The organism is Rhizobium sp. BT03 (genome assembly GCF_030053155.1).
In the GTDB taxonomy this organism is placed as follows: domain Bacteria; phylum Pseudomonadota; class Alphaproteobacteria; order Rhizobiales; family Rhizobiaceae; genus Rhizobium.
The window spans coordinates 2,617,501-2,732,317 of record NZ_CP125640.1; the positions used below are offsets into that span (position 1 = coordinate 2,617,501).

At 61.7% G+C, this 114,817-nt stretch carries 101 protein-coding genes and 1 pseudogene (1 of these 102 cut by a window edge); 55 read left to right on the plus strand and 47 right to left on the minus strand.

From position 1 onward, the window contains the following. Positions 1 to 341: 341 nt before the first annotated feature. The 3 genes from hrpB to QMO80_RS12900 all read left to right on the plus strand — a co-directional run bounded on the left by hrpB (position 342) and on the right by QMO80_RS12900 (position 4,787). Positions 342 to 2,807, plus strand: a complete 2,466-nt coding sequence (gene hrpB, locus QMO80_RS12890; protein WP_283196942.1) for an ATP-dependent helicase HrpB — start codon at positions 342 to 344, stop codon at positions 2,805 to 2,807. 22 nt (positions 2,808 to 2,829) lie between these two features. Further along, complete coding sequence (locus QMO80_RS12895) at positions 2,830 to 4,140, plus strand: ActS/PrrB/RegB family redox-sensitive histidine kinase (protein ID WP_283196943.1); 1,311 nt, start codon at positions 2,830 to 2,832, stop codon at positions 4,138 to 4,140. Between the two features lie 68 nt (positions 4,141 to 4,208). After that, the gene (locus QMO80_RS12900) at positions 4,209 to 4,787 is read left to right on the plus strand and encodes an ActR/PrrA/RegA family redox response regulator transcription factor (protein WP_283196944.1); all 579 of its coding nucleotides are present in this window, start codon (positions 4,209 to 4,211) and stop codon (positions 4,785 to 4,787) included. Positions 4,788 to 4,859: 72 nt separating this feature from the next. On the opposite strand, the gene QMO80_RS12905 is transcribed toward QMO80_RS12900, so the two are convergent. Genes QMO80_RS12905 through QMO80_RS12920 form a run of 4 tightly spaced genes read right to left on the minus strand, consistent with a single transcriptional unit; the run spans position 4,860 to position 7,719 of the window. Further along, positions 4,860 to 5,597 (minus strand): amino acid ABC transporter ATP-binding protein, encoded by a 738-nt coding sequence (locus QMO80_RS12905; protein ID WP_283196945.1) that lies wholly within the window; start codon positions 5,595 to 5,597, stop codon positions 4,860 to 4,862. Beyond that, positions 5,575 to 6,234, minus strand: a complete 660-nt coding sequence (locus QMO80_RS12910; RefSeq protein WP_283196946.1) for an amino acid ABC transporter permease — start codon at positions 6,232 to 6,234, stop codon at positions 5,575 to 5,577. Before QMO80_RS12910 ends, QMO80_RS12905 begins: the two co-directional genes overlap by 23 nt. After that, positions 6,231 to 6,902, minus strand: a complete 672-nt coding sequence (locus tag QMO80_RS12915) for an amino acid ABC transporter permease (RefSeq protein ID WP_283196947.1) — start codon at positions 6,900 to 6,902, stop codon at positions 6,231 to 6,233. Before QMO80_RS12915 ends, QMO80_RS12910 begins: the two co-directional genes overlap by 4 nt. 55 nt (positions 6,903 to 6,957) lie before the next feature. Then, positions 6,958 to 7,719, minus strand: a complete 762-nt coding sequence (locus tag QMO80_RS12920) for a transporter substrate-binding domain-containing protein (protein WP_283200181.1) — start codon at positions 7,717 to 7,719, stop codon at positions 6,958 to 6,960. Between QMO80_RS12920 and menC the strand changes: the two genes are divergently transcribed. Next, on the plus strand, positions 7,604 to 8,467 hold the full coding sequence (menC, locus tag QMO80_RS12925) for an o-succinylbenzoate synthase (RefSeq protein ID WP_283196948.1): 864 nt from the start codon (positions 7,604 to 7,606) through the stop codon (positions 8,465 to 8,467). The genes QMO80_RS12920 and menC overlap by 116 nt on opposite strands. A 76-nt stretch (positions 8,468 to 8,543) precedes the next feature. Here the strand turns inward: menC and QMO80_RS12930 are convergent, their stop codons facing one another. Continuing rightward, on the minus strand, positions 8,544 to 9,038 hold the full coding sequence (locus QMO80_RS12930; protein WP_049732699.1) for an MmcB family DNA repair protein: 495 nt from the start codon (positions 9,036 to 9,038) through the stop codon (positions 8,544 to 8,546). A 179-nt stretch (positions 9,039 to 9,217) separates the two neighbouring features. Here QMO80_RS12930 and QMO80_RS12935 point away from each other — a divergent pair, with 179 nt between their 5' ends. Next, the gene (locus tag QMO80_RS12935) at positions 9,218 to 9,901 is read left to right on the plus strand and encodes a L,D-transpeptidase (RefSeq protein WP_097625135.1); all 684 of its coding nucleotides are present in this window, start codon (positions 9,218 to 9,220) and stop codon (positions 9,899 to 9,901) included. 77 nt (positions 9,902 to 9,978) lie between these two features. Here the strand turns inward: QMO80_RS12935 and QMO80_RS12940 are convergent, their stop codons facing one another. From QMO80_RS12940 to hslV, 5 genes are all read right to left on the minus strand, one after another. Then, positions 9,979 to 12,150: a malate synthase G gene (locus tag QMO80_RS12940; RefSeq protein WP_283196949.1), complete on the minus strand. Its 2,172-nt coding sequence runs from the start codon at positions 12,148 to 12,150 to the stop codon at positions 9,979 to 9,981. A 90-nt stretch (positions 12,151 to 12,240) separates the two neighbouring features. After that, the gene (locus tag QMO80_RS12945; protein ID WP_283196950.1) at positions 12,241 to 13,647 is read right to left on the minus strand and encodes a cytochrome P450; all 1,407 of its coding nucleotides are present in this window, start codon (positions 13,645 to 13,647) and stop codon (positions 12,241 to 12,243) included. A gap of 48 nt (positions 13,648 to 13,695) precedes the next feature. Then, entirely contained in the window at positions 13,696 to 14,643 is a 948-nt protein-coding gene (locus tag QMO80_RS12950) for a DUF1402 family protein (protein ID WP_283196951.1), read from the minus strand. Between the two features lie 190 nt (positions 14,644 to 14,833). Further along, the gene (hslU, locus tag QMO80_RS12955) at positions 14,834 to 16,141 is read right to left on the minus strand and encodes an ATP-dependent protease ATPase subunit HslU (protein WP_283196952.1); all 1,308 of its coding nucleotides are present in this window, start codon (positions 16,139 to 16,141) and stop codon (positions 14,834 to 14,836) included. 93 nt (positions 16,142 to 16,234) lie between these two features. Then, complete coding sequence (gene hslV, locus QMO80_RS12960) at positions 16,235 to 16,762, minus strand: ATP-dependent protease subunit HslV (RefSeq protein ID WP_049732693.1); 528 nt, start codon at positions 16,760 to 16,762, stop codon at positions 16,235 to 16,237. Between the two features lie 175 nt (positions 16,763 to 16,937). On the opposite strand from hslV, the gene hisB reads away from it, so the two are divergent. Genes hisB through coaA form a run of 9 tightly spaced genes read left to right on the plus strand, consistent with a single transcriptional unit; the run spans position 16,938 to position 22,370 of the window. Further along, positions 16,938 to 17,546, plus strand: a complete 609-nt coding sequence (gene hisB, locus QMO80_RS12965; RefSeq protein WP_003583306.1) for an imidazoleglycerol-phosphate dehydratase HisB — start codon at positions 16,938 to 16,940, stop codon at positions 17,544 to 17,546. Between the two features lie 22 nt (positions 17,547 to 17,568). Beyond that, complete coding sequence (locus tag QMO80_RS12970; protein ID WP_283196953.1) at positions 17,569 to 18,054, plus strand: DUF2628 domain-containing protein; 486 nt, start codon at positions 17,569 to 17,571, stop codon at positions 18,052 to 18,054. Between the two features lie 2 nt (positions 18,055 to 18,056). Next, positions 18,057 to 18,707 (plus strand): imidazole glycerol phosphate synthase subunit HisH, encoded by a 651-nt coding sequence (hisH, locus tag QMO80_RS12975; RefSeq protein WP_283196954.1) that lies wholly within the window; start codon positions 18,057 to 18,059, stop codon positions 18,705 to 18,707. Positions 18,708 to 18,759: 52 nt separating this feature from the next. Continuing rightward, positions 18,760 to 18,942: a hypothetical protein gene (locus tag QMO80_RS12980; RefSeq protein ID WP_283196955.1), complete on the plus strand. Its 183-nt coding sequence runs from the start codon at positions 18,760 to 18,762 to the stop codon at positions 18,940 to 18,942. Continuing rightward, positions 18,939 to 19,496 carry a hypothetical protein gene (locus QMO80_RS12985; protein ID WP_283196956.1) on the plus strand — a complete coding sequence of 186 codons (558 nt, stop codon included), beginning with the start codon at positions 18,939 to 18,941 and terminating at the stop codon, positions 19,494 to 19,496. Before QMO80_RS12980 ends, QMO80_RS12985 begins: the two co-directional genes overlap by 4 nt. A gap of 5 nt (positions 19,497 to 19,501) precedes the next feature. After that, positions 19,502 to 20,248 carry a 1-(5-phosphoribosyl)-5-[(5-phosphoribosylamino)methylideneamino]imidazole-4-carboxamide isomerase gene (gene hisA, locus QMO80_RS12990; protein ID WP_283196957.1) on the plus strand — a complete coding sequence of 249 codons (747 nt, stop codon included), beginning with the start codon at positions 19,502 to 19,504 and terminating at the stop codon, positions 20,246 to 20,248. Continuing rightward, positions 20,249 to 21,037, plus strand: coding sequence for an imidazole glycerol phosphate synthase subunit HisF (gene hisF, locus QMO80_RS12995; protein WP_283196958.1), 789 nt, complete (start codon positions 20,249 to 20,251; stop codon positions 21,035 to 21,037). It begins immediately after the preceding gene. A gap of 17 nt (positions 21,038 to 21,054) precedes the next feature. Next, positions 21,055 to 21,378 (plus strand): phosphoribosyl-ATP diphosphatase, encoded by a 324-nt coding sequence (locus QMO80_RS13000; protein ID WP_283196959.1) that lies wholly within the window; start codon positions 21,055 to 21,057, stop codon positions 21,376 to 21,378. Then, complete coding sequence (coaA, locus tag QMO80_RS13005; RefSeq protein WP_283196960.1) at positions 21,375 to 22,370, plus strand: type I pantothenate kinase; 996 nt, start codon at positions 21,375 to 21,377, stop codon at positions 22,368 to 22,370. The genes QMO80_RS13000 and coaA overlap by 4 nt, the downstream gene beginning before the upstream one ends. A 20-nt stretch (positions 22,371 to 22,390) precedes the next feature. Here the strand turns inward: coaA and QMO80_RS13010 are convergent, their stop codons facing one another. From QMO80_RS13010 to QMO80_RS13020, 3 genes are all read right to left on the minus strand, one after another. Continuing rightward, on the minus strand, positions 22,391 to 23,005 hold the full coding sequence (locus QMO80_RS13010) for an alpha-ketoglutarate-dependent dioxygenase AlkB (RefSeq protein WP_283196961.1): 615 nt from the start codon (positions 23,003 to 23,005) through the stop codon (positions 22,391 to 22,393). A 1-nt stretch (position 23,006) separates the two neighbouring features. Then, complete coding sequence (arfB, locus tag QMO80_RS13015) at positions 23,007 to 23,450, minus strand: alternative ribosome rescue aminoacyl-tRNA hydrolase ArfB (protein WP_283196962.1); 444 nt, start codon at positions 23,448 to 23,450, stop codon at positions 23,007 to 23,009. A 120-nt stretch (positions 23,451 to 23,570) separates the two neighbouring features. Next, on the minus strand, positions 23,571 to 25,181 hold the full coding sequence (locus QMO80_RS13020; RefSeq protein WP_283196963.1) for a phosphoenolpyruvate carboxykinase: 1,611 nt from the start codon (positions 25,179 to 25,181) through the stop codon (positions 23,571 to 23,573). A 337-nt stretch (positions 25,182 to 25,518) separates the two neighbouring features. On the opposite strand from QMO80_RS13020, the gene QMO80_RS13025 reads away from it, so the two are divergent. From QMO80_RS13025 to trxA, 12 genes are all read left to right on the plus strand, one after another. Then, entirely contained in the window at positions 25,519 to 26,253 is a 735-nt protein-coding gene (locus QMO80_RS13025) for a response regulator transcription factor (protein ID WP_283200182.1), read from the plus strand. Positions 26,254 to 26,332: 79 nt separating this feature from the next. After that, complete coding sequence (locus tag QMO80_RS13030; RefSeq protein ID WP_283196964.1) at positions 26,333 to 28,123, plus strand: sensor histidine kinase; 1,791 nt, start codon at positions 26,333 to 26,335, stop codon at positions 28,121 to 28,123. Beyond that, on the plus strand, positions 28,120 to 28,569 hold the full coding sequence (locus tag QMO80_RS13035; protein ID WP_283196965.1) for an HPr kinase/phosphorylase: 450 nt from the start codon (positions 28,120 to 28,122) through the stop codon (positions 28,567 to 28,569). The genes QMO80_RS13030 and QMO80_RS13035 overlap by 4 nt, the downstream gene beginning before the upstream one ends. Before the next feature lie 150 nt (positions 28,570 to 28,719). After that, positions 28,720 to 29,121, plus strand: coding sequence for a PTS sugar transporter subunit IIA (locus QMO80_RS13040; protein WP_003544139.1), 402 nt, complete (start codon positions 28,720 to 28,722; stop codon positions 29,119 to 29,121). A 9-nt stretch (positions 29,122 to 29,130) separates the two neighbouring features. After that, entirely contained in the window at positions 29,131 to 29,406 is a 276-nt protein-coding gene (locus tag QMO80_RS13045) for an HPr family phosphocarrier protein (protein WP_283196966.1), read from the plus strand. A gap of 273 nt (positions 29,407 to 29,679) precedes the next feature. After that, on the plus strand, positions 29,680 to 31,080 hold the full coding sequence (gene ahcY, locus QMO80_RS13050; RefSeq protein WP_283196967.1) for an adenosylhomocysteinase: 1,401 nt from the start codon (positions 29,680 to 29,682) through the stop codon (positions 31,078 to 31,080). Between the two features lie 202 nt (positions 31,081 to 31,282). Next, complete coding sequence (locus QMO80_RS13055; protein ID WP_283196968.1) at positions 31,283 to 33,868, plus strand: PAS domain-containing sensor histidine kinase; 2,586 nt, start codon at positions 31,283 to 31,285, stop codon at positions 33,866 to 33,868. Beyond that, positions 33,865 to 35,376: a tRNA (adenosine(37)-N6)-threonylcarbamoyltransferase complex ATPase subunit type 1 TsaE gene (gene tsaE, locus QMO80_RS13060; RefSeq protein ID WP_283196969.1), complete on the plus strand. Its 1,512-nt coding sequence runs from the start codon at positions 33,865 to 33,867 to the stop codon at positions 35,374 to 35,376. Before QMO80_RS13055 ends, tsaE begins: the two co-directional genes overlap by 4 nt. Before the next feature lie 13 nt (positions 35,377 to 35,389). Next, positions 35,390 to 36,121, plus strand: a complete 732-nt coding sequence (locus tag QMO80_RS13065) for a nucleotidyltransferase family protein (RefSeq protein WP_283196970.1) — start codon at positions 35,390 to 35,392, stop codon at positions 36,119 to 36,121. A gap of 3 nt (positions 36,122 to 36,124) precedes the next feature. Next, positions 36,125 to 39,319 carry a double-strand break repair protein AddB gene (addB, locus tag QMO80_RS13070; RefSeq protein WP_283196971.1) on the plus strand — a complete coding sequence of 1,065 codons (3,195 nt, stop codon included), beginning with the start codon at positions 36,125 to 36,127 and terminating at the stop codon, positions 39,317 to 39,319. Further along, complete coding sequence (addA, locus tag QMO80_RS13075) at positions 39,312 to 42,863, plus strand: double-strand break repair helicase AddA (RefSeq protein ID WP_283196972.1); 3,552 nt, start codon at positions 39,312 to 39,314, stop codon at positions 42,861 to 42,863. Before addB ends, addA begins: the two co-directional genes overlap by 8 nt. Positions 42,864 to 42,938: 75 nt before the next feature. Further along, on the plus strand, positions 42,939 to 43,259 hold the full coding sequence (gene trxA, locus QMO80_RS13080; RefSeq protein ID WP_004672616.1) for a thioredoxin: 321 nt from the start codon (positions 42,939 to 42,941) through the stop codon (positions 43,257 to 43,259). A 74-nt stretch (positions 43,260 to 43,333) separates the two neighbouring features. Here the strand turns inward: trxA and QMO80_RS13085 are convergent, their stop codons facing one another. From QMO80_RS13085 to QMO80_RS13130, 10 genes are all read right to left on the minus strand, one after another. Continuing rightward, positions 43,334 to 44,686 carry a folylpolyglutamate synthase/dihydrofolate synthase family protein gene (locus QMO80_RS13085; protein ID WP_283196973.1) on the minus strand — a complete coding sequence of 451 codons (1,353 nt, stop codon included), beginning with the start codon at positions 44,684 to 44,686 and terminating at the stop codon, positions 43,334 to 43,336. Positions 44,687 to 44,710: 24 nt separating this feature from the next. After that, positions 44,711 to 45,616, minus strand: a complete 906-nt coding sequence (gene accD / locus QMO80_RS13090) for an acetyl-CoA carboxylase, carboxyltransferase subunit beta (RefSeq protein ID WP_116275191.1) — start codon at positions 45,614 to 45,616, stop codon at positions 44,711 to 44,713. A gap of 140 nt (positions 45,617 to 45,756) precedes the next feature. Next, positions 45,757 to 46,596: a tryptophan synthase subunit alpha gene (gene trpA / locus QMO80_RS13095; RefSeq protein ID WP_283196974.1), complete on the minus strand. Its 840-nt coding sequence runs from the start codon at positions 46,594 to 46,596 to the stop codon at positions 45,757 to 45,759. 3 nt (positions 46,597 to 46,599) lie between these two features. Then, positions 46,600 to 47,820, minus strand: a complete 1,221-nt coding sequence (gene trpB / locus QMO80_RS13100; protein WP_283196975.1) for a tryptophan synthase subunit beta — start codon at positions 47,818 to 47,820, stop codon at positions 46,600 to 46,602. Between the two features lie 2 nt (positions 47,821 to 47,822). Beyond that, positions 47,823 to 48,491: a phosphoribosylanthranilate isomerase gene (locus tag QMO80_RS13105; protein WP_283196976.1), complete on the minus strand. Its 669-nt coding sequence runs from the start codon at positions 48,489 to 48,491 to the stop codon at positions 47,823 to 47,825. A gap of 75 nt (positions 48,492 to 48,566) precedes the next feature. Then, complete coding sequence (locus tag QMO80_RS13110; protein WP_283196977.1) at positions 48,567 to 49,325, minus strand: M48 family metallopeptidase; 759 nt, start codon at positions 49,323 to 49,325, stop codon at positions 48,567 to 48,569. 87 nt (positions 49,326 to 49,412) lie between these two features. Next, positions 49,413 to 49,847: a DUF2852 domain-containing protein gene (locus tag QMO80_RS13115; protein WP_003571403.1), complete on the minus strand. Its 435-nt coding sequence runs from the start codon at positions 49,845 to 49,847 to the stop codon at positions 49,413 to 49,415. 144 nt (positions 49,848 to 49,991) lie between these two features. Next, complete coding sequence (locus tag QMO80_RS13120; RefSeq protein ID WP_283196978.1) at positions 49,992 to 51,272, minus strand: polyhydroxyalkanoate depolymerase; 1,281 nt, start codon at positions 51,270 to 51,272, stop codon at positions 49,992 to 49,994. Positions 51,273 to 51,474: 202 nt separating this feature from the next. Then, on the minus strand, positions 51,475 to 52,317 hold the full coding sequence (locus tag QMO80_RS13125) for a fumarylacetoacetate hydrolase family protein (protein WP_049732665.1): 843 nt from the start codon (positions 52,315 to 52,317) through the stop codon (positions 51,475 to 51,477). Between the two features lie 140 nt (positions 52,318 to 52,457). Beyond that, positions 52,458 to 53,417 carry a glutathione S-transferase family protein gene (locus QMO80_RS13130; RefSeq protein WP_283196979.1) on the minus strand — a complete coding sequence of 320 codons (960 nt, stop codon included), beginning with the start codon at positions 53,415 to 53,417 and terminating at the stop codon, positions 52,458 to 52,460. 173 nt (positions 53,418 to 53,590) lie between these two features. Here QMO80_RS13130 and QMO80_RS13135 point away from each other — a divergent pair, with 173 nt between their 5' ends. Next, positions 53,591 to 53,875: a DUF2218 domain-containing protein gene (locus tag QMO80_RS13135; RefSeq protein WP_283196980.1), complete on the plus strand. Its 285-nt coding sequence runs from the start codon at positions 53,591 to 53,593 to the stop codon at positions 53,873 to 53,875. Positions 53,876 to 53,919: 44 nt separating this feature from the next. Then, positions 53,920 to 54,519: a nitroreductase family protein gene (locus tag QMO80_RS13140; RefSeq protein WP_283196981.1), complete on the plus strand. Its 600-nt coding sequence runs from the start codon at positions 53,920 to 53,922 to the stop codon at positions 54,517 to 54,519. Positions 54,520 to 54,586: 67 nt separating this feature from the next. Here the strand turns inward: QMO80_RS13140 and gyrB are convergent, their stop codons facing one another. From gyrB to QMO80_RS13165, 5 genes are all read right to left on the minus strand, one after another. Then, complete coding sequence (gene gyrB / locus QMO80_RS13145) at positions 54,587 to 57,022, minus strand: DNA topoisomerase (ATP-hydrolyzing) subunit B (protein WP_283196982.1); 2,436 nt, start codon at positions 57,020 to 57,022, stop codon at positions 54,587 to 54,589. 135 nt (positions 57,023 to 57,157) lie between these two features. Next, a complete protein-coding gene (locus QMO80_RS13150; RefSeq protein ID WP_003544097.1) occupies positions 57,158 to 57,535 on the minus strand; it encodes a helix-turn-helix domain-containing protein in 378 nt (125 codons plus the stop codon). After that, positions 57,532 to 58,101 (minus strand): Smr/MutS family protein, encoded by a 570-nt coding sequence (locus tag QMO80_RS13155; RefSeq protein WP_283196983.1) that lies wholly within the window; start codon positions 58,099 to 58,101, stop codon positions 57,532 to 57,534. Before QMO80_RS13155 ends, QMO80_RS13150 begins: the two co-directional genes overlap by 4 nt. Further along, positions 58,101 to 59,240 carry a murein transglycosylase A gene (locus QMO80_RS13160; RefSeq protein WP_283196984.1) on the minus strand — a complete coding sequence of 380 codons (1,140 nt, stop codon included), beginning with the start codon at positions 59,238 to 59,240 and terminating at the stop codon, positions 58,101 to 58,103. Before QMO80_RS13160 ends, QMO80_RS13155 begins: the two co-directional genes overlap by 1 nt. Beyond that, entirely contained in the window at positions 59,233 to 59,937 is a 705-nt protein-coding gene (locus tag QMO80_RS13165) for a Tim44/TimA family putative adaptor protein (RefSeq protein ID WP_283196985.1), read from the minus strand. Before QMO80_RS13165 ends, QMO80_RS13160 begins: the two co-directional genes overlap by 8 nt. Positions 59,938 to 60,068: 131 nt before the next feature. Between QMO80_RS13165 and QMO80_RS13170 the strand changes: the two genes are divergently transcribed. After that, the gene (locus tag QMO80_RS13170; protein ID WP_283196986.1) at positions 60,069 to 60,575 is read left to right on the plus strand and encodes an FxsA family protein; all 507 of its coding nucleotides are present in this window, start codon (positions 60,069 to 60,071) and stop codon (positions 60,573 to 60,575) included. Positions 60,576 to 60,676: 101 nt separating this feature from the next. Then, positions 60,677 to 61,159, plus strand: a complete 483-nt coding sequence (gene secB / locus QMO80_RS13175) for a protein-export chaperone SecB (RefSeq protein ID WP_049732659.1) — start codon at positions 60,677 to 60,679, stop codon at positions 61,157 to 61,159. Between the two features lie 81 nt (positions 61,160 to 61,240). On the opposite strand, the gene dnaQ is transcribed toward secB, so the two are convergent. Genes dnaQ through QMO80_RS13200 form a run of 5 tightly spaced genes read right to left on the minus strand, consistent with a single transcriptional unit; the run spans position 61,241 to position 64,871 of the window. Beyond that, complete coding sequence (gene dnaQ / locus QMO80_RS13180; protein WP_283196987.1) at positions 61,241 to 61,963, minus strand: DNA polymerase III subunit epsilon; 723 nt, start codon at positions 61,961 to 61,963, stop codon at positions 61,241 to 61,243. Then, entirely contained in the window at positions 61,956 to 62,567 is a 612-nt protein-coding gene (coaE, locus tag QMO80_RS13185; protein WP_283196988.1) for a dephospho-CoA kinase, read from the minus strand. The genes dnaQ and coaE overlap by 8 nt, the downstream gene beginning before the upstream one ends. Then, positions 62,567 to 63,424, minus strand: coding sequence for a shikimate dehydrogenase (locus QMO80_RS13190; protein WP_283196989.1), 858 nt, complete (start codon positions 63,422 to 63,424; stop codon positions 62,567 to 62,569). Before QMO80_RS13190 ends, coaE begins: the two co-directional genes overlap by 1 nt. Next, positions 63,417 to 64,016, minus strand: coding sequence for a Maf-like protein (locus QMO80_RS13195; protein ID WP_283196990.1), 600 nt, complete (start codon positions 64,014 to 64,016; stop codon positions 63,417 to 63,419). The genes QMO80_RS13190 and QMO80_RS13195 overlap by 8 nt, the downstream gene beginning before the upstream one ends. Positions 64,017 to 64,049: 33 nt before the next feature. Continuing rightward, positions 64,050 to 64,871: a pyruvate, water dikinase regulatory protein gene (locus tag QMO80_RS13200; protein WP_283196991.1), complete on the minus strand. Its 822-nt coding sequence runs from the start codon at positions 64,869 to 64,871 to the stop codon at positions 64,050 to 64,052. 400 nt (positions 64,872 to 65,271) lie between these two features. Between QMO80_RS13200 and hemE the strand changes: the two genes are divergently transcribed. The 8 genes from hemE (at position 65,272) to QMO80_RS13240 (ending at position 74,030) form a co-directional block, all read left to right on the plus strand. Next, entirely contained in the window at positions 65,272 to 66,303 is a 1,032-nt protein-coding gene (gene hemE / locus QMO80_RS13205; protein WP_283196992.1) for a uroporphyrinogen decarboxylase, read from the plus strand. Further along, positions 66,300 to 66,842, plus strand: a complete 543-nt coding sequence (hemJ, locus tag QMO80_RS13210; protein ID WP_283196993.1) for a protoporphyrinogen oxidase HemJ — start codon at positions 66,300 to 66,302, stop codon at positions 66,840 to 66,842. The genes hemE and hemJ overlap by 4 nt, the downstream gene beginning before the upstream one ends. 199 nt (positions 66,843 to 67,041) lie before the next feature. Next, the gene (rho, locus tag QMO80_RS13215; protein ID WP_003571435.1) at positions 67,042 to 68,307 is read left to right on the plus strand and encodes a transcription termination factor Rho; all 1,266 of its coding nucleotides are present in this window, start codon (positions 67,042 to 67,044) and stop codon (positions 68,305 to 68,307) included. 102 nt (positions 68,308 to 68,409) lie between these two features. Then, complete coding sequence (mnmE, locus tag QMO80_RS13220) at positions 68,410 to 69,729, plus strand: tRNA uridine-5-carboxymethylaminomethyl(34) synthesis GTPase MnmE (protein ID WP_283196994.1); 1,320 nt, start codon at positions 68,410 to 68,412, stop codon at positions 69,727 to 69,729. A gap of 61 nt (positions 69,730 to 69,790) precedes the next feature. Further along, the gene (mnmG, locus tag QMO80_RS13225; RefSeq protein WP_283196995.1) at positions 69,791 to 71,668 is read left to right on the plus strand and encodes a tRNA uridine-5-carboxymethylaminomethyl(34) synthesis enzyme MnmG; all 1,878 of its coding nucleotides are present in this window, start codon (positions 69,791 to 69,793) and stop codon (positions 71,666 to 71,668) included. A gap of 21 nt (positions 71,669 to 71,689) precedes the next feature. Then, positions 71,690 to 72,307 carry a 16S rRNA (guanine(527)-N(7))-methyltransferase RsmG gene (gene rsmG, locus QMO80_RS13230; protein WP_283196996.1) on the plus strand — a complete coding sequence of 206 codons (618 nt, stop codon included), beginning with the start codon at positions 71,690 to 71,692 and terminating at the stop codon, positions 72,305 to 72,307. A gap of 19 nt (positions 72,308 to 72,326) precedes the next feature. After that, positions 72,327 to 73,121 carry a ParA family protein gene (locus QMO80_RS13235; RefSeq protein WP_283196997.1) on the plus strand — a complete coding sequence of 265 codons (795 nt, stop codon included), beginning with the start codon at positions 72,327 to 72,329 and terminating at the stop codon, positions 73,119 to 73,121. Positions 73,122 to 73,148: 27 nt separating this feature from the next. Beyond that, a complete protein-coding gene (locus tag QMO80_RS13240; protein WP_283196998.1) occupies positions 73,149 to 74,030 on the plus strand; it encodes a ParB/RepB/Spo0J family partition protein in 882 nt (293 codons plus the stop codon). Between the two features lie 174 nt (positions 74,031 to 74,204). Here the strand turns inward: QMO80_RS13240 and holA are convergent, their stop codons facing one another. From holA to leuS, 3 genes are read right to left on the minus strand one after another with little or no spacing between them, the layout of a single operon-like run. Further along, positions 74,205 to 75,245: a DNA polymerase III subunit delta gene (gene holA, locus QMO80_RS13245; protein ID WP_283196999.1), complete on the minus strand. Its 1,041-nt coding sequence runs from the start codon at positions 75,243 to 75,245 to the stop codon at positions 74,205 to 74,207. 10 nt (positions 75,246 to 75,255) lie between these two features. Beyond that, entirely contained in the window at positions 75,256 to 75,777 is a 522-nt protein-coding gene (gene lptE / locus QMO80_RS13250; RefSeq protein WP_283197000.1) for an LPS assembly lipoprotein LptE, read from the minus strand. Beyond that, complete coding sequence (leuS, locus tag QMO80_RS13255) at positions 75,767 to 78,397, minus strand: leucine--tRNA ligase (protein ID WP_283197001.1); 2,631 nt, start codon at positions 78,395 to 78,397, stop codon at positions 75,767 to 75,769. Before leuS ends, lptE begins: the two co-directional genes overlap by 11 nt. Before the next feature lie 202 nt (positions 78,398 to 78,599). On the opposite strand from leuS, the gene QMO80_RS13260 reads away from it, so the two are divergent. From QMO80_RS13260 to QMO80_RS13270, 3 genes are all read left to right on the plus strand, one after another. Next, positions 78,600 to 79,259 (plus strand): YggS family pyridoxal phosphate-dependent enzyme, encoded by a 660-nt coding sequence (locus tag QMO80_RS13260; protein ID WP_283197002.1) that lies wholly within the window; start codon positions 78,600 to 78,602, stop codon positions 79,257 to 79,259. 82 nt (positions 79,260 to 79,341) lie between these two features. Then, complete coding sequence (locus QMO80_RS13265) at positions 79,342 to 81,252, plus strand: propionyl-CoA synthetase (protein ID WP_283197003.1); 1,911 nt, start codon at positions 79,342 to 79,344, stop codon at positions 81,250 to 81,252. Positions 81,253 to 81,508: 256 nt separating this feature from the next. After that, positions 81,509 to 82,444 (plus strand): flagellin, encoded by a 936-nt coding sequence (locus QMO80_RS13270; protein ID WP_283197004.1) that lies wholly within the window; start codon positions 81,509 to 81,511, stop codon positions 82,442 to 82,444. 77 nt (positions 82,445 to 82,521) lie between these two features. Here QMO80_RS13270 and QMO80_RS13275 read toward each other — a convergent pair whose 3' ends face one another. Continuing rightward, a complete protein-coding gene (locus tag QMO80_RS13275; protein ID WP_003583207.1) occupies positions 82,522 to 83,229 on the minus strand; it encodes a DUF1013 domain-containing protein in 708 nt (235 codons plus the stop codon). Positions 83,230 to 83,458: 229 nt separating this feature from the next. Here QMO80_RS13275 and acs point away from each other — a divergent pair, with 229 nt between their 5' ends. Continuing rightward, a complete protein-coding gene (acs, locus tag QMO80_RS13280) occupies positions 83,459 to 85,414 on the plus strand; it encodes an acetate--CoA ligase (RefSeq protein WP_283197005.1) in 1,956 nt (651 codons plus the stop codon). A gap of 294 nt (positions 85,415 to 85,708) precedes the next feature. On the opposite strand, the gene QMO80_RS13285 is transcribed toward acs, so the two are convergent. Further along, positions 85,709 to 85,933 (minus strand): DUF1674 domain-containing protein, encoded by a 225-nt coding sequence (locus QMO80_RS13285; protein ID WP_283197006.1) that lies wholly within the window; start codon positions 85,931 to 85,933, stop codon positions 85,709 to 85,711. A gap of 110 nt (positions 85,934 to 86,043) precedes the next feature. Here QMO80_RS13285 and htpX point away from each other — a divergent pair, with 110 nt between their 5' ends. The 4 genes from htpX (at position 86,044) to purH (ending at position 92,011) form a co-directional block, all read left to right on the plus strand. Beyond that, positions 86,044 to 87,006, plus strand: a complete 963-nt coding sequence (gene htpX / locus QMO80_RS13290) for a zinc metalloprotease HtpX (protein ID WP_283197007.1) — start codon at positions 86,044 to 86,046, stop codon at positions 87,004 to 87,006. Then, positions 86,997 to 88,385 carry an RsmB/NOP family class I SAM-dependent RNA methyltransferase gene (locus QMO80_RS13295; protein WP_283197008.1) on the plus strand — a complete coding sequence of 463 codons (1,389 nt, stop codon included), beginning with the start codon at positions 86,997 to 86,999 and terminating at the stop codon, positions 88,383 to 88,385. The genes htpX and QMO80_RS13295 overlap by 10 nt, the downstream gene beginning before the upstream one ends. 184 nt (positions 88,386 to 88,569) lie before the next feature. Continuing rightward, positions 88,570 to 90,243: a heparinase II/III family protein gene (locus QMO80_RS13300; RefSeq protein WP_283197009.1), complete on the plus strand. Its 1,674-nt coding sequence runs from the start codon at positions 88,570 to 88,572 to the stop codon at positions 90,241 to 90,243. A 151-nt stretch (positions 90,244 to 90,394) separates the two neighbouring features. Beyond that, positions 90,395 to 92,011 (plus strand): bifunctional phosphoribosylaminoimidazolecarboxamide formyltransferase/IMP cyclohydrolase, encoded by a 1,617-nt coding sequence (gene purH / locus QMO80_RS13305; RefSeq protein ID WP_283197010.1) that lies wholly within the window; start codon positions 90,395 to 90,397, stop codon positions 92,009 to 92,011. Positions 92,012 to 92,019: 8 nt separating this feature from the next. On the opposite strand, the gene QMO80_RS13310 is transcribed toward purH, so the two are convergent. Beyond that, a complete protein-coding gene (locus QMO80_RS13310; RefSeq protein WP_283197011.1) occupies positions 92,020 to 93,408 on the minus strand; it encodes an MFS transporter in 1,389 nt (462 codons plus the stop codon). A gap of 23 nt (positions 93,409 to 93,431) precedes the next feature. After that, positions 93,432 to 98,207 (minus strand): NAD-glutamate dehydrogenase, encoded by a 4,776-nt coding sequence (locus tag QMO80_RS13315; RefSeq protein WP_283197012.1) that lies wholly within the window; start codon positions 98,205 to 98,207, stop codon positions 93,432 to 93,434. A 274-nt stretch (positions 98,208 to 98,481) separates the two neighbouring features. On the opposite strand from QMO80_RS13315, the gene pdxY reads away from it, so the two are divergent. The 3 genes from pdxY (at position 98,482) to QMO80_RS13330 (ending at position 101,780) form a co-directional block, all read left to right on the plus strand. After that, positions 98,482 to 99,357 (plus strand): pyridoxal kinase PdxY, encoded by an 876-nt coding sequence (pdxY, locus tag QMO80_RS13320; RefSeq protein ID WP_283197013.1) that lies wholly within the window; start codon positions 98,482 to 98,484, stop codon positions 99,355 to 99,357. Between the two features lie 71 nt (positions 99,358 to 99,428). Continuing rightward, complete coding sequence (locus QMO80_RS13325; protein ID WP_283197014.1) at positions 99,429 to 100,070, plus strand: carbonic anhydrase; 642 nt, start codon at positions 99,429 to 99,431, stop codon at positions 100,068 to 100,070. Positions 100,071 to 100,166: 96 nt separating this feature from the next. Then, positions 100,167 to 101,780, plus strand: a complete 1,614-nt coding sequence (locus tag QMO80_RS13330; RefSeq protein WP_283197015.1) for a GGDEF domain-containing protein — start codon at positions 100,167 to 100,169, stop codon at positions 101,778 to 101,780. A gap of 51 nt (positions 101,781 to 101,831) precedes the next feature. On the opposite strand, the gene QMO80_RS13335 is transcribed toward QMO80_RS13330, so the two are convergent. From QMO80_RS13335 to QMO80_RS13345, 3 genes and pseudogenes are all read right to left on the minus strand, one after another. After that, positions 101,832 to 102,653 carry a lytic transglycosylase domain-containing protein gene (locus QMO80_RS13335; protein ID WP_283197016.1) on the minus strand — a complete coding sequence of 274 codons (822 nt, stop codon included), beginning with the start codon at positions 102,651 to 102,653 and terminating at the stop codon, positions 101,832 to 101,834. A 168-nt stretch (positions 102,654 to 102,821) separates the two neighbouring features. After that, positions 102,822 to 103,856 (minus strand): aspartate-semialdehyde dehydrogenase, encoded by a 1,035-nt coding sequence (locus QMO80_RS13340; protein ID WP_064841193.1) that lies wholly within the window; start codon positions 103,854 to 103,856, stop codon positions 102,822 to 102,824. 111 nt (positions 103,857 to 103,967) lie between these two features. Then, positions 103,968 to 104,197, minus strand: a pseudogene (locus tag QMO80_RS13345) (hypothetical protein). Positions 104,198 to 104,265: 68 nt separating this feature from the next. Between QMO80_RS13345 and QMO80_RS13350 the strand changes: the two are divergent. The 5 genes from QMO80_RS13350 (at position 104,266) to QMO80_RS13370 (ending at position 110,725) form a co-directional block, all read left to right on the plus strand. Next, the gene (locus QMO80_RS13350; protein ID WP_283197017.1) at positions 104,266 to 106,020 is read left to right on the plus strand and encodes an alkaline phosphatase; all 1,755 of its coding nucleotides are present in this window, start codon (positions 104,266 to 104,268) and stop codon (positions 106,018 to 106,020) included. A gap of 208 nt (positions 106,021 to 106,228) precedes the next feature. Further along, positions 106,229 to 106,690, plus strand: a complete 462-nt coding sequence (locus tag QMO80_RS13355; protein WP_283197018.1) for a hypothetical protein — start codon at positions 106,229 to 106,231, stop codon at positions 106,688 to 106,690. 6 nt (positions 106,691 to 106,696) lie between these two features. Next, the gene (locus QMO80_RS13360; protein ID WP_283197019.1) at positions 106,697 to 107,389 is read left to right on the plus strand and encodes an ABC transporter ATP-binding protein; all 693 of its coding nucleotides are present in this window, start codon (positions 106,697 to 106,699) and stop codon (positions 107,387 to 107,389) included. Continuing rightward, a complete protein-coding gene (locus QMO80_RS13365; RefSeq protein ID WP_283197020.1) occupies positions 107,386 to 108,654 on the plus strand; it encodes an ABC transporter permease in 1,269 nt (422 codons plus the stop codon). The genes QMO80_RS13360 and QMO80_RS13365 overlap by 4 nt, the downstream gene beginning before the upstream one ends. Positions 108,655 to 108,838: 184 nt before the next feature. Continuing rightward, positions 108,839 to 110,725: an MFS transporter gene (locus tag QMO80_RS13370; protein WP_283197021.1), complete on the plus strand. Its 1,887-nt coding sequence runs from the start codon at positions 108,839 to 108,841 to the stop codon at positions 110,723 to 110,725. 43 nt (positions 110,726 to 110,768) lie between these two features. Here QMO80_RS13370 and lpxE read toward each other — a convergent pair whose 3' ends face one another. Then, a complete protein-coding gene (gene lpxE, locus QMO80_RS13375; protein WP_283197022.1) occupies positions 110,769 to 111,521 on the minus strand; it encodes a lipid A 1-phosphatase LpxE in 753 nt (250 codons plus the stop codon). Between the two features lie 176 nt (positions 111,522 to 111,697). Then, positions 111,698 to 112,810: a 3-isopropylmalate dehydrogenase gene (gene leuB / locus QMO80_RS13380; RefSeq protein ID WP_283197023.1), complete on the minus strand. Its 1,113-nt coding sequence runs from the start codon at positions 112,808 to 112,810 to the stop codon at positions 111,698 to 111,700. 167 nt (positions 112,811 to 112,977) lie between these two features. Here leuB and QMO80_RS13385 point away from each other — a divergent pair, with 167 nt between their 5' ends. Beyond that, entirely contained in the window at positions 112,978 to 113,910 is a 933-nt protein-coding gene (locus QMO80_RS13385) for a pyridoxal-phosphate dependent enzyme (RefSeq protein ID WP_283197024.1), read from the plus strand. Between the two features lie 61 nt (positions 113,911 to 113,971). Here QMO80_RS13385 and leuD read toward each other — a convergent pair whose 3' ends face one another. After that, positions 113,972 to 114,580 carry a 3-isopropylmalate dehydratase small subunit gene (gene leuD / locus QMO80_RS13390; protein ID WP_064841181.1) on the minus strand — a complete coding sequence of 203 codons (609 nt, stop codon included), beginning with the start codon at positions 114,578 to 114,580 and terminating at the stop codon, positions 113,972 to 113,974. Positions 114,581 to 114,715: 135 nt separating this feature from the next. Beyond that, positions 114,716 to 114,817, minus strand: the 3' end of a protein-coding gene (locus QMO80_RS13395; RefSeq protein WP_049733270.1) for a glyoxalase/bleomycin resistance/extradiol dioxygenase family protein. It continues 318 nt past the right edge of the window; 102 of the gene's 420 nt are visible here — the last part of the coding sequence; its start codon lies off the right edge, out of view — the gene reads right to left on this strand; its stop codon occupies positions 114,716 to 114,718.

Consider the following 114,817-nt stretch of genomic DNA (forward strand, 5'->3'; position numbering starts at 1 on the left):
GAACCAACCCCTTTTCCAAGTCAACAGCCATACCAAAAGTTTTTTGACATTTTTGTAACATGTTGAAAATGAAGGGTTTTTATCGCTCACCTCCCAAAACGAGGGAATTCGCCGCCCGATCGGGCGGTTTTTGAGATTCGTTTTCGCCGAATCCCGAAAGAATGGCTTCGGCGAGGGGAGCAAAGCTTATATGGGGTGCTTGAGGCGGAATTCCAGGTGCTTGCCTATGACGCGCCTCACTCGCTAATTTGGGGCCAAGACCGATCCGGCGGAGATGCTTGTTCTCGATGAGAACGGCTGGCCGGCGCTATCCTTGCCTATAAGACGATGACAGGGCGAAAGTGACAATCAGTGCATCATTGCCGGAGCTTCCGGTTTCCCATGTCCTGCCGGCCGTCGGTGCCGCCCTGGGGGAGCAGAAACGCGCCGTCCTTTCCGCACCCCCCGGTGCCGGCAAGACGACGCTGGTGCCGCTTTATCTGCTTGACCAGGCCTGGCGCGGCGACGGCAAGATCATCCTGCTGGAGCCGCGGCGGCTGGCGGCGCGGGCGGCGGCAAGCCGGATGGCGTCATTGCTCGGCGAACAGGTTGGCGGCACGGTCGGCTACCGCATGCGCCTCGACAACAGGATATCGGCGGCGACGCGGGTCGAGGTGGTGACCGAAGGGGTTTTTGCCCGGATGATCCTCGACGATCCGGAACTCGCCGGCGTCTCTGCGGTGATCTTCGACGAATTCCATGAGCGTTCGCTCGACGCCGATTTCGGGCTGGCGCTGGCGCTCGACGTCCAATCGGCGCTGCGCGAGGATTTGCGTATCCTCGTGATGTCGGCGACCCTCGACGTCGAACGTGTGGCGGACCTTCTCGACCATCCGCCTGTCATCGAAAGCCTGGGGCGCAGCTTTCCGATCGATATCCGCTACCAGGATCGGCCGGGCGGCGAGCGCATCGAGGATGCGGTCACGCGGGCGATCCTCGATGCGCATGCCGATGAAACCGGCTCGATCCTCGCTTTCCTGCCCGGCCAGGCGGAAATCACGCGAACCGCGGAACGTCTGCAGGGACGATTCGGACCCGAGACGCTGATTGCACCGCTCTATGGCAATCTTGGCCAGAAGGAGCAGGACGCGGCAATCCGGCCGGCATCGAAGGGCACGCGCAAGATCGTGCTCGCGACGTCGATCGCCGAAACCTCGATCACCATCGACGGCGTCAGGATCGTGATCGACAGCGGGCTGCAGCGGCTACCGGTGTTCGAGGCGTCGACCGGGATCACAAGGCTGGAGACAGTGCGCGTGTCGCGGGCGTCCGCCGATCAGCGGGCGGGCCGTGCCGGACGAACGGAACCGGGCATCGCCGTCAGGCTGTGGCACCAGGGACAGACAGCGGCCCTGCCGGCCTTCACGCCGCCGCAGATCCTGTCCAGCGATCTCTCCGGACTGGTGCTCGATCTCGCCCATTGGGGCGTCCAGGATCCGGGATCGCTTGCCTTCGTCGACCAGCCGCCGGAGACGACGCTTAAGGAAGCGCGGGGGCTGCTCGGCCAGCTCGGTGCGCTCGACAAGGATGGGGCGCTGACCGCGCGCGGCAAGGTGATGCGCGATCTCGCTTTGCCGCCGCGGCTCGCGGCCATGGTCGTTTCAGCGGGCGAATCGGGGCACGCCCGGGATGCGGCATTGATCGCCGTGCTTCTCACCGAACAGGGTCTGGGCGGAACCAACATCGATATCGAGGAGCGGCTGCGACGCTTCAAGGCCGAGCGCGGCGAAAGAGCGGAGGCCTCGCGGCGGCTGGCGGCGCGGCTGGCGAGCGGCCTCGACAAAGTCACTGCAACGGCGCCGGCGCTTGCGGGCCAGCTGCTGCTGCATGCATTCCCGGATCGCATCGCGCTTCAGCGCGGCGGGCGCGGCCGATTCGTGATGGCGAACGGGCGCGGCGCGGAACTGCCTGAAACCGAGAGGCTGGCCGGCAGCCAGATGCTTGTCATCGCCGATCTCACCGGCCGGGCGGCACAGGCACGGGTTCTGGCGGCAGCCGAGGTGACGCGCGGCGATATCGACGCCGAGCTGCCCGGCGAGATCAAAACCGGCGATCAGATCTTCTTCGACCGGCAAAGCCGGCAGATACGGGCGCGGCGGGCAACCCGGCTCGGTGCAATCGTCTTCGAAGAGACGCCCTTGCCCCGGCCTTCCGGGCCTGCGGTCACCCAGGCGCTGGTGGAGGGGGTGCGCGAACTCGGGCTCGATCATCTCGCCTTCTCGAAGGAGGCCGTCCAGCTTCGCGAGCGGATCGGATTTCTTCACCGGACGATCGGCGAGCCCTGGCCCGATGTCGGCGATGATGCCCTGCTTTCCCGGCTGGACGATTGGTTCGGCCCGTTTCAGACGGAGGCCCGCGGCCTTTCCGAAATTTCCGCAGCCGGGCTTTCGAACGGGCTGATGTCCTTGGTGCCGCACGAGGTGCAGCGCGACCTTGGCCGACTTGCGCCGACCCATTTCGAAGCGCCGACCGGCCAGAGGCACCCGATCCAATATGAGGGCGAGGAGCCGGTGCTGACGATCCGCGTGCAGGAGCTGTTCGGGCTGAAGCAGCACCCGGCGATCGCCGGAGGCCGTCTGCCGCTGCTGCTCGAACTGACCTCGCCGGCGCATCGGCCGATCCAGACGACGCGTGACCTGCCCGGCTTCTGGGCCGGTTCATGGAAGGATGTGCGCGCCGATATGCGCGGCCGCTATCCCCGGCATCCCTGGCCGGAGCGGCCGGAAGACGCCTTGCCGACGACACGGGCAAAACCGCGTGGTACATGAGCCCACTGAAGGAGCCCACGGCATGATCGACAAGACGGAAAGCCTTACGCTGGAGGACCGCCACAGCAGCCGCAGGCTGCGCCTGCAGACGCTGGTGCGGCTGCGCTGGCTTGCGGTCGGCGGACAGGCGCTGACGGTATTCATCGTGGCCTTCTGGCTGAAATTTCCCTTGCCGCTGATTGCCAGCTCGTCGCTGATCGCCGCGCTTGCCTGGGTGAACTTCTACCTGACGATCCGCTATCCGCCGACACACCGGCTGGAATCGCCGGCCGCCTTTGCGCTGCTCGGCTTCGATCTTCTGCAGCTCTGCGCGCTGCTTTTCATCACCGGCGGCCTTGCCAATCCTTTCGCAGCCCTCGTCTGCGTGCCTGTTATCATCTCGTTTGCCTCGCAGCCGATCCGTTACAGCACGGCGCTGATCGGCTTTGCGATGGTGTGCATCACCGTGCTTGCCTTTTCGCCCTTTCCGCTGCCGTGGTTCGACGGGGTCGAGATCAATGTCCACAACGTCATGCAGTTCGGCGTCTGGTGCTCGATCGCCTCGACGATGGCATTCGCCGCCTTCTATGCCTATCGGGTGTCGATGGAAGCAAGCCAGCTTGCCGATGCGCTGGCTGCGACCGAACTGGTGCTGCAGCGGGAAAAGCATCTTTCGCAGCTCGACGGACTGGCGGCGGCGGCGGCCCACGAACTCGGCACGCCGCTTGCGACGATCAGCGTCGTCGCCAAGGAAATGGAGCGGGAACTCAAGGACGACGATCGTTTCCGTGAGGATGTGATGCTGCTGCGCAGCCAGAGCGAACGCTGCCGTGACATCCTGCGGCGGCTGACGACACTCTCCTCGGAAGGCGAAGCGCATATGCGCCGGCTGCCGCTTTCCTCGATGATCGAGGAGGTGGTCGCGCCGCACCGGGAATTCGGCATCGTCCTGGAGCTGATCGAAAAGAGCCCGCGTAAGGACGAGCCGGTGACCGACCGCAATGCCGGCATCATGTACGGGCTCGGCAATCTGATCGAAAACGCCGTCGATTATGCGCGGGAGAAGGTCAGGATCACCGTCGAGCATGATCACGATAAAGTGCTGATCATCATCGAGGACGACGGCAATGGTTACGCCCCCGATATTCTGACGCGGATCGGTGAGCCTTACATGACCAGGCGGCAGAAAGAGGATACGGCGGGCGGTCTCGGGCTCGGGCTTTTCATCGCCAAGACGCTGCTGGAGCGCTCGGGGGCATCGCTGATTTTCGAGAATCGCGAGCCGGAAAATGCGGGCGCGCGTATCCGGATCGAATGGCCGCGCATGCTGATCGACGCAAATTCGACAAAGTGACTTTGTCGGCATAAGTAGGATATAAGCGGTTGACGCAGATCGGGCGTTCAAGCGCCAGGGCCAAGACGATGACAGAACAAAATCATGAAAATTTCGCCGCTAGGGATGAAGACCATATCGGTCCCGACGCCAGCCTGCTGATCGTCGACGATGACGGTCCGTTCCTGCGCCGGCTGGCCCGGGCGATGGAGACGCGCGGTTTCCAGGTGGAGACGGCCGAATCAGTGGCCGAAGGCGTTGCGAAATCGAAAGGCAGGCCGCCGAAATATGCGGTGGTCGACCTTCGGCTCGGCGACGGCAATGGGCTCGACGTCATCGAAGCGATCCGCCAGAGGCGCGACGACACCAGGATCATCGTGCTGACCGGCTACGGCAATATCGCAACGGCGGTGACCGCCGTAAAGCTCGGCGCCGTCGATTACCTGGCAAAGCCTGCCGATGCCGACGACGTCTTTTCGGCACTGACACAGCGGGCAGGCGAAAAGGCGGAGCTTCCCGAAAATCCGATGTCTGCCGACCGGGTGCGCTGGGAACATATCCAGCGGGTCTACGAAATGTGCGAGCGTAACGTCTCGGAAACGGCGCGCCGGCTCAATATGCACCGGCGCACGCTGCAGCGCATCCTTGCCAAACGGGCGCCGAAATAGAATGGCCGCGGCATTTGACGTTTAAATCCCAAACGTCAGGACCGAATTGCGTCAACCGCGCCCGGATCCACGCTAGGCCGAGGCTTTGACACCCAGGAATTGCTGGAGCTCCGGGGTCGCCGGTTCGGAAAAGATCTTCCGAGGAGGTCCATCTCGTGGACGCGGCCAGCCCTGGTGCATGAAGACGACGCGATTGCAGACGTCGCGTGCAAAATTCATCTCATGGGTCACCATGATCAGGGTCATGCCATCGGCGGCAAGCGTGCGGACGACCGCGAGCACCTCCGAAACGAGTTCCGGATCGAGCGCCGAGGTGATTTCGTCGCAAAGAAGGGCGATCGGCTGCATAGCGAGCGCCCGTGCGATCGCCACGCGTTGCTGCTGCCCACCCGAAAGTTCGTCCGGATAGGCATTAAATTTCCCCGCCAACCCGACCCGGGCAAGCATTTCCCGGGCGATCCGCTCTGCATCGCCCTTCGGCGCCTTCTTCACCACCGTCTGGGCGAGCATGACATTGGCCCCGGCGGTCAGATGCGGGAAGAGGTTGAATTGCTGGAAGATCATGCCAACCTTCAGCCGAAGCGCCTTCAAATGCACTTCGTCGGGCAGGAGTTGGGCGCCACCGACCGAGATCGAGCCTGAGTCGATGTTCTCCAGCCCGTTTATGCAGCGCAGCAGCGTCGACTTGCCCGAGCCGCTCTTGCCGATGATCGCGATGACTTCGCCGGGTTCGACGCCGATGTTGATCCCCTTGAGAACTTCATTGTCGCCGAAGCTCTTGCGGACCTCAGTGATTTCGATGAGCGACATTGAGCTTCCTTTCGAGGATCTGGCTGCTTTTCGACAAAGGCCAGCAGAGCGCGAAATAGATGAGCGCGACGAGACCGTAGACGGTGAAGGGCTGGAAGGTGGCGTTGGTGACGATCGTTCCAGCCTTGGAGAGTTCGACGAAGCCGATGATAGAGGTCAGCGCAGTGCCCTTGATGACCTGGACGGAAAACCCGGCCGTCGGCGGGATCGCAATCCTCATGGCCTGCGGCAGCACGACGTAACGCAGCTGCTGCAGCCACCCCATGCCGAGGCTGGCGGAAGCTTCCCATTGTCCCCTGGCGACAGCTTCCACGCAGCCGCGCCAGATTTCGGCGAGAAAGGCGGCGGTCCACAGGATCAGTGCTAGCCCCGCGGCAAGCCAGGCCGGCACGTCGATGCCGAACAGGCCAAGGCCGAAGAAGGCGATGAACAGCTGCATCAGCAGCGGCGTTCCCTGAAACAGCTCGATGTAATATTTCGCCAGCAGGCGCAGCGGCTTGCGTTTGCCGATGCGCAGAAACAGCAGGCAAAGCCCGACCGCGCCGCCGCCGGCGAAGGACACGAGCGAGAGAAGAATGGTCCAGCGCGTTGCCAGCAGCAGGTTGCGCAGGATGTCCCAGATGGTGAATTCGATCATCGGACAAGCCTTCTTGGAAAGATGAACCCGCCGATGATCGCCAGCGCCTGCCTGAGCAGGATTGCCAGCGCCAGATAGATCACGGTCGAGACCATATAGGCTTCGAAGGCGCGGAACGTCCGCGACTGGATGAAATTGGCGGCGAAGGTCAGGTCTTCGGCGGCAATCTGCGACACCACGGAAGAGCCGAGCATGACGATGACCACCTGCGAGGAGAGCGCCGGCCAGATGCGCTGCAGGGAGGGAACGAGTACGACGTGGCGGAAGGTCTCGAATGGGCTCATCGCCAGGTTGGCGCCGGCCTCGAACTGTCCCTTCGGCGTTGCCTGAATACCGGCGCGGATGATCTCGCAGCTGTAGGCGCCAAGATTGATCACCATGGCGAGATTGGCCGCGGTCAGTTCGTCGAGCTGCAGGCCGAGCGAGGGAAGGCCGAAGAAGATGAAAAACAGCTGGATCAGGAACGGCGTGTTGCGGATGAGCTCGACATAGGTCGCGACGGCCGGTTTCAGCCAGGATGGGCCGAGGGCGCGCACCCAGGCGCAGACGATGCCGAGCGAAGTGCCGAGCACGCCGCCGATGGCGATGAGCTGGAAGGTGATCAATATGCCCCTGACGATCTGAGGGTAATATTGAAACAGCCAGCTGAATTCGAATGTATAGGTCATCACGGGCCTCGCCAGGCTGCCGGGCCAGTCGCCAGACCGGCCCGGCTGTTTACCGTCAGAGGCTCTTGTCCAGCGGTTGGTGAAGCCACTTCATCGAGATGTCGTCCAACGTGCCGTCCTTCTTGGACGCAGCGATGATCTCGTTGACCTTGGCCATCAGTTCCGGCTCGTTCTTGTTCATGCCGACATAGCAGGGCGAGTTCTTGATCAGGAACTTCAGTTCGGGCTTGCGGGGCGGATTTTTGTCGAGAATTGCGGCTGCCACGACATTGCCGGTCACCACTGCCACGACCTGACCCGACAGGAAGGCCGAGATCGTGCCATTGTTGTCCTCGTAGCGCTTGGTGGTCGCATCCGCAGGCGCGCTCTTTGTCAGCTCCAGATCCTCGATCGATCCGCGGGTCACGCCGACGACCTTTCCGGACAGATCGGCAATCGATTTGATGGCCACGTCGTCCGGAGCGAAGACGCCGTTGAAATAGGGGGCATAGGCATCGGAGAAGTCGATCACCGCGGCGCGTTCCGGGTTCTTGCCCAGGCTCGAGATCACCAGATCGACCTTTTTCGTCTGCAGGTATGGTATGCGGTTGGCCGAGGTCACCGGCACTATCTCCAGCTTCGCGCCAAGTTCTTGGCGATGAGTGTCGCCATGTCGATGTCGTAGCCCTGCGGCTTCATGTCGGTGCCGACGGAACCGAAAGGTGGGAAACCCTGCGGGACCGCTATGCGGACCGTCTCGCTGGACGAAGGCCGGCCTCGATACCGCCTGGTGGGATCTCGCCGCAAAGATCGCCGGTGAACCGCTCTGGAAGATGATCGGCGGAAAGGGACCGGATGCGATCGTCGGTGCCGATATATCGGTGATGGATAATCTCGATGAACTCGTCTCGGCGGTCGACAAGGCACGACAGGACGGTTTTCAGAGGACAAAGCTGAAATTCCGCCGTGGATGGGGGCTCGATATGGTCGCCCGCGTGCGCGAAGCTTTCCCCGATGCGGTTCTGCATGTCGATTGCAACAGCGCCTTCACGCTCGACGATATCGGCATGTTTCGCGAACTCGACCGGTTCGGCCTTGCGATGATCGAGCAGCCGCTTGCCTATGACGACCTGATCGACCATGCGCGCCTCCAATCCGAGTTGAAGACGCCGATCTGCCTGGACGAGAGCATCACATCGCTCGACCGGGCCCGAAAGGCGATCGATATCGGCGCCTGCGGCTGGATCAACATCAAGCCGGGACGCGTCGGCGGCTTGACCAATGCAATCGCCATTCATGACCTCTGCGCTGCCCGCAATGTTCCGTGCTGGATCGGCGGCATGCTCGAATCCGCTGTCGGGCAAGGACCGGCACTTGCACTGTCGACGCTCCCCAACGTCAAATATCCCTGCGACGTCTTCCCCAGCGAGCGACTGTACGAGGTGGATCTCTCCGAGCCGGAGATCACCCTCAGCGGACCGGGGCGCATCACGGCGTCGCACCAGCCCGGCCAACGGTTTCGGCCCAATTCGGAACGCCTTGCAAATGTTACGCGCGAATACGCTCTCGTTTCCACCAGAGCGTGACGCTGAAAAATGTGAGCGGTTTTCAGACGATATCCCACACGACTGGCGCCCTCTTCAGGGGCTCGGCGCCGATGGGTCAAACGTCATCGACGGTGAACGGCTTTCCGTTCGCCCATTCGGCCATCATCAGCCTTTGGGCGGCAGCGCGCGAGAAATTGAGCGTGACGGATTTGCGCGTCGCCGGCGCCATGCGGTGTTCCGGCGCCTCGCGAATCATGTGGGCGCCGTAGCCATCCGACAGGAAAAGCCCGCACTCCTCGGGAAAGATGTCGAGCGGCACGCCCTCGTGAGTCGCGAAGAACAGCCGGTCGCAATGCAGCCTGTATTCCGGCCATTTGCGATCTACCCTGAAGTCCTCGATCGACGTCTTGATTTCGATGATCCAGACCTCGCCTTTTTCCGAAACGGTGATCAAATCGGCGCGGCGGCCGCTGGCCAGCGGCAGTTCGGGCAGCACGGCGTGGCGCATTTCATGCAGCAAAATCTGCGTTCCCCGCCGCACCATCATGGCTCTGTCCGATTGCCGGCCATCGATTAACGGATTGTTATTGTAAACGCTCAAAATCGTCATGGATAACCATCCGAGGGGCTGGCGTGTTGTTGCAAAAAAACCATGCGCTTTTAATTTGCGCGGCAGACGGATTTGTCGCGCTGCAGTAGCCTTGCAAAGCGCAAGTTAATCGAAAATAAACCATAATCAACGATGGTCGAAAGACTGTTCTCCTTGCCCCAACACTTCAAGAGTCATCTATGCGCATCCGCAATGCATTCCCTGTATTTGGCCTGCTGACAACGCTCGCACTGGCCGGTTGCTCCTCGACCTCAGACAGCGCATCCGTCGACGACAAGGGCGCAGGCCCGACCGTACAGACAGCCCAGATCTTCAACGACGCCTATGGCGTGACGAAGGATGCCGGATACTCTCTGCCGGCGATCCCGATCGACAGGGTCAAGCCGCAGTTCCGCCGCCAGGTCGTCAGCTACCAGACCACGGAGCGTCCCGGAACGATCATCGTCAACACGCGCGAGCGCTTCCTCTATTACATCCTGGCCAACGGCAAGGCCATGCGCTACGGCATCGGCGTCGGCAAGCAGGGCTTCGCATGGGCCGGCACCGCCTACGTCGCCTGGAAGCAGGAATGGCCGACGTGGCATCCCCCGAAGGAAATGGCCGTTCGCCGCCCAGACGTCGCCAAGTATGTCGAAGACGGCATGGGTCCGGGCCTCAGCAATCCGCTCGGCGCGCGCGCCATGTATCTCTTCAACGAGGACGGCAAGGACACGCTGTTCCGCCTGCACGGCACGCCGGAATGGGCTTCGATCGGCACTGCCGCTTCCTCGGGCTGCATTCGCCTGATGAACCAGGACGTGATCGACCTTTATAGCCGCGTCCGTCCCGGCAAGGGCACGTCCAAGGTCGTCGTCATCCAGTAAGCTAGAGACCGAATTCGGTATAAAAAAGGCCGCCGGACTGTCGTCCCGGCGGCCTTTTTCTGTTCTCAACTATGCTCTCAACCGGCCGGCTTCGCCTTGAGCTCGAGGCGGCGGCGGTGAAGCACTGGCTCGGTATAGCCGTTCGGCTGCTCCCTGCCCTTCAAGACGAGATCGAGAGCGGCCTGGAAGGCGATCGAGCCGTCGAAATTGCCTGCCATCGGCCGATAGGCGGGGTCCGCCTCGTTCTGCCGGTCGACGACGGCGGCCATGCGCTTCATGGTTTCGGCGATCTGAGCCTCGCCGACCACCTTATGATGCAGCCAGTTCGCCATGTGCTGGGCCGAGATGCGCAATGTGGCGCGATCCTCCATCAGGCCGACATTGTTGATGTCAGGCACCTTCGAGCAACCGACGCCCTGATCCACCCAGCGCACGACGTAGCCGAGGATGCCCTGGGCATTGTTGTCGAGTTCGCGCTGGATTTCCTCCTGAGACCAGTTCGGCCGCACCGCAACCGGTACGGAGAGGATGTCGGAGAGCTTGGCGCGGGCCCGGTCCTTCAGTCCCTGCTGAACCCGGGCGACATTGACCCGGTGATAGTGGGTGGCGTGCAGGGTGGCCGCCGTCGGCGACGGTACCCAGGCGGTGTTGGCGCCGGCCTTCGGGTGGGCGATCTTCTGCTCCAGCATCGCCGCCATCAGATCCGGCATCGCCCACATGCCCTTGCCGATCTGGGCGTGGCCGGCAAGGCCGCATTCGAGGCCGATGTCGACGTTCCAGTTCTCATAGGCCGAAATCCAGGCTGCCTGGCGCATGTCGCCCTTGCGGATCATCGGGCCCGCTTCCATCGAGGTGTGGATTTCGTCGCCGGTGCGATCGAGGAAACCGGTATTGATGAAGACGACGCGCTCGCGGGCAGCGCGGATGCACTCCTTGAGATTGACCGTCGTGCGGCGCTCCTCATCCATGATGCCCATCTTGATGGTGTTGCGCGGCAGCCCAAGCGCGTCCTCGACCCGCGAAAAGATCTCGACGGCGAAGGCGACTTCTTCGGGCCCATGCATCTTCGGCTTGACCACATACATGGAGCCGGCGCGGGAATTCTTCCTCCGGCCGGCCGGGCCGATATCGTAAAGCGCGATCAGGCCCGTGATGACGGCATCCATGATGCCCTCCGGCACTTCATTGCCGTCCTTGTCGAGAATCGCCGGATTGGTCATCAGGTGGCCGACATTGCGCACCAGCATCAGCGAGCGGCGATGCACTTCGAAGGCGGTGCCATCCGGGCCCATATATTCCAGATCCGGGTTAAGCTTGCGGATGAAGCTCGCCCCGCCCTTTGCCACTTCCTCCTGCAGATCGCCCTTCATCAGGCCGAGCCAGTTGCTGTAGACGACGACCTTGTCCTCGGCATCGACGGCGGCAATCGAATCCTCGCAGTCCATGATCGTGGTGATCGCCGATTCCAGCCAGACATCGGAGATGTGGGCTGGATCGGACTTGCCGATGGCCGTCGTCGCATCGATGACGATCTCGATATGGATGCCATTGTTCTTCAGGAGAATATGCGTCGGGGCGGCGGCATCACCGCGATAGCCGGCAAAATGCCCGCCATCCCCAAGCGATATCTGTTCGCCATCGATCGATCGGAGGGCGAGCGCTCCATCCTTGACGGCGAAACTGCCGACATCCTTCCAGTGGCTGTCCTGCAGCGGCACCGATGTATCGAGGAAATCGCGCACCCAGGCGATGACCCTCTCGCCGCGTTTCGGGTTGTACCCCCCGCCCTTTTCGGCGCCGTCACTCTCCGGAATAGCGTCCGTGCCATAGAGCGCATCGTAGAGCGAGCCCCAGCGGGCATTGGCGGCGTTCAGTGCATAACGGGCGTTCATGACGGGAACGACCAGCTGCGGGCCGGCGATCGAGGCAATCTCGGGGTCGACATTTTGAGTCGACACTTGGAAGTCCGATCCTTCAGGCAGGAGATAGCCGATGCCGCGCAGAAAGGATTGGTAGTCGTCCATATCCGCAGGCGCGCCGTGCCGGCGATACCAGTCGTCGATCTTGAGCTGCAGCTCGTCGCGTTTTGCCAGCAGCGCCCGATTCCTCGGAGCGAGGTCGTGGACGATCGCCGAAAAATCGGCAAAGAACTTGTCCGCATCGACCGCCAGGCCCGGCAAAACTTCCTGGACGAGAAAATCATGAAGGACGGCTTCGACGGCAAGCCCGTTCTTATCAATGCGGCTCATGCGGCATTCTCCCTGCAACAACTGTCAATGCTGTCAGTTTGCCCGGCTTTCATTCACAGTCAATTCCGCAATAATTCGAAAGATTTATGCTTATCGGGAAACTATGCGCGGCGTCACCCGCATCGGCAGGCCGTTCTGCGGCTGCGTCGTCAGCTTCTGCACCGGCCAGGGGTTGGTCTCATCGGTGGAATCGAAGCGATAGCGATGCATCAGGACGGCAAGGGCAATCACCGCCTCCTGAAGCGCAAAGGTGGCACCGATGCAGACACGCGGACCGGCGCCGAAAGGCAGGAACTGGAAGCGGCCGATAGAGCCGCGATTTTCGGGCAGGAAGCGCTCGGGCATATAGGCGCGCGGCCTGTCCCAATAGAGTTCGTGGCGATGTAGCGTCCAGGGCATGATCAGCACCGTGACCCCGGCCTCGAGCTCGACCCGCTCGCCCTTGGGGCTTATCCAGGAGTCGTCCGATATGGCGGCGCGATTGATGGATGGCGCTGGCGGATAGAGGCGCAACGTCTCCTCGAAGGCGGCGCGCGTCTGCGGCATCATGTCCAGCCATGCCACAGGTTCGGCCCCGGTGGCGAGCACCGCGTCGATTTCGGCCTCCATCGCCTCGCGGATATGCGGGCTGTTCGAGACGCAATAGAGCGTCCAGGCCAGTGCCCGTGCCGTGGTCTCATGCCCCGCGCCGATAAAGGTCAGGATATTGTCTTCGATTTCTTCCTTCGTCAGCCCGTCGGGGCCGGCCTGCTCCAGCAGAAGGGTCAGGAAATCTTCGGGTGCCGTGCCGCGATCGGCCTTCATCTTGGCCAGCCGCATATCCATCGTGTCGCGCACGATGGCGCGGAACTTCTCCAGCACTTTCCGACCGCCGATGCGTGTCACACGTGGAACCCAGGACGGAGCGCGCATCAGATCCATCGGATCGACACGGCCCATGCGATGCAGGAGAGCATTGACGTCATCGGCGAAATGGCCGCTCGAAGTGACGATTTCACCTGAAAATAAGGTGTCGGCGAGGATCGCGAAGGTCAGCTCGGTCATGTCCGTGCTGATATCGAAAACGGCCCCCGCCTCGCCCGCACTCAGATATTTGCGAGCATAGTCTTCCGACTGGCGCAGCATCTGCCCGGCAAAACCCTGGGCATGGCGGGGCGTGAAAACCGGCGCCACCGCCTTGCGTGATCTTTTCCAGACAGGACCTTCGGCGGTGAGAAGACCGTCGCGGAGGATCGGACGCAGGACGAGCTGGCGCACATCCGACATGCGGTAATTATTGGCATTGTCGACCAGCACATGCTTGATCAGGCCGGGATCATTGACGATCAGCGTCCGCTGGCCGAAGAAATTGGTGCGGATCCAGGGCAGCGTGTAGGACGGTTCGCCCCAGAGCTCGAGCGGGTTGCGCAGGATGGTGCGGATGATTTCCAGCCGGCTCGGCGGCACGGTGCGCGGCAACGGCGCCGGCGGAACGAAGGGATCAGGACGCATGTCCATCGGAAAAGCCTTTCGGGGAAGATCGACGCCTTCCCGTCAGGCTTGAAGCTAGAGCAGGCCCTTGAGTTCGTCCAGCTTGTCGTTGATCAGCCAGCCGTAATAATTCTCTTCCGGCCAGACGGCCGTGCCGGAAGCACGGTTTTTCGCAGCAAGGGCTGCTGCGCGCTGGCGCGAGTTGCCGACATTATAAAGCGTCGCGGTCAGGCCTGGATTGCCCGAAATATCCATGCCGGCAATCTCCTTGTAATCGTCGATCGACCGGCGGATCGAGGCGGCGACGAAGGCGAGCGAGATATCGGGATCCATGATCGCCCTGTAGACGGCGCCGGCATTCTTCTCGTTCAGCTTCGGATAACCGGAGACGCGGGACACGAGATCGGAGAGCATCAGCGCCGTCAGCGGATTGACCTGGCCGAGGCCGAAGGTCTGGCCGGCATAGAAGGGCTGGAAGAAGACCGCGCTGAAGCGGTTGTTGGGGAAGCTCTTGCCACCCACCGTCTTGCCGCGGAAATCGCTTTCCCAGACATCCTCGCGGCAGGACCAGAGCGTGTAGGAATCGCTCTTGGCCTTGCATTCGGCAAATTGCGGCCGCGCCACGAAATCGTCGACGTTTTCGCCGTCGTAGGCGAAACGGAAGCTTTCTCCGGCATAGGAAGCGGCCTTGACATAATAGGCCTGCAGCCGGTCATAGGCGTCGACATTATAGGTGTGTTCGCCGACGATCGCGCCGACGACATGGATGGGATTGATGCCGTAAGCGCTGGAGACCTTGCGAATCTTGCCCATCAGCTCGCGATCGGTCGCCAAGAGCTCGTGGACTTTTTCATATTTCAGATCGAAGCTGCTCTTGGTTCCCTTGGTGCGCCTGACGGACGCGCCCGGAATATCGGGCTGCTCGGCATGACGGTTGCCGGCCGGCACCGTCTGCATGGCGAAGGCAGGCGCCGAATTCACCAGGGCAGCGGCAATCAAAAGGCTTGTCAAAAGGCGTCGCACGATCCGCTATCCCGTCCCGTTCCATCGTCCTGTTTGCGATGCGGCTGACTGGACCAGAATCTTGGCCGAATAAAGCCGGAGCGGAAAACAAAACGGGCCTTCACTAAAAAGTAAAAGGCCCGCTGTCGAGGATAGAGTTCGTCACAATCCGGCATTCACATCGGGAAAGACACGGACCGGTGCGCCGATATCACAGAATGAAGCGCGAGAGATCGGTATTCTGGGCGAGATCGCCGACATGTTCGCGCACATAGGCGGCATCGATGGTGATGGCCGTGCCGCCGCGATCGGGCGCATTGTAGGAAATATCGTCCAGAACACGCTCCATCACCGTCTGCAGACGGCGGGCGCCGATGTTTTCGACGGAAGAGTTCAGATGCACGGCGACATCGGCGAGCGCATCGATCGCGTCGTCGGTGAATTCGAGGCTCAGGCTTTCGGTTTCCATCAGCGCGCGATACTGGCGGATGAGGCTTGCTTCCGTCTCGGTCAGGATCCGGCGGAAGTCCTCCTTGTTCAGCGCACGCAATTCGACACGGATCGGCAGGCGGCCCTGCAGCTCCGGCAGAAGATCGGAGGGTTTGGAGACATGGAAGGCGCCCGACGCGATGAACAGGATATGGTCGGTCTTCACAGGCCCGTATTTGGTCGAGACCGTCGTGCCTTCGACGAGCGGCAGGAGATCGCGCTGGACACCTTCGCGCGAAACGCCGGCGCCCATGCCGCCGTCGCGGGCGGCGATCTTGTCGATTTCGTCGAGGAAGACGATGCCGTCATTCTCGGTGGAACGAACGGCCTCGCGCTGGATCACCTCGTTGTCGATCAGCTTGTCGGACTCATCGCGGATCAGGTCGGTATAGGAGGCCTTGACCGTGGTGCGGACCTTCTTGGTGCGTCCGCCCATCGCCTTGCCGAACATCTCAGACAGGTTGAGCACGCCGATATTGGCGCCCGGCATGCCGGGTATTTCGAAGCCGCCCATGCCGGAACCGGCATCGGCCACCTCGATGTCGATTTCCTTGTCGTCGAGTTCGCCATCCCTCAGCTTCTTGCGGAAGCTCTCTCGGGTGGCGGGCGATGCGGTGGTGCCGACCAGCGCATCGAGAACACGCTCCTCGGCGCTGACATGCGCCTTGGCCTGGACCTCGGTCCGTTTCTTCTCCCGCACCAGACCGATGCCGACCTCGACCAGATCGCGGATGATCTGCTCGACATCGCGGCCGACATAGCCGACTTCGGTGAATTTGGTGGCTTCCACCTTGATGAAGGGCGCGCCGGCGAGTTTTGCCAGGCGGCGGGAGATCTCGGTCTTGCCGACACCGGTCGGGCCGATCATCAGGATGTTCTTCGGCATCACTTCGTCGCGCAGGCTCGGGTCCAGCTGCTGGCGGCGCCAGCGGTTGCGCAGCGCAATCGCAACGGCGCGTTTGGCGTCATGCTGGCCGATAATGTAGCGGTCGAGTTCGGAAACGATCTCGCGGGGGGAAAAAGTCGTCATTGCGTGTCATTCTCCTGGCGGTCCGGGGCCATCAACAGCACCCGGCCGCAATTCCTCTTTGTTCGCCGCGGCAGCGGCCGGAAGGCCTGATGGTCAGCCTTCGACATCCAGCGTTTCCACCACGATATTGTGGTTCGTGTAGACGCAGATGTCGGCGGCGATTTCGAGGGCGCGGCGCGCGATCTCTTCGGCCGATTTGTCGGTATCCATGAGCGCGCGGGCGGCGGCGAAGGCAAAATTGCCGCCCGAACCGATCGCCGTCGTGCCATGCTCGGGCTCCAGGACGTCGCCATTGCCGGTGATCGCCAGCGTGATCGACTTGTCGGCGACGAGCATCATGGCTTCGAGATTACGCAGGTATTTGTCGGTGCGCCAGTCCTTGGCGAGTTCGACGGCGGCGCGCATCAGCTGACCGGGATATTGCTCCAGCTTCTTTTCAAGCCTTTCGAGCAGGGTGAAGGCATCGGCGGTGGCGCCGGCGAAACCGGCGATCACCTCGCCCTTGCCGATGCGGCGCACCTTGCGGGCATTGCCCTTCATGACGGTCTGGCCGAGGCTCACCTGGCCGTCGCCCGCCATCACCACCTTGCCGCCTTTTCGAACTGTAATGATCGTTGTCATCAAACACCTGTCTGCCCACAACGCGGGCTTTTACCTCGACCGCACATCGGCCCTGTCGAGCCCTATGTAAGTGGGCCGGCGCCGTTTGCAAATGGGCGGGCTTTTCTCTTGCCCGGCTTCTGGATATTTGCCGATACGCCTGATAAGGAACGGCCTTATTCCGATGGAGGGCCATATGGCCGAGACCGCAGCAAGCCGCACGGGCAGCGTTTCCCGCAAGACCAACGAAACCTCGATTTCCGTCTCCGTCAATCTCGACGGCACCGGCAAATCGAAGATTTCGACCGGCGTCGGCTTCTTCGACCATATGCTCGACCAGCTTTCGCGGCATTCCCTGATCGACATGGAGATCGAGGCCAAGGGCGACCTGCATATCGACGACCATCACACGGTCGAGGATACCGGCATCGCCATCGGCCAGGCGATCTCCAAGGCGCTCGGCGACCGGCGCGGCATCACCCGTTACGCCTCGATCGATCTCGCCATGGACGAGACGATGACCAAGGCCGCGGTCGATCTTTCCGGCCGGCCGTTCCTCGTCTGGAACGTCGCTTTCAGCGCGCCGAAGATCGGCACGTTCGATACCGAACTCGTTCGCGAATTCTTCCAGGCGCTCGCCCAGAATGCCGGCATCACCTTGCATATTCTCAACCATTATGGCGCTAACAATCACCATATTGCCGAGACATGCTTCAAGGCCGTCGCCCGCGCATTGCGCACGGCGACAGAGATCGATCCGAGACAGGCGGGCCGCGTTCCCTCGACCAAGGGCACGCTCGTCTGAGCCCCTCAAGGGAGCGGCGACAATGACATCCAGCTATATCTTCCTGACACCGCCCGGCAGCGCAGGCACGCGCCTTGACGAGACGCGCGTGATCCGCGACGGCTTCACATGGCTCGGTCTGCTGTTTCCATGGGCCTGGCTGCTGGCCCATCGGCTGTGGTTATATGCGGCGGCCGCCTTTCTGCTGCAGGCGATCGGCGGCGCGCTGATGGACGAACCGGGTCTCTGGCCGGCGGGAGCGGCACTCACGCTGGGCGTGAACCTGCTGGTCGGCCTCGAGGGCCAGAATCTCCGCATCCGCAACCTCGCCGGCAAGGGCTGGAATGAAGACGCGCTCATTGCAGCCGATACGATCGGCATTGCCGAGGACGTCTACTTCTCCGACAGGGCGGCGCAGCCCGACACCGACGCAGCCGCAGCACCGGATTGGGAGAACAAGGCCCGATCGAACGGCCCGCATGGCCAAGCGACATCGCTTGGTCTCTTTGGTTTTGATGGAGGACGCTGACGATGCGCGTCGCGATTATCGACTATGGCTCGGGCAATCTGCGTTCGGCCACCAAGGCTTTCGAGCGGGCCGCCCGTGAGGCGGGCATCGATGCGCATATCGATCTCACCGACAGGGCCGAAAATGTTGCCGCCGCCGATCGTATCGTGCTTCCGGGTGTCGGCGCCTATGCCGATTGCCGGCGCGGCCTCGATGCCGTGCCCGGCATGGCCGAGGTGCTGATCGAGGCCGTCGAGAAGAAGGCGCGGCCGTTCCTCGGCATCTGCGTCGGCATGCAGCTGATGTCCTCGCGCGGCCTCGAAAAGACCGTGACGCACGGTTTTAACTGGATCCGCGGCGACGTCGTCGGGATGACGCCTAATGACCCTCAACTGAAGATCCCGCAGATCGGCTGGAACACGCTCGACCTGCAGCGCGACCACCCGGTCTTCAACGGCATTGCGACCGGCCCGGACGGGCTGCATGCCTATTTCGTGCATTCCTACCATCTTGCCGCCGAGAACGCCGACGATGTCATCGCAACCGTCGACTATGGCGGCGCGATGACCGCTCTCGTCGGACGCGACAACATGGTGGGGGCACAGTTTCACCCGGAAAAGAGCCAAAAGCTCGGCTTGGCGCTGATCGCCAATTTCCTGCGCTGGAACCCGTAATACCTCAGCCTTATTTCTCCGTTATAGAAACAGCGGAACAGGAGTGCGCTCGATGCCGGCTTCGCGGAAATCAGGCAAGGTGTCCTACACGCTGAGACCCTCCAGAGAAGGCCTGCCTCCCTTCTCGGACATCCGGCTTCCCGATGGAACGATCATCCGCCGCGTCGATGAGACCGTTCACAAAAGAGCGCTTTCCAATGCGGCCAAGGCGTTGAAAGAAAGGCTGGACCGATGATCCACGAATTCCTTGCCGGCAACGAGAATTCGCAGCTGCGCGCCAACGGCATCAACGCCGGCGACATTGCCGAAGCCGTGCTGGAATTTTATATCGAGGGCGAGGACGATCTGATCGGCCTGCTTGCCTACGCCCTCTACGAGCGGCAGAAACGCGATTTCGTCCTCAGCTATCGCAAACGCAATGCCGGCCGTTCGCCCAACGAGGCCGAGCTTGCCGCCGTCGCCGGCAATTATCTCTCGACCGACCTCCGCAATACGCTGCGCGACCGCGCCTCGCAGATCCTGTCGAGCTATGCCGAAACCTATGTTGAGGCGATGGAGCCGGAAATCCGGCTCGCCGCCGTCAACAGCCAGGCGCTGCGCGAGGTGCGCGACATCGAAAAATCGATGAAGCGGCGTCTCGGATTCTGGCGCCAGGTTCGTGCCGGCCTTACCGTCGCCTTGCTTCTTCTTCTGCTTTTCGGCGCGGCCACCATTGCCGCTGTCTTTTTCCACTCGGATATCGTAGATGCGTGGAATGCGCTGATGGTACCGACCACTTTACGGACGTAGACGACATGATCCTTTTTCCCGCGATCGACCTGAAGGGCGGCCAATGCGTCCGCCTCAAGCTCGGCGACATGCAGCAGGCGACGGTCTACAACACCGATCCGGCCGCCCAAGCGAAATCCTTCGAAGAGCAGGGTTTCGAATGGCTGCACGTGGTCGATCTCGACGGCGCCTTTGCGGGACATTCGGCCAATGGCGACGCCGTCGAGGCGATCCTGAAAGCAACGAAAAATCCGGTGCAACTCGGCGGCGGCATCCGCACGCTCGATCATATCGAAGCGTGGCTCGCGCGCGGGCTGCGGCGCGTCATTCTCGGCACCGTCGCGGTCAGAAATCCTGATCTGGTCATCGAGGCCTGCCGGAAATTTCCCGGCCACGTCGCCGTCGGCATCGATGCCAAGGGCGGCAAGGTGGCGGTCGAGGGCTGGGCGGAGGCTTCCGAACTCGGGATCGTCGAGCTCGCCCGGAAATTCGAGGGCGCCGGCGTTAGCGCGATCATCTACACCGATATCGATCGCGATGGCATTCTGACCGGCATCAACTGGAGCTCGACGCTGGCGCTTGCCGACGCCGTTTCCATTCCCGTCATTGCTTCGGGCGGCCTGGCCTCGATCGACGACATCAAGCGGATGCTGCAGCCCGACGCGCAGAAGCTGGAAGGGGCGATCTCCGGCCGGGCGCTTTACGACGGCCGTATCGACCCCGCGGAAGCGCTGGCGCTGATCAAGGCCAGCAGGGCAAAGGAGACTGCGTAAATGACCCTTAAAGCCCGTGTCATCCCCTGCCTCGACGTCAAGGACGGCCGCGTCGTCAAGGGCGTCAACTTCCTCAATCTCGTCGATGCCGGCGATCCGGTCGAAGCGGCCAAGGCCTATGATGCGGCCGGCGCCGACGAACTCTGTTTCCTCGACATCACCGCGTCCTCGGACAATCGCGAGACGATCTTCGACGTCGTGTCGCGCACGGCCGACCAATGCTTCATGCCGCTGACGGTCGGCGGCGGCGTGCGCACCATCGCCGATATCCGCAAGCTGCTGCTTTGCGGGGCCGACAAGGTCTCGATCAATTCGGCAGCGGTCAGCAATCCCGATTTCGTCACCGAGGCGGCCGACAAGTTCGGCGACCAATGCATCGTCGTCTCGATCGACGCCAAGCGCAGGCGTAGCCAAGCGGTCGGCGGCGACAATCTCAGCGCCTGGGAAATCTATACGCATGGCGGCCGCAACGCGACCGGCCTCGACGCCGTCGAATTCGCCCGGAAGATGGTTGAGCGCGGCGCCGGCGAGCTGCTGGTCACCTCGATGGACCGAGACGGCACCAAGGTCGGCTATGATCTGGAACTGACGCGAGCGATCGCCGATGCGGTGCGTGTGCCCGTCATCGCCTCGGGCGGCGTCGGCGACCTCGACGATCTCGTCGCCGGGGTGAAGGAGGGCCATGCCAATGCCGTGCTCGCCGCGTCGATCTTCCATTTCGGCACCTATTCCGTCGGCGAGGCCAAGCACTATATGTCGAAGTGCGGCATCGACATGCGGCTCGACTGAACCTTGAAAGCGGACATATGAGCGGATTTTCCCTTTCCGATCTCGAAAGCATCGTCAAAGAGCGGTCGACAGCCTCGCCGGAGCAATCCTGGACAGCCAAGCTCGTCGCCGCCGGCCAGCCGAAAGCGGCCAAGAAGCTAGGTGAAGAGGCGATCGAAGCCGTGATGGCGGCGGTGACCGGCGACCGCGACAATCTGACCTATGAAGCCGCCGATGTGCTCTATCACCTTTTGGTCGTATTGAAGATTGCTGAAATACCGTTAGAGAATGTCATGGCCGAACTCGAGCGCAGAACCGCGCAGTCCGGCCTCAAGGAAAAGGCCGGCCGGCAGGGTTCATGAGTATCGCGACTGAGATTATCGGGGTGCCGGAAACGTTGGATCACTTCCAGTCGGACTCCTATTCGCCCTACCACTTCTTCTCTTCCGAACAATGGGCGAAGTTCCGCGCCGATACGCCGCTGACGCTGACCAGCGACGAGGTCAAACGGCTGCGTTCGATGGGCGACCCGATCGACCTCGACGAGGTCAGGCGCATCTATCTGTCGCTGTCGCGGCTGCTGTCGGCACATGTCGAATCCTCGCAGATGCTGTTCGAACAGCGCAACCGCTTCCTCAGCCTCTCCGATGTGACGAAGACGCCCTTCGTCATCGGCATTGCCGGCTCGGTCGCCGTCGGAAAATCGACCACCGCCCGTATCCTCAAGGAGCTTCTGGGGCGCTGGCCTTCCAGCCCGAAGGTCGATCTCGTCACCACCGACGGCTTCCTTCATCCGAATGCCGTGCTGCAGCGGGAAAAGCTGATGCAGCGCAAGGGTTTTCCGGAGAGTTACGACACGGCGGCGATCCTGCGCTTTCTCTCGGCAATCAAGGCCGGGCAGCCGGATGTGAGGGCGCCGAGCTATTCGCACCTCGTCTATGACGTGCTGCCGGACGAATACAAGATCGTCGACCGGCCCGACATCCTGATCTTCGAGGGCATCAACGTGCTGCAATCGCGCGACCTGCCTGCCGGCGGCAAGATCGTGCCGATGGTCTCCGATTTCTTCGACTTCTCGATCTATATCGATGCCGCCGAAGACCAGATCCACAATTGGTATGTCGCCCGCTTCATGCGGCTGCGCGAGACCGCCTTCCGCGATCCGAACTCCTTTTTCCATCGCTACGCCTCGATCAGCGACGCGGAAGCGCTCGAAATCGCCGGGGATCTCTGGGCGAATATCAACCTGAAAAACCTGCGCCAGAACATCCTGCCGACGCGGCCGCGTGCCGATCTCATCCTGAAAAAGGGCAAGGATCATCTGATCGAGCAGGTCGCGCTGCGGAAACTATAGCAGGCGATCCTCGCTGACCATCAGCTTGGAGGATTGACGCGGCGCAGCGTCAGATTGATGCGGCCGTTCTTCAACAGCGTCGAGGTCGCTGGATGGATGCGGTCGACGCCATGGAAACACAGCCTCCCCTCGCCGCCCAATACGACCAGATCGCCGCTCGAAAGCTTGAAAGATAGCGTGCGATCATTGCGGTTGAGGCCGCCGATGCGGAAGAGACAGCTGTTGCCGAGCGAGATCGAGACGACCGGCGCCTGCAGATCCTGTTCGTCCTTGTCCTGATGCAGGCCCATGCGCGCTTCGTCGGAATAGAAGTTTACCAGGCAGGCTTCCGGCGGGCTGTCGTAAGCGGCCACATCATTCCAGATATCGAGCAATTCCTGCGGCATATCGGGCCAGCGCCTGCCGGTTGCCGGATGCGTCGGCTGATAGCGGTAGCCGCGCTCCTTGTCGGTCACCCAGCCGAGCGGCCCGCAATTGGTCATGCGCACCGACATCGGCTTGCCGGTTCCGGGCATGGCGGGCACATAAAGCGGCGCTTCGGCGACGATCTTGCGGATCACCTCGACCAGCGCCTCCTGACGCGCCCGGTCGAGATAGCCGGGAAGGTGGCGAATGCCGCTCAAAAGCTCCGGCATTTCATTCGCCGCCGCTGCCGCCGGGGCGGCCGCGCATTTTCTTTACTTCGGAGCGGCCGGATTTTTCCTTCAGGCGGCGTTCGACCGAACCCTTGGTCGGCCTGGTCTTCTTGCGCGGCGGCGGCGGCGGCTTGGCGGCCTCCAGAATCAGCTCCTTCAGCCGCTCGCGCGCATCCTCGCGGTTGCGGTCCTGGCTACGAAACCGGCTCGCCTCGATCATCAGCACGCCGTCCTTCGACAGGCGCCGGCCGGCGAGTTTGACCGCATTGGCCTTGATGCGATCGTTGAGGGAGGGCGAATTCGGAATGTTGAAAAACAGCTGGACCGCGGTCGAGACCTTGTTGACATTCTGCCCGCCGGGACCGCCCGCCAGAACGAATTGTTCCGTCAGCTCCCATCCTGATATGGTGATTCTGTCATCGATATAGAGCGCGTCGCTGGCCATGCGGCGTTCTATCTCACATCGGCGGTGAATTGAAAATATCGGCCGTCAATCGAAAAACCCGGCAATCCTGCGATGCCGGGTTTCACGTGAGTCAGAGAATTTGTTTAAGGCGGGCTCAGCTTATTCGGCCGCAACCTTTACGCCCGGGGCCGCATCGCGGACGCCGCCATCGACGTGATCCTCGAATTTGGCGAAGTTGGCGATGAACATCGAGACCAGCTTTTCGGCCTGCGCGTCATAGGCTGCCTTGTCGGCCCAGGTCGAGCGCGGGTCGAGGATGCTGCTGTCGACGCCGTTGACGGAGACCGGCACGGCGAAGCCGAAGTTGGTGTCCGCACGGAATTCGACCTGACCGAGTTCGCCGGTCAGGGCAGCCGCGAGAAGGGCGCGCGTCGCCTTGATCGGCATGCGCTTGCCGGTGCCGTAGGCGCCGCCGGTCCAGCCGGTATTCACCAGCCAGCATTCGACGCCATGGCGGCTGATCAGCTCCTTCAGCAGGTTGCCGTATTCAGCCGGATGCCGCGGCATGAAAGGCGCACCGAAGCAAGTGGAGAAGGTCGCTTCCGGCTCGACGACACCCTTCTCGGTGCCGGCCACCTTGGCGGTGTAGCCGGACAGGAAGTGATACATCGCCTGGTCGGGCGTCAAACGGGCGATCGGCGGCATGACGCCGAAGGCATCGGCGGTCAGCATGATGATCGTCTTCGGATGCCCGGCCCGGCCGGTTTCCGAGGCGTTCGGGATGAAATGCATCGGGTAGGCGCAGCGGGTGTTCTCCGTCAGCGACCCATCATCGAAATTCGGCTCGCGGCGTTCGTTCAGCACCACGTTTTCGAGCACGGTGCCGAAACGCTGCGTCGTCGCGTAGATTTCCGGCTCGGCTTCGGCCGACAGACGGATGGTCTTGGCGTAGCAGCCGCCTTCGAAATTGAAGATGCCGTTTTCGCTCCAGCCGTGTTCGTCATCGCCGATCAGCGTGCGGGCCGGATCGGCCGAAAGCGTCGTCTTGCCGGTGCCGGACAAGCCGAAGAACACTGCCGCATCGCCATCCGGGCCGACGTTGGCCGAGCAGTGCATCGGCATCACGCCCTTGGCCGGCAGCAGGTAATTGAGAACGGTGAACACCGATTTCTTCATTTCACCGGCATAGGAGGTGCCGCCGATGAGAACGAGGCCGTTGGTGAGATCGCAGGCGATCACCGTCTCCGTGCGGCAGCCGTGGCGGGCCGGATCGGCCTTGAAGCTCGGCAGGTCGATGATCGTCAGCTTCGGCACGAAGGTGGCGAGCGCCGCCGTCTCCGGACGGATCAGCAGATTGCGGATGAAGAGCGAATGCCAGGCAAACTCGGTGACGACCCGGGTCGGCAGCGCATGGCCTTCTTCGGCACCGCCGACGAGATCCTGGACGAACAGATCCTTGCCGGCGGCATGCGCCAGCATATCCGCGCGCAGCAGAGCGAAATGCTCCGGCGAGAGCGGCTTGTTGTTGTCCCACCAGATTTCGCCATCGGTGTTGGCATCGCGAACGACGAACTTGTCGCGCGGCGAACGGCCGGTGTGCTGGCCGGTAAGGGCCCTCAGCGCACCCTGAGCGGTCAGTTCGGCTTCGCCCCGGCGGATCGATTCTTCATAGAGCGCGGCGGCGGAAAAGTTGTAGCGAACGCTGGCTGCGCCGCCCAATCCAACCGTTGCCAGCTCTGTTGCCGGGTTATGAACTCCGAACATTTCCATGGCTAGTTCCCTTCGCTCAGGCTCGTTGCCGTTAAAACTAATCGCGAAAATACGGGTAGAAATTTTAAAACACAAGAGACAAAACTTGAAAAAATATAGTAATATCAATTATTTAATCGATTTAAATTTAGCGCCATAATTTTAAATCGTTTTAGATGGGCGCGTTGAAACATTTTACCGCGCTACTCAAGATTGCCTTCGAATTCCACGACAATCTTTCCCTTTATCTTTGCCACAATTTGTTCCACCTTTATCCTCCATAAGCGCATCCGGTCACTGAGACCGCCTGGGGAAAGCAAATCCGGGAGATTGCGCACTGATGACGGAGACGAACACCATGCCGACAATCGCGCTCGTTGATGACGACCGCAACATCCTCACCTCGGTGTCGATCGCACTGGAGGCCGAAGGATATAAGGTCGAGACTTATACGGACGGTGCTTCGGCCCTCGACGGCCTTCTGGCGCGCCCGCCGCAGCTGGCGATCTTCGACATCAAGATGCCGCGCATGGACGGCATGGAACTGCTGCGCCGTCTGCGGCAGAAGTCGGATATTCCCGTCATCTTCCTCACCTCCAAGGATGAGGAGATCGATGAGCTCTTCGGCCTGAAGATGGGCGCCGACGATTTCATCACCAAGCCGTTTTCGCAGCGGCTGCTGGTCGAACGCGTCCGCGCCGTGCTGCGCCGCGCCTCAAGCCGTGAAGCCGCCGCCGCCGGCGCCAGCCCGGCTGGCGCGCCGAAGAACGGCGCCGTGCAGCAGGCCCGCTCGCTGGAGCGCGGGCAGCTGGTCATGGATCAGGAACGCCATACCTGCACTTGGAAGGGTGAGGCCGTGACCCTGACGGTCACCGAATTCCTGATCCTGCATTCTCTGGCGCAGCGCCCCGGCGTCGTCAAAAGCCGTGACGCGCTGATGGACGCAGCCTATGACGAACAGGTCTATGTCGACGACCGGACCATCGACAGCCACATCAAGCGGCTGCGCAAGAAATTCAAGATGGTCGACACCGACTTTGATATGATTGAAACACTCTACGGAGTGGGATACCGCTTCCGCGAGGCAGCCTGAGCCCAAACGGCGCAGCGCGAGACATAGTTGAGGGCCGCGGACCGGTTTATCCGGCCCCGCCCTTCGAAAGGGCCAGTCATTGGCACAGTTGGTGCAGGAAAGGGATCTCGACGATGCGGAGGGCGTGAGCACCCGTCGCGTCCGAGGCCGCCGTTGGTCGCATCCCTTCACGCTGATTCGCCGCATCTTCGGCAATGCTGTGTTTTCGAGCCTGACGCGGCGCATCGTCTTCTTCAATCTCGTCGCACTGCTGGTGCTCGTCGGGGGTATTCTCTACCTCAACCAGTTTCGCGAAGGGCTGATCGACGCCCGCGCCGAGAGCCTGTTGACGCAAGGCGAGATCATCGCCGGCGCCATTTCGGCTTCGGCATCGGTTGATACGAACTCGATCACCATCGATCCGCAGAAGCTGCTCGAGCTGCAGGCCGGCCAGAGCATCACCCCGGTACCGAACGACGAAGACCTCGAATTCCCCATCGATCCCGAGAAGGTCGCGCCGGTGCTGCGCCGGCTGATCTCTCCGACGCGCACGCGCGCCCGCATCTTCGATGCCGATGCCAATCTGCTGCTGGATTCCCGCCATCTTTATTCGCGCGGCCAGGTGCTGCGCTTCGACCTGCCGCCGGTCGAGGAGGAGAAGCAGACCTGGAGCGAATGGTTTGCCACCCTGTTCAACAAGGCGCTGCAGCCCGGCAACCTGCCGCTCTACAAGGAAGCGCCGGGCGGCGACGGCTCGATCTATCCTGAGGTGATGAACGCGCTCACCGGCGTGCGCGGCGCCGTCGTGCGCACGACCGAAAAAGGCGAACTCATCGTTTCGGTCGCCGTGCCGATCCAGCGCTTCCGTGCCGTGCTCGGGGTGCTGCTGCTGTCGACACAGGCAGGCGACATCGACAATATCGTTCATGCCGAGCGGCTTGCGATCATGCGCGTCTTCGGCGTGGCCACGCTCGTCAACGTGCTGCTGTCGCTGGTGCTCTCGTCGACGATCGCCAACCCGCTGCGCCGCCTTTCGGCCGCCGCCATCCGGGTGCGCCGCGGGGCCAAGACGCGTGAGCAGATTCCCGACTTCTCCGCCCGCCAGGATGAAATCGGCAATCTGTCCATCGCCTTGCGCGAAATGACAACGGCACTCTACGACCGGATCGATGCGATCGAGAGTTTCGCCGCCGATGTCAGCCACGAACTCAAAAATCCGCTGACGTCGCTGCGCAGCGCCGTCGAAACGCTGCCGCTTGCCCGATCCGACGATTCCAAGAAGCGGCTGATGGACGTCATCCAGCACGATGTCCGCCGCCTCGACCGGCTGATCAGCGATATCTCCGATGCCTCCCGCCTCGATGCCGAGCTTGCGCGTGTCGATGCCGGTTCCGTCGATATGGAGGTGCTGTTGCGCGACCTCATCGAGGTTTCGCGCCAGGTCAGGAGCAGCAAGAAGCAGGTGGAGATCGAATATTCGATCGAACGCAAGCCGAACGTCAAGACGCGCTTCATCGTCAACGGCCACGACCTGCGCATCGGCCAGATCATCGCCAACCTGATCGAGAACGCCCGCTCCTTCGTGCCTGAAAAGGGTGGCAAGATTACCGTGCGGCTGGTGCGGACACGGTCGCGCTGCGTCACCACGATCGAAGACAACGGGCCCGGCATCCAGGCCGAAAATATCGATCGCATCTTCGAGCGCTTCTATACCGACCGGCCGGAATCGGAAGGCTTCGGCCAGAATTCCGGGCTCGGCCTGTCGATCAGCCGCCAGATCGCCGAGGCTCATGGCGGCTCGCTGAGAGCTGAGAATATCACCGATGCCGAAGGCGGGCAGGTGCTCGGCGCCCGCTTTACCCTCGCTTTACCCGTCGATGCCGCCGCATGACGGCGGCCCGGAACATCCATGCGACGGCGATCGTCGTCGGCAGGACGGGGCTCCTGTTCAGCGGCCCCTCCGGCTGGGGAAAATCGATGCTGGCCTTCACCTGCATGACGGAGGCGCGCCGGCTCGGGCTGTTTACGGCGCTGATCGCCGACGACCAGGTTCTTCTTTCCGAAGAGACCGGCAGCGTGGTGGCCACATGCCCACCATCGATCGCCGGGCTGATCGAGCTTCGCGGCACCGGCATCGTCCGGCAGGAGCATGTGCCGCAGGCGGCGATGCATTATGCCGTGCTCCCGGGCAGCGCATCCGGTGAAAACCGCGTGCCGCCGGAGGGCGAAATCGTCAGCCTCGCGCCCGGTTTTTCGCTTCCCGCATTGCGGTTGCTCACAGGCGTCTCCTCACCGCTTGCAATCCTGATGGCGAAAGCACCCGATATCGGGCATTGACGCCTTCCGGATTGATCAATCTGCCTTATATATTCGCATTTTTATCTTGCACTTCGGCTTTTCATAGCCAAGATGTGCCCCCACCGGTGGACGTAATTGCTGCATTGCGATATTGGGGCCACCGTTGGCGTATATGGGAGCAGTAATATCATGATCGGACTTGTGCTTGTCACTCATGGCAAGCTGGCTGAAGAGTTTCGTCATGCTGTCGAGCACGTCGTCGGTCCTCAGAAATTCATCGAGACGGTCTGTATTGGCCCCGAAGACGACATGGATCAAAGACGGCAGGACATTCTGGAGGCTGTTTCCGGTGCTGATGACGGCCATGGCGTCGTCATTCTGACCGACATGTTCGGCGGCACGCCGTCCAATCTTGCGATATCCGTCATGAGCAGCGGCCATACCGAAGTCATTGCCGGCGTCAACCTGCCGATGCTGATCAAGCTCGCCGGCGTGCGCGGCGAGAACAACATGGAAAAGGCGCTGGTGGAGGCTTCCGAAGCCGGACGGAAATATATCAATGTCGCGAGCCGTGTGCTCAGCGGAAAATAACGGCCCTTCATGACATCGCTCTCCCGGGAACTCCTCATCATCAACAAGCGCGGGCTTCACGCGCGCGCCTCCGCCAAATTCGTGCAGATGGTCGAGGCTTTCGATGCCGCCATCACCGTTTCCAAGGACGGAATGACGGTCGGCGGCACCTCTATCATGGGCCTGATGATGCTGGCGGCAAGCCCCGGCTCGAGCGTCGTCGTCTCGGCAAGCGGCAGTCAGGCCGAGGAAGCCCTGGAGGCCCTTGATCAGCTGATCCAGAACCGCTTCGGCGAAGAGATGTGATCTCTTTGATCTCATATAAACATATAAAGACTTCTTTATATCCTTATTGCCTTCCCATCCGAAGCCTGCTAAACGGCGGATATGCCGTGCGCTAGAGCATGCCGCATCGAACTAGCTTCATGCGACGCGCTTCAGCTCTCTTTTTTGTGCATCTCGTCATCCCGGAACCGCTGCACACGTCCGGGCGACATGCATCAGGACGCGGCCCATCCATCGCGCGGTCATCTTCGCGCCTGCGCCAATTTTGAGACGTTTTTCAGCCTGGAGACCTCTATGAGCACTGAAAAAGATTATGTCGTCGCCGATATCGGGCTTGCGGATTTCGGCCGCAAGGAAATTACCATCGCCGAAACCGAAATGCCGGGGCTGATGTCCTGCCGCACCGAATTCGGCGACGCCAAGCCGCTGAAGGGCGCGCGCATCACCGGCTCGCTGCATATGACCATCCAGACGGCCGTGCTCATCGAGACGCTGGTGGCGCTGGGCGCCGAAGTCCGCTGGGCCTCGTGCAACATCTTCTCGACGCAGGATCATGCCGCTGCCGCGATCGCCGCCGCCGGCGTGCCTGTCTTCGCCATCAAGGGCGAGTCGCTCGAAGATTACTGGGTCTATACCGACAAGATCTTCCAGTGGGCCGATGGCGGCCTTTCCAACATGATCCTTGATGACGGCGGCGACGCCACCATGTACATCCTGCTCGGCGCCCGCGCCGAAGCCGGCGAGGACGTGCTGTCGCATCCGCATTCCGACGAGGAGGAAATCCTCTTCGCACAGATCAAGAAGCGCCTTGCCGCTTCGCCTGGCTGGTTCACCAAGCAGCGCGACGCGATCAAGGGCGTTACCGAAGAAACGACGACCGGCGTCAACCGCCTCTACCAGCTCAGCCAGAAGGGCCTGCTGCCCTTCCCGGCGATCAACGTCAACGACTCCGTCACCAAGTCGAAGTTCGACAACAAGTACGGCTGCAAGGAATCGCTGGTCGACGGCATCCGCCGTGGCACCGACGTCATGATGGCCGGCAAGGTTGCCGTCGTCTGCGGCTACGGCGACGTCGGCAAGGGTTCTGCCGCTTCGCTCTCCGGCGCCGGCGCCCGCGTCAAGGTCACCGAAGCCGATCCGATCTGCGCCCTGCAGGCCGCCATGGACGGTTATGAAGTCGTGCTGCTCGAGGACGTCGTTTCCTCGGCCGATATCTTCATCACCACGACAGGCAACAAGGACGTCATCCGCATCGACCATATGCGTCAGATGAAGGACATGGCGATCGTCGGCAATATCGGCCACTTCGACAACGAAATCGAAGTCGCTGCGCTGCGTAACCTCAAGTGGACCAACGTCAAGCCGCAGGTCGACCTGATCGAATTCCCCAAGGGCAACCGCATCATCCTTCTTTCCGAAGGCCGCCTGCTCAACCTCGGCAACGCCACCGGCCATCCGTCCTTCGTGATGTCGGCCTCCTTCACCAACCAGACGCTGGCGCAGATCGAGCTCTTCACCAAGCCCGGCGAGTATTCGAACCAGGTCTATATCCTGCCGAAGCATCTCGATGAAAAGGTCGCGCGCCTGCATCTCGACAAGCTCGGCGTGAAGCTGACGCAGCTTTCCGAGGAACAGGCTGCCTATATCGGCGTGTCGCCGAAGGGCCCGTTCAAGTCCGACCACTACAGATATTGATCTGACCGTTAATATCCACAAGATGTAGAAGCCGCGGCATTGACAAATGCCGCGGCTTATTTTTTGGGCGCTCCCTTCCCGCCGATTCCCTTCCGAAGTATTGTTTTAAGACTTGATTCGTGGCGCCGGACCCGTCCGGCCGCTCCGGAAATGGGATGTCTTGTCGTAATGCGGCACATTGAAGGACGGAGACATACCGCGGATGTCGGAAATGAAAAACAGCCTGCCCGGTCAGGCGGATGATGGCGTTCGCGCCGGTCGCCGCCCACTGATGGCAGGCCAACAACATCAATCTGCAACGGCACACGAGGCCGCAAAGCAAGAGCATGGATCATTGGCGCGCTTTCTGAAAGCCTGCGCGGCCGGCACGGCGCTTGCCGCGCTGGCGCGGCCGGTTCTGGCACAGGGCGAGCAGCAGGCGGCGGCCTCGGCTCACCTCTTCACATCCTCGCAGGTCGTCGGCGTCTCCGTCGTCATCGGCGTCATATCGGCAGCACTGTTGTCGACGCTGTGGCTGGTGCGCCAGCGCGGCAATCTGGAAAACGAGAGCCGGGAAATCCGCTCGGCGCTTTCCGATGCCCAGCAGCGCATTTCGCAATACCAGGCGCTGATCGCCGACAAGAACCGGCGGATCGTCATCTGGGACGGCAACGCCCGTCCCGAACTGCTCGGCCAGCTTCCGCCAGAGACCGGTGCGCCGCAGGACGGCGAATTCCTGGCCTTCGGCCTCTGGCTGAAGTCACGTTCGGCCGCCGATCTGGAAAAGGCGATCGACCGGCTGCGCGACGGGGCACAGAGCTTCGATATGGTGGTGGAAACCATCCGCGATGAAATCCTCGAGGCGCAGGGCCGGGTTTCCGGCGGCCGCGCCTTCGTCCGTTTCGTGGCGCTCAACAATCTGCGCGCCGAGCTTGCCGAACTCCGGATCGAGCGCGACCGGCTGATGACCTCGATCTCAGCCTTCCAGACCATGCTCGACGCGATCGACATGCCGGCCTGGCAGCGCGATCCGGCCGGCCGCCTCACCTGGGTCAACCAGGCTTATGGCGAGGCCGTCGAAGCGCGCTCGCCGCAGCAGGCGATCAATGAAGGCCGCGAGATGCTGACGACCGTGGCACGCGAACGCATTCGCGCGACGGTGACGCCGGAATCGCCCTTCCACGACACGATCTCGACGGTGGTGCACGGCAACCGCACCTTCTTCGACGTTGTCGACGTCAGGCTTCCCGGCGGCTCGGCCGGCATCGCGATCGATGTGTCAGATATAGAGGCGGTGCGCGCCGAGCTGGAACGGACGCTGAAGAGCCATGCCGAAACGCTCGACCATCTCGCCACCCCCGTCGCCATCTTCGACGGCGACCGCCGGCTGCAATTCTACAACCAGGCCTTCGTCGCACTCTGGGAGCTGGATATCGCCTTTCTCGAAGGCCGGCCCGACAATAGCGAGCTGCTCGAACGGCTGCGGGCAGCCAAGAAACTGCCGGACCAGCTCAACTGGAAGAGCTGGAAGGAAGCGGCCCTTTCCGTCTATCGCGCGCTCGACACGCAATCCGATCTCTGGCACCTGCCGAACGGGCAGACATTGCGCGTCTTTGCGACCGCCCATCCGCAGGGTGGCGCCACCTGGGTGTTCGAAAACCTGACCGAGCAGGTCGATCTCGAAACGCGCTACAACACGCTGGTCAAGGTGCAGGGCGAAACGATCGACCATCTTTCCGAAGGTGTGGCGGTGTTCGGCCCGGATGGACGCATCCGCCTGTCGAACCCGGCCTTCCGCGCGCTCTGGGGGATCACCGAAACCGAAGCCAAACCAGGCACCCATATCCGCGCGCTTGGCGAGGCCTGCGCGCCGTCCTATGACCGGCCGGACGGCTGGAAGGCCTTTGCGGAACTGATCACCAGCTTCGACGACGAACGCCGCTCGGGCCAGGGAACGCTGGAACTCTTCTCCGGCCTGGTGCTCGACTATGCCGTCATCCCGCTGCCGAACGCCCAGACCATGCTGACTTTCGTCAATATGACGGACAGCGTGCGTGCCGAGCGGGCGCTGACCGAGAAGAACGAAGCGCTGCGCAAAGCCGACGAGCTGAAGAACGATTTCGTCCAGCACGTGTCCTATGAACTGCGCTCGCCGCTGACGAATATCATCGGCTTCACCGATCTCCTGCGCACGCAAGGAGTCGGGCCGCTGAACGAACGGCAGGCCGAATATATCGACCACATCTCGACCTCCTCCTCGGTCCTCCTGACGCTCGTCAACGACATTCTCGACCTCGCAACCGTCGATGCCGGCATCATGCGGCTCAACTATGCGGAAATCGATCTCAACGACCTGCTCGACGACGTCTCGATGCAGATCGCCGATCGCCTGCATGAAAGTGGCGTCGCGCTCGAAATCACCGCGCCGGCCTATCTCGGCTCGATCGTCGCCGATCCGCAGCGGCTGAAGCAGATCCTGCTGAAGCTGCTTTCCAACGCGGCGAATTTTTCGCCCGAGGGCACCTCGATTTCGCTGGAATGCCGTCGCGAGGGCACGGATTTCGTTTTCTCCGTGAGGGATCACGGCCCCGGCATCTCGCCCGATATGATCGCCACCGTCTTCGACCGCTTTGCGACGGGCGCAAAAAGCGGCAAACGCGGCGGCGCCGGCCTCGGCCTGTCGATCGTCGACAGCTTCGTCAGCCTGCATCACGGCGACGTGACGATCGACAGCGAGCCGGGCAAGGGCACGACCGTCCTTTGCCGCATTCCCTCGGTCGATATCCCGCATTCCGCTGCCGCCGAATGACGACCGGCGATACGATGTCGGTTTTCCTGAAGGACGAAGCGGCGACCATCCGCTTCGGCGAAGACCTGGCGCTCGCCCTGAAAGCCGGCGACTGCCTTGCCCTTTCCGGCGATCTCGGCGCGGGCAAATCCTCACTCGCCCGGGCGATCCTGCGCGCCATGGCCGACGATGACGGGCTCGAGGTCCCGAGCCCGACCTTCACGCTGGTGCAATCCTACGATCTGCGCTTGCCCGTTTCGCACTTCGATCTCTACCGGCTCGGCCATCCCGACGAACTGACAGAGCTCGGCTTCGACGAGGCCCTGGAGAACGGCATCTGTCTCGTCGAATGGCCCGAGATGGCCGAGAGCGAACTGCCGGCGGAGCGCATTGCACTGAGGCTGGACCATGAAGGCAGCGGCCGGCGGGCAACGATCAATGCCGCCGGTACGCAGGCGCTGCGCATCCATCGTGTTCTGGCGATCCGCGATTTCCTCGACAAAGCCGGCTATCCCGATGTCAAACGCCGCTTCCTGACCGGCGATGCGTCGCTGCGCGCCTATGAAGCGATCTATCCGGACGCCGCTCCGCGAAAAATATTGATGGATTGGCGCCCGCATCCCGAGGGACCGCCGGTCTATGACGGCAAGCCCTATCCCAAGGTCGCGCATCTCGCACAGAATGCCTATCCTTTCGTTGCGATTGCCGACGTGTTGCGCGAGCGGGGTTTTGCGACGCCGGAGATTTATCAGGTCGATTATGAGCAGGGCATCCTGCTGATCGAGGATCTCGGCACCGAAGGCGTGCTCGATGACGACGGACGGCCGATCGCCGAACGTTACCGGCAAAGCGTCGCCTGCCTTGCCCATCTTCATTCCCTTGAGATTCCGCAGGATATTCCGGTTTCCACGACGCATACGCATCACATTCCGGACTTCGACCGCACGGCAATGAAGATGGAAGTGCAGCTTGTGCTCGATTGGCACATCGCCTGGAAGCGCGGCACGCCGCCCACGGATGCCGAACGGACGGAGTATCTGGCGATCTGGGATGGGCTCATCGACGAGCTCGCGACGGCTGAGAAGAACCTGCTGCTACGCGACTTCCATTCGCCCAATATCATCTGGCGCGAACAGGAAAGCGGTATTCGTCAGATCGGCATCATCGACTTCCAGGATGCGATGATCGGCCCGACCGCCTATGACCTTGCCTCCATCGTCCAGGATGCGCGCGTGACGATCGAACCGGGGCTTTTCCGGCAGCTGATGGACGAATACCTTGCCCTTCGCCGCGCCCAGGGCGGCTTCGACGAAGCCGGATTTGTGAAGGCCTGGGCGATCATGTCGGCGCAGCGCAACTGCAAGCTTGCCGGCCTTTGGGTGCGGCTGTTGCAGCGCGACGGCAAGCCCGGTTATCTCAAGCATATGCCGCGAACGCTTGCCTATCTCCAGGTCGCGTTCGAGCACGAAGCGCTTGCCCCCTTGCGCGATTGGTGCGCAAGGGCTGGAATAGGCCAAAGCGAATCATAAGTTCCGGATCAGCATGACCATCAGACAAGCCATGGTACTGGCCGCGGGTCTCGGCACCCGCATGCGCCCGATCACCGACACGATCCCGAAGCCGCTGGTGAAGATCGACGGCAAACCGATGATCGACTACGCGCTGGATTCGCTCGTGGCTGCCGGTGTCGAACGGGCCGTCGTCAACGTTCACCACCACGCCAACCAGATGCTAGATCATCTCGACGCCTATCGCGGCCTCGACATCGTCATCTCCGACGAGCGGGAGGCGCTGATGAATTCCGGCGGCGGGCTGGCGAAGGGGCTGAGGCTGCTGACCCGCGACGATATCTTCGTCATGAATGCCGATCTCTTCTGGATCGGCGAACAGCCCGGGCGGCCGACGAACCTGCAGCGCTTAGCCGGATTCTTCGATGCCGAACGCATGGACATGGCCCTGCTTTGCGTAAGGATCGAGGATACCACAGGTCACAACGGCAAGAACGATTTCGGCATGGCGGCCGACGGCCGGCTGACGCGCTATCGCGACGATCCTTCCAATCCCGTCGTCTATGCCGGAGCAATCGCCATGAACCCGTCGCTGTTCGATGACGCGCCGCAGGATGCCTTCAACCTCAATATCTATTTCGACAAGGCGATCGCGCGCGGACGGCTTTTCGGCATGGTGCTCGACGGCCATTGGCTGACGGTGGGAACGCCGGAGGCGATCGGCGAGGCGGAGGAAACGATCCGACGGCTGCGGGCGTTTGCGTGAGATATGGCGGAGCGGCACCAGCCACGCATTCTGACGATCCCGGCGGGCCTCTCCTTCCTGAAAACGCTGGCGACGACGCTTTGCGACGGCCGGCTGACGCCGCTCTTCCGGCATGAGGCCGACGATCCGCTGTCGCTAGCCAGGGTGACGATCTATCTGCCGACCCGGCGCGCCGTGCGTGTGCTGCGTTCGGAATTCGTCGACCTGCTCGGCGGCCGCTCTGCGATCCTGCCGGTCATCCGCCCTCTCGGCGAAACCGACGACGACAGCGGTTATTTCGACGAGGCGCTGCCGGCAACGATCGATCTTGCTCAGCCGCTGTCGAATACCGCCCGTCTGCTGGAGCTTGCCCGCCTCATCCTCGCCTGGCGGAATAAACTGCCGGAGATCGTCCGCCACATTCATTCGGATTCGCCGCTGGTGGCGCCGGCAAGCCCAGCGGATGCGATCTGGCTCGCCCGCAACCTTGCAGAACTGATCGATTCGATCGAAACAGAAGACCTCGACTGGTCGGAACTCTCAAAACTCGACACCGGCGATTACGCCGCCTGGTGGCAGCTGACGGCAGAATTCCTGCAGATCGCCAGCGCATTCTGGCCGGAACGGCTTTCCGAACTCGGCAAATCCTCGCCGGCACGGCACCGAAACGCCATTCTCAGGGCCGAAGCCAACAGGCTTTCGGCGACGAAGCCCGCTGGACCGATCATCATCGCCGGTTCGACGGGCTCGGTTGCCGCCACCGCCGATCTCATCGCCGCTGTCGCCAATCTGCCCGAGGGCGTGATCGTGCTTCCGGGCCTTGATCTCTCCATGCCGGAACAGCACTGGCAGATGGTGGCGCCGGAGCTTTCGCCGGGCCAGTACGCCAATCCCGCAAGCCGAAGCCACCCCCAATATGGTCTGTCGTCGCTGCTCAAGCGGCTGAAGCTGACGCGGGCCGACGTCGCGATCCTCGACAGGCCGGAAGCCAATCTCGACCGGCGCGCCGAAATTCTGTCCCGGGCACTCGTCCCTGCGGAGGCGACCAGCGATTGGGGCGCCTGGAAGAGCGAGCTGCCCGAAGGCGCCCTCTCTTCGGCTTTCGCCGATGTCTCGCTGATCGAAGCCGCCAACGAACGCGAGGAGGCGACCGCGATTGCCATTGCGCTCCGGCTGGCATTGGAAAGACCGGGGCAGGACGGCGAAAGCCGGGCAGCTCTCATCACCCCCGACCGCAATCTCGCCCGCCGGGTGATGGCGGAACTTTCCCGCTTCGGTATCCTCGCCGACGATTCGGCCGGCACGCCGCTTGCGGCCACGCCGCAGGGCACGCTTCTGCAATTGCTGCTGGAAGCAACACTGCGCCCGGGCGATCCGGTGGCGATCGTCTCGCTGCTCAAACATCCGCTGGCCCGCTTCGGCCTGGAACGCGACGCATTGATTTCCGCCACCGAGGCGCTCGAACTGCTGGCGCTGCGCGGCGGCGTGGCGGAGGTCGATATCAGCAGGCTCGAGCCATTGCTGACCCAGCAGCTTGGCGAACAGGCGCAGGACAGGCACGCGCCGCAATGGCGAAAGGCGCTTTCGCCCGACGCCGCCGAGGCCGCCTACGACCTTGCCCGCCGGGTCACACAAGCGACCGAGCCGCTGGCTTCGGCCGTGATGCGGCACCGGCCGGAAGATCGCGGGAGGACGGCAAGTTTTACCTTGTCCGAATGGGCGGAGCGCACGGGCCGCTCGCTTGAAGCGGTGGCCGCCGATCCACACGGCAATCTCGCCGATCTCTGGTCCGGTGAAGCGGGAGATGCGCTCGCCGCCCTGCTCGGCGAAGTGATCGACACCAGCGGCCAGATGGAGGCCGACGGGCCGCAATGGATCGATATCATGGCAGCACTTGCCGCCGGTCATGCGGTGAAGCCGCGCGCGCTCAGCCATCCCCGCCTCTTCATCTTCGGCACGCTGGAAGCCCGCCTGCAGAGCGTCGATACGCTGATCCTCGGCGGCCTGAACGAGGGCACCTGGCCGGGGCAGACCGCCAACAATCCCTTCATTCCGCGCATGATGAAGACGGAGATCGGACTGGAGCCGCCGGAACGGCGCATCGGCCAGCTGGCGCACGACTTCGAGATGGCGAACGGCACGCGCCATCTGATCTATTCGAGGGCGCTGCGCCAGGGCTCGACACCAACGGTCGCCTCGCGCTGGCTGCAGCGGCTGCTGGCGCTTGCCGGAGAGGCCTTCGAAGCGGAATTGAAGGGACGCGGCAACCGCTTCCTCCAATGGGCCGGCCTGATCGATCGCGGGGAAGCCCAGGCGCCGGCGCAGCGACCCTCGCCGAAACCGCCGCTGACGCTGCAGCCGACATCCTACTCCTTCAGCGAAGTCGGCCGGCTGCGCCGGGACCCTTATGCCATCTATGCCCGCCGCATCCTGCGGCTCGATGCCGTCGATGCGTTCAATCGCGATCCGGGAGCGGCCGAACGCGGCACGCTCTACCACAAGATCATCGACCGGTTCATTCGCGAAGCCCATGTCGCGGGCACGCCGGATGCGGCAGCGGCGATGGAGCGCATCCTTTCCGAGCTTTTCGACATGGAGCAGCTGCCGTCGCATATCGATGCCGTATGGCGGCCTCGCTTTCGCGCGGTGGCCCGCGCCTTCCTCGATTGGGAGGCGGGACGGCGGCCCGGCATCCGCAAGACGCTGACGGAGGTGCGCGGCGGCATCGAACTGGAACCGATCAATATCCGGCTCAACGGTGTTGCCGACCGGATCGACGTCACCGGACCGAACGGCGCCGACATCATCGACTACAAGACCGGCTACAATCCCTCGCCGGCGCAGGCGCGCGTGCTGCTCGATCCGCAGCTTGCGCTCGAAGCGGCGGCCTTGCGCGGCGGCGCCTTCCGCGACGTCGGCAGTCTCGTGCCGCAGGACCTGCTCTATGTCCGCCTGCGGCCGGGACGGCGTTTTCAGGTCGATACCGTTAACAACGAGAGCTCGGCGCGCAGCGACAAGGCGAAATCGGCGATGGATCTTGCCGAGGAATCGATCGACCAGTTGGTCAAATTCGTGACGTTGCTGCAATCCGGCGACAAAGGCTTCACCTCGCGGCTCATCCCGGCGCAGCAATTCGATTTCGGCGGCGACTATGATCACCTCGCCCGCGTCTCCGAATGGTCGACGGCAGAAACCGAAGAGGGCGGCGGCGATGAGTGACGTGACCGCGCTTCCCAATGGCGACGATCCCGGCGCCTGGATCGGCTGGACGACGATCCAGCAGGCAATCGCCTCCGATCCCGAGCGCTCGGCATGGGTCTCGGCCAATGCCGGCTCAGGCAAGACGCATGTGCTGACCCAGCGCGTCATCCGGCTTCTGCTTGCCGGTGCGCGGCCTTCCGCCATTTTATGCCTCACCTATACCAAGGCTGCGGCCTCCGAAATGTCGAACCGCGTCTTCGAACGGCTGGCGGACTGGGTGGTGCTCGACGATGAAGACCTTGGCCGGCGGATCAGCCAGATCGAGGGGACGGCGCCTGACGGAATAAAGCTTGCCGAGGCCCGCCGGCTGTTTGCCAAGGCGCTGGAGACACCCGGCGGACTGAAGATCCAGACGATCCATGCCTTTTGCGAGGCCTTGCTGCATCAGTTTCCGCTGGAGGCCAACGTCGCCGGGCATTTCTCGGTTCTCGACGACCGCGCAGCAGTGGCGCTGCTTTCCGACGCGCGCCGGGCGCTGCTGACGGCTTCCGCGCCTGAGGGAGACAGCGCCCTTGCCGAGGCATTCGCCTATGTGCTCGATCTCGGCGACGAATCCGGACTGGAGAACCTGCTCGGCGACATCGTTGCCAACCGCAACGCCATCCGTCGTTTCGCCGCGGCGGCCGAACGCCAGGGCGGTGTCGCGATGGTTTTGCGCGAAAGGCTCGGCCTTGCCGCCGATGACACGGAAAGCCGGATCGTGGCGCAATATTGGCCTTTGCCGGAGCTTTCCGGCGGCATGCTGGAGCTCTATCTGTCGCTTGCCGACCATAAGGGCGGCGCGAAGGCACAGGAAGTTGCCTACGGCCTCAGGCTTGCCGGGCGGGAACGCGATGACGCAAAGCGCGCCGAGTTTCTCGAGAAAATCTTTCTGACGGCGAAGGGCGAACCGAAGGCGGATTCACAATTCACGGTCAAGGCGATGCTTGCCGAAGCACCGCAGCTGGCGGGCGCCATCGCCGCTGCCCGCGCCCATGTCGCCGCAAGCCGCGACCGGCTGAAACTGATGCGGATGTATGGCGCGACGCATGCCGCGCTCGTGCTCGCCGACCGGCTGAATCACGACTATGAGGAGCTGAAGAAGCAGCGCAGCCAGCTCGATTTCGAGGATCTGATCACCCGCACCGCCGACCTGCTGACAAAAAGCGGCGTCGGTCCCTGGATCCATTACAAGCTCGATCGCGGCATCGACCATATCCTCGTCGACGAAGCGCAGGATACCAGCCCGATCCAGTGGAGCGTCATCCAGTCGCTCGCCGAGGATTTCTTCTCCGGCGAAAGCGCCCGGCCGATCGTGCGCACGCTCTTTGCCGTTGGCGACGAGAAACAGTCGATCTATTCCTTTCAAGGGGCGCGGCCCGAGCGGTTTTCCGAGGAAAGCGACCGGACGCGGCGGCGCGTCTCCGACAGCGGGCAGAATTTTTCTTCCGTGCGGCTGCCGCTTTCCTTCCGCTCGACCGCGGATGTGCTCGAGGCCGTCGACCATATTTTCCGGGAACCCGACAATGCGCGCGGCCTCAGCGCGCTTGGCGAACCGGTCGTGCATCGGTCCAGCCGCATCGGACATCCCGGCGCCGTCGATCTCTGGGAGGTGGTCGCGCCGGAGGCGGTGGCCAAGGAGGAGGACTGGACGGCGCCCTTCGACGCGACGCCGGAAAGCGCGCCGGCCGCAATCCTGGCGCGGCGGATCGCCCATTCGATCGGCGCGCTCGTCGGCCGCGAGACGATCGTCGACAAAGGCAAAGAGCGCCTGATCGAAGCCGGCGATATCCTGGTGCTGGTGCGCAAGCGCGACGCCTTCGTCAATGCCTTGACGCGCGCCTTGAAACGCCGCGGCGACATTCCGGTCGCCGGTGCCGACAGGCTGGTGCTGACCAGCCATATCGCCGTGCAGGATCTGCTGGCGCTCGGCCGTTTCCTGCTGCTGCCGGAAGACGATCTTTCGCTCGCCGCCGTGCTCAAGAGCCCGCTTTTCGATCTTTCCGAGGACGACATCTTTGCGATCGCCGGACTGCGCGGCGATCATGAGAGCGTCTGGAGCCATCTCAAACGCTTCGCCGCCGACGGCACCGAGCGTTTCCGCGCCGCCGTGGAGAGGCTGGAGCTGTTCCTTCGCCAATCCAGGAGCCTGTCGGTTCATGATTTCTATGCGCGTGTGCTGGGAAGCCATGGCGGGCGTCGGCAATTCCTGGCCCGGCTCGGCACAGAGGTCAGCGATATCCTCGACGAATTCCTGACCTTCACGCTCGACCACGAGAGCGCCGGCCTTCCCGGGCTGCAATCCTTCATCTCGACGCTGGAGCTCGAAGCCCCGGTGGTCAAGCGCGAGCAGGATAAGGGGCGCAACGAAGTGCGGATCATGACGGTGCATGCCTCCAAGGGTCTCGAGGCTCCGATCGTTTTCCTGGTCGACGGCGGTTCGAAGGCCTTCACCCATACCCATCTGCCGAAACTTCGCCTGATCGAGACGGACGCCGACGAACCGCCGATGCCCGTCTGGGTTCCCGTCTCCGATCTCGCCAATTCGCTGACGCAGAACGACGCCGTTCGTATCCAGATGCTGGCGGAAGAGGAATACCGCCGATTGCTCTATGTCGCCATGACGCGTGCCGCCGACCGGCTGGTCGTCTGCGGCTATCGCGGCGTGCGTCTCAGCAACGACACCTGGCATATGATGATTTCGACGGCACTGCGCGACGACCATCCGCATGTCGAGGCGACCACATTCTCCAGTCCCGATGGCGAATGGCCAGGTGTCAAATGGCGTGTGCCGCGGGTGGAACGAAGCTTCGAGCGTATCGACCGCAGCCAGGAGCGCGGCAGCGAGGAGAGGCTGCCGGACGGCCTGCTGCGGCCATTGCCGCCGCAGGTCGAGCTACCCCGACCGCTCAGCCCCTCCGGCGCCGGGACGATCATCGATGAAGACGAAGGCGGCTTGCTCGTCGTTTCGCCGCTGTTCGGCGAGACGGAGCGCAGCGATCGGTCGCTGGAGAAGGGCCGGCTGATCCATCGCATGCTGCAGGCGCTTCCCGAAGTTCCGCCTGCCGAACGGGCCAATGCGGCAGGCCGCTATGCCGAACGGGCGGCGCGGTTCTGGCCTGAAGCCGAACGCCGCAAGCTTGTCGATTCGGTTCTGAAACTATTGGACGAAGAGGGTCTGCACGCCGTCCTCGGTTCGCAGGCCCAGCCCGAGGTCTCGATCATGGGCACCTTGACGCTTGAGGGCAGGCGCTATGCCGTCTCCGGCCGCATCGACCGGCTTGCCGTCCTTGCCGATCGGGTCGTCATCCTCGATTACAAGACCAATCGGGTCCCGCCGGCGACAGAGGCGGCCATCCCCTTCCCCCACCAGGCGCAGCTGGCGATCTATCGCGAGATCCTGGCGCCGCTCTATCCCGACAAGCCTATCGAGTGCATGCTCGTCTATACCGAGAACGCCTCGCTCTACACGCTGAGCGAAAAGGCGCTCGGTTTGGCGCTTGCAGGACTGAAGACAAAGTGAAATACCGGACATTGAAAATTTGGCACCGCAGCATCACATGTGGTTCAACACCCAATTCCTCCAAAGGAGCAGCCCATGGCTACCGTGAAAGTCGATATCAATAACTTCCAGTCGGAAGTTCTGGAATCCGCAGAACCCGTCGTCGTCGATTTCTGGGCTGAATGGTGCGGCCCGTGCAAGATGATTGCGCCGAGCCTTGAAGAAATCTCCGTCGAGATGGAAGGAAAGGTCAAGGTCGCCAAGCTGAATATCGATGAGAATCCGGAGCTCGCCGCACAGTTCGGCGTCCGCTCCATACCGACGCTGGCGATCTTCAAGGGCGGCGAAGTTGCCGATATCTCGGTCGGCGCCAAACCGAAGACCGCTCTTTCGAACTGGATTTCGAACGCTGCCTGATCGATTGATATCGCATTGATGAAAAAGCCCGGCTTCGACCGGGCTTTTTCATTTCGTATTCTTCATTTCTCCCCTCACTTCGGAGGCGTGCCGTTGTCCGAAAGCACATCGCCGACGAGATAGAGAGAGCCGCCGACGAGGATGCGCGGCGGCAGCCCCTCCGGATCGAGCACGGCTTTGATGGCTTCCAGCGCCTCGCCGACCGTTGACGTCGGTTCGGCAACCAAGCCGGCATCATAAGCGGCGTTCGACAGGATCACCGGGTCGATCATCGCCTCGCTGCCGCGGATCGGCACGCAGAAGACCTTCTCGACCAAGCCGGCGAAGGCCTTGAAATAGCCGACCGGGTCCTTGGTATTGATCATGCCGATGATGAGGAAAAGCGGCCGCGACTGGCGCTCCTCGAAATTGGCCATGGCTTCGGCGATCACTTCGCCGGCACCGGGATTGTGCCCGCCATCGATCCAGATCTCGGCGCCGGCTGGCGCATGCTGAAGCAGCCGGCCCTCGCCCAGGCGCTGCAGCCGGCCCGGCCATTCCACGGAATTCATCGCCTTTTCCATCATCGTCTCGGTGACGGTGAAACCCGCCGCCTTGACGGCGCGGATGGCGGCAGCGGCATTGGCATATTGGTGGCGGCCTGGAAGGCGCGGCAGCGGCAGGTCGGCAAGACCGAATTCGTCCTGATAGACGAGCCGGCCATATTCCTCATGCGCCATGAAATCCTGCCCGAAAACCGCGCTCGGGCAATGCAGCCGCTCGGCCGTCGACATCAGCACATCGAGTGCCGCGTCATACTCCTGGTGGCCGATGACGACGGGCAATCCCGGCTTCATGATGCCGGCCTTTTCGGCGGCGATCAGCTCGACCCTGTCGCCGAGATAGGGCTGGTGATCCAGCGAAATCGGCATGATCACCGAAACGGCCGGGTCGGAAATGACATTGGTGGCGTCGAAGCGGCCGCCGAGACCGACTTCGATAATCGCGGCATCGGCCGGATGTTCGGAAAACAGGATGAAGGTGACCGCCGTCAGGATTTCGAAGACGGTGATGTGCTGTCCGGCATTGGCATCGGCCATACGACGCAGGGCCTCGGCAAAGACGGCGTCATCGACAAGCTGCCCGCGTCCGCCCGCCACACCGATACGATAACGCTCGTGCCAATTGACGAGATGCGGCGAGGTGTGGACATGGGCGCTGTAGCCGCCGGCTTCGAGCAGGGCGCGGCAGAAGGCGGTCACCGACCCTTTGCCGTTGGTGCCGGCGACATGGATCACCGGCGGCAATTTCCGGTGCGGATTGCCGAGCACATCGAGAAGACGGGTGATGCGATCGAGAGACAGATCAAAACCCTTGGGATGCAATCCCATGAGCTTGTCGATCTCCTGTGCTGCCTCACTCACCGCGGTTTGGCCTCTGGGTATCAATTCGGCACCCCGCCCTATCGGTTATCAGGCGCTCGCCGCCAGAGCGATTGCGCCGCTATTCATGGTATTCGCCACCGACACCGGCTTCTTCGTCAGGATCTTCAGGACCCGCGCCAGCGTTTCCGGGATATCGTGACGTTTGACGACCATATCCACCATACCATGTTCCAGCAGGTATTCGGAGGTCTGGAAGCCTTCGGGCAATTTTTCGCGCAAGGTCTGCTCGATGACGCGCTTGCCGGCAAAGCCGATTTCGGCGCCCGGTTCGGCCAGATGAATATCGCCGAGCATGGCGTAAGAGGCCGTGACGCCGCCGGTCGTCGGGTTGGTCAGGACGACGATATAGGGCTGACCGGATTCCTTCAGCAGGTCGACGGCAACCGTCGTGCGCGGCAGCTGCATCAGCGACAGGATGCCTTCCTGCATGCGCGCGCCGCCGGAAGCGGGGAACATCACCAGCGGGCACTTTTCCGAGGTCGCACGCTCGAAAGCCTTGACGATCGCCTCACCGGCGGCCATGCCGAGCGAACCGCCGATAAAGTTGAATTCGTGCACGACCGCCACGAGTTTCAGCCCCTGCACCTTTCCGAGGCCGGCAAGGATCGTATCCTCCTGTTCGGTCTTCAGGCGGCTGTCACGCAGGCGATCGCTATATTTCTTCGAATCGCGGAATTTCAGCGGGTCCTGGGCGACCTTCGGCTGCGGCAGCGATTCATAGTCGCCATTGTCGAACAGATCGGCGAGGCGAGCCTTGGCCGGCATCTTCATATGGTAGCCGGAGGCCGGAATGACCCATTTGTTGCCTTCCAGATCCTTGTGGAAGACCATCTCGCCGGTTTCCGGGCACTTAATCCAGAGGTTCTCCGGCACTTCGCGACGGCCCAGCATTGAATTGATCCGCGGGCGAACGTAGTTGGTGATCCAGTTCAACTCGAATACTCCTGATTGACTGAAGCGCATCACGATCTTTCAGATCGCTTGCCACGCTTTAGGTCTGTTTTCCCGCCTGTCTTTGCCGCAAACCCGCTGCACACTTTTGCGCGACCTGCTTTGGTGCCAATGTGGGCAAACTATTCGGCAGCAACAAGGCGTGCCGAACGTGTTCCCGTGGAAAGGCCGCGCACCAGCGTGGCAACCGCCTGAACCGTGTCAGCCGTCGCCTTGCCGTCAGCGGTCAAGCTCGTAGCGACCTGATTGACGATGGCAGTGCCGACGACGACGCCGTCGGCCGAACCGCCGATGACCTTGGCGTGTTCGGCCGTCTTGACGCCGAAGCCGACGCAGACGGGCAGTTGCGTGTGCTGCTTGATGCGTTCCACCGCGCCCGACACCAGCGACGGATCCGGCAGCGCCGAACCGGTGATGCCGTTCATCGAGACGTAATAGACGAAGCCGGAGGTGTTCTTCAAAACCTTCGGCAGGCGCTTCTCATCCGTCGTCGGCGTCGCCAGGCGGATGAAATTGATGCCTTTGCGGATCGCCGGGATGCAGAGTTCATCGTCCATTTCAGGCGGCAGATCGACGACGATCAGGCCGTCGATGCCGGCGGCGATCGCGTCGTCGAGGAATTTCTCGACGCCATAAATATAGATCGGATTGTAATAGCCCATCATGACGATCGGCGTCGCATCATTGGTCCTGCGGAAATCAGCCGCCAGCTGCAGCGTCTTCTTCAGCGTCTGACCGCCTTTCAGCGCGCGCTGGCCGGCCAGCTGGATCGCCGGTCCGTCGGCCATCGGATCGGAAAAGGGCATGCCGAGTTCGATGATGTCGGAGCCTGCTTCCGGCAGCGCCTTCATGATGCCGAGCGAGGTATCGTAATCAGGATCGCCGCCCATGAAATAGGTCACAAGCGCCGGACGGCCCTCGGCCTTCAGCTCGGCAAAGCGTTTGTCCATGCGTGCGGTCATGTCTTACAGTCCCATTCCCAGAATCTTGCCGACGGTGAAGATATCCTTGTCGCCGCGGCCGGAGAGGTTCATCAGGATGATCTCGTCCTTGCCCATCTTCGGTGCGCGCTTGATCACCTCGGCAATCGCGTGCGAAGGCTCGAGTGCCGGGATGATGCCTTCGAGGCGTGTCAGGGTCTGGAAGGCCTCGAGCGCTTCGTGATCCATGATCGGCACGTAGTCGACGCGGCCGGTATCGTTCAGCCAGGAATGCTCGGGGCCGATGCCGGGATAATCGAGACCGGCCGAAATCGAATGGCCTTCCTTGATCTGACCGTCGCCATCCTGCAGCAGATAGGTGCGGTTGCCGTGCAACACACCCGGCGAACCGGCGGTGATCGAGGCGCAATGTTCATCGCCCTGCAGGCCCTTGCCGCCGGCTTCGACGCCGACGATCTTCACGGTAGGATCATCCAGGAAAGGATGGAAAATGCCGATCGCGTTCGAACCGCCGCCGACGGCAGCGACGACGAGATCCGGCAGGCGGCCTTCGGCTGCCAGCATCTGCTCTTTCGCCTCCGTGCCGATCACCGACTGGAAATCGCGGACCATCTCCGGATAGGGATGCGGACCAGCCGCCGTTCCGATCAGGTAATAGGTATCCTCGACATTGGTGACCCAGTCGCGCAGCGCCTCATTCATGGCGTCCTTCAGCGTGCCGCTGCCCGCCGTCACCGGCTTGACCTCGGCGCCGAGCAGCTTCATGCGGAAAACGTTCGGCGCCTGACGCTCGACGTCGGTGGCGCCCATATAGACGACGCAGGGAAGGCCGAAGCGGGCGGCAACGGTGGCGGAGGCGACACCATGCTGGCCAGCGCCGGTTTCGGCGATGATCCGGGTCTTGCCCATGCGCTTGGCAAGCAGGATCTGGCCGATGCAATTGTTGATCTTGTGCGAACCGGTGTGGTTCAGCTCCTCGCGCTTGAAATAAATCTTCGCGCCGCCGAGCTCGGCCGTCAGCCGTTCGGCGAAATAGAGCGGGCTCGGGCGGCCGATATAATGGGCGCCGAGATGCTTCAATTCGGCCTGGAATGCCGGATCGTTCTTCGCCTTATCCCACTCGTCCTGCAGATCGAGGATCAGCGGCATCAATGTTTCGGCAACGAAACGACCGCCATAGATGCCGAAACGGCCGTCTTCATCAGGCCCGGAACGGAAGGAATTCGGTTTAGGCGTTTCGTTCACTCTCAACTCCCTGAGGCCATGACAGGCGCATCCGCCCCTTCGACCGCATCGAAAAATTCATCGATCATTGCGACGCTCTTGACGCCAGGTGCCGTTTCGACGCCCGAGGAGACGTCGATACCACGTGCCTTGGTCTTCACAAGCGCATCCGCGACATTGTTCTTGTTCAGCCCGCCTGAGAGCATGTAGTCGATGCTGCCGTCCAGCCAGCTCAGAAGGCTCCAATCGAAGGAAATGCCGTTACCACCCGGCAATTCGGAACCCTTCGGCGCCTTTGCATCGAAGAGAAACCGATCGGCGATGCCGATATAGGCCTCGACGCGCTTCAGATCATCGGCCGTGCGCACCGAAAACACCTTCATGACAGGCAGACCATAAAGCGCCTTTATGGTGAGCACATGTTCGGGGCTCTCATTGCCGTGGAGTTGCAGAATATCCGGCTTCAACAGCGAGACGATCTCATCCAGCTCGTCATTGCTGGGATCGACGACGACGGCGACGATCTTCGCCTTGCCACGCGCAGGTTCGGCAAGTTTTGCCGCCAGGTCCGGCTCGATATAACGCGGGCTCTTTTCGAAGAAAATAAAACCGATATGGGTCGCGCCGCGCGTCAGCGCGCGATCGACAGCATCAGGCGTCGTCAAGCCGCAGATCTTGATATCGGGTTTCATGGCAGCGAAGTGACACGAAATGCGGCAAGAGTCGAGCCAATTTGCATGCAACGCTGCATTTAGCGCGGCCGCCCGCTATTCAAAATCAATGGCGTGCAGCTGGCTGCCGTGCCGCTTCAGCCAGGATTTCGCCTCGTCCATGCCGGGGCAAAGCCTTTTGCAAAGCGCCCAGAAGCGAGGCCCGTGGTTCATCTCCTTGAGATGGGCAACTTCGTGGGCGGCGAGATAATCGATCACCGAGGGCGGCGCCATGACGATGCGCCAGGAAAAGCTCAGATTTCCCTCCGACGAGCAAGAGCCCCAGCGGCTGCGCGTGTCCTTCATCGAGATCGAGCGGATCGGTGCCCGGATGGTTGCGGCATGCATCGTCGCCAGCTTTACCAGTTCGGCGCGCGCCTCCTTCTTCAGAAAGGCGGCGATGCGTCGTCCGACATGCTCCTCCATTCCGCTGACGCGCAGCACCGGTCGGCCGTCTATCGAAACCGCCTCCGTCAGCCCGCGCAAGCTGCCGGTATGCTGGATGCGATGGGAAATGCCGCGAAAGAGAATTTCGCCGCCGTCGCGCAAGCCGGCATCGGTCGAAAACTTGGCAAGTTTGGTGAGCAGCCAACCCTGGTGCCGATCGAGAAAAGCATTGACCTCGCGTGCCGCAAGACCTTTCGGCACCGTCATCTTCAAGGCCCGGCCGCCCGGCTCGATGCGCAAGGTGATGCGCGTCGCCCGGTCGTGCTGCTTGATCGTCAACGGCATCAGCCGGCCGGCCACATCAAGCGTCCGCGTTTCGGGCGGGGCCGGTTTCCGGGTTTTCGGCCTTGTCTTCAGGAGCGAGAACATGGGTGTTTTCTATCCGATTCGCCGGCGGAGCGGACATAGAAAAACCGGCATCGGGAGATGCCGGTCATCAATTCAGCGTTCAGGCCGTCATGGCGTCTGGTATTCGGCGACCGGGCCGTTGTCGTCACGCTTGGCGTTCTTGCGGTCACGCATGAAGCGATCGAACTCTTCCTGGTCCTTGGCGCGGCGAAGTTCGCGCATGTAGGCGTCGAATTCCTCGCGCATTTCATCGAGCTTGCGGCGCTCTTCCTCGATCCGGTCGATCTCGGCCTTGCGCCAGTCGTCGAAGGCGACGTTGCCGGTCGAGAAGTGCGGGCGGTGACGGCCGTTCGAACGGCGGCAGGAGGCAAAGAAGCCGTCGGTCGCCTGGTTGACGTCACGCTTGAAGCCGCGCAGACGGTCGCCGAAGATGATATAGGCAAGCATGGCCAGACCCAGAGGCCAGAAAACCATGAAGCCGAGAATCATCAGGGCAATGGTAGCCGGAGTCCAATCCGGTCGAAGCAATGCTGACTGGTTCATCGTGCGGGTATCCTCGCTTTCCACGCCCGGCAGGATACCGAACGCTGAAATCGATGTGGTTACCGCAACAACCACCTTCAAGACGATTGCCCGCGAAATCGGACAAGGCCTTGAATCCGTTTTGCTAATTCAGCCACGCCTGATTTAGGCCGTCCGCCCGCCCTTGATGACACGCGGCACCGGAGGCTTGACGGCAGAGCGGGAATGCTGGCGGACGAAATCGAGGATGCGCGGCGCGATCTCGCGGCGGAACCGCGAGCCGTTGAAAACACCATAATGGCCGACATCCGGCTGCAGATAGTGCATGCGCATATCTTCAGGGATGTTCACGCAGATTGTCTGCGCCGCCTTTGTCTGGCCGACCCCCGAGATATCGTCATTCTCACCTTCGACGGTGAGAAGCGCCACTTTGCGGATCGCTGCCGGATCGACGCGTTTGCCGCGATGCATCAGTTCGCCCTTCGGCAGCGAATGCTTGATGAAGACCTGCTCGACCGTCTGCAGGTAGAATTCGGCGGTCAGGTCCATGACGGCGAGATATTCGTCGTAGAAATCGCGGTGTTTTTCCGGTTCGCCGTCGTTCTTCACGAGATGCATGAAGAATTCCTTGTGGGCGACGAGATGCCGGTCGAGATTCATCGACATGAATCCCGAAAGCTGCAGGAATCCCGGATAGACCGGGCGCATGAAGCCCGGCTGCGGCCAGGGCACGTTCATGATGACATTGTCGGAGAACCACTGCAGCGACCGCTCCTGGGCGAGCTTGTTGACCGCCGTCGGGTTGATGCGCGTGTCGATCGGGCCGCCCATCAGCGTCATAGACGACGGAGACAGCGGATCATTGGCTTCCTCCATCACCGCAGCGGCGGCCAGCACCGGAACGGAAGGCTGACAGACCGCGATGACGTGCGTGTCCTGCCCGAGGAAATGCAGCATCTCGATGACGTAGTCGACATAGTCGTCGAAATCGAACGTGCCTTCCGTCATCGGCACCATGCGGGCGTCGATCCAGTCGGTGATATAGACATCGGCGCTCGGCAGCAGCGCCTCTACCGTGCCGCGCAGCAGCGTCGCATAATGGCCGGACATCGGCGCGACGATCAGGATACGGGGATCGTTGCCGCGGGCGGCGGCTGGGGCGTTGCGGGCGAAATGCAGCAGATTGCAAAAGGGCCGCGACCAGACGATCTCTTCGCGGACGGAAACCGACTGACCGCCGATCGCCGTCTGCTTCAGCCCGAATTCCGGCTTGCCGTAGCGTCGCGTCGTGCGTTCGAACATTTCGAGACTGGCCGCCATCGTCCGGCCGAGCGGCGTATGTGAAAACGGATTGAGCGGATTGGCATAGGCAAACCGCATGATATCGGCCGCGGCGCGAAACGGCGCCATGGCAGCATGGTTCAATTCATAAAGCTGATAAAACAAAGGCGCCACCTTTCTCTATCGAAAAGATGACGCCGATTGAAAGGCATCGAATCTTTCCGTTACGCGGGCACGTTACTCAGACTAACAGTTTTTTGTTGCACAGCAACATGGACGAACCAGACCCGCACAAGAAATGCCGGAGAAGTGACTCTCCGGCATCAGTATCGACTGGAAAACTTAAGTTTCTCAGTAAAAAGCGTCGTTAATGATCCGCTACGAAGGTCTGCTTCTGCGTGCCGAGACCCTCGATGCCGAGTTCGACCACGTCGCCGGCCTTGAGATAATGTGGCGGTTTCATGCCCATGCCGACACCAGGAGGCGTTCCGGTGGAGATGACGTCACCCGGATGCAGCGACATGAACTGGCTGAGATAGGCAACGATGTGGGCGACACCATAGACCATGGTCTTGGACGAACCGTTCTGCATCGTCTGGCCGTTGACCTTCAGCCACATGCCGAGGTTTTGCGGATCGGCGATCTCGTCCTTGGTGACCAGCCAGGGACCGATCGGTCCGAAGGTGTCGCAGGACTTGCCCTTGGTCCACTGACCGGCGCGTTCCGTCTGGAAGGCGCGCTCGGAAACATCATGCGACACGCAATAGCCGGCGACATAGTCGAGCGCGTCGGCTTCGCTGACATATTTCGCGGTTTTGCCGATGACGACGCCGAGCTCGACCTCCCAATCGGTCTTTTCCGAACCGCGCGGGATCCGGACGCTGTCGTTCGGACCAACGATGGCCGAGGTCGCCTTCATGAAGATCACCGGCTCGGGCGGCACCGTGGCGCCGGTTTCAGCGGCATGGTCGGAAAAATTGAGGCCGATGCAGATGAATTTTCCGGTGCCGGCAACGCAGGCGCCGATACGCCCGGGGGCAAGCTCCGGAAGGCTCTTCGGATCGATTGCCGCGATCTTTGCAAGGCCCGCCGGCGAGATCGCCTCACCGCCGATATCGGCGACGTGACCGGAAAGATCACGGATCTTGCCATCGGCATCGAGAAGCGCGGGTTTTTCATTGCCTGCTTGGCCAACACGCATCAGCTTCATGGAATTTCCTCCTCATCGAAAACGGATTGCAGCCACCTATGAACGAATTATTCACCGGTGTCATTACGGCTTTGCCGCCAAGCGGTACGGCTTTCCTTGAATTCGGTCGGATTTCAGCCCGAACCGCATGAATTGCGGCCTTATGCTTTGAAAATTTCTGCAAGATCGGGACCGGCCGGAACGATCCCTGTCGGGTTGAGACTTTCGATCGAGTAGTAGCCGCGCTTGATGTGATCGAGGTTTACCGTTTCCGCGATGCCCGGCCAATCCAGCATGCCGCGGCAAAAGGCGCGCAGGTTGGCATAGTCGGCAAGCCGACGCAGATTGCATTTGAAGATACCGTGATAAGCGACGTCGAAGCGCACGAGCGTGACGAACAGCCGGATATCGCTTTCGGTCGGATGCCCGGCGAAAAGAAAAGGCCGATCCTGCAACTGCGGCTCGACCCAGTCGAGGCAGGCAAAGACCTCGGCGAAGGCTTCTTCGTAAGCAGGCTGCGTGGTGGCGAAACCAGCGCGATAGACGCCGTTGTTCAGGGCCGGATAGATGCGGTCGTTGAAAGCATCGATCGCGTTGCGTCTTTCGGCCGGATAGAGATCGATCGGGTTTTTCGCCAGGTCGCCGAAACCGTCGTTCAGCATGCGCAGGATATCGGCGGATTCGTTGTTGACGATGGTCTTTCTCTGCTTGTCCCAGAGAACCGGCACGGTGGCCCGCCCGGTGAAATCCGGCGCCGCCCTGGAATAGATTTCGTGCAGATAGGTCGTGCCGTTGACATGATCCTCCGTCGCGCCGGGATAATCGCCGAAGCGCCAGCCCTGTTTTGTCAGCAGCGGCTCGACGACGGAAACGGAAATGGTGTCTTCCAGCCCCTTCAGCGTGCGGCCGATCAGGGTGCGCGAGGCCCAGGGACAGATATAGGCGACATAGAGATGGTAACGGCCGGCGCCGGCCTCGAAACCGCCTTCGCCGGTCGGCCCGGCGGCGCCATCCGGCGTCACCCAGTTGCGAAAGCTCGAGGTCTGCCTGACGAAGCCGCCCTTCTCGTCCTTTGCCTGGACGGGCTGCCAGTCCTCCGTCCATTTTCCCTTCACCAGCATGCGCAACTCTCCGACCGATTGACGAGGCTTTCATTATCCTGCCTCGCCGGCGGTGTAGGGCCGCTTTTATGAAGACAGTCTGTCCACCCCGGCTGCGACGACGCTGCGCTTGCCAAGCCTGCGAAGCAGGAAATATGACTTGGCTGCAGTCCAAGATGAGATGGAGTTCGAAAATGCACCTCTCCCAGGCCGTCGTGCGCACCGAACATGCGAGCCGCTACCTGCAGCAGCTCTGCAAACATTGGAGCCATAAATTCAGCGTCGATTTCGATCCGCACAAGGGCCGGGTGCCGTTCAGCGAGACGGCCGAGGTGACGTTTGCCGCCGACGATACGGGCCTGACCATGATACTTTCCGTCGCCGATCCCGCACAGCAGGCAAGGATGCAGGGTGTCATCGACGATCACCTGAAGCGCTTCGCCTTTCGCGAAGAACTCGACATCGTCTGGACCGACTGACGAAACCCCGATCCGAATTTCCGCCTTCAACTCCCGGAACCAGCATGACAAAAAGCAACAGCCGCGAATCCCAATATCCGATCGATCCGATGTTTCTCGACCGCTGGTCGCCCCGCGCCTTCACCGGCGAAATCATCGAGGAGGCGCAGCTGCTCAGCCTGCTCGACGCCGCCCATTGGGCGCCGTCTTCGTCCAATCATCAGCCCTGGCGCTTCATCTATGCGCTCAAGGGTTCGCAGCATTGGGAGACATTCGTCGCATTGCTCGTCGATGCCAATCAGGAATGGGCTAGGAATGCGTCGGCGCTGATCTTCGTCGTGTCGCGGAGCTTCACCGGGATTGCCGGTTCCGGCGAGGAGAAGCCGAGCTATACCCATTCCTTCGATGCCGGCGCGGCATGGGGCCACCTGTCGCTGCAGGCGCGCCTCTCCGGTTTCTACGCCCATGGCATGGGCGGCATCAAACACCAGGAAATCATGAAGACGTTCGGCATTCCCGAGGGCTACCGGGTGGAGGCCGGCATTGCCGTCGGCCGTCTGGCCGATAAGAGCGTTCTTTCCGAACGCAACCAGGCGCGCGAATTCCCCAGCCAACGCAAGCCGCTCTCCGAGGTGGCTTTCAACGGCCGTTTCGTTGCGAACTGAGCGAAACCCCTGACACGCAAAAGCCCCGCTGCCTGGGACGGCGGGGCTTTTGCTTGGAAAATAACAATCAGATATCGAGGTTGGCGACGCTCAATGCGTTGTCCTGGATGAATTCGCGCCTCGGTTCGACTTCATCACCCATCAGCCGGGCGAAGAGGCCGTCGGCATCGGTGGCGTCCGCGACCTTGACCTGCAGCAGCGAACGCACGTTCGGATCAAGCGTCGTTTCCCAGAGCTGCTCGGCATTCATCTCGCCAAGCCCCTTGTATCGCTGCATGGTCAGGCCCTTGCGGCCGGTTGCGAAGATTGCGTCGAGCAAGGCGCGCGGACCCGAGATCTCGAGGTCGCCTTCGCGGCGATGCAGCGACGGCGGCGTCTGATAGATTTCCTTGAGACGTGATGTCAGCTGGTCGATGTGCCGGGCATCCGAGGAGCCGATCAGCGCCATGTCGAGCACGACGATCTCCTTGACGCCGCGGACCATACGTTCAAGGCGCAGGCCGCCATCGCTGCTCAGATCGCCCTGCCAGCCGCGCTCGGTTTCCTCGGCGATAATGTCGAGACGGCGTGCCACCTCGCTCGTCAATGCCTGCGCTCTTGCCCGGTCGCTGACGAGCTCGGCATTGAGGGCACCGGCGATTGCCGCCTGTTCGATGACCGCACGATTGTAACGCGAATGGAGATTGTCGAGCAAAGCGCGCATGCGCAATGCGTCGAGGATGACCTCGCGCAGATCCTGGCCGGTGCGGACTTCGCCGCTGCCGAGCTTCAGCGCCGCATCTTCCAGACCCTGGCTGATGAGATATTCCTCGAGCGCCTTCTCGTCCTTCAGATACTGCACCGACTTGCCGCGCGCGACTTTATAGAGCGGCGGCTGGGCGATGTAGAGATGGCCGCGTTCGATCAGCTCCGGCATCTGGCGGAAGAAGAAGGTCAGCAGCAGGGTGCGGATATGGGCGCCGTCGACATCGGCGTCCGTCATGATGATGATCTTGTGGTAGCGCAGCTTCTCGGCATTGAACTCATCCTTGCCGATGCCGGTGCCGAGCGCGGTGATCAGCGTGCCGATTTCCTGGCTCGACAGCATCTTGTCGAAACGGGCGCGTTCGACGTTCAGGATCTTGCCGCGCAACGGCAGGATCGCCTGGTTTTCGCGCGAGCGGCCCTGTTTGGCCGAGCCGCCGGCGGAATCGCCCTCGACGAGGAAGACTTCGGATTTTGCCGGATCGCGTTCGGAACAGTCGGCAAGCTTGCCCGGCAGCGAGGCGATATCGAGAGCGCCCTTGCGGCGGGTCAGTTCGCGGGCCTTACGAGCGGCTTCGCGCGCCGCGGCGGCCTCGACGACCTTGCCGACGAGAATCTTGGCTTCGCTCGGATGCTCCTCGAACCAGGTGTTCAGCGCCTCGTTGACGAGACTTTCGACAACGGGACGCACTTCCGAGGAGACGAGCTTGTCCTTGGTCTGCGAGGAGAATTTCGGATCGGGCACCTTGACCGAGAGAACCGCGGTGAGGCCCTCGCGGCAATCTTCGCCCTGCAGCGTCACCTTTTCCTTTTTGGTGATGCCGGAATTATCGGCATAGGACACCACCTGGCGCGTCAACGCCGCGCGGAAGCCGGCCATATGCGTGCCGCCGTCGCGCTGGGGAATGTTATTGGTGAAGCAGAGCACATTCTCGTGGTAGCTGTCGTTCCACCACATCGCGACCTCGACGGTGATGCCGTCCTTTTCGCCGCGGATGGCGACCGGCTTGTCGACGAGCGACTTCTTGGCCCGGTCGAGATAGGCGACGAAAGCCTCGAGGCCGCCGTCATAACGCAGCTCTTCCTGCTTGATATCGGAATGGCGCTTGTCGGTCAGCAGGATGCGCACGCCCGAGTTCAGGAAGGCGAGTTCGCGCAGACGATGCTCCAGTGTGCCGTAGTCGAACTCCGTCATGGTGAAGGTTTCGCTGCTCGGCATGAAGCTTACTTCCGTGCCGGTCTCATCGGGCGCGTCGCCGGTGACCTTCAGCGGCGCATCGGCCACGCCGTGGGTGAAGCTCATTTCATGGATGTTGCCCTGGCGGCGGATCTTCAGTTTCAGCCAGACGGACAGGGCGTTTACGACGGAGACGCCGACGCCGTGCAGACCGCCGGAGACCTTGTAGGAATTCTGGTCGAATTTGCCGCCGGCATGGAGCTGCGTCATGATGACTTCGGCCGCCGATACACCTTCGCCGCTATGGATGTCGGTCGGGATGCCGCGGCCGTTATCGGTGACCGTCACCGAGCCATCCGGATTGAGCGTGACGGTGACGATGTCGGCATGGCCGGCAAGCGCTTCGTCGATGGCGTTGTCGACGACTTCATAAACCATGTGATGAAGGCCGGAGCCGTCGTCGGTATCACCGATATACATGCCGGGGCGTTTGCGCACGGCATCAAGGCCCTTCAGAACCTTGATGGAATCTGCGCCATATTCGGTGCTTACGCCGTTTTCCGTCGCGGATGTATCGCTCATTCTGTCGAGATTTTCCCTGTTGTCGTAAAGCTGCGGCGGGCCTTGCGAATCACCGGCTTTCTTCACTCTCATATATAGGTTTTTTGGGCACACTTCCCAATGGCAAGTCCCCCGAACAAGGCATAAAACAGGGGATTATGACGCTTTTCCGTCGCCTTTGCCGCCATTTTCGAGAAGAGCGGATAACCGGCCGATCTCGGCACTGTCAAGGTTGCGAATCCGCCGCGCCAATCGGTTGGCAAATTCGGTATATTCCGGCGGCAGGCCGGAGGTGTCGATGACGACGCGCGGGTCGGAGGAGCGGGCGAGCAGAAACAGCTCCTCGGCCTCATCCCAGATGATGTTGAAATAGCCGGCGATGCGCTGCAGCAGATCGAATGTCGGCAGGCCGCGCTTGCCATGTTCCAGCGCCGAGAGATAGGCGGGAGAGACGTTCAGCGCTTCCGCCATCTCCTTCTGCGAGACACCCTTGCGCGCTCTCAGCCGGCGAACCGCCTCTCCGAAGGGGGTCATGGCCTTTCCCCATGCCGCCGCGACAGGCGAATGTAGAGAGCCCCCTCACCGCCATGATGCTGTGCGGCCGACTCATAGGAGGAAATCAGGTAGCGGAATTCCGGCTTTGAGAACCACAGCGGCACGGCCCGCTTCAGCGCGCCGTCGCTGCCCATCGAGCTGCCCTTGCCGGTGATGACTAGGACATGACGCAGACCGCGCTCGTGGGCGCGGATCAGGAAATCGAGCAGGATGACATGCGCCTCGCTCTGTACCAGGCCATGCAGGTCGATCCGTGCTTCGAGCGCCAGCCGGCCCTTGGCGATCTTGCGCTTGACCGGTCTTTCCAGCGGATGATGCACCCCGGCCGGCCGTTTCGACGCCGACGGCGTTGCCGGCTGTTCCGCTGGAAACGAGACAGGCGTCTGGTTTTCGGCCTTCTCCCGTTCCGCCGCCGCTTCCGTCTCGGCGAGAAAGGCATCGAGTTCGCTCAGTTCTTCCGTCTTGCCGGGCATCGGCCGGGTGCTGCGGGCCACTTTGCCCCAGAGGATTCGCTCATCGGCGCTGAGCTTGCGATCCTTGGCCATCAGTCGAATCGTCCGGCGGCGGTATTGGGAATGAGGATGGCGAAATCGGCGTCGTTGCGGACGGTGCCGGCCCTTTCTCCCGCCAAATCCCCCGAGCCGGTGAAGATATCGCCGCGCGCCGGGCCGACGATCGCCGAGCCGGTATCGAGCGCCAGCATCAGCCGGCGAAAAGGCCGGCCTTGATCGAGATGGGTGAGGCTTTCGGCGCGGATGAAAAAAGGAAAGCCGAATGTATGGATCATCCGGTCGACGGCAAGCGAGCGGCCGGCGAGAAGCGGCACCTTGGCGGCGGCGATCGGACCTGCCTGAAGATCGGCGGTTTGCAGGCCGATAGCCTGCGAGGGCACCTCACGAAAGAAAATATAGGAGCGGTTATGCCACAGCACCTCGTCGACGCGCTCGGGATTGCGCGCCAGCCAGGCGCGGATCGTCTGCATCGAGATGTCGGCGCGAGCAATCTCGCCTCGGTCGATCAGCAGCTTACCGACCGCCGAAAAGGGATGGCCGGCCTTCGCCGCATAGGTGATGCGGCCGATACGGCCATCGCTGTAGTGCAAACGGGCCGCCCCCTGCACATGCACGAAGAAGACGTCGACCTTCGACTTCGCCCAGGCGATTTCGAGACCGCGGCCTTCGAGAAAACCCTGATCGATGGCGCGGCGATCCGGATAGGCAGCGATACGGCCATCATGCCGGCGGCCAAAAGCATAGGAATTGTCGAGCTCGGCGGGGCGATTGGCATCGTCGAGATCGATCAGATCGTCCGGGCGCCGGTAGAAAGGGAAACGGAAAACCTCGTCCGGCCGCTCCGATACCTCGATCTCAGGTTCGTAAAAGGCGGTGACGAAGCCGGGATTGCCATCCTTGCGGCGGATCAGGAAGGGCCGGCAATGCGTCTCGAAAAAGGCGCGCGCCAATGCCGGCGATGACGGCGTGACATCCTCGGCGGCCAGCAGCAGCGGGAGCAGGTCTTCCGAACTTAGGCCGAGCGATCCGGTGCGGTAGGGTTTGACATCGCTGATCTGGCGACGGCAGCGGCGCATGACTTCAAAAAGGCCGGAGGGATCATCATCCTTCCAGCCTTCCAGAGTGTCGAAGCTTATGGCCTGCAGGACGAAGTCCGATGCGTGGTCACTCATGTTCCGATTCGGTCGCCACGAGTTTCCAGTTCGGATCGCGCGAGCGGGTGTCGCGGGCGAAGGTCCAGAGGTCGTTGACCTCGGCGACGTTTTCGGCGTCGCCTTCGATCAGCACATCCGCTTTGTCGTAGGTCGCCGATATCAGCTGGCTGATGATGCGAACGGTGATCTGCGCTTCGCTGCCCTTCGTCTCCGCATGGGTGATTTCGGCCTTGTCGATACCGACGAAGGTGGATTTCGCCTTATCACCCCGGCTTTCGCGCTCGCCGATCGCCGCCTCGAAGCCGTCATAGACTTCGCGGGACAGCAGGTTCTTCAGCGTTTTGCGGTCGCCATCGGCATAGGCCATGACGATCATCTCGTAAGCCATGCGGGCGCCGTTCAGAAACTCCTTCGGGCTGAAGGCGGGATCGGCCTTGTTCAGCGCGCGCAGCGATTCGTTGAGCGGCGTTCCGGGGGCGGCGAAGGCGTCGATGGCGGCGAAGCGATCCTCATCCTCGCTCGTCGCATCGCGGCGCGGCAGCGTCACGACCTTGCCGGCATCGGCGGCTTCGGCCGGAGCCGCATCCCGCGGCGTATAGAGATCGCGCGGCGGCTTCTCATTTCCGGTGCGGCGGCCCAGCACGGAGCGGAGCTGAAAAAAAATCAGCACAGCCGCCACCAGGAAGAATAATGTGATGAAGTCGTTCGAACTCATATCGTGTCGCAGCCGCCGTTAACATCTCTGATTTGTACTCCCATATAGTCTGCCTATACAGATGATTCAAATGATGGCTGGCATCTTCGCCGGCGCCAAGAGGAGACCGGCAAGACCGGGACATCACGACCATGCGTTTTTCGATCCTGCCCGCTTTCCTTCTGCTGCTGCCGCTCGCCGAAATTGCCGGTTTCGTCGTCGTCGGCCGGGCCGTCGGATTGTGGCTGACACTAGCCCTCGTCATGCTGGGCTTCGTTCTCGGAGTGGTTCTGCTGCGCCGGCAGGGCATCGGTATTTTGCGCCGCATGTCGAGCGAGGGGCGAAACGGGGTGATGCCGGGCCGCGAGCTGCTGCGGCCGGCGATGAACGTCATCGCCTCGCTGCTCTTGATCATTCCCGGCTTCCTCACCGATATCGTCGCGATCCTCATTCTCATTCCGCCGGTGCGCGAATTCGTCTGGCGGGCGATCGCCAAACGCTTCGTCACCGTCAATGCCGCGGGTGGTTTTTCTGCCGGCCCCAAACCCGATTTCCGCGACCGCAAGCCGAATTCGAAGGTGGTCGATCTCGACGAGGAGGACTATCATAGGCAGCCGGACCGCAACTCGCCGTGGTCGGGCAAACATCTCGGCGATTGAAGCACTTCGACCGATCAACGGCGCCAAGCGCCCAGGGTTGTAAGCCCTCCCCCGAAATGTTAGATGGCGGCACCATTCCCATGCCCCTCGAGGAAAAGCCAATGGCAGACGATAACAACAGCAACGGTGCGGCCAGCCCCACCCTCTCGATCCTTGCGCAATATACCAAAGATCTCTCCTTCGAAAATCCGGGTGCGCCGCGTTCGCTGCAGGCCCGCGACAAGGCGCCGACGATCAACATCAATGTGAACGTCAACGCCAACCCGCTTTCGGATACGGATTTCGATGTCGTGCTGTCGCTGAATGCCGAAGCCAAGGACGGCGACAAGACGGTTTTCCATGCCGAACTCACCTATGGCGGCGTCTTCCGCGTTGCCGGTTTCCCGCAGGAACACATGCTGCCGGTTCTCTTCATCGAGTGCCCGCGCATGCTTTTCCCCTTCGCCCGTCAGATCATTGCCGACGTCACCCGTAATGGCGGTTTCCCGCCGCTGATGATCGACCCGATCGACTTCACGCAGATGTTTGCCCAGCGCGTTGCCGAAGAACAGGCCCGCGCCAAGGTTCAGGCCGTTCCGAACTGATCGGATCTTTCTTCGCTGAAATGCGGATGCCCGGGCTGGTCCCGGGCATTTTCAATTGAGGCTGGTTCAATTGAGGTCGGTTTAATCGAGGTTGGCGTATTTCGCCCAGATGCCTTTTTCGCCGAGCTTGGCGACGAGCGCCTGATGCGCCTGCGCCTCGGACTGGCTGAGGCGGGGGGCAAGCGGGCGGGGCCGCTCGAGCACGGATGCAATCACCACATTCTCTTCCTCCGCCCCATCGCCGCGACCGTTCTGACCCGATGTAGCGGTCATGCTCAGGCCGAACGCTGCCTGCCTGCCGCCGATCATCTCGATATAGACCTCGGCGAGCAGTTCGGAGTCGAGCAGCGCGCCGTGTTTGGTGCGGTGCGAATTGTCGATGCCGTAGCGCCGGCAGAGCGCGTCGAGCGAATTCGGCCCCATCGGATGTTTGCGCCGCGCCATCGACAGCGTATCGACCACCCGCTCCGGCAGGATCGGCGGCAAACCGATCCGCGCCAATTCGGCGTTGATGAAGCCCATATCGAAGGTGGCGTTGTGGGCGATCCACTTGGCATCGCCGAAGAAGGCAAGGATTTCTTCGGCGACCTCCGCGAAGGGCTTCTTGTCCTTCAGGAATTCGTCGGTGATGCCGTGCACGGCGAGGGCATCCGGATGAACCTTCTGATCGCCGGGATTGATGAAGATATGGATCACGTTGCCGGTCGGGAAATGGTTGAAGAGCTCGATGCCGCCGATTTCGATGATGCGGTCGGCGCGGTTGTCGAGGCCGGTGGTTTCCGTATCGAAGATGATCTCACGCATTCCGGAAATCTCCCTTGGCAATCCGTATTTTCAGGTCGGCGATAATCTCGAGCACCCGTTCCTTGGTCTCCGCGATACTGCGGCTGCTGTCGATCAGATAATCCGCCCGTCGCCGTTTTTCCGCGTCCGGCGTCTGGCGTGAGAGAATCATCTCGAATTTTTCCTCGGTCATGCCCTCGCGCGCAAGCACCCTCTCGCGCTGAATCTGTGGACCGGCGCTGACGACGACGACGACATCCACTCTTTCCCAGGCGCCGGTTTCGAAGAGCAGCGGAATATCAAGGACGACCATCTCGGCGCCGGCGGCGCGCTGCCGCTTCAGAAATTGCGTCTCGCGTTTGCGCACCAGGGGATGGACGATCGCTTCCAGGCGTTTGAAGCCGTCGGGATCGAGCGCCAGCTGACGGCCGAGTTCGTGCCGGTCGACGGCTCCATCCTTCATCGTGCCGGGAAAGGCGGCATCCACCAGGGGTGCTGCCTCGCCGGCATAGAGATCGTGGACCACGGCGTCCGAATCGTTCAGCGGGATTCCGGCCTCGGCGAAGAGTTTGCCCGCCGTCGATTTTCCCATACCGATGGAGCCGGTGAGACCGATCTTCAGCATCAATGGGCTTCCATATCCGCGATGATCAACGCGCGCAGCGCGGCGTCGACGACGGGACGCTGGCCGAACCATTTTTCAAAACCCGGCACGGCCTGATGCAGCAGCATGCCAAGACCATCGACGGTGGAAAATCCCTGCTCCTGCGCCTGGGCCAGGATCGGTGTCTTCAAGGGGATATAGACGATATCGGTGACGACGGCGTCGGCTGCAAGCGGCGTGAAATCGAGCTGGGGTGCGGCCTCACCATCCATGCCGAGCGACGTGGTGTTGATGAAGAGGCCGGCGCCTTTCATGACTTCAGCGAGCGCGTCCGTCGGATGGGCGGAAACTTTCGGGCCGAAGCGATCGGCCAGTTCACGCGCCCGTTCGACGGTGCGGTTGACGACGTGGATCTCCCTGAAACCGCGATCGCGGACCGCCTGAATGATCGCCCGGCTGGCGCCGCCGGCGCCAAAGACGACCGCCGTGTCATGCCGGTCCCAGCCCGGGCGGCGTTCGTCGAGATTGGCGGTGAAGCCGCGGCCGTCGGTATTCGTCGCATGCAGCAGACCGTCTTCCAGCCAAAGCGTGTTTGACGCACCGAGCTCGCGGGATAATTCGTCCGGCTTGTCGGCGAGACGGAAAGCCAGCTCCTTGTGGGGGATGGTGACATTGCCGCCGGCAAAGCCGGAACTGCCATCCTTCAGCGACGCTATGAAATCGGCAAAGGCCTCGGGCGCCACTTCATAGGCGCGATAGCTGCCCGGCAGACCAAGCGTTTTCAGCCAGTATCCATGGATCAACGGCGAGCGCGAATGCTTGATCGGAAAGCCCGTGACAAACGCCTGCGGGCCCAATGTTTCACGTGAATCATCCATCGATTGCTCCGAGTTCGCGCAATTTTTTTAAGAGAGGCAGCATCGGCAGGCCGAGAATGGTGAAATAGTCACCCTCGATTTTCTCGAAGAGCTGAACGCCTTCCCCCTCCAACTGATAGGCGCCGACGCTGGAAAGCGCTTTCTCGCCAACCCGCGCCAGATGCCTGGCGATGAATTCCGCCGTCAAGGGCCGCATGGTCAGCTCGGCATGGGCGAGATGTTCCCACACCACGGCACCGTTGCTGACGATTGCCACAGCACTGTTCAGCCGGTGGGTCACGCCGGAAAGCGCCTGAAGATGGTTGGCCGCATCTTCCATATCGCGCGGTTTGTGGAAGACACGATCGCCGAGCGACATCGTCTGATCCGAACCGATGACCAGGCCGTCCGGAAAACGGCTGCCGACATCCTCGGCCTTCGCCTTGGCCAGGACGAGGGCCACCGCATCCGGCGTTGCGCCGGCTTTCTCAAGCGGCGCTTCGACCGCCCGTTCGTCGATCCTTGCGGCATGCGCCTCGAAGGATAGACCGGCATTTTCCATCAGCATCCGCCGAAAGGGGCTCGACGATGCGAGGATGAGTTTCTGCGTCATGGGTTCCTCGATGGAGCGACTGCCGGTCAGCGCTTAACGCAGCTTCGGGCGCAGGGCAACGATTGCCGCGGCGGTTTCTTCGATCGAGCGGCGAGTGACGTCGATCAGCGGCCAGTTATGGCGAGCGCAGAGCGAACGGGCATATTTCAGCTCCTCGGAAATCGCAGCGCGATCGGTATAATGTTCACGATCGAAGCCATGCGTGGCGCCGAGGATGCGATTTTCCCGCACCTGTGAGATACGGTCGGTGGTGGCGATCAGGCAGACGATCAGCGGCTTGGTCGTGACGAACAGGCTTTCCGGCAACGGTACGCCATAGACGATCGGAATGTTTGCCGTCTTGATGCCGCGGTTGGCGAGGTAGATGCTGGTCGGTGTTTTCGACGTACGGCTGATGCCGATGATGACGACATCGGCGTCATTGTAATCGTCCGGCATCTGGCCGTCGTCATGATCCATGGTGAAATTCAGCGCTTCGATGCGCGCGAAGTAACCGGCATTCATCACGTGCTGGGCGCCGACGCGACGGCGCGACGGCGCGCCGAGATAGATCTGAAACGCATTCATCACCGGCTCCAGCACGTTCACCGAGGCGACCCCCATCTCGATGCAGCGCTCGTCGATCAGGCTCGCAAGCTCCCGGTCGACGATCGTATAGAGCACGATGCCGGGGGCATCGTCGATCGCCTGCAGAACCGGCAGCAGCTGCTTGCGGTTGCGGATCAGCGGATAGACATGTTCGATCGGCTGAGCGGATCTGAACTGTGCCGATGCGGCGCGGCCGGCGGAGATCAGAGTCTCTCCCGTTGAGTCAGAAATCAGATGCAGATGAAAGAAGTTCGTTCTGTTCTCCACGCTATTTTCCGCTGCCTGTTGAAAACACTGGATGAAAGAGAGCTAAGGCGGCGAGGCAGCTCCCGGCAAGGGAAAACATGCCTCTTTATCCACATTTCGAATTTTGCAGATCGGTTTCGGCAGGCCCTGTGGATGATGGGGAACAGATTGATTTGTTGAGGCGAGGTCCACAGCTTATCCACAGCCAAGAGAAAAATCATCCGTCCGGAAGGATTTGGAATCATTTTCAGATTCGGCTTCTCCCCGAACTTTCTTGAGAATGGCGAAATCCTTCCGATATTTTTTGCAGGCACGCGACAAATGGCGTCGGCGGTGGATGGATTTTAATCCTTGATAGACACCGACTCTAAGAAATAGAAACCTTTTAAAATATCTTTGATTTTTTATAGGGAAGAAGCGCTTGAGCGACACGCGCCGAAAGATCATGAGGGTTCTCGATGGCGAAGGCCTCTCCCCTCCGCCCCTGTGGCTGATGAGACAGGCTGGACGTTATCTCCCGGAATATCGGGAGACCCGGGCAAAGGCCGGGAGTTTCCTCGATCTCTGTTACTCGCCCGAACACGCCGTCGAAGTGACATTGCAGCCGATCCGCCGTTATGGCTTTGACGCGGCCATCCTGTTTTCGGATATCCTGGTCATTCCCGACGCGATGAAAAGGAATGTCCGCTTTACCGAGGGCCATGGACCGGAGATGGATCCGATCGATGAAGCCGGTATCGGGCGATTGAACGGGGAAGAGGTTGTCGATTATCTCCAACCGGTTCTGGAGACGGTGCGGCGTTTGCGTGAGGAGCTGCCCGATGAAACGACGCTGCTCGGTTTCTGCGGCGCGCCCTGGACGGTTGCGACCTATATGATCGCCGGTCACGGTACGCCGGATCAGGCCCCTGCCCGTCTCTTCGCCTATCGCCATCCCCGCGCCTTCGAACATCTGCTGATGCTGCTTGCCGACGTCTCGGCCGATTATCTCGTCGCGCAGATCGATGCCGGCGCCGACGCGGTGCAGATTTTCGATTCCTGGGCCGGCGTTCTCGGCGAGAGGGAGTTCGAGGCGTTCGCGATCAGGCCGGTTGCGCGAATGATCGCTTCGGTCAAATCGCAGCGGCCGCATGCGCGGATCATCGCCTTTGCCAAGGGCGCCGGCTACCAGCTGAAAACCTATCGTCAGAAGACGGGCGCTGACGCGATCGGCCTCGATTGGTCGGTGCCTTTGGCCTTTGCCGCCGAACTGCAGAAGGATGGACCGGTTCAGGGCAATCTCGATCCGATGCGCGTCGTTGCCGGCGGCCGGGCGCTGGAAGAGGGTATCGACGATATTCTGCAACATCTCGGCCATGGACCGCTGATCTTCAATCTCGGCCACGGCATCACGCCACAGGCCGATCCCGAGCATGTGCGCCTGCTGGTCGATCGCGTGCGGGGGTCGAGGTGACGGTGGAAAAGCAGACCGATCGCCGGCCCGGCGCCTATGCCCGCCAGCGCGCCCATTTTGCGCTGGCTTTCTTCGCCCTGATGGCGGTCGGGCTTTTCGCCTGGAACCCGGACAATCTCTATCTCTGGATCAAGGCGCTCCACATCATCGCGGTGATTTCCTGGATGGCCGGGTTGTTTTATATGCCGCGGCTGTTCATCTACCACACCGATGCCGAACCGGGTTCGGTGCAATCGGAAACCTTCAAGGTGATGGAGCGCCGGCTGCTGCGGATCATCATGACGCCGGCGATGATGCTGACATGGATCTTCGGCCTCTATCTCGCCTGGTCGGTCTACGGATTCCACGGCGGTTGGCTGCATGCCAAGATCGGCCTCGTGGTGCTGCTGACCGGTGTTCATATGTTCTTCAGCCGCGCCGTCCGCGCCTTCGAACGGGATGAAAATCGCCGCTCCGCGCGCTATTGGCGGTTCATGAACGAGGCGCCGACCTTGCTGATGATCCTGATCGTGATTCTCGTCGTGGTGAAGCCGTTTTGAGGCCAAATTCGCCTTCAGGTTAAATTTGCTTCATTTTAAGCAGCCCTCTTGCGGCGGCGATTGCGAGTCGCTATTTTCCGCGCACCTCATCTACGTGGCATGTGTGTAGAGTTCAGTCGTCTGCGAGCCCTTTCGCGGTACCGAATACGACCCAACATCGCCTTTCCCCTGCAAAATTGAAAAGAGTATTGGTCACTTCATGGCTGAAATGAAGCTTCAGGAACTTAAAAGCAAATCCCCGACGGATCTTCTGGCTTTCGCCGAATCGCTCGAGGTCGAGAATGCCAGCACGATGCGCAAGCAGGAGCTGATGTTTGCGATCCTCAAGATGCTTGCCAGCCAGGATGTCGAAATTATCGGCGAAGGGGTCGTCGAGGTGCTGCAGGATGGTTTCGGTTTCCTGCGTTCGGCCAATGCAAACTACCTGCCCGGTCCTGATGATATCTATATCTCGCCGTCGCAGATTCGCCGTTTCTCGCTCAAAACAGGCGATACGGTCGAAGGCCCCATCCGCGGGCCGAAGGAAGGCGAGCGCTATTTCGCGCTGCTGAAAGTCAACACCATCAATTTCGACGATCCGGAAAAGATCCGTCACAAGGTTCATTTCGACAATCTGACGCCGCTCTATCCGAACGAGCGCTTCAAGATGGAACTCGATATTCCGACCTCCAAAGATCTGTCGCCACGCGTGATCGACCTTGTGGCGCCGCTCGGCAAGGGCCAGCGCGGCTTGATCGTCGCACCGCCGCGCACCGGTAAGACCGTGCTGCTGCAGAACATCGCTCATTCGATCACGGCAAACCATCCGGAATGCTATCTCATCGTTCTGCTGATCGATGAACGCCCCGAGGAAGTGACCGACATGCAGCGCTCCGTCCGCGGCGAGGTCATCTCCTCGACCTTCGACGAACCGGCCGTGCGTCACGTCCAGGTGGCGGAGATGGTCATCGAAAAGGCCAAGCGTCTTGTCGAACACGGCCGCGACGTCGTCATCCTGCTCGATTCGATCACCCGTCTCGGCCGCGCCTACAACACGGTCGTGCCCTCCTCGGGCAAGGTGCTGACCGGCGGTGTCGACGCCAATGCGCTGCAGCGCCCGAAGCGCTTCTTCGGCGCTGCGCGTAACATCGAGGAAGGCGGTTCGCTGACGATCATAGCGACGGCGCTGATCGACACGGGCAGCCGCATGGACGAAGTCATCTTCGAAGAGTTCAAGGGCACCGGCAACTCGGAAATCGTCCTCGACCGCAAGGTCGCCGACAAGCGTATCTTCCCGGCGATGGATATTCTGAAGTCCGGCACCCGCAAGGAAGACCTGCTCGTTCCGCGCCAGGATCTGCAGAAGATCTTCGTGCTTCGCCGCATTCTGGCGCCGATGGGTACAACCGATGCAATCGAATTCCTGATCGACAAGCTCAAGCAGACGAAGAACAATTCCGACTTCTTCGACTCGATGAACACATAATCCTTAGCCGGATTCATCCTATGGAAGCTGGGGACATCCGAACGATGTCGCCAGCTTTTCTATTTGGCAGGATCGATTCGGGTTCGAACCGGAACAGGTGATATGGCCATGTTGCATGATACGATCTATGCGCTATCGAGCGGTGCCACACCCTCCGGGGTGTCGGTCGTTCGAATCAGCGGCCCGTTGACCAAGCAGATCTTGGCCAGCCTCGTCGGATCGGTTCCGACAGCCCGGTATGCATCGCGCCGAACGATTCGGAATCGTAACAACCAGCCGATCGATGGCGGCCTCGTGTTGTTTTTTCCGGCACCACACTCGTTTACCGGCGAAGACGTGGCCGAACTGCAGCTGCACGGCAGCAAAGCCGTGCTGGCAGCGCTGTTTCAAACGCTTGGCGAGGTTCCGGGCGTTCGAATGGCGGTCGAAGGTGAGTTCTCCCGGCGGGCTTTCGAAAACGGCAAGCTCGATCTGGTCGAAGTCGAAGGCCTGGCCGACCTCATCGGCGCCGAGACCGAGATGCAGCGGCGGCTAGCGGTGGAACAGAGCGCCGGCGGGCTTTCCGTCATTTACGATTCGTGGGCGGAACGATTGACACGCGCACGGGCGCTGATCGAGGCGGAACTTGATTTTCCCGACGAGGACGACGTTCCCGGCTCGGTGTCCGAAATGGTCTGGGCCGATATGGAAAGGCTGCGCCATGATATCGAGCAGCATCTCGCGGCAGCTTCGGCGGGAGAGATTATCAGGGACGGCTTCAAGGTGGTCATCGCCGGCGCGCCGAATGCAGGGAAATCCAGCCTGTTGAACGCTCTGGCCCAGCGCGACGTGGCCATCGTCACGGAGATCGCCGGAACCACCCGCGATATCCTGCAGGTCGATCTCGATATTGATGGCTACCTGATAAAGCTTTATGACACGGCTGGCCTTCGCGAGGCGGATGACCGTGTTGAAATGGAGGGCGTGCGGCGGGCCCGCGTGGCGCTCGGCGATGCCGACCTCGTGCTGCTGCTGCTCGACATGACGGATCCCCTGCTCCCCGACGACTTGGACCAGGCTTTGCCGCATGTTACTGTCGGGACGAAAAAGGATCTCGTGGAGACCGTCTCGGGTCCTTACGATCTGCAGATTTCGGCGGCAACCGGTGACGGCTTGCCGGAATTGCGGCAGTTGATCGGCAAGAGCGTCGCCGCGCGGTTTACCGGCCTGTCCATGGCGGTCCCCAGTCGGCAACGGCATAAGGATTCGCTAGCGAAATGTCTGGCGGCGCTTGAAATGGCGATTTCGGCGACAGACATCAATCTCGAGCTGCGGACGGAACAGCTGCGCATTGCTGCGGACTATTTAGGGAGAATTACGGGCAGAGTGGATGTCGAACAGCTGCTCGGGGTGATCTTCTCGGAGTTTTGTATCGGCAAGTGATTCACGTGAAACACCAGACTGCTGGGTCTCATGTGAAGGACAGCCGGATTTGGAGTCTCGGATGACCGATAATGTCTATGATGTCATTGTGATAGGGGGCGGCCATGCGGGCTCGGAAGCCGCCAGCGCGGCCGCGCGCCTTGGCGCCAAAACCGGATTGGTGACCCATAGACGCGACACGATCGGCGTCATGTCCTGCAATCCGGCGATCGGCGGGCTGGGTAAAGGTCATCTGGTCCGCGAGATCGACGCGATGGACGGGCTCATGGGTCGCGTCGCCGATGTCGCCGGCATCCAGTTCAGGATGCTGAACAAGAAAAAAGGCGCGGCCGTGCGCGGTCCGCGGACCCAGGCCGATCGAAAACTCTATCGTCTGGCGATGCTGGCGGCGATCGAGACGACAGCGAGTTTGGATATCATCGAAGGCGATGCGTTTGATCTGCAGGTCGTCGATGGGCGCGTGGCTGGCGTGACCATGAAAGATGGCCGATTGCTGACGGCGCCGGCTGTCGTTCTGACGACCGGCACTTTTCTTCGCGGTCTTATTCATATCGGTTCGGAAAAGACGCCGGCTGGCCGTGTCGGTGAAGCGCCGTCGATCGGGCTGTCGGCCACTCTGGCCAGGCTTGGCTTGCGGTTGGGACGGTTGAAGACCGGAACCCCGGCGCGGCTGGACGGAAAGACCATCGACTGGCAGGCCGTCGGCCGGCAGGGCGCCGACGAGGAGCTTATCCCCTTCTCGCTGATGACCGATGCGATAACCACGCCGCAGATCGAATGCGGAGTCACCCGGACGACCGAGGCGACGCATCGTATCATTGTCGATAACATCATGCGGTCGGCAATGTATTCCGGTCAGATCGAAGGTGTCGGCCCGCGTTATTGTCCGTCTATCGAAGACAAACTGGTCAAGTTCGGAGAGCGGGATGGACATCAGGTCTTTCTTGAGCCCGAAGGTTTGGACGACGATACCGTTTACCCGAACGGCATCTCGACATCGCTGCCGGCGGAGGTCCAGGCAGACTTCATCAAGACGATTCCCGGCCTTGAGACGGCGAGAATCATTCAGCCGGGTTATGCGATTGAATATGATCATGTCGATCCGCGGGAGCTGACGCCCTCGCTCGAGGTCAAACGGCTGAAAGGCTTGTTTCTCGCCGGCCAGATTAATGGCACCACGGGTTACGAAGAGGCGGCCGCCCAGGGCTTGGCCGCCGGGCTGAATGCTGCGCTGCGAAGCAGTGATTCGGATCCGTTTCATTTCAGCCGCACCAATTCCTATATCGGCGTAATGATCGACGACCTCACCTCGCGCGGCATTACGGAGCCGTATCGAATGTTTACCTCGCGGGCGGAGTATCGACTGACGCTGCGGGCCGACAATGCCGATATGCGCCTAACGCCGCTGGCGATGCGACTTGGATGCGTGAGCGGCGACCGAGAACAGCGATTCACACGCTATCAGTCAGAGATCGAAGTGGGTCGGACGCTGTTGCAGTCACTGGCGGTGACGCCGAACGAGGCACGACGCGCCGGTTTGAATATCAATCTCGATGGTCAGCGTCGAACGGCCTACGATCTGCTCTCCTATCCCAATTATGATTTCGATGCGCTTCGGAAGGTTTGGCCCGAAGAGCTCGGCACCATCTCCGGAAAAGCGGCGGAAGCCTTGGAAATCGAAGCGGGCTATTCCGTCTATCTGGATCGGCAGGCCGCGGCGATTGTCGATCAGCAGCGCGACGAGGAACGGCATATACCCGCCGATTTCGACTATGCCGCGCTGTCTGGGCTGTCGAATGAGCTGAAGGCCAAACTCGGGGCGGTCCGCCCTTTCAACATTGCCCAGGCTGCGATCGTTGAAGGGATGACCCCCGCCGCTATCGCCCTGCTGCTCGTGCACCTGCGTCGACGCCACTCGTCCGAGCGCTATAGCGCCTAGCCACAAGATTTGAGAGTTAGAATGCAATTAAACGGCTTGCGTGTTTCACGTGAAACACAGGAACGGCTGCAGCACTTCGCGGCCCTCTTTCAAAAATGGGCGAAGACCATCAACCTGGTGGCGCCGTCGACGCTCGACGATCTCTGGACCCGGCACATCGCCGACAGCAGTCAGGTATTTCAGATCCATCCCAAGCCGGTCACCTGGGTCGACCTCGGCAGCGGCGGTGGTTTCCCCGGAGTCATCACGGCGATCTTTCTGGCCGAGCTACAGGACGGATGGGTGCATCTGGTCGAGAGCAACCATAAAAAGGCAGCCTTTCTCAGGACAGCGCTGCGGGAAACAAATGCCCGCGGCAGCGTGCACAGCACGCGAATCGAGGATGCTCATGCGGAGATTGGCGAATGCCAGGCGATTTCGGCGCGGGCGCTCGCCGATCTCGACGGGCTTCTCGACTATTCCGCCGTCTGGATGCTGGGGACGAAAGATTGTCGCGGCTTTTTTCATAAAGGCCGGGATTACCTGAGGGAAATCGACAAAGCACGTGGTCGGTGGGAATTCGATCTGTTAGAACATAGAAGCGTCGTCGAGCAGGAATCTGTTATTTTGGAAATATCGAATCTCCGGCGCTTGGTTTAACAGATCGGATATTGCGGCAATGGCTGGCGAACGACATCGGATTATCACCATCGCAAATCAGAAGGGTGGTGTTGGCAAAACGACCACCGCAATCAACCTGGCAACGGCGCTCGCTGCTATTGGCGAGCGGGTTCTGATCGTCGACCTCGATCCGCAGGGTAATGCCAGCACCGGTCTCGGTATCGACCGTCGAGATCGCAAGCTCTCCTCCTATGACTTGATGGTCGGTGAGCGCGGGATCACGGAGGTAACGCTCGAAACGGCGGTGCCCAATCTCTTCATCATCCCTTCGACGATGGATTTGCTCGGTGTCGAGATGGAAATTTCGCAGCAGAGCGATCGAGTGTTCAAATTGCGCAAGGCCCTGTCCTCGCCCGAGGCCATGGCATTTTCGTATATTCTTCTGGATTGCCCGCCCTCGTTCAATCTGCTGACGATGAATGCGATGGCGGCAGCCCATTCGGTGCTGGTGCCGCTGCAGTGTGAATTCTTCGCGCTGGAGGGGTTGAGTCAATTGCTTGAGACCGTCAGCCAGGTTCGTCGAACGGTCAATCCACGCCTGGATATTCAGGGAATTGTCCTGACGATGTTCGATGCACGCAACAATCTCGCCCAACAGGTGGTCAATGATGTGCGCACGCATCTCGGCGAAAAGGTTTACCACACGTTAATTCCGCGCAACGTGCGGGTCTCCGAGGCTCCCTCTTACGGCAAGCCGGCTATTCTCTACGATCTGAAATGCGCGGGCAGCCAGGCCTATCTGCAGCTTGCCTCGGAGGTCATCCAGCGCGAGCGCCAGCGACTGGCCGCGTGATTATCATTGCAGGGGTGAGTTTGGATCATGAATGACGATGTATCGAAAAGGCGATTGGGCCGCGGCCTTGCGGCGCTGATTGGCGAAATGGATCAACCCGTCCCGGTGGAAGCGGAGCGGACAATCAGTGCCGACCGAATGATCCCGATCGAGTTCGTCAGCCGCAACCCGCGCAATCCTCGTCGTTTCTTCGACGACACCGAGCTGCACGATCTCGCCAGCTCCATTCGTCAGCATGGGATCGTGCAGCCGATCGTCGTGCGGACGATGGACCGCGATCAATATGAGATCATTGCTGGCGAGCGCCGCTGGCGCGCCGCCCAGCTGGCGGGGTTGATCGAGATCCCCGTTATCGTCCGCGACGTCGATGACAAGACGGCGCTGGAGATCGCCATTGTCGAAAACGTCCAGCGGGCGGATCTCAATCCACTCGAAGAGGCACTGGGTTACGAGCAGCTGATTGCCGAATATGGCTATACGCAGAACGACCTCGGCGAAATCATCGGCAAAAGCCGCAGCCACGTCGCCAACTCCTTGCGCCTGTTGAAGCTGCCCGATCCGGTTCGTGATCTGCTGGCCGCCGGCAGCCTCTCGGCCGGGCACGCGCGCGCGCTGGTTTCGACGCCGGACCCGGCAGGTCTTGCCCGCACCATCGTCGCCAAGGGCATGTCGGTGCGCGACGCGGAAAAGCTGGCGCAAAACAATATCAAAGCACAATCCGAACCGCAGCTGGCCGCCTCGCGGCGGGATCAAAAGGATTCGGACACGCTGGCCCTGGAGCGGACGCTGTCCGATGCACTCGGTCTCGATGTTGCGATCAATCACAAGACGAGCGGCGGCCAGATCAAAATTTCCTATAAGTCGCTGGAGCAGCTAGAAGAAATCTGCCGGCTGCTTGAAAGGCGCTAACGGCTGTCGCGAAACTGTGCAACGGTTTCCCAGGCAAAACGCGAAGCGCTTTGCCGCAACGACATGCTAGAAGCTAAAGCGCGAGGGGCGAATCTGAAAGATCGCGGTGTGCTTAGCGCTCGTCGCCCGGAAGTCTAGCCGTTCCGGATAGACTTTTGCCTAACAGAGATTTGCTCAGGCGGATTTACGGCCGGATTGAAGAGTGGTGGACAGAAGCGTTTGCATCGCAACGCTGTCTTCCAGCACCTGTCGCCGTCGGCTTTGCAGAATGGCGGCCTGCAGACGATTGGATTCACGCGCGATGGCTTCCGCAGTCCATTGGCGCAGCGCCTGTTCGATGATCGGCTTACGGCGGAAATGCAGATGACGGCCCATCGTCTGCATGATCTGAGGCGCCTGCAGGCGTTTTTCCTCCATTTCAGCCCGCATCGTATCAAGAAGCTGAAACTGCTTCAGGCAGGCCTGCAACACAAGAAAGATCGCGGTTTTCGAGCTGCTGATCTTCTGCATGGCGTGGAGAAAACCGTTGAGATCGCCGCTCAAAATCGCGTCGACGGCATCGTCGACGGAGATCGCGCTGGCGTCGCCGATTATTTCGGTAACGTGATGTTCTTCCACCGTCTGGAAGCCGCGGCAATAGAGGGCGAGCTTGCGTACCTCATTGCGTGAAGCGATGCGGTCGCCGCCGATCAAGGAAACTAGAGCCTGGCGGGCGGCTGGCGTGATGCCGAGCTTCTCCGCGCTCAATTCGGTATCGATCAGGGCATTGAGGGCGCGGCTGTCATCGGCATAAGAGGGAATCGTCATGATCGATCGCGCGGCCTCGGCCGTCTTGCGAAGCAGGGAGCCCTTCTTCAAGTCTCCGGCTTCGACGATCAGATGGGCAGATTCGAGCGGCTTTTCAGCCAGCAGCGCCAAGGGATCGACAAGATATTTTTCATTGGCGGCGCCGCGGATCCAGATCAGTTTCTCGCCGCCGAACAGTCCGATAGACTGAGCCTCGTCGACCAGCCGCCCCGGATCCTTCTGCAGGTCGCCGATGTCGAGCTTGGTCAGCGAGAAAGGATCGTCAAGAGCGACACCGGTCTTACCGGCAAGCAGACCGGCGCGTTCGGACACGAGACCGCGGTCCGGCCCGTAAATGACGAAGATCCGGTAGTTCCGCGCCGATTTCTGCAGGAAAGTTTCGAATTCGTGGGATTTTATCTCCGCCACATCTCCGCCCTCAGCGGCTGAGCGCAGCGGCGATATCGGCCCCGACGAATTCCGCCACCTGATCGGCCGCGCGGTTCTCGGCATCCCGGATCGCCCGCTGCTTGGCGAATTCCTGGTCAGGGAAGTCCACCAGCGCGGTGGTCGAGCGGCTGCCGGCCTTGATCACGTGGTTGTCGGTCGTGGCGCGCAGCGTGTAGGTGACGCTGACGGTGACACGGCCGGCGCGCGAGGTATCGGCCGAATCCGTCAGCAGCGTGTCGGCCACGGACGAAGTGGCATGCAAATCGACCTGATAGTCCGGCTTGTCGGGTTCGCCGGCGCCACGCGACGCCATGAAGATCAAGTGATTGCGGACCTGCTGCTCGACCCGGCTGCCTGCCGGGGAAAAGCCGACCGAGGCGAGCTTTTCGGTGAGACCGGAATTTTCCGAATAAAGCGGCCGGACCTGGCAGGCAGAGAGAAAAGCCGTGGAGGCAAGGATCATGGCGATGCCGGCATTACGTGCCAGCTTGCAAGCGATATCAGACGACAATGTTCACAATCCTTTGGGGAACCACGATGATCTTCTTCGGTGCCTGTCCGTTCAGCGCGTTCTTCACCGCATCCAGATCCAGCACGGCGTCGGTGACGGCATTCTGATCTGCGTCGCGAGAAATTGTCAATTCAGCGCGCTTCTTGCCGTTGATCTGGACGGGCAGGACGACATCATTTTCGACGACGAGCGTCTCGTCGTATCGCGGCCAGCCGGTCCGGGCAAGCAGCCCCTTATTGCCGAGCGCCGTCCAGCATTCCTCGGCCAGATGCGGCGTCATCGGCGCGACCAGCTGAATGAGGATCTCGGCGGCATCGCGCACAGCGGCGCGATAGGTGGCATCACCCTCGCCCGCCGCAACCCTGGTCATCGGCGCTGCCAGCGCGTTGACGAGTTCATAGATTCGGGCGACGGCCTTGTTGAACCAGAGCTTGTCGTAATCGTTCTCGACGGCCTTCAGGGTCCTGTGGGCAGCCTGCGAGATCGACAGTGCTTCCCCCTCGGTCGCCGGCGCCGGCGCGACGGCGGAAAGCGCGTTCGCGGCTTCGGAAATCAATCGCCACAGACGCTGGGTGAAGCGATGGGCGCCTTCGACGCCGGCTTCGGACCAGATGACGTCACGCTCCGGCGGCGAGTCGGACAGAACGAAGAAACGGGCGGTATCGGCGCCGTAGGAGGCGATGATATCGTCGGGATCGACCACGTTCTTCTTCGACTTCGACATCTTCTCGATCGAGCCGATGGCGATCTCCTCGCCTGAGGTCAGCAGGAAGGCGCGGCGTTTGCCGTCGAGTTCCTCGATGCGGATATCGGCTGGGGCCACCCATTCCCGGCTCGCGCCGGCCCCGCGGCTATAGGTCTCATGAACCACCATGCCCTGGGTGAAGAGGCCCTTGAAAGGCTCGGTGGCGGCGACATGGCCGGTCTCGCGCATGGCGCGGGTGAAGAAGCGGGAATAGAGCAGATGCAGGATCGCATGCTCGATGCCGCCGATATACTGATCAACCGGCAGCCAACGGTTAGCCGCCTCAGGATCGGTCGGCTTTCCTTCCCAGGGCGCCGTGAAACGGGTGAAATACCAGCTCGAATCGACGAAGGTATCCATCGTATCCGTCTCGCGGCGAGCGTCCTTGCCGCAGGTCGGGCAGGCAACGTGCCGCCAGGTCGGATGACGGTCGAGCGGATTGCCCGGCTGGTCGAAGGTGACGTCGTCGGGCAGCTTGACCGGCAGGTCTTTCTTCGGCACCGGCACGACGCCGCAATCATCGCAATGGATGACCGGGATCGGGCAACCCCAATAACGCTGCCGGGAAATGCCCCAGTCGCGCAGACGGAAATTGACCTTGCGCTCAGCCACCGGCGCATTGCCGAGCGAAGCGCCCGACAGACGGTCGGCAACGATATTGAAGGCTTCCTCGGTCGTCTTGCCGTCGAGGAAGCGCGAATTGATCATCACGCCATCGCCGTCATAGGCCGTGTCGCCGATTGAAAAGCTCGCCGCATCGCCGTCTTTCGGCATGACGACCGCCACGACCGGCAGGCCATATTTCCGGGCAAAATCCAGGTCGCGCTGGTCGCCCGAGGGGCAGCCGAAGATCGCGCCGGTGCCATAATCCATCAGCACGAAATTGGCGATATAGACCGGCAGCTCCCAGGAGGGATCGAGCGGATGGCGGACGCGGATACCGGTATCCACGCCCTTCTTCTCGGCGGTCTCCAGGGCGGCAAGCGAGGTGCCGGCGCGACGGCACTCCTCGCAGAAGGCCTCGATATCGGCGTTCTTGGCGGCCGCATCCTTCGCCAGCGGATGATCGGCGGCAATTGCCAGGAAGGAGGCGCCGAAGAGCGTGTCCGGCCGGGTGGTATAGACCGTGATCTCGCTCTCGCCGGCGGGCGCCGTTTCCGGCACGATCTCCCAGCGGACCGTCAGGCCTTCCGAGCGGCCGATCCAGTTCTTCTGCATCAGACGCACTTTTTCCGGCCACTGGTCGAGCGTATCCAGCGCGTCGAGCAGGTCCTGGCTGAAATCGGTGATCTTGAAGAACCATTGCGTCAGTTCGCGCTGTTCGACCAGCGCGCCGGACCGCCAGCCGCGGCCGTCGATCACCTGCTCGTTGGCGAGCACGGTATTGTCGACCGGATCCCAGTTGACCTTCGACTGCTTGCGGTAGACCAGGCCCTTCTCCAGGAAATCCAGGAAGAGATGCTGCTGGTGCTGGTAATACTCGACGTCGCAGGTGGCGAATTCACGGCTCCAGTCCAGCGAAAGCCCCATGGCCTTCAACTGCGCCTTCATCGAGCCGATATTCTGGTAGGTCCAGGAGGCCGGGTGCACGCCGCGCTCCATGGCAGCGTTCTCCGCCGGCATGCCAAAAGCGTCCCAGCCCATCGGATGCAGCACATTGTAACCGCGGGCGCGCTTGTAGCGGGCGACGACATCGCCCATGGCGTAATTGCGGACATGGCCCATATGGATGCGCCCCGACGGATAGGGGAACATTTCGAGGACGTAATATTTTTCGCGCGGATCTGAATTGTCGGTCTCGAAGACCTTGTCTTCGTTCCATTTCTGCTGCCAGCGGGGCTCGGCATCGCGCGGATTATAACGTTCGGTGGCCATGTTATTCGAAATTCCGGAAAATCAGGGGAGGTTGGTCGAGACCTTCACCATGAAACCACCGTAGCGTCAAGTTTTGCGAGCCGCGGCAAGCGCCCGATCTTCGTTGCGGCCAGGCGATTTCGCGAGAGCGGGTCTTGGCAAGCACAGATTGGCTGGTTAGTTCATTGCCAATCCTTTCATGCTGGTATGTCGAGGCAGAACGATGGAACTTCAAGAGCGGTTGAACGACGTGCGGTCGCGGATCGCGGCTGGTGAACGCCAGGCAGCTCGCCCTGCGGGGTCCGTTCAACTCGTTGCGGTGTCGAAGACCTTCGAGGCGGAGGCGATCCGCCCGGCCATCGACGCCGGACAGCGCGTCTTCGGCGAGAACCGGGTGCAGGAGAGCCAGGGCAAGTGGCCGATGCTGAAAGCCGAACAGCCGAATATCGTGCTGCATCTGATCGGACCGCTGCAATCGAACAAGGCGGCGGATGCGGTGGCGCTTTTCGACGTCATCGAGACGGTGGACCGGGAAAAGATCGCCCGCACGCTTGCCGAGGAGATGAGGCGGCAGGGCAGGAGGCCGCTGCTCTACGTCCAGGTCAATACCGGGCTCGAGCCGCAGAAGGCCGGCATTACGCCTGACGACACACCCGCTTTCGTGACCCTTTGCCGCGAGGAACTCGGTCTTTCCGTCGAAGGTCTGATGTGCATTCCGCCGGCGGAGGAAAATCCCGGGCCGCATTTCGCCCTGCTGGCAAAGCTCGCGCTGACCTGCGGCGTCGAAAAACTGTCGATGGGCATGTCGGGCGACTATGAGACGGCAATCGCCTTCGGCGCCACCAGCGTGCGCGTCGGTTCGGCGATTTTCGGCGCGCGCTGATACTCTGCTTTGGTCGGGCTTCCCGTTCCCCTCACCGCTGCCTAGATTGATATCGAGGCTTGCATATCCTGGGGAGGAGCAGATGCAGAACGGCTATCATCAGGCTTATACCGCCTGGAAACGTGATCCCGAAGCCTTCTGGCGCGAAGCCGCCGCCGATATCGACTGGTTCAAACCGCCGGAGCGGATATTTTCGCCCGATGACGGCGTCTATGGCCGCTGGTTCTCAGGGGCCGAAACCAATACCTGCCACAATTGCCTGGACCGGCATGTGACGGCCGGGCGCGGTGACGAGACGGCTGTTATCTTCGACAGTGCGATGACCGGCGAGAAGCGCCGTTTCACCTATGACGACGTTCTTGACGAGGTGAAGGCCATCGCCGCGACGCTGGTCGATCTCGGCATCGGCAGAGGCGATCGCGTCATCCTCTATATGCCGATGGTTCCACAGGCGGTGTTTTCAATGCTAGCCTGCGCCCGCATCGGTGCGGTTCACTCGGTCGTTTTCGGTGGCTTTGCCGCCAGCGAGCTTGCAGCCCGTATCGACGATTGCGGTGCGAAGCTGGTGATCACCGCGAGCTGCGGGCTCGAACCCGGCCGCATCGTCGCCTACAAGCCCCTCGTCGACCGGGCGATCGAGATGGCGCGTTCGAAGCCGGAACGCTGTCTGGTGCTGCAGCGGCAGGAGCTCCGAGCCGATCTCGTCAGCGGCCGCGACCAGGATTTCGAGGCGGCGGTGGCGCAGCATCGCGGCGCCGAGATCGCCTGTGTTGCGGTCAAGGCGACCGACCCGCTCTACATCCTCTATACCTCGGGCACCACCGGCCAGCCGAAGGGCGTCGTGCGCGACAATGGCGGCCATATGGTCGCGCTCAACTGGTCGATGCGCAATATCTACGGCCTGAAGCCGGGCGAAGTCTTCTGGACGGCTTCGGATATCGGCTGGGTCGTCGGGCACTCCTATATCGTCTATGCGCCGCTGATCGCGGGCGTTACCACCCTGATCTTCGAGGGTAAACCAATCGGCACGCCGGATGCCGGCGCATTCTGGCGTGTCGTTTCGGAATATGGCGTGCGGGTGCTCTTCACGGCACCGACGGCATTCCGCGCCATCCGGCGGGAGGACGGCGACGGGGAACTGCTACTGAGATATCCGATGCCGGATCTGCGGGCGCTGTTTCTCGCCGGCGAAAGGGCGGATCCGGAGACGCTGAAATGGGCGGAGCGCATGCTCGCCATACCCGTCATCGATCACTGGTGGCAGACGGAGACCGGCTGGCCAATCGCCGCCAATCCGCTCGGCCTCGGCGCCCTTTCCGTCAAGCACGGTTCGCCGGCGCTGCCGATGCCCGGCTATGATATCGCCGTGCTCGACGATGCCGGCCATCCGATCGAGGCGGGAACGCTCGGCAATATCGTCATCAAGCTTCCCTTGCCGCCCGGTTGCCTGCCGACCCTCTGGAATGCGGATGAACGTTTCCGGTCGGCCTATCTCGACGAGTTTCCCGGCACCTACAAAACCGCCGACGCCGGCTTTGTCGATGAGGACGGTTATCTGTTCATCATGTCGCGCACCGACGACATCATCAATTGCGCCGGTCACCGCCTCTCCACCGGGGCGATGGAGGAAGTCTGCGCGCGTCATCCCGATGTCGCCGAATGCGCGGTGATCGGCGTGATCGACAGATTGAAGGGTCAGGTGCCGTGTGGATTCCTGGTGCTGAAACGGAATGTTTCGCGGGAGGTGACGGCGATCGAATCAGAGGTGGTGGCGATGATTCGCGATCAGATCGGGCCTGTCGCCGCCTTCAAGATGGCCATTCCCGTTAACCGATTGCCGAAGACACGCTCCGGCAAGATCCTGCGCGGCACGATGCAGAAAATCGCCGACGGCATACCCTGGAAAATGCCTGCAACCATTGATGATCCAACGATTTTGGAGGAAATCGCCGAGGCGCTGCGCCGGCGCGGTTTGGGCTCTCTGCCGATGTGAAATTAAACATTCCGTAAGCCTAATTGAGGAATTGTTAACCATGTGATGCAAGGGTTTGTTAACGGCAATGGCTTGCATAGCAGGCTTTGCATGATGCGCTCGCCGTTACCGGCCTACTGCATAATTCCTTAAATCGGAATCGATTTAAGGGCAAAATTATGCAGCAGTTGAAGTGCTACAGCGTCCTTTGCGCGTCTGAAAGACGCGCGGCGCTGTAGTCCGGATTGCCCCTTTCTCAACGATTGTGGAACGGATCATGACAAGCATCCTTACCAACAATGCTGCCATGGCAGCGCTGCAGACTTTGCGCGGCGTAAACGACAGCCTCAAGGACACCCAGGGTCGCGTCTCCTCGGGTTATCGTGTCGAAAAGGCGGCCGACAATGCCGCCTACTGGTCGATTGCTACGACCATGCGTTCTGACAACAAGGCGCTTTCGGCCGTCTCCGATGCGTTGGGCCTCGGCGCGGCCAAGGTCGATACCGCCTATTCGGCCATGGACAGCGCGCTCGACGTCGTCAGCGACATCAAGGCCAAGATCGTCGCCGCCACGGAAAAAGGCGTCGACAAGACCAAGATCCAGCAGGAGCTGGACCAGCTGCAGGAGCAGCTGCTCAGCATTGCCCAATCGGCGTCTTTCTCCGGTGAAAACTGGGTCGCCGGCGCTGATGGCACGAAGAGCGTGGTTTCCTCCTTCGTCCGCGACGGCAGCAACGCCGTTTCGGTGAAAATGACGGACTACGTGCTCGATTCGGGCTCGCTCGGAAACGTGCTCTTCGGCATGACGAGCACCGGTGCGATCGAGACGAGCAGCGGTATCATCGGCACGGCCTTCAATGGAACCTATGGCGGCACCTTCATCGTCATGGCGTCGATCTATGATCTCGATATTACCGGTTTCACTCAGGGCCAGCTCGACGCAGCCTTAACCGGCGTCGAATTGGTCCTCGGCGCCATGACTGCCGCGGGTTCGGCGCTCGGCTCGATCTCGACCCGGATCCAGCTGCAGGAAAATTTCGTCAACGGGCTTCACGATTCGATCGACTCCGGCGTCGGCCGCCTGGTCGATGCCGATATGGAAGAGGAATCGAGCAAGCTCTCGGCCTTGCAGACGCAGCAGCAGCTCGCCGTCCAGTCGCTATCGATTGCCAACAGCTCGGCGCAGAACATCCTCACCCTGTTCCGCAGCTAAACCGACCGGCAATCCGCAACAAAAAACCCCGCCGATCAGCTCATATCGGCGGGGTTTTTCATGAGATCGTCGATCTCTCAGTACTGATCGTCGTCGTCCTCGTCCTTCGGCGCCGAGCGCAGCGAACTCAGCTTGCGGAAGACGGCGTCGGCGTCGATTTCCTTTTCTTTTTCTTCCTCGCGCTCGTAGCTCGGGCTCAGGCGCTCGGTTTCCTGCGCCGATTGTAGCGTCGCGCCAAGCTCGGCGGCAGTCGGCAGCGGACGGCCCTTCGAAGCCTTTTCCACTTCCATGTCGAGATCGATCTGGCTGCAGAGGCCGAGCGTTACCGGATCCATCGGCGCCAGGTTGGCGGAGTTCCAGTGGGTGCGCTCGCGGATCTGCTCGATGGTGGATTTCGTCGTGCCGACGAGGCGGGAAATCTGTGCGTCCTTCAGCTCCGGATGGTTGCGAACGAGCCAGAGAATGGCGTTCGGGCGGTCCTGACGCTTGGAAACCGGCGTATAACGCGGGCCGCGGCGCTTGGATTCCGGCACCCGCACCTTCGGCTCGGAAAGCTTCAGCTTGTGGTTCGGATTGGCTTCGGCGCGGGCGATCTCGTCGCGGGAGAGCTGTCCGGTTGAGATCGGATCGAGGCCCTTGATGCCCTGCGCCGCTTCACCGTCGGCGATCGCCTTGACCTCGAGCGGATGCAGTTTGCAGAACTGCGCGATCTGATCGAAAGACAGTGCCGTGTTGTCGACGAGCCAGATGGCGGTCGCCTTCGGCATGAGCAGTGTTTGAGCCATGGATATAGTCCTTCTATCGTCCGCGCCGGTCGCGGTCCGTGGATTGTCACCACAATGTCCGGGAAATATGCCGCTATATAACCGCACTGTCGCAGAATTGCAATTCTTCCGAAATGAAATGACCTTCGTCTAATTGCCGCCGCGATGCGAGCTGCTATGAATTGCCGTGATTTGAAATCCGGGCCCTAAACCCACGCGGCCCGTCGCATGTCCCATGAGGAGGAGTTGCATGTCGGAGAAGATCTATCCGGTCACGAAACCGGTGAAGGCGCGCGCCCTGATCGATAAGGAAAAGTACCTGAAATGGTATGAGGAAAGCGTCGAGAACCCGGACAAGTTCTGGGGCAAGCACGGCAAGCGGATCGACTGGTTCAAGCCCTATACCAAGGTCAAGAATACGTCCTTTACCGGCAGGGTCTCGATCAAGTGGTTCGAGGACGGGCAGACCAACGTTTCCTACAACTGTATCGACCGCCATCTGAAGACGAACGGCGACCAGGTAGCGATCATCTGGGAGGGCGACAATCCCTATATCGACAAGAAGGTCACCTATAACGAGCTCTACGAACATGTCTGCCGGATGGCGAACGTGTTGAAGAAGCATGGCGTCAAGAAGGGCGATCGCGTTACCATCTATATGCCGATGATCCCGGAAGCGGCTTACGCGATGCTCGCCTGCGCCCGCATCGGCGCGGTGCATTCGGTGGTCTTCGGCGGCTTCTCGCCGGAGGCGCTCGCCGGGCGTATCGTCGACTGCGAATCCACCTTCGTCATCACCTGCGACGAAGGCCTGCGCGGCGGCAAGCCGGTGCCGCTGAAGGACAATACCGATACGGCGATCCACATCGCCGCCCGCCAGCACGTGCATGTCAGCAAGGTGCTGGTGGTGCGCCGCACCGGCGGCAAGACCGGCTGGGCGCCGGGCCGCGATCTCTGGCATCACCAGGAGATCGCCACGGTGAAGCCGGAATGCCCGCCGGTGAAGATGAAGGCGGAAGATCCGCTATTCATTCTCTATACGTCAGGTTCAACAGGCAAGCCGAAGGGCGTGCTGCACACGACCGGCGGTTATCTCGTCTATGCGGCGATGACGCATGAATATGTCTTCGATTATCATGACGGCGACGTCTACTGGTGCACGGCCGATGTCGGCTGGGTCACCGGCCACTCCTATATCGTCTATGGGCCCCTCGCCAACTGCGCGACGACGCTGATGTTCGAGGGCGTGCCGAATTTCCCCGACCAGGGCCGTTTCTGGGAAGTCATCGACAAGCACAAGGTCAATATCTTCTATACCGCACCGACGGCGATCCGCTCGCTGATGGGCGCCGGCGACGAATTCGTCACGCGCTCGTCGCGCTCGTCGCTGCGCCTGCTCGGCACGGTCGGCGAGCCGATCAACCCGGAAGCCTGGGAGTGGTATTACAACGTCGTCGGCGACAAGCGTTGCCCTGTGATCGACACCTGGTGGCAGACGGAGACCGGCGGTCACATGATCACGCCGCTGCCCGGCGCCACCGATCTGAAACCCGGCTCGGCGACGGTGCCGTTCTTCGGCATCAAGCCGCAGCTGGTCGATAATGAAGGCAAGGTGCTGGAAGGGGCCGCCGACGGCAATCTCTGCATCACCGACAGCTGGCCGGGCCAGATGCGCACCGTCTATGGCGATCACGAGCGCTTCATCCAGACCTACTTCTCCACCTATAAGGGCAAGTATTTCACCGGCGACGGCTGCCGGCGCGATGAAGACGGCTATTACTGGATCACCGGCCGTGTCGACGACGTGCTCAACGTCTCCGGCCACCGGCTCGGCACCGCGGAGGTCGAATCCGCGCTCGTCTCGCATAATCTGGTGTCGGAAGCCGCAGTCGTCGGTTATCCGCATCCGATCAAGGGCCAGGGCATCTATTGCTACGTGACGCTGATGGCCGGCCATGAAGGAACGGACACGCTTCGCCAGGAACTGGTGAAACACGTGCGCGCCGAAATCGGCCCGATCGCCGCGCCCGACAAGATCCAGTTCGCGCCCGGCCTGCCGAAGACCCGCTCCGGCAAGATCATGCGCCGTATCCTGCGCAAGATCGCCGAGGACGATTTCGGCGCTCTCGGCGATACCTCGACACTTGCCGATCCCGCCGTCGTCGACGATCTGATCGCCAACCGGCAAAACAAGGCGACAGCTTAAACAACAAGGCCGCTCCCTCTTGCTGGAGCGGCCTCAGTTTGTTGACAAAGTCTCCTCCGTCATGCTCGGCCTTGTGCCGAGCATCTGATCACTGCAATTGTTTGACGGGAAAGCATTTATTTTCAGATACTTAATTAGACGTGGGTAGGTCCTCGGCACAAGGCCGAGGATGACGTCGCGGGTTTTGCAGGGGTTTGTCAGCAGCCTGAAGCCGCTCCTTTGTTGGAGCGGTCTTATTTTTCCGCGCGGGAAATGCCGTTGCTTTTGAGCGGCGCTCTGGCTCCCGGCGCCGAATCAAAAATCGATCGCCCGCCCATTGATCTCGTAATCGCCGAAGCGGGCTGGCTCGGCGCCGCCGCGGCCGCCGGTTTCCGGCGGCAGCTCCAGCGGCTTCTGGTTTTTTCGCCGCTCCTCGGCTTCGGCAAGCGCGCGTTTGGCAGCCGGGGACAGCATCTTGCGCGGCGGCTCCAATCCCTCGGCCGTCGGCGTTTCGCTATTGTCGTTATCGGCGTCCTGCATGGCATCTCCTGCCGGAAAATATTGAAAATGGCTGGTGAATAACCAAATCATAATGCGCCGGTGCCGGGATTGAAAGCTTGTCACGGCGAAATCGGAGATGGAGATCCGCAATGAACCTCGTCCGCACTGCCATGTTGCTTGCCTTCATGACGGCGCTTTTCATGTTTGTCGGCTTTCTGATCGGCGGTCGCGCCGGCATGATGATCGCCTTCGTCATCGCCGCCGGCATGAATTTCTTCTCCTATTGGAATTCCGACCGCATGGTGCTTTCGGCCTATCGCGCCCAGCAGGTCGATGAGCGCAATGCGCCGGAGTTCTTTGCGATCGTGCGCGATCTCGCCCGCAATGCCGGCCTGCCGATGCCGAAGGTCTATCTCTACGACAGCCCGCAGCCGAATGCCTTCGCCACCGGCCGCAACCCTGAAAATGCAGCCATCGCCGCTTCCACCGGCTTGCTCCAGGCATTGTCTCCGGAGGAGGTTGCCGGCGTGATGGCGCATGAGCTCGCCCATATTCAGAACCGCGACACGCTGACGATGACGATCACGGCAACGCTTGCCGGGGCGATCTCGATGCTCGGCAACTTCGCCTTCTTCTTCGGCGGCAACCGTGAAAACAACAACAATCCCCTCGGCTTCGTCGGCGTCCTCGTCGCGATGATCGTGGCGCCGCTTGCCGCCATGCTCGTGCAGATGGCGATCAGCCGGACGCGCGAATATTCGGCCGACCGCCGCGGCGCCGAGATCTGCGGCAATCCGCTCTGGCTGGCTTCCGCGCTCGGCAAGATCGCGCGGGGTGCTGCCCATGTGCCGAACCAGGATGCCGAGCGCAACCCGGCAACCGCGCATATGTTCATCATCAATCCGCTCTCCGGCGAGCGCATGGACAATCTGTTTTCCACGCATCCGAACACCGAAAACCGCATCGCTGCGCTGCAGGACATGGCGCAGGGCGGCATGAACGTCTCGACGCCGCCGGTTCGGGCTGCTAATCCGTCGCGCAAATCGCGCTCTGTTCCGGATACGGGTCTTGGTCGCGGTGGTTCGCAACCGCCAAAAGGTCCATGGTCTTGAATTCAGACGGCACGAAGAAACCATTCCGCAAACATAGGCCCTCCATCGAGCGATCCGCGCCTCTAAAGCCGGGCATGCAGGCCCGGGCGGCTGCGGCAAAAATCCTTGCTGCCGTCGTCGATCGCAAACTGCCGCTCGATGGCGCCCTCGATCACGAACACGGCAATCCGGCCTACCGGGCGCTTGGCGAAAGCGACCGGGCGCTCGTCCGCGCCATCCTGAACACGACGCTGCGCCATCTGCCGCGTATCGATGCCGCCATCGCCTCGCTGCTGGAATCGCCGCTGCCGGAAGGGGCACGGGCGCTGCACCATGTGCTGGCAATCGGGGCGGCGCAGATCCTCTATCTCGACGTGCCGGATCATTCGGCCGTCGATCTTGCCGTCGAGCAGGCCAATCAGGATCCGCGCAACCGGCGTTTCGCCAAGCTGGTCAACGCCGTTCTTCGCCGGCTCGGCCGCGAGAAGGATGAGGTGCTCGCCGAGATCGGCAAGGTCGCGCCGATGCCGGCCTGGTTCATCGCCAGGCTTGAGAAAGCCTATGGCCGGGAGGCGGCGCTGGCGATTTCGGAATCCCAGCTCCAACCGGCCGCAATCGATCTGACCGTCAAGTCGGACGCCGAAGGCTGGGCAAAGCGGCTGAACGGCATTGTCCTTCCCACAGGCGGCGTGCGGCTCGCCGCCTTCGATGGCGGCATTCCGTCGCTCGAAGGTTTCGACGAGGGCGCGTGGTGGGTGCAGGATGCGGCTGCGAGTATCCCGGCCAAGCTTTTCGGCGATCTCTCGGGCAAGCGCGCTGCCGATCTCTGCGCCGCACCGGGCGGCAAGACGGCACAGCTCATTCTTGCCGGCGGCGCGGTCACCGCACTCGACCAGTCGCAAAGCCGGCTCAGACGGCTGCGGTCGAATCTCGACCGGCTCGATCTTGAGGCTGAAACGATCGCGGCGGATCTGACGACATTCGAGCCGGCCGAGCGTTTCGATGCGATCCTGCTCGATGCCCCCTGCTCTTCCACCGGTACGACACGTCGGCACCCCGACGTGTTGTGGACCAAGGGGTCGGAGGATATCGGCAGGCTGGCGGCGCTGCAGGAGCGGCTGCTGCGTCATGCGCTGACATTGCTGAAGCCTGATGGAACGCTGGTTTTTTCGAATTGTTCGCTGGATCCCGCCGAAGGCGAAGAGGTCGTCGCCCGCGTTCTTGCCGATACGGATGGGATCGAGCGCGTTCGGATCGATGCCGGCGACTGGCCTGGCCTGGAAGCGGCCATCACGCCGCTCGGCGAATTCCGCACGCTTCCCACCATGCTGAAAATGCCCGATGGCATCGCCTCCGGCCTCGACGGCTTTTATGCCGCCGTGCTGCGGCGCGTGGCCTGATTGCGGTCTCCCGCAGGTCGCGGCAGATCCGCCCATGCAAGAGGCTTCGCATCCGCGCATGACCTCGGATGAAACACGTTCATTTGCGTATATTCGAACATTGTTACGAATTAATTCATTGCGGGCGATGAAATCGGCCGCTTTTCACCTATTCTTAACCACGAGGGTCAATAGACAATAGAATATGCAGTCCGGTCGGCGTTTTGCGAGCATGTATGTTCGGGAGGCTTGGCGGCGCGCCTTGCGCCGCGTCGCGTTGCTGCGCCTAAAACTCTTCCGCCATTCGATCAACGTGCCCGAGCGGCTGATCGTCGCGCCGACCGATCTCCGCAGCATCGATTCGCATGTGGCCGACGAGATCCTCAACGGACGGTTTCTCCTGGCCGGCCGCATGCTGGAAACGAGCGGAAAGTCACCCTTCACCTTCACTCTGCCGTCGCGCCCCTTCGCCATCCGCCTTCACAGCTTCGGCTGGCTGCGGCATATGCGGGCGAACAAGACCGAGCGCGGTTCGGCCGCCGCCCGCGCGATCGTCGACAGCTGGCTTTCCGTCCATGCCGGCCGCATGGAAGGGATTGCCTGGGAGGTCGACGTCACCGCCCAGCGTGTCATTGCCTGGCTCTCGCATTCGCCGGTGGTGCTGCAGAATGCCGACCGTGGCTTCTATCGCCGCTTCATGAAGTCGCTGGCGTTCCAGGTGAGGTTCCTGCACCGCATGGCGCCCTATACGCTTGGCGGTCTGGAGCTGTTTCGGCTGCGTATCGCGCTCGCCATGGCCTCCGTCGCCATGCCTGTCCGTGCATCGACGCTCAGAAGGGCGGCGCAAGCGCTCGACCGGGAATTCGATAGCCAGATTCTGCCAGATGGCGGCCATGTCTCGCGCAATCCGCGCGTCGGACTGGAATTGCTGCTCGATCTGCTGCCGCTGCGGCAGACCTATGTCAATCTCGGCCATGACCTGCCGCAGAAGCTGATCTCCGGCATCGACCGCATATATCCGGCATTGCGGTTCTTTCGCCATCAGGACGGGGATCTGGCGCTGTTCAACGGGGCGACCTCGACGCTGGCAAACGAGCTGATCTCCGTGCTCAGATATGACGAGACCGCCGGCCAGCCGTTCAAGGCCTTGCCGCAGTCGCGCTATCAGCGGCTTTCCGGAGGAAGGACCGTCATCATCGCCGATGCCGGCACGCCGCCTTCGGGAGGCGGGCTGCGGACCGTGCATGCCGGCAGCCTCTCCTTCGAAATGTCGTCCGGCCGCCACCGCTTCATCGTCAACTCCGGCTCGCCGAAATTTGCCGGACACCGCTATGTCCAGATGGCGCGCACGACGGCGGCGCATTCGACGGTTATTTTGAACGACACTTCGTCCAGCCGCTTTTCGCCCTCGCCCTTCCTCAATCACGCGATCACCGAACCTGTCAGGACCGTCACCGTCGAGCGTGCCGAAACGGAAGACGGACGCGACGGCATCAAGCTCAGCCATGACGGTTATCTCAGGGCGTTCGGGGTGCTGCACGAACGAGAGCTGACACTCAACGCCGCAGGCTCGATCGTGACCGGCCACGACCGGCTCGTCATCCGGGAAGGATATGGGCATGACGAGCCGCTGAAGGCCGTCGCCCGGTTTCATATCCATCCTTCCATCGTCCTGCATCAAAGCGACGGGGAGTCCGTGCTGCTGACGGCGCCGGACGGCGAAAGCTGGCTGTTTTCCGCGCCCGGCAATGAAGTGCTGATCACCGAGGACATCTTCTTTGCCGACAGCTCCGGCATTTGCGGATCGGACCAGATCGAAATCGACTTCGATCTTGCCGAGAAGACGGAAATCCGTTGGTTTTTGTCCCGCAAGGGATAGCACCTGTTTGCGCGGCGGCGAAGCTGTGCTAACGCGGCCTCAGAAGGCGAGCGTCCTGGAGCAGGATGGTCTTAGGCCCGAGCCGGCCTGAAATGCGAATCCTGCTCCAAACCAAGCGGATGTCTCCCGAAGACCGAACGGAGAAGGTTCCATGGCCGTCATTTCCAAGAAGATCCCCGCCCCCGACAAGGTCGAAATCAAGACCGCCCTCCTCTCCGTCTTCGACAAGACCGGGATCGTCGAGCTCGCCCAGACACTGTCTGAAAGAGGCGTGCGGTTGCTGTCGACCGGCGGTACTTATAAAGCCATCGCTGCTGCCGGCCTTGCCGTCACCGATGTCTCCGAGATCACCGGTTTTCCCGAGATCATGGACGGGCGGGTCAAGACGCTGCATCCGACGGTGCATGGCGGCCTGCTGGCGATCCGTGACGACAGCGAGCACCGGGAGGCGATGAAACAGCATGGCATCGAGGCCATCGACCTCGCCGTCATCAACCTCTATCCGTTCGAAGAAGTGCGCGCCGCCGGCGGCGATTATCCCACGACCGTCGAGAATATCGACATCGGCGGCCCGGCGATGATCCGCGCATCGGCCAAGAACCATGCCTATGTGACGATCCTGACCGATCCCGACGATTATGCCGAGTTCACGGAGCAGCTTTCCGCAGATGAGGGCAAGACGGCCTATGCCTTCCGCCAGCGCATGGCCGCCAAGGCCTATGCCCGCACCGCGGCCTATGACGCCGTGATTTCCAACTGGTTCGCCGAAGCGCTGTCGATCGACACGCCGCGCCACCGCGTTATCGGCGGTGCCTTGAAGGAAGAGATGCGTTACGGCGAAAACCCGCATCAGAAGGCCGCCTTCTATGTGACCGGCGAAAAGCGTCCGGGTGTTTCGACCGCAACTCTCCTGCAGGGCAAGCAGCTCTCCTATAACAACATCAACGATACCGATGCCGCCTACGAACTGGTGGCCGAGTTCCTGCCCGAGAAGGCGCCGGCCTGCGCCATCATCAAGCATGCCAATCCCTGTGGCGTCGCCACCGGGTCGAGCCTGGTCGAGGCCTATCAGCGGGCGCTCGCCTGCGATAGCGTTTCCGCCTTCGGCGGCATCATCGCACTCAACCGGACGCTGGATGCCGAAACGGCCGAGGAGATCGTCAAGCTCTTCACCGAAGTGATCATCGCCCCCGATGTGACCGAGGAAGCGAAGGCGATCGTCGCCCGCAAGCCGAACCTGCGGCTGCTCTCTGCCGGCGGCCTGCCCGATCCGCGTGCCGCGGGGCTGACGGCGAAGACCGTTTCCGGCGGCCTGCTGGTCCAGAGCCGCGACAACGGCATGGTCGAGGATCTGGAGCTCAAGGTCGTCACCAAGCGTGCGCCGACGGCGCAGGAGCTCGAGGACATGAAGTTCGCCTTCAAGATCGGCAAACACGTGAAATCGAACGCGGTGGTCTATGCCAAGGACGGCCAGACGGCCGGCATCGGCGCCGGACAGATGAGCCGCGTCGATTCCGCCCGCATCGCGGCGCTGAAAGCCGAAGAGGCTGCCAAGGCGCTTGGCCTTGCGACCCCGATGACGCATGGTTCGGCGGTCGCCTCAGAAGCCTTCCTGCCGTTTGCCGACGGTCTTCTGTCGATGATCGCCGCAGGAGCGACGGCGGTGATCCAGCCGGGCGGCTCGATGCGCGACCAGGAGGTCATCGATGCCGCCGACGAACATGGCATCGCCATGGTCTTCACCGGCATGCGCCACTTCCGGCACTAGTTGGGCGTCTATGCCCGATCGGCCGGATAGGGCGTGCGGACGAGCAGCACCAGGCCGCCGGCGAGAAACAGGATCAGCGTTGCCATTCCAAGCCGCGGTGATCCGCTCAGATAGGTCGTCAGCGAGAAGAGCAGCGTCGCCATGAAACTCGTGGCGCGCCCCGAAAGCGCGTAAATGCCGAAGTAGCGGCCGGCTTCTTCGGGGCTGACGCTGCGGGCGAGATAGGAGCGCGACGAGGCCTGCACCGGCCCGAAGGCGAAGCCGATCAACAGGCCGTAAAGGATATAGGCTTTTTCCGCGGCGGTGCCGAAGAGGCCGCCGGAATCCGCCGTCGGCAGCGGCAGCAGGCCAAACAGCGTGTAGCCCGGTCCGGTCGAAATGATGCCGATGGTGGCGAGAAGCAGCATGGTAAGGCTGATGACGACGGTCACCTTCGAACCGACACCCTTGTCGATGCGGCCGGCGATCAGGCAGCCGAAGATCGCGACGACGTTGAGGATGATGCCGTAAATGCCGATCTCTATCGTCGCCCAGCCGAACATGCCGGCGGCGAAAATACCGCCGAGGATTAGCAGGCCGTTGACGCCGTCCTGATAGATCATCCGGGCGATGAGGAATTTCAGGATGCCGCGGCGCTCCTTGAGTTCGCCAAGCGTGTTTTTCACTTCCCGCAGGCCGGCACGGACGGCGGTGCCGAAGGGAAGCCCCCTGCCGACATCCGGCGTGAAGAAAAACATCGGCAGGATGAAGATCAGATACCAGACAGCCGAGATCGGCCCGGTGATGCGGGCATCCTCTCCGGTATGAGGATCGAGACCGAATAGCGGATCGAGGCCGAGGATGGTCTTGCCGCTCTCCGGGCTCGCCGCCAAAAGTGTCACGACGGCGATGAGCACGATGATGCCGCCGAGATAACCGAGCCCCCAGGCGGTGTTGGAGAGCTTGCCGACCTCGTGCTTGGCGACCAGGCGCGGCATCATCGAATCGTTGAAGACGATCGAAAACTCGGCCGAGATCGAGGCGAGGATCATGAAAATGACCGGATAAACAACGGGCGAGCCGGGGGCTGCGAACCACAGGCCGAAAAGGCTGACGATCTTGACGATCGCGAAAAAGCCGATCCAGGGTTTGCGCGCGCCCGACTGGTCGGCGATCGAGCCAAGGATGGGCGAGAGCAGGGCGATGATCACCGAGGAGATCGTCGCCATGTTGCTCCACGTCGTCTGCGCGGAAACCGGGTCATCGGTCAGACGGGATACGAAATAGGGTCCGAAGATGAAGGTGGTGACCACGGTAAAAAAGGGCTGGGCTGCCCAATCGAAAAACATCCACCCCCAGATGCCCTTCTCCGTGGCCTTCGGCGGCCGCGTTCCTGTCCAGTCGATGCGATTCAACATCCGCTCCTTTTTCGCGGACTGTCTCACCTCACCCGGTCGCGCGCAAGATCGGTCAGGATACCTGCGGCAACGGTAATACGCGCAAGGTTGGGATCGCCGCCGTCGCTGAGGCTCGAAAGCTCTTCGACGATCCGGTTGATGCGGATGCGATCCTGGGCATGCCAGGCCTGAACAGGGAGCTTCTCCTTGCCGTGATCGGACAGCGCCGAGATGACGATGTCGCGTCTTGCGCTGGCGATCTGATCAATGCTGCGGGCAAGCGCCAAGTTCTCGTAATGGTCTGAGGTGAGGATCCGCCCGCCCGCCGCCAGCAGCCTGGCAATCCGGAAAGTCTGCGACACCGCGAAGTAGTTTTCAGCGGCACGCACCAGGGGCTCTCCGGTACGCTCGGCAATCTGCATGATCTCAGGCACCAGCGCGAAACTCTGGAGGTTGGCGATCTCGGCCGCGAGCTTTTCCGGCACGCCCGCTTGGGTAAATTCGGCCTGGCGCGCCGCGGCATCGCCGGCCGATTGTTCGGCAAAGGCGGGCCGCAGTTTTTTCAGCGCGGCCTGCAGCCGGCTAATCACCTCGGCCATATCGGCCTTGGTCATCCCGGTCTTCAGGAGCAGCCGCGTCAATACGGTAAAGCTATGGCTGATTTCCTCATAGATGCGGTTCTGCATCTCGCCCGATATCCGGCCGTCGAGGCCATCCGTTTCGGCCCAGAGCCGGGTCAGGTCGAAACCGTCGCGGGCGACGATCGCCGCGCGCACCACTTCCGGTGCCGAAGCCGCCGTCGCGTCCATCATCGCAACGGTGAAGCTTGGCCCGCCGCGGTTGATCGCTTCGTTGGCAAGCACGGTTGCGACAATTTCGCGCTTCAGGCGGTGACCTGATATATCGCCGGCGTTCGACTTCTGCATCTTGACGGGGAAATAATTCAAAAGCGTCGCGGTAAAATAGGGATCATCCGGCAGATCGCTGGCGGCCAGCGCATCGAAGAGCACGATCTTGGCATAGGATACCAGCACGCCGATTTCCGGCCGCGTCAGCGGCTTGCCGGCGGTATAGCGTTCGGCCAGCGTCTGTTCGTCCGGCAAAGTCTCGACCTTGCGGTTCAACTGGCCGGCGCCTTCGAGCACGCTCATGAAACGGCCAAGCTCCAGACCGTTGGCGGTGCCCTTGCGGGATGTCAGCGAGATCGCCAGCGACTGCAGATAGTTGTTGCGCAGCACCAGGCTCGCCACTTCTCCGGTCATCGAAGACAGAAGCTGGTCGCGTTTTGCCCGCGTCAGGCGCCCGTCATGCATGGCAGCCGCCAGGGCGATCTTGATGTTGACCTCGACGTCCGAGGTGTTGACGCCGGCCGAGTTGTCGATGGCGTCGGAGTTGCAGCGCCCACCGTTCAGACCGTAGGCGATGCGGCCCTTCTGGGTGACGCCGAGGTTTGCGCCCTCGCCGATCACCTTGGCGCGCACTTCCGCAGCCGTCACGCGGATCGGGTCGTTGGCGCGGTCGCCGACTTCGGCGTCGGTTTCGGACGGCGCTTTCACATAGGTGCCGATGCCGCCGAACCAGAGCAGGTCGACCGGGCTCTTCAGGATCGCCGTGATGATCTCGAAGGGCGTGGCGACTGATTTGTCAATGCCGATCGCGGCAACCGCTTCCGGTGTCAGCGTGACCGATTTCATCGCACGGGAAATGATCATCGCGCCCTTGGAGAGCACGCTTTTGTCGAAATCCTGCCAGCTCGAGCGCGGCAGGTCGAAGAGCCGCTGGCGCTCGGCCAGCGTCTTTTCCATATCGGGATCGGGATCGATGACGATATCGCGGTGATCGAAGGCTGCTATCAGCCGGATCTTTGGAGAGAGCAGCATGCCGTTGCCGAAGACGTCGCCCGACATGTCGCCGACGCCGGCAACGGTGAAGGGCGTCGTCTGGATGTCGATGTCCATTTCACGGAAATGGCGTTTGACGGTTTCCCAGGCGCCGCGGGCGGTGATGCCCATCTTCTTGTGGTCGTAACCGGCCGAGCCGCCGGAGGCGAAGGCGTCGTCCAGCCAGAAACCGGCTTCCTGCGCCAGCGCATTGGCGGTGTCGGAGAAGGTTGCCGTACCCTTGTCGGCGGCGACGACGAAATAGGGATCGTCACCGTCGAGCCGGACCGTATCCTTCGGCGGCACGATCTCGGCGCCCGATATATTGTCTGTGATCGACAGCAGCGTGCGGATATAGGTCTTGTAGGCCTCGCGGCCGGCATTGAAGATCTCGTCGCGGCTGCCGCCGACGGGGAGCTTCTTCGGATAGAAACCGCCCTTGGCGCCGACCGGCACGATGACGGCATTCTTCACCTGCTGGGCCTTGACGAGGCCGAGCACCTCGGTGCGGTAATCCTCGGCGCGATCCGACCAGCGCAGTCCTCCGCGCGCCACCTTGCCGAAGCGCAGGTGCACGCCTTCGACTTCGACGCCATAGACGAACATCTCGCGGAAGGGTTTGGGCTGCGGCAGTCCGTCGACCAGGTGCGGATCGAGCTTGAAAGCCAGCATCGGCTTCGGTGAGCCATCCGGGTTCCTCTGGAAATAATTGGTGCGCAGCGTCGCATCGACGATATTGACGTAGCGGCGCAGGATGCGGTCATCGTCGAGGCTCGGCACCTCGGCAAGCTCGGTCTCGATCGCCTGGTGCAGCTCGGCAAGCTTCTTGACACGGACTTTTTCGGAAAGCCTGGTATCGAGCGTGTCGTGGAACAGCCGGAAGATGGCGGCGGCGACACCGGGATATTTGTCGAGCGTGGTGGCGATATAATCCTGCGAATAGGCGATGCCGGCCTGGCGGAGATAACGGGCATAGGCGCGTAGCACGTTCGTCTCGCGCGCCGAGAGCCCGGCCGAGAGGATCAGCCGGTTGAAGCTGTCATTGTCGATCGTGCCGGCGAAGGCGGCGACGAAGGCTTCCTCGAGGGCGGCGCCGTAACGCTGCAGATCGATGTCGCCGCCGTTGCGGGCCTCGAGCTCCATATCGTGCAGCACGACGAGTTTCGTTTCTCCGTCCGCGGCCGGTACGTCGATGTCGAAGGTGCGTTCGCTGACGACATTGAAGCCGAGATTCTCAAGCAGCGGCACGCGGCGCGACAGCGCCAGCTGACCGCCGGCGTGGAAGATCTTCAGCGAGAGGGTCCGGCCCTCATCTTCCTGGCGATGGTAGAACTGGATGCGAAGCGGCTCGCCGGCGGCGCAGGCGACGATATCGGCGAGGTCGGCCACGGTTTCTTCAGGCGTGAAGGAATCCTGGAAGGCCTGGTCGACCGAGATTTTCGGCGCCTTGGGTCCGGCCAGCGCCTCGAAACGATCGTCCCAACGGGCGGTGATCTCGCGGATCACCTGTTCGAGCTTTGCCTGCGGAATGCGCGGCGTCTTGCCGCCGGAGCGGCCGATGATGAAATGCACGCGCGCCACGCCGCCTTCCGGGAAGGCCGGGTAATAGGCGGAGACACGACCGTCGTAGACAGTCTTCAGATAGGTGCCGATCCGTTCGCGGACGATCGAGTCGTATTCCTCGCGCGGCACGTAGACGATCACCGAGACGAAGCGGTCGAAATGGTCGATGCGCGGCAGGACGCGCACGCGCGGACGGTCGGCGAGGTCATTGATCTGCTCGGCGAAACTCGCAAGCAGCGTGGTGTCGATCTGGAAAAGGTCGTCGCGCGGATAGGATTCCAGCGTGTTGTCGAGCATGCGGCCGGAATGGCTCATCGGGTCGAAGCCGAAATGCTCCTTCACCTTCTCGATCTTGGAACGCAGCAGCGGGATTTCAGAGGCGAGCGACGTATAGGCCGTCGAGGTGAAAAGCCCGACGATGCGCAGCTCGCCGGTGACATTGCCCTCGGCGTCGAAACGCTTGACGCCGACATAGTCCATATAGGCGCGGCGATGGACGATCGATTTCACGTTCGCCTTGGTGACGATCAGGAAGTCGGGGCCGTCGAGGAAGGCAAGAATTTCAGGCGTCGTCGTCACGGCGTCCTTGCCGGTGCGCAGCACCAGAACATCAGGGTTGGAGAGCATGCCGAGACCCGCACCCTTGTCTCGCTCAACCTTGGCGTCGGCGCCCTTGCCGGAATAGACATATTCACGCATCCCGAGGAAGGTGAAATTCTCGTCCCGCAGCCATGTCAGGAAGGCGACGGCTTCATCGCGATCGGCCTTCTTCCGGCTGGCGCCATTGGCTGAAAGCTCGGCGATCACGCCGTCGATCTTGGAAAGCATCGGCTTCCAGTCGGAGACCGACAGACGGACCTGTTCGAGCACGGTTTCGAGGCGTTTGACGAGATCTGCGGCCTGGGCGGAATTGAGCGGTGCGATATGGAGCTGGATATGGCTGACGCGGCTGGCCGGGTCGCTCGGGTGATCGGCGGAATAGAGTGCAGGCGCCTTGCCCTTCTCCATGACCAGGATGGGATGCACGGCCATGAACAGGTCGCGATAGGTGCTCGTCACTTCACCCATGACCGACTCAAACAGGAAAGGCATGTTCCGGTCGGTGACCGAAAGCACCGAAACGGCAATGCCGTCAGGGGTCACATCGGCAATGGTGTCGATGCTGACGCGCGGCGCCTTGCCGTTCCAGGCGGCGAGTTCCTTTGCCGAATGCACGGCGGAGAGCGCCAGCATCTCCGGCGTATAGAGTTCGAGATCGTCATTGCTGGCCCGTCCGAAGAGAATTTCCGGATCGAGATGCGCCTCGCCCGTCGCCTTGGCGACCTTGCGCGCGCTTTCGATCTGTTTTTCCCGTTTCGGATTGTTTCTGGCAGCCATGAATCGCCTCCCCAATGGACTGGTTTTCTGCAAGCTAGCAGAAGATTTCGCGAAAAAATCTCTAAAATGCGGCCTTGAGGGATCGTTTTGATGCTTTTTTGACCCAGAAAATGGGAAATGGTCAGAGATTTTTCCGCTTTCGTGGCTAAAACGAACGGAAAGGCCTCTTTTCGATTTTTCGTTTCACACACATTTCCATGCTCAGATGAAGAATGGTTGACAGCGTGGCGTCAAAAAGATCATCAAACGCCATCGTCATTCGGACCTTGATATCATGTCGGAAAATGCAGCGGGCGCAGTTATCGTCATCTCCAGTCATGTGGTGCGCGGCTCGGTCGGCAATCGGGCGGCCGTGTTTGCACTGGAGACGCTCGGTCATCCGGTCTGGGCGCTGCCGACCATCGTGCTGCCCTGGCATCCCGGCCACGGCCGCTCGACGCGGCTGACGTTTGCGGAAGCGGATTTCGACGCGGCGATCGACGATCTGATCCGGGCGCCCTGGATCGGTGAGGTCAAGGCGGTGCTGTCGGGCTATTTCGGCAATGCTGCCCAAGCGCGCTCCCTCGCCCGGCTGATCGCGGCGCTCAGGCAGGATAATCCGGAGCTGCTCTATGTCTGCGATCCCGTGATGGGCGATCTCGGCGGGCTCTACGTGCCGGAAGCGACCGCCGAGGCCATTCGCGATCATCTCATCCCGCTCGCCTCGCTCGCGACGCCGAACCGCTATGAACTTGCATGGCTTTCCGGGGCGGCGCTCGAAGACAACAGCGCGATCATGGAGGCGGCGCTGGCGCTCGGGCCGTCGCGCATGCTCGTCACCTCTGCCGTGCCGATGATGGCGGGCGGTACCGGCAATCTCTATCTTTCCGGCCGCCACGCGCTTCTTGCCGAACACCGCGTCGTCGAAAACCCGCCGAATGGTCTCGGCGACCTGCTGGCGGCCGTCTTCCTGTCGCGCCTGCTTTCCGGCCTCGAGGACGAAAAGGCGCTGCAGCTTGCCACGGCGAGCGTTTTCGAAGTGCTGGCGCGTGCCGTCAAGCGCGGCAGCAACGAGCTGATGCTGGCGAGCGATGCTTCCAGCCTTTCGACGCCGATGGCGATGGTGCAGATGCGCCGGCTCGTGCACCCGGCGCAGCGGCGGAAAAAATGACGCATCCGCCAATGCATTCATTTTGCAGTGCAGCAGTTGATCTTGTCTTCTGCGCGCGCTAATCCAGAAACATGCAGCGTTTTCCAAATTCCCTTCTGGACGGTTATCGCAACTTCATGAACGGGCGTTATGCCGACGCCCGCGACAGGTATCGGCTGCTTGCCGAGAACGGTCAGAGTCCCAACACGCTTGTCATTGCCTGTTCGGACTCCCGTGCGGCGCCGGAGCTGATCTTCGATGCCGGCCCGGGTGAGCTCTTCGTCATCCGCAACGTCGCCAACATGGTGCCGCCCTACGAGCCGGACGGTCATTTTCATTCGACATCGGCCGCGCTCGAATTTGCGGTGCAGGCGCTGAAGGTCTCGGATATCGTCGTGATGGGCCATGGCCGCTGCGGCGGCATCCGCGCAGCGCTCGATCCGAATGCCGAGCCGCTGTCGCCGGGCGATTTCATCGGCCGCTGGATGTCGCTGGTCAAGCCCGCCGCCGAGCAGATCCAGAGCAATGACGTGATGACGGCGGCCGAGCGGCAGACGGCGCTGGAGCGTGTGTCGATCCGCAATTCGATCGACAATCTCAGAAGTTTTCCCGACATCAAGGCGCTCGAGGAAGCGGGAAAAATGCATCTTCATGGCGCCTGGTTCGATATTTCGACCGGCGAGCTCTGGGTGATGGATGCCGAGACACGCGACTTCATTCGTCCCGAAATCTAGGGATCTACCGCTTTATCAGTTTATTAAGAATTGCTGCTAAGATTGCGGTCAATTGGTCGCGCACGACCGACGTTTTGATCACCGTGGCGATTGGCGATGAAGTTCGAGACCATCAAAAGGGTTATCCTGGCCGCCATCATGCTGCCCTTCGTCTTCATGCTCATTGAAGGGGTCGTCGTCATACGGGCTTCGGTCAAGCAGTACAGGGATCTCGAGAAAGACCGGCAGTTCGCCGATGTGCTCGCCCGCGGCGGCTCCATCGCCGCAACGGAGATCCTGAGTGAGATCGGCGCCACGCGCCTCTATCTCGCGCGTCCCAGCAGCAAGACGGCCGCCGACATGCAGCGAAGCCGGGCAACGCTCGATGACGAGCGCCTTGCCTTCTATGCCAGCCTGCCCTCCCGCGATACGCTCGACGAAGGGCTTGCAGAAGAATTGTCGATTCTCAGCCTTGCCTACAGCCGGATCGTCGCCGCGCGCAGCGCCGTTGACCAGGGCCGCTATCTCGGCAGCGATCCCGGGTCGATCTACTGGTATGCAGCTCTCAAGCAGCTTGCCGTCGTCGATGCGCTGTCACCCCTGATCAGCGATCCGGTGCTGCTCGAAAAATCCAATCAACTGATGGGCATCATGCTGGCCTATTACGGCGAAAGGCTGATTACCGGTGTCGGCACCCGATATCTCGATCATGGCGCTTCCGCCAGATTTCCGGTGGAGCTGTTCATCCAGGGCAAGGTCATGCTCGGCGAGGGCATGGATCACATGGTCTTTCATTCGGCGGCGCCGATCGTGCGCGATATCGTCGCCTATCTCGCTCGCCGCGACCAGGTGAAGGCGAATGCGATCACCGATGCCATCCTCGCCGGATCGCGGCCGAAGGGCGTGGTGCGCGAGGCCTGGGCGGCTGCGCAGAGCGAACGCATGGCTTTCCTGCAGCAGAAGATGATCGAGGCGGCGAGCGATATTCACGAGACCGGCGAAAATTTTTCGACGCGCTCGCATTTGCATTTGACGCGGATCCTGGCGCTGTGCGCCGGGCTGCTCATTCTCGCGACATTGGTGATGCTGCTGGCGGCAAGGGGCCTGCGCCTGATCGACCGGCTGGCGCGGGACCGGGAGACGCTGGTCGGCGAGTTGCGCAACGCGGCCCAGACCGATCTCCTGACCGGTCTTTACAACAGGCGCGGCTTCGAGTTCGCCGCTTCGGCCCTTCTCACCCAGGCCGAGCACGGATCACGCTGGATTTCCGTCGTGCTCTTCGATCTCGATCATTTCAAGAGGATCAACGATGTCAACGGCCATGATGCCGGCGATGCGGTGCTCCGGCATGTCGCGGGGGTCGCGCGTGCGAATTTCCGTTCCTTCGATCTCTTGGTGCGCCATGGCGGCGAGGAGTTCCTGGCGCTGTTGCCGGATTCGACCCCCGACGATGCGGCAATCGTTGCCGAGCGCGTGCGGCTGGCGATCGAGGCGGCGGAAATCCCCTTGGAGAGCGGCGATATCCTCAAGGTGACGGCGAGTTTCGGATGCGCCGGCCGGGCAAATGACGCGGCCAACCGGAACTTCGAAGATCTGGTCAAACGCGCCGATCTGGCGCTCTACGCTGCCAAGGCCTCCGGCCGCAACTGCGTCGTTTCGGGGCCGATCGTGCCGGCGCAGGAGGAGCGCCGCAAGACAGCGTCCGGCGGCGGTTTCGATTCCCGCATATGAAAAACGCCGCATGTCGCAGCGGCGTTTTCGGGTATCGCTGTCGATGAAGGCCTATTTGCCGTCGATCTGCTGGCCGATATAGGCAATCGCCTGCTGATAGACGCTGGCGGCGTTCCAGCCCTGGATAGCGACGAAGTTCGGCTCTCCCGGCTGATAGCCGGCGCCGGCGCGCCAGCCATGGCCCTTGAGGAAATTCGCGGTCGAGGCCAGCGCATCGGCGCGGGAACCGACCATGTCGACGCGGCCGTCGCCGTCGCCGTCGGCGCCGAAGCGCACGACATTGCGCGGCAGAAACTGCGTCTGGCCGATTTCACCATGGGCGGCACCCTTGGCCTGCGGGCTCAGATACCCCTCGGAGACGAGCTGGAGCGCGGCATAAAGCTGGTCAGTGAAATAGTCCGAACGTCGGCAGTCATAGGCGAGCGTCGAAACGGCCGACAGCGTATGCTGGTTGCCCATATAGCTGCCAAAACCGGTCTCCATGCCCCAGATGGCGATCAGCGGGCCGGCCGGAACGCCGAAACGGCGCTCGATCGAGGCAAACAGCGCCTGGTTGGCGGCCTTCATGCTGCGGCCGCGGGAGATGACGGTGGCGCCGCCGCGCTTCTGCATGAACGCGTCGAAGGAGAGTTTGAAGCTCTTCTGGCCGCGGTCGGCGGCGATCGTCGGTTTGTTGTAATTGACGTTGGCGAAGGCGCGGCTGAGCACCGACTGGCTGACGCCGTTGGCTGCTGCCGTCTGTTTGAAATCGGCGACCCAGGCGTCGAAACCGGCGCTGGTGTTGCCACATTGCGGTCCTTGCGCGAACGCCGGTACCGCATGGAGAACGCCCATTGCCGCAGCGGCCGCCAGAAATAACTTTGTCATGCGCATTGAGAAACCCCACTCTCGATCTGCATAGCTTTGAGGCGGGCAAAAGAATGCCAGCCACTCGCGATTTTGTCACGATCACCTTTTAGCGAGCGCTTATACAGTTGTATTCGCCCGGAAAAGCCCCGCTCAACGAGCAGGGCTTTAGCATATCATGGTTTACAAATGGTATCAGGCGGCCTGCTTGCGCGGCTTGACAAGGCCGCGATTGACGAGCAGCTCGGCGATCTGAATGGCGTTCAATGCCGCGCCCTTGCGCAGATTGTCGGAGACCACCCAGATGTTGAGGCCGTTTTCGACCGTCGCATCTTCCCGGATGCGCGAGATGTAGGTCGCGTCCTCGCCGGCGGATTCATACGGCGTGATGTAGCCGCCGTTCTCACGCTTGTCGATGACGAGGCAGCCCGGTGCATCGCGCAGGATGTCGCGGGCCTGGTCGGCGGTGATCTCGTTTTCGAACTCGATGTTGACCGATTCCGAATGACCGATGAATACAGGCACGCGCACCGCCGTGCAGGTCACCTTGATCTTCGGGTCGAGCATCTTCTTCGTCTCGGCCAGCACCTTCCACTCTTCCTTGGTGTAGCCGTCTTCCATGAAGACGTCGATGTGCGGGATGACGTTGAAGGCGATACGCTTGGTGAACTTCTTGTTCTCGATCGGATCGGCGACGAAGACGGCGCGCGTCTGATTGAAGAGCTCGTCCATGCCGTCCTTGCCGGCGCCGGAGACCGACTGATAGGTCGAGATGACGACACGCTTGATCTTGGCGAAGTCGTGCAGCGGCTTCAGCGCCACCACCAGCTGGGCGGTCGAGCAATTCGGATTGGCGATGATGTTGCGCTTGGTGAACTGGCTGATGGCATCCGGGTTCACTTCCGGCACGATCAGCGGCACGTCGGCGTCGTAACGCCAGGCCGACGAATTGTCGATGACGATGCAGCCCTGCTGGCCGATCTTCGGCGAGAACTTCTTGGAGATCTCGCCGCCGGCCGACATCAGGCAGATATCGGTGTCGGAGAAATCGTAATTCTCCAGGTTGGAGACCTTCAGCGTCCGGTCACCATAGGAAACCTCGGTGCCCTGCGAACGCGCGGAGGCGAGCGCCACGACCTCATCGGCGGGGAAGCCGCGTTCGGAGAGGATGTTGAGCATCTCCCGGCCAACATTTCCGGTCGCTCCCGCAATTGCTACTTTGAAACCCATTTCTCAAGCTCTCTTTCTCTTCTCTCCTCTTGTCCGGTGAGGGGAAAGGCGCGACGGATCGCGTCTTCCTGTCCCCAGCCGAGCCGGGGAGAGAGCGGCAGGCCAGAGACGTCAGACGGTTTTCGTCGTCGTTTTGGCCTTGGTTTTGGCAGAAACCGGAACGGCAATGTCCACCCCGGCAACCCGTGCCCGGTCATTGCGGTCAGCAATGGCGTGTTCGTCGCGAACCATGGAGATTCCTTTTCCGCTGTTGCTCTTAGAAGGTTTTCCACAGGAGTCAAGGTTTTTGCGCTTGAAGCAGGACGCGAAAGCGGCGGCTCGATGCTGCGACGTTTTGTCATGCCGCTGTCATCCTCGGGAGGTATCCCGGCCACGTTATCAATGTCTGCAACGAAAACGGGGGTTTTCCATGCGTACGCTTCTTGCCGCCTTTGCGGCCACCACCATCCTTGCGGGCGCCGCTCAGGCGACGACGGTCTATCCGCTCGATCGCGCGACGATTCTTGCCGGTTCGCCGTTCGATTTCAAGGTCGAACTCAACAAGCAGGTCAAGCCCGAAGACGTGAAGATCACCGTCAACGGCCAGGACTACAAGACCGTCCTCGGCGGCGAGGCGCGGTTCGTCGAGCTGGAAAAGGGCAAGGATGACAAGGCTCTCGGCTCCGCTCTGCTGCTGCGCGGCCTGAAGATTTCCACTCCGGGCGATTACAAGATCGAAGTCGCTGCCGGCGACGAAACGAAGTCCGTCACCTGGAACGTTTACGAAACCGCGGCTCAGCCGAAGGCCAAGAACATCATCTTCCTGCTCGGCGACGGCCTTTCCGTCGCCCATCGCACCGCTGCCCGCATCATGTCGAAGGGCATGAGCGAAGGTAAGGCGAACGGCCGCCTGAACATGGACGATCTCGATCGCTTGGCTTTCATCGGCACCTCGTCGACGAATGCCGTTGCCACGGACTCGGCCAACACCATGTCGGCCTACATGACCGGCCACAAGACCGCCGTCAACGCGCTCGGCGTCTACGCGGACCGCACCCCGGCCTCGCTTGATGACCCGCGCGTCGAAACCATTGCAGAAGCCGTTCGCCGCACGACCAAGAAGTCGATCGGCATCGTCGCGACGGCTGAAGTCGAGGACGCGACGCCGGCTGCCGTCGTTTCCCATACCCGCAACCGCAACGACAAGGCCGACATTGTCGGCATGCTGCTCGAGGTCAAGCCGGAAGTCCTGCTCGGCGGCGGCTCGGCCTATTTCCTCGGCAAGGAAGTCGCCGGTTCCAAGCGCAAGGACAACCAGGATTACATCAAGCTGTTCCAGGATGCCGGCTACAAGCTTGCGACCGACAAGAACGAGCTCGCCGCCAATGCATCGGCCGAAGGCAATCTCCTCGGTCTCTTCCACACCGGCAATATGGATGTCACGCTCGATCGCGAGTTCCTGAAGAAGGGCACCGTCGACAAGTTCCCGAACCAGCCGGGTCTCGTCGCCATGACCAAGGTCGCACTCGACCGGCTCTCGAAGAATCCTGATGGTTTCTTCCTGATGGTCGAAGGTTCCTCGATCGACAAGATGTCGCATCCGCTCGATTGGGATCGCGCCGTCTTCGAAACCATCGAATTCGACCAGGCAATCGGCGTTGCGCGCGAATTCCAGAAGGCCCATCCCGACACGCTGATCGTCGTCACCGGCGACCACACCCACGGCGTTTCGATCATCGGCACCGTCGATGACGAGAAGCCGGGCACGGAAATGCGCGAAAAGGTCGGCACCTATGCGGAAGCCGGCTTCCCGAACTACAAGGACGAAAACGGCGACGGTTATCCCGACAAGGTCGACGTCAGCCGCCGCCTGTTCCTCAGCGCCAATAACGGCCCCGACCACTACGAGACCTTCCGTCCGAAGCTCGACGGCCCGTTCGTTCCGGCTGTCCAGAACGAAAAGAAGGAATATGTCGCCAACGAGCAGTACAAGGATGTTCCGGGCGCCGTCTTCGTTCAGGGCAATCTTCCGAAGAGCAGCGAGAGCGGCGTCCATGCGGTCGACGACGTCGTCCTGCAGTCGGCTGGTCCGGGTTCGGAAGAATTCCATGGCTACATGGAACAGAGCGACGTCTATCGCGTGCTCGCCGACACCTTCGCGCTCGGCGCCAAGCAGACGAACTGATCTCTCGACGCGGATGATTTTAGGCCGGATCGGCCTAAAATCTGAATCCGCATCGCGATCAAAGAAATAGAGCATGATGCCGAAAACCGCTCACACTTTTCGGCATCATGCTCTGGCCGATCCCGCAAGGCCGCTTGCCGGCCTTGCCTCTTTCGTTGATCATGGTCCCGGCCGTTCAGCGGCCGGGATTTGTTTCCTGGAGGTCGCCATGGACATATTCTCTTCGCTGCATCTCAGCCGCCGCGGGCTGATCGGCGCCGCCGTTGCGCTTCCCTTTACCGCTTCCACCGTTCGCGCCGGCGATGCTTCGCTCTCCTTTGACGAGCTCTACGGCAAGTTCGGCGTGCTCGGCCTCGAATTCTCCGACAAGGTGAAGCAGCTCGCGGGCCAGGACATCAGCATGAAGGGCTTCATGGCGCCGCCGCTGAAGGCCGAGGCGCAGTTCTTCGTGCTCACCGAGGTGCCGATGTCGCTCTGCCCCTTCTGCTCCTCGGATGCGGACTGGCCTGACAATATCGTCGTCGTCTATCTCTCGGAGAAACAGACCTTCGTGCAGCCGCGCCAGACGATCGAAGTGCGCGGCATGCTGGAATATGGTTCCTGGACGGACCCGGATACCGGCTTCGTCAGCCTGCTGCGTATCCGCCAGGCCGAATATTCCGCGGCCTGAACCGATATGCTCGCTCTTCATATCGAAAACCTTGACGTCACCTTCCTCGGCCTGTCCTCGCCGGCGCTGGCAATCACTAGCCTGTCGATCGATGCCGGCAGCAGGGTCGCCATTACAGGCGCGTCCGGCTCCGGCAAGAGCACCTTCGTTAATATCGTCGCCGGGCTGGAACGGACGCGGCAGGGCCGCATCCGTTGGAACGGCGAGGATATTGCGGGCTTTTCGGAAAGCCGCCGCGACCGGTTCCGTGCCGCCAATATCGGCCTGGTCATGCAGGAATTTCATCTCTTCCCCGGCCTATCGGCGCTGGAGAACGTGCTTCTGCCGGCGCGGCTTGCGGGTGCGGCCACGGCTGATGTCATCGAGCGGGCGCATGCGCTTTTGAGCACAGTCGGTCTTTCCCGCCCCGGCCAGAAGATCGAAACCATGTCGCGCGGCGAGATGCAGCGCGTGGCGATCGGCCGGGCGCTGCTGCGCAAGCCCGGCGTCATCATCGCCGACGAGCCGACGGCGAGCCTCGATGCCGAAAGCGGTGAGGCCGTCGGCGATCTTATCCTCGATCTCGCCATTGCCGAAGGCAGCACGCTGATCGTCGTTTCACACGACCAACGCCTGGCCGGCCGCCTCGATCGGCGCATTACCTTCGGCTCCGGCCGGATCAGCGGCGATTCCGCGGCAGCGGCGGGAGAGGCTGCATGATCCGCTTCATCCTTGCCGATCTTCGCCGCCTCTGGGCGGGGTCGCTGGTGGTCGTGCTGCTGGTGGCGCTGGCGACCGCGCTCGGCGTTTGCGTTGTGCTGCAGGAGCGGGCGCTTCGTCTCGGCAGCGCGCGCGCCGCCGACAAGTTCGATCTCGTCATCGGCGCCGGCGGCAGCGAGACGCAGCTCGTGCTGTCCTCCGTCTTCCTGCAGCCTTCGCCTTTGCCGCTGATGCCGGGTGAGGTCTTGGGCAGGCTTGCCGCCGATCGACGTGTCGACTGGGCAGCCCCGATCGGCTTCGGCGATTCCTTCTCCGGCTATCCGATCGTCGGGACGACGGTGACGCTGGTGGAGAACCTGTCCGGCGGCTTTGCCGAGGGCAAGGTTTTCGCCCGCGAGGGAGAGGCGGTGATCGGCTCCGCGGTCAAGCTGCCGCTCGGGGCCGAGATCAAGCCGATGCATGGCCAAGCGGAAGAAGGCGGCGAGACTCATACCGAACTCGTCTATCACGTCGCCGGCCGCCTGCGGCCGACGGGGACTGCCTGGGATCGGGCCATTCTCGTTCCGATCCAGGCTGTCTGGCATATCCATGGCCTGGGGGCAGACGCGCATGAAAGTGCCGAGGAGGCAGGACACGATCACGCGCATGAAGGCGCCGGTCATGATGCGCACGAGCATCATGGAGAAATCGACCCGGATGCCGCCCTCGACGAAAACTGGGCTGCGGATGCGCCCGGGCTTCCCGCCATCCTCGTCAAGCCGAAGACGATCGCCGACGCCTACAAGCTGCGGCAGGACTATCGCAGCGGCAATACCGTCGCCGTCTTTCCCGGCGAGGTGCTGACCGATCTTTACGCCACGCTCGGCGACGCCAAGCAGATCCTCGTTGCGGTCGCCGCCGGCGCGCAAGTGCTCGTCGCCGCCTCGCTGGTCCTGGTCACGGTCATCCATATCGGCCAACGCCGCCGCCAGATCGGCGCGCTCCGGGCTTTCGGCGCCCCGCGCGGCGCGATTTTCGGCATTGTCTGGCTGGAATTCTTCTTCCTGGTGGCCGCCGGCATCGGGCTCGGATTCACCTTCGGCTATGCTGCGGCGCTGACCTTATCCGGCATGTTCTCTCAGACGAGCGGGATCGCCATGCCGGTTGGCTTCGCCCGTGAAGACGCCGGGCTTGCGGTGGTGCTGCTCGCCTTTGCCGCCGTCCTGGCCGCATTGCCGGCGGTGCTCGCCTACCGGCAATCGCCGGCGCAGGCGCTGAGAGCTTAGCCACGGCCGGCCGACTCCGCTGCCTGCAAAGCACGTTGCCATTAGACTAAAGTCATAATCCCAAAGCATCTCTCTTTTTGACTTGGCGTTTCTGGCACACTCTCGTCAGGCGTGTCGCGGCCAGGGGTCTGCTTTGAGGAGAGTAGGTCGCGCGCGTTGCTCATCACTCTGTGGAGGACAGACAATGGCAAATGTCGCAAGCATCGACGGCGCGAAGGCCGGTCCGATGACCGGCGAAGAGAAGAAGGTGATCTTCGCCTCTTCGCTCGGCACCGTTTTCGAATGGTATGATTTCTATCTCTACGGTTCGCTCGCCACCTATATCGGCGCGACCTATTTCACCCAATATCCCGAGGCGACGCGCAACATCTTCACGCTGCTCGCCTTTGCCGCCGGCTTCCTGGTGCGCCCCTTCGGCGCCTTGGTGTTCGGCCGTCTCGGCGATCTCGTTGGCCGCAAATACACCTTCCTGATAACGATCCTGATCATGGGTTTCTCGACCTTCCTGGTCGGTATCCTGCCGGGTGCCGCCACCATCGGCATCGCCGCGCCGATCATCCTGATCGCGCTGCGCCTGCTCCAGGGCCTAGCGCTCGGCGGTGAATATGGCGGTGCGGCAACCTATGTCGCCGAACATGCGCCGAACGGGCGCCGCGGCTATTTCACCTCATGGATCCAGACGACGGCGACGCTCGGCCTGTTCCTGTCGCTGATCGTCATCATCGTGGTTCAGTCTCTCATGGGTCCGGTTCAATTCGCCGCCTGGGGCTGGCGCATTCCGTTCCTGGTCTCGGTCGTCCTGCTCGGTATTTCCGTCTGGATCCGTCTGAAGATGAACGAATCGCCTGCATTCCAGCGCATGAAGGCGGAAGGCAAGGGCTCCAAGGCGCCGCTGACCGAAGCCTTCGGGCAATGGAAGAACGCCAAGATCGCGCTCATCGCGCTTCTCGGCGCCACCATGGGCCAGGCGGTCGTCTGGTACGGCGGCCAGTTCTATGCGCTGTTCTTCCTGCAGAACGTGCTGAAGGTCGATCTTTTCTCGGCCAATGTCATGGTCGCTATCGCGCTCTTCCTCGGCACGCCATTCTTCGTCATCTTCGGTGGTCTTTCCGACAAGATCGGCCGCAAGCCGATCATCATGGCGGGCCTTCTCATCGCGGCGGTAACCTATAATCCGCTGTTCAAGGCGATGACATGGACAGCGAACCCGGCGCTCGCCGAAGCTCAGGCCTCGATCCGCGCGACGGTGACGGCCGATCCGGCGGATTGCAAATTCCAGTTCAATCCGACCGGCACGTCGAAGTTCACCAGCTCCTGCGACGTGGCGACGGCGTTCCTGACGAAGAACTCGGTGCCCTATGATGTCGTGCCCGGTCCCGCCGGTCAGCCGGCAACGGTGAAGGTCGGCAACGAGACGATCCCGAGCTTCGACGTCGTTGCCGCCGGCGACAAGGCTAAGGGCATGACCGCCGCCTTCGAAAAGGGCGTCAACATCGCGCTCCACGATGCCGGCTATCCGCTGAAGCGCGGCGCCGCCAAGGTGCCGGATTCCAAGCTCGATGCTTTCATCGCAGCCAATCCGGAACTGGCACTCAATGCCGATACCGTGCGTGCCGGCGAGAAGGAAACCGTGCCGGCGGCCAAGCTGGTCGAGACCAAGCTGCTGACGACGGATGAGGCCAATGGCGTCACCGATATGGCGGTTTACAACATCGCCAATGGCGGCAGCTTCGCCATGGTGGCCGATCCCGCTCGTGTCAACTGGGTCGGCACGATCGCCATCCTGTTCGTCCTCGTCCTCTATGTGACGATGGTCTATGGCCCGATCGCCGCACTTCTGGTCGAGCTCTTCCCGACCCGCATCCGCTATACCGGCATGTCGCTGCCCTATCACATCGGCAACGGCTGGTTCGGCGGCCTGCTGCCGGCCACGGCCTTCGCGATGAGCGCCGCCGCCGGCGATATCTATTACGGTCTCTGGTATCCGATCGTCTTTGCGGCGATCACGCTGGTGATCGGCCTGATCTTCCTGCCGGAAACGAAGAACAGAGATATCAACGCAATGGATTGATTACACGGTCGAACGTGAGAAGCTTGAGAAAACGGCCCGGCGCTTACAAGGCGCCGGGCTTTTCCATGTCCGGAAACAGGCGCTTGGCGAGCGGCCAGCCGTCCGGCGCCAGTTTGAAGAGCAGGCCGCAGCGGGCATAGACGATCGCCGTCAGCAGCGAGAACCAGGCGCCGAAGGCAAGGCCGGCGATGACATCGCTCGGATAGTGGGCGCCGACCATGACACGCGTCATGCCGAGCCAGATGGCACAGGCAATGAAGGCAACGCGATAGCGCGGGAAGAGAAGCGCAAAGGCGGCGAAGAAGGCGCCGACCGTGGTGGAATGGCCCGACGGAAAGCTTTCGAAAGCGGCGTGGCCCGAAAAGGGTGTGAAGGAAAAGATGCCGTAATCCTGGAAGTGATCAGGGCGCGCCCTGCCGATCGCCCGCTTCAGCAGATTGGCGAGAAGCCCGGAGAAGACCACCGTGGTGAAGAGGTAAGCGCCGATCCAGCTGACATAGAGCGCCTGCGCCTTGGAGCGCGCCGTCTTCAACAGTCTGTAGCCTGCCCTGCCCTGAAAGAAGAGCAGGATGCTGGTGTAGATCAGCCAAGCGGAATCGCCGAAACCGGTCAGCATTTCGCCGAGCTGCTTCACCGGCGCGGAAGGCTCGCTGGCGCCGATCGGCGCATCGAAGAGCAGCATGGAAAGGATGACGGCATTGAGCGTGATGAAGAGGCTGGCCTGCCAGCGCAAAGGTGGCATGCCGACACCGCTCCGGCGCCAGCGCCTGTCCAGGGAAGCCCAAAATGCCCGCATTCCGTCGTCCGTTCGAATTTGCCAGTTTAGAATTCGGCGCAAAAATACACGAGATTGTGGCTGAGAATAGTCCGTTTCGGAGAATTCGACCGACCACCGTTCAGGCATCTCCGCTTTCACGAAAAAGCCCTCCGCATGCGTGATGCGAAGGGCTGAACTGTTTCACGTGAAATATATCAGGCGGAAAGCGCCTTGAACTCGGTGAGGATCGCATCGCCCATCTCGACGGTGCCGACCTGCTTGCAGCCATCGGCCATGATGTCGCCGGTGCGGATGCCCTTGTCGAGCACGTTGGCAATCGCCTTTTCCAGGTCGTCGGCTTCCTTCACCAGATTGAAGGAGTAACGCAGGCACATGGCGAAGGAGGCGATCATGGCGATCGGATTGGCGATGCCCTTGCCGGCAATATCGGGGGCCGAGCCGTGCACCGGTTCGTAGAGCGCCTTGCGCTTGCCGGTCTTGCCATCAGGCGCGCCGAGCGAGGCCGACGGCAGCATGCCGAGCGAGCCGGTCAGCATGGCGGCGACGTCGGAGAGCATATCGCCGAAGAGATTGTCGGTGACGATGACGTCGAACTGCTTGGGCTGGCGCACCAGCTGCATACCGCCGGCGTCAGCCAGCATATGTTCGAGCTGGACGTCGGAATATTTCGCCTTGTGCGTCTCGGTCACCACCTGGTTCCAGAGCACGCCCGACTTCATGACGTTGCGTTTCTCCATGGAGCAGACGCGGTTCTGGCGCGTACGGGCCATTTCGAAGGCGACGCCGGCGATGCGTTCGATCTCGTAGGTATCGTAGACCTGGGTGTCGATGCCGCGCTTCTGGCCGTTGCCGAGATCGATGATCTCCTTCGGCTCGCCGAAATAGACGCCACCCGTCAGTTCGCGAATGATCAGAATGTCGAGGCCTTCGACCAGTTCCGGCTTCAGCGACGAGGCCGAGGCAAGGGCCGGATAGCAGATGGCGGGACGCAGGTTCGCAAACAGCTGCAGATCCTTGCGCAGCCGTAGCAGGCCGGCTTCCGGGCGGACTTCGTAAGGCACGCTATCCCATTTCGGGCCGCCGACGGCACCGAACAGAACGGCATCGGCGGCAAGCGCCTTCTGCATGTCGGCTTCCGAGATTGCCGCGCCATGGGCATCATAGGCGGAGCCGCCGACAAGGCCTTCGTCGGTGACGAAACCGGCATTCATCGCCTCGTTCATATAGGCGATGATCTTGCGGACCTCGCCCATGGCCTCGGGACCGATGCCGTCGCCCGGCAGCAGGAAAAGATTGCGCACAGTCATGAAACCCTCCTGGGAAAAACAGTTGCGGTTTCTTAGACCCCGGAAATGGGCATTTCAAGCGAGAGAAGCGGTGAATCGGTACGCTTCGCTCTTCGCCGCAATGGTTGCTCCTGCGCCCGCAAACGGATTAGAACAGCAGCCTAGCTTTATGTCCCCGGATGTTTCCCATGCCTTCAGCGCCACTCCATCTCGATACGCCCTTGGTTCAGACAGCATCTGGCTACAGCGCCAGCGGCAAACCGCTGTGGCTGAAGCTCGATGCGCTGCAGCCTTCCGGCAGCTTCAAGCTGCGCGGCGTCGGCCGGCTTTGCCAGCACGCGGTGGACAATGGCGCGCGCGAGATCTTCTGCGCATCCGGCGGCAATGCCGGCATTGCCGCGGCCTATGCCGGCCGGGCGCTCGGTGTGCCGGTCACCATCGTCGTGCCGGAGACGACGGCGGCCGATGTGCGCCAGACGATTGCCGCAACGGGCGCGAAAGTCCTCGTTCATGGTTCGGTTTTCGACGAGGCCAATGCCCATGCGGTCGAACTCGCAGAGAGTCGCAAGGCGAGTTATGTGCATCCCTTCGACCATCCGCTGCTGTGGGATGGTCATGCGACGCTGATCGACGAGGTGGTGGCCAAGGGTGCGAAATTCGACTGCGTCGTCACCAGCGTCGGCGGCGGCGGCCTGCTTGCCGGCATTGTCGAGGGGCTGCAGCGCAACGGGCTTGCCGATGTGCCTGTGATCGCCGTCGAAACGGAAGGCGCGGCCTCGCTCAACGCCAGCCTCAAGGCGAATGAGCGCATCACCCTGCCCGCCATCACCTCGATTGCCACGTCGCTCGGCGCGCGGCAGGTGGCGCAGCATGTCTTCGATCTGCCGAAACGGCATCCGATCGAAAGCATTGTCGTCAGCGATGCCGATGCCGTTGCCGCCTGCCTGAAATTTGCCGATGCGCAGCGCATTCTGGTCGAGCCTGCCTGCGGTGCGGCCCTTGCCGTTGCCGATGTGCACGCCGGGTTGCTTGCCCGCTTCGACAATCCGCTCATCGAAGTCTGCGGCGGCATCGGCGTATCGCTCGAAAAGCTGAGGCTCTGGAAAGAAAAGTTTCTCTGATCTGAGATCAAAGAAAAAGCCGGGCAAAGCCCGGCTCGATCGAGAATTTATTGGAGAGCGCTTAAGCCGCCCAGGGGTGCGAAGCGGCGTTCTTCTTTTCGAAGCTGTCGATCGCCTTGCCCTTCTCCAGCGTCAGGCCGATGTCGTCGAGACCGTTCAGCAGGCAGTGGCGCTTGAACTCGTCGAGATCGAACTTGATCGAGCCGCCATCGGGGCCGGTGATTTCGAGGTTCTCAAGGTCGACGGTGAGGATGGCGTTGGAGCCGCGCGAGGCGTCGTCCATCAGCTTGTCGAGATTTTCCTGGCTGACCTTGATCGGCAGGATGCCGTTCTTGAAACAGTTGTTGTAGAAAATATCGGCGAAGCTGGTGGAGATCACGCAGCGGATGCCGAAATCGAGCAGCGCCCATGGCGCGTGCTCGCGCGAGGAGCCGCAGCCGAAATTGTCGCCGGCAACCAGAATCTTGGCATCGCGGTAGGCCGGCTTGTTCAGCACGAAATCCGGATTTTCGGAGCCGTCTTCGTTATAACGGGCTTCGGCGAAAAGGCCGGTGCCGAGGCCGGTGCGCTTGATGGTCTTCAGATAATCCTTCGGAATGATCATGTCGGTGTCGATATTCACGACCGGCAGGGGCGCTGCAACGCCCGTGAGCTTCACGAATTTATCCATGACGCATGCTCCATTTCAGCAAATCTACTTTCCTGAATTTGCATCTAGTCCAGTTTTTCGCCGAAATGAAGGAGAATCTTTGAAAAATGGGGGCCACGCGATGTTTCGCGCGGCCTGCCCGTTAAATATGCCGGGTTATTTGGTCGGTGCGTTCAGGCCCCAGAGCACGCCGAACGGGTCGCGAAGCTGGCCGTAACGGTCGCCCCAGAACATCAGTTCGACCGGCATGACGACTTC

Bases quoted from the DNA above. Each gene is read 5' to 3' on its own strand.
- QMO80_RS12895 (WP_283196943.1), top strand. From the start codon at position 2,830: ATGATCGACAAGACGGAAAGCCTTACGCTGGAGGACCGCCACAGCAGC.
- QMO80_RS12900 (WP_283196944.1), top strand. From the start codon at position 4,209: ATGACAGAACAAAATCATGAAAATTTCGCCGCTAGGGATGAAGACCAT.
- QMO80_RS12905 (WP_283196945.1), bottom strand. From the start codon at position 5,597: ATGTCGCTCATCGAAATCACTGAGGTCCGCAAGAGCTTCGGCGACAAT.
- QMO80_RS12910 (WP_283196946.1), bottom strand. From the start codon at position 6,234: ATGATCGAATTCACCATCTGGGACATCCTGCGCAACCTGCTGCTGGCA.
- QMO80_RS12915 (WP_283196947.1), bottom strand. From the start codon at position 6,902: ATGACCTATACATTCGAATTCAGCTGGCTGTTTCAATATTACCCTCAG.
- QMO80_RS12930 (WP_049732699.1), bottom strand. From the start codon at position 9,038: ATGACGATTTTGAGCGTTTACAATAACAATCCGTTAATCGATGGCCGG.
- QMO80_RS12935 (WP_097625135.1), top strand. From the start codon at position 9,218: ATGCGCATCCGCAATGCATTCCCTGTATTTGGCCTGCTGACAACGCTC.
- QMO80_RS12940 (WP_283196949.1), bottom strand. From the start codon at position 12,150: ATGAGCCGCATTGATAAGAACGGGCTTGCCGTCGAAGCCGTCCTTCAT.
- QMO80_RS12945 (WP_283196950.1), bottom strand. From the start codon at position 13,647: ATGGACATGCGTCCTGATCCCTTCGTTCCGCCGGCGCCGTTGCCGCGC.
- hslU (WP_283196952.1), bottom strand. From the start codon at position 16,141: ATGACGACTTTTTCCCCCCGCGAGATCGTTTCCGAACTCGACCGCTAC.
- hslV (WP_049732693.1), bottom strand. From the start codon at position 16,762: ATGACAACGATCATTACAGTTCGAAAAGGCGGCAAGGTGGTGATGGCG.
- hisB (WP_003583306.1), top strand. From the start codon at position 16,938: ATGGCCGAGACCGCAGCAAGCCGCACGGGCAGCGTTTCCCGCAAGACC.
- QMO80_RS12970 (WP_283196953.1), top strand. From the start codon at position 17,569: ATGACATCCAGCTATATCTTCCTGACACCGCCCGGCAGCGCAGGCACG.
- hisH (WP_283196954.1), top strand. From the start codon at position 18,057: ATGCGCGTCGCGATTATCGACTATGGCTCGGGCAATCTGCGTTCGGCC.
- QMO80_RS12980 (WP_283196955.1), top strand. From the start codon at position 18,760: ATGCCGGCTTCGCGGAAATCAGGCAAGGTGTCCTACACGCTGAGACCC.
- QMO80_RS12985 (WP_283196956.1), top strand. From the start codon at position 18,939: ATGATCCACGAATTCCTTGCCGGCAACGAGAATTCGCAGCTGCGCGCC.
- hisA (WP_283196957.1), top strand. From the start codon at position 19,502: ATGATCCTTTTTCCCGCGATCGACCTGAAGGGCGGCCAATGCGTCCGC.
- hisF (WP_283196958.1), top strand. From the start codon at position 20,249: ATGACCCTTAAAGCCCGTGTCATCCCCTGCCTCGACGTCAAGGACGGC.
- QMO80_RS13000 (WP_283196959.1), top strand. From the start codon at position 21,055: ATGAGCGGATTTTCCCTTTCCGATCTCGAAAGCATCGTCAAAGAGCGG.
- coaA (WP_283196960.1), top strand. From the start codon at position 21,375: ATGAGTATCGCGACTGAGATTATCGGGGTGCCGGAAACGTTGGATCAC.
- QMO80_RS13010 (WP_283196961.1), bottom strand. From the start codon at position 23,005: ATGCCGGAGCTTTTGAGCGGCATTCGCCACCTTCCCGGCTATCTCGAC.
- arfB (WP_283196962.1), bottom strand. From the start codon at position 23,450: ATGGCCAGCGACGCGCTCTATATCGATGACAGAATCACCATATCAGGA.
- QMO80_RS13020 (WP_283196963.1), bottom strand. From the start codon at position 25,181: ATGGAAATGTTCGGAGTTCATAACCCGGCAACAGAGCTGGCAACGGTT.
- QMO80_RS13025 (WP_283200182.1), top strand. From the start codon at position 25,519: ATGCCGACAATCGCGCTCGTTGATGACGACCGCAACATCCTCACCTCG.
- QMO80_RS13035 (WP_283196965.1), top strand. From the start codon at position 28,120: ATGACGGCGGCCCGGAACATCCATGCGACGGCGATCGTCGTCGGCAGG.
- QMO80_RS13040 (WP_003544139.1), top strand. From the start codon at position 28,720: ATGATCGGACTTGTGCTTGTCACTCATGGCAAGCTGGCTGAAGAGTTT.
- QMO80_RS13045 (WP_283196966.1), top strand. From the start codon at position 29,131: ATGACATCGCTCTCCCGGGAACTCCTCATCATCAACAAGCGCGGGCTT.
- ahcY (WP_283196967.1), top strand. From the start codon at position 29,680: ATGAGCACTGAAAAAGATTATGTCGTCGCCGATATCGGGCTTGCGGAT.
- QMO80_RS13055 (WP_283196968.1), top strand. From the start codon at position 31,283: ATGTCGGAAATGAAAAACAGCCTGCCCGGTCAGGCGGATGATGGCGTT.
- tsaE (WP_283196969.1), top strand. From the start codon at position 33,865: ATGACGACCGGCGATACGATGTCGGTTTTCCTGAAGGACGAAGCGGCG.
- QMO80_RS13065 (WP_283196970.1), top strand. From the start codon at position 35,390: ATGACCATCAGACAAGCCATGGTACTGGCCGCGGGTCTCGGCACCCGC.
- addB (WP_283196971.1), top strand. From the start codon at position 36,125: ATGGCGGAGCGGCACCAGCCACGCATTCTGACGATCCCGGCGGGCCTC.
- addA (WP_283196972.1), top strand. From the start codon at position 39,312: ATGAGTGACGTGACCGCGCTTCCCAATGGCGACGATCCCGGCGCCTGG.
- trxA (WP_004672616.1), top strand. From the start codon at position 42,939: ATGGCTACCGTGAAAGTCGATATCAATAACTTCCAGTCGGAAGTTCTG.
- trpA (WP_283196974.1), bottom strand. From the start codon at position 46,596: ATGACCGCACGCATGGACAAACGCTTTGCCGAGCTGAAGGCCGAGGGC.
- QMO80_RS13105 (WP_283196976.1), bottom strand. From the start codon at position 48,491: ATGAAACCCGATATCAAGATCTGCGGCTTGACGACGCCTGATGCTGTC.
- QMO80_RS13110 (WP_283196977.1), bottom strand. From the start codon at position 49,325: ATGTTCTCGCTCCTGAAGACAAGGCCGAAAACCCGGAAACCGGCCCCG.
- QMO80_RS13115 (WP_003571403.1), bottom strand. From the start codon at position 49,847: ATGAACCAGTCAGCATTGCTTCGACCGGATTGGACTCCGGCTACCATT.
- QMO80_RS13125 (WP_049732665.1), bottom strand. From the start codon at position 52,317: ATGAAGCTGATGCGTGTTGGCCAAGCAGGCAATGAAAAACCCGCGCTT.
- QMO80_RS13130 (WP_283196979.1), bottom strand. From the start codon at position 53,417: ATGCTGGTGAAGGGAAAATGGACGGAGGACTGGCAGCCCGTCCAGGCA.
- QMO80_RS13135 (WP_283196980.1), top strand. From the start codon at position 53,591: ATGCACCTCTCCCAGGCCGTCGTGCGCACCGAACATGCGAGCCGCTAC.
- QMO80_RS13140 (WP_283196981.1), top strand. From the start codon at position 53,920: ATGACAAAAAGCAACAGCCGCGAATCCCAATATCCGATCGATCCGATG.
- gyrB (WP_283196982.1), bottom strand. From the start codon at position 57,022: ATGAGCGATACATCCGCGACGGAAAACGGCGTAAGCACCGAATATGGC.
- QMO80_RS13150 (WP_003544097.1), bottom strand. From the start codon at position 57,535: ATGACCCCCTTCGGAGAGGCGGTTCGCCGGCTGAGAGCGCGCAAGGGT.
- QMO80_RS13155 (WP_283196983.1), bottom strand. From the start codon at position 58,101: ATGGCCAAGGATCGCAAGCTCAGCGCCGATGAGCGAATCCTCTGGGGC.
- QMO80_RS13160 (WP_283196984.1), bottom strand. From the start codon at position 59,240: ATGAGTGACCACGCATCGGACTTCGTCCTGCAGGCCATAAGCTTCGAC.
- QMO80_RS13165 (WP_283196985.1), bottom strand. From the start codon at position 59,937: ATGAGTTCGAACGACTTCATCACATTATTCTTCCTGGTGGCGGCTGTG.
- QMO80_RS13170 (WP_283196986.1), top strand. From the start codon at position 60,069: ATGCGTTTTTCGATCCTGCCCGCTTTCCTTCTGCTGCTGCCGCTCGCC.
- secB (WP_049732659.1), top strand. From the start codon at position 60,677: ATGGCAGACGATAACAACAGCAACGGTGCGGCCAGCCCCACCCTCTCG.
- dnaQ (WP_283196987.1), bottom strand. From the start codon at position 61,963: ATGCGTGAGATCATCTTCGATACGGAAACCACCGGCCTCGACAACCGC.
- coaE (WP_283196988.1), bottom strand. From the start codon at position 62,567: ATGCTGAAGATCGGTCTCACCGGCTCCATCGGTATGGGAAAATCGACG.
- QMO80_RS13190 (WP_283196989.1), bottom strand. From the start codon at position 63,424: ATGGATGATTCACGTGAAACATTGGGCCCGCAGGCGTTTGTCACGGGC.
- QMO80_RS13195 (WP_283196990.1), bottom strand. From the start codon at position 64,016: ATGACGCAGAAACTCATCCTCGCATCGTCGAGCCCCTTTCGGCGGATG.
- rho (WP_003571435.1), top strand. From the start codon at position 67,042: ATGGCTGAAATGAAGCTTCAGGAACTTAAAAGCAAATCCCCGACGGAT.
- mnmE (WP_283196994.1), top strand. From the start codon at position 68,410: ATGGCCATGTTGCATGATACGATCTATGCGCTATCGAGCGGTGCCACA.
- mnmG (WP_283196995.1), top strand. From the start codon at position 69,791: ATGACCGATAATGTCTATGATGTCATTGTGATAGGGGGCGGCCATGCG.
- rsmG (WP_283196996.1), top strand. From the start codon at position 71,690: ATGCAATTAAACGGCTTGCGTGTTTCACGTGAAACACAGGAACGGCTG.
- QMO80_RS13235 (WP_283196997.1), top strand. From the start codon at position 72,327: ATGGCTGGCGAACGACATCGGATTATCACCATCGCAAATCAGAAGGGT.
- QMO80_RS13240 (WP_283196998.1), top strand. From the start codon at position 73,149: ATGAATGACGATGTATCGAAAAGGCGATTGGGCCGCGGCCTTGCGGCG.
- leuS (WP_283197001.1), bottom strand. From the start codon at position 78,397: ATGGCCACCGAACGTTATAATCCGCGCGATGCCGAGCCCCGCTGGCAG.
- QMO80_RS13260 (WP_283197002.1), top strand. From the start codon at position 78,600: ATGGAACTTCAAGAGCGGTTGAACGACGTGCGGTCGCGGATCGCGGCT.
- QMO80_RS13265 (WP_283197003.1), top strand. From the start codon at position 79,342: ATGCAGAACGGCTATCATCAGGCTTATACCGCCTGGAAACGTGATCCC.
- QMO80_RS13270 (WP_283197004.1), top strand. From the start codon at position 81,509: ATGACAAGCATCCTTACCAACAATGCTGCCATGGCAGCGCTGCAGACT.
- QMO80_RS13275 (WP_003583207.1), bottom strand. From the start codon at position 83,229: ATGGCTCAAACACTGCTCATGCCGAAGGCGACCGCCATCTGGCTCGTC.
- acs (WP_283197005.1), top strand. From the start codon at position 83,459: ATGTCGGAGAAGATCTATCCGGTCACGAAACCGGTGAAGGCGCGCGCC.
- QMO80_RS13285 (WP_283197006.1), bottom strand. From the start codon at position 85,933: ATGCAGGACGCCGATAACGACAATAGCGAAACGCCGACGGCCGAGGGA.
- htpX (WP_283197007.1), top strand. From the start codon at position 86,044: ATGAACCTCGTCCGCACTGCCATGTTGCTTGCCTTCATGACGGCGCTT.
- QMO80_RS13295 (WP_283197008.1), top strand. From the start codon at position 86,997: ATGGTCTTGAATTCAGACGGCACGAAGAAACCATTCCGCAAACATAGG.
- QMO80_RS13300 (WP_283197009.1), top strand. From the start codon at position 88,570: ATGCAGTCCGGTCGGCGTTTTGCGAGCATGTATGTTCGGGAGGCTTGG.
- purH (WP_283197010.1), top strand. From the start codon at position 90,395: ATGGCCGTCATTTCCAAGAAGATCCCCGCCCCCGACAAGGTCGAAATC.
- QMO80_RS13310 (WP_283197011.1), bottom strand. From the start codon at position 93,408: ATGTTGAATCGCATCGACTGGACAGGAACGCGGCCGCCGAAGGCCACG.
- QMO80_RS13315 (WP_283197012.1), bottom strand. From the start codon at position 98,207: ATGGCTGCCAGAAACAATCCGAAACGGGAAAAACAGATCGAAAGCGCG.
- pdxY (WP_283197013.1), top strand. From the start codon at position 98,482: ATGTCGGAAAATGCAGCGGGCGCAGTTATCGTCATCTCCAGTCATGTG.
- QMO80_RS13325 (WP_283197014.1), top strand. From the start codon at position 99,429: ATGCAGCGTTTTCCAAATTCCCTTCTGGACGGTTATCGCAACTTCATG.
- QMO80_RS13330 (WP_283197015.1), top strand. From the start codon at position 100,167: ATGAAGTTCGAGACCATCAAAAGGGTTATCCTGGCCGCCATCATGCTG.
- QMO80_RS13335 (WP_283197016.1), bottom strand. From the start codon at position 102,653: ATGCGCATGACAAAGTTATTTCTGGCGGCCGCTGCGGCAATGGGCGTT.
- QMO80_RS13340 (WP_064841193.1), bottom strand. From the start codon at position 103,856: ATGGGTTTCAAAGTAGCAATTGCGGGAGCGACCGGAAATGTTGGCCGG.
- QMO80_RS13350 (WP_283197017.1), top strand. From the start codon at position 104,266: ATGCGTACGCTTCTTGCCGCCTTTGCGGCCACCACCATCCTTGCGGGC.
- QMO80_RS13355 (WP_283197018.1), top strand. From the start codon at position 106,229: ATGGACATATTCTCTTCGCTGCATCTCAGCCGCCGCGGGCTGATCGGC.
- QMO80_RS13360 (WP_283197019.1), top strand. From the start codon at position 106,697: ATGCTCGCTCTTCATATCGAAAACCTTGACGTCACCTTCCTCGGCCTG.
- QMO80_RS13365 (WP_283197020.1), top strand. From the start codon at position 107,386: ATGATCCGCTTCATCCTTGCCGATCTTCGCCGCCTCTGGGCGGGGTCG.
- QMO80_RS13370 (WP_283197021.1), top strand. From the start codon at position 108,839: ATGGCAAATGTCGCAAGCATCGACGGCGCGAAGGCCGGTCCGATGACC.
- lpxE (WP_283197022.1), bottom strand. From the start codon at position 111,521: ATGCGGGCATTTTGGGCTTCCCTGGACAGGCGCTGGCGCCGGAGCGGT.
- leuB (WP_283197023.1), bottom strand. From the start codon at position 112,810: ATGACTGTGCGCAATCTTTTCCTGCTGCCGGGCGACGGCATCGGTCCC.
- QMO80_RS13385 (WP_283197024.1), top strand. From the start codon at position 112,978: ATGCCTTCAGCGCCACTCCATCTCGATACGCCCTTGGTTCAGACAGCA.
- leuD (WP_064841181.1), bottom strand. From the start codon at position 114,580: ATGGATAAATTCGTGAAGCTCACGGGCGTTGCAGCGCCCCTGCCGGTC.